This is a genomic window from Actinomadura latina NBRC 106108 (assembly GCF_001552195.1).
Classification (GTDB): domain Bacteria; phylum Actinomycetota; class Actinomycetes; order Streptosporangiales; family Streptosporangiaceae; genus Spirillospora; species Spirillospora latina.
In genome coordinates this window covers 505,426-619,466 of sequence record NZ_BCQS01000003.1, presented here as the reverse complement: position 1 = coordinate 619,466, position 114,041 = coordinate 505,426, and the positions used below count along the sequence as shown (strand labels likewise).

104 protein-coding genes, 2 tRNA genes and 2 pseudogenes (2 of these 108 only partly in view) are annotated in these 114,041 nt (G+C 70.5%); 45 read left to right on the top strand and 63 right to left on the bottom strand.

The annotated features are described in order from the left end of the window. Together AL2_RS03670 and AL2_RS03665 are read left to right on the top strand one after the other, a co-directional pair. Positions 1-145, top strand: partial view of a LacI family DNA-binding transcriptional regulator gene (locus AL2_RS03670; protein ID WP_067629092.1) — the final stretch only. 878 nt of this gene lie to the left of the window's left edge; 145 of the gene's 1,023 nt are visible here — the last part of the coding sequence; the start codon falls outside the window, past its left edge; it ends in the stop codon at positions 143-145. A 59-nt stretch (positions 146-204) separates the two neighbouring features. Then, positions 205-1,431, top strand: coding sequence for a cytochrome P450 (locus tag AL2_RS03665; RefSeq protein ID WP_067629090.1), 1,227 nt, complete (start codon positions 205-207; stop codon positions 1,429-1,431). Here the strand turns inward: AL2_RS03665 and lysX are convergent. The 6 genes and pseudogenes from lysX to AL2_RS03630 form a co-directional block, all read right to left on the bottom strand. Next, the gene (lysX, locus tag AL2_RS03660; protein WP_067630226.1) at positions 1,415-2,872 is read right to left on the bottom strand and encodes a bifunctional lysylphosphatidylglycerol synthetase/lysine--tRNA ligase LysX; all 1,458 of its coding nucleotides are present in this window, start codon (positions 2,870-2,872) and stop codon (positions 1,415-1,417) included. The genes AL2_RS03665 and lysX overlap by 17 nt on opposite strands. An 85-nt stretch (positions 2,873-2,957) precedes the next feature. Further along, positions 2,958-3,740: a type III pantothenate kinase gene (locus AL2_RS03655; RefSeq protein ID WP_067629088.1), complete on the bottom strand. Its 783-nt coding sequence runs from the start codon at positions 3,738-3,740 to the stop codon at positions 2,958-2,960. 14 nt (positions 3,741-3,754) lie between these two features. After that, positions 3,755-6,327: pseudogene (locus AL2_RS03645) on the bottom strand (L-aspartate oxidase). A gap of 173 nt (positions 6,328-6,500) precedes the next feature. Further along, positions 6,501-6,917, bottom strand: a complete 417-nt coding sequence (gene panD, locus AL2_RS03640; protein WP_067629082.1) for an aspartate 1-decarboxylase — start codon at positions 6,915-6,917, stop codon at positions 6,501-6,503. After that, positions 6,917-7,771, bottom strand: coding sequence for a pantoate--beta-alanine ligase (panC, locus tag AL2_RS03635; protein WP_083945895.1), 855 nt, complete (start codon positions 7,769-7,771; stop codon positions 6,917-6,919). The genes panD and panC overlap by 1 nt, the downstream gene beginning before the upstream one ends. A 186-nt stretch (positions 7,772-7,957) precedes the next feature. Then, a complete protein-coding gene (locus AL2_RS03630) occupies positions 7,958-8,878 on the bottom strand; it encodes a Rossmann-like and DUF2520 domain-containing protein (RefSeq protein ID WP_067629078.1) in 921 nt (306 codons plus the stop codon). 253 nt (positions 8,879-9,131) lie between these two features. On the opposite strand from AL2_RS03630, the gene AL2_RS03625 reads away from it, so the two are divergent. Both AL2_RS03625 and AL2_RS39000 read left to right on the top strand, forming a co-directional pair. Further along, entirely contained in the window at positions 9,132-9,959 is an 828-nt protein-coding gene (locus tag AL2_RS03625; protein WP_245666299.1) for a transposase, read from the top strand. Next, on the top strand, positions 9,908-10,399 hold the full coding sequence (locus tag AL2_RS39000; RefSeq protein WP_369688480.1) for a zinc ribbon domain-containing protein: 492 nt from the start codon (positions 9,908-9,910) through the stop codon (positions 10,397-10,399). Before AL2_RS03625 ends, AL2_RS39000 begins: the two co-directional genes overlap by 52 nt. Here the strand turns inward: AL2_RS39000 and AL2_RS03620 are convergent. The 5 genes from AL2_RS03620 to AL2_RS03600 form a co-directional block, all read right to left on the bottom strand. After that, a complete protein-coding gene (locus AL2_RS03620; RefSeq protein ID WP_067630223.1) occupies positions 10,382-12,886 on the bottom strand; it encodes an ABC transporter permease in 2,505 nt (834 codons plus the stop codon). The genes AL2_RS39000 and AL2_RS03620 overlap by 18 nt on opposite strands. After that, positions 12,886-13,659, bottom strand: a complete 774-nt coding sequence (locus tag AL2_RS03615) for an ABC transporter ATP-binding protein (protein WP_083945894.1) — start codon at positions 13,657-13,659, stop codon at positions 12,886-12,888. The genes AL2_RS03620 and AL2_RS03615 overlap by 1 nt, the downstream gene beginning before the upstream one ends. A 257-nt stretch (positions 13,660-13,916) precedes the next feature. Then, positions 13,917-14,234 (bottom strand): chaplin family protein, encoded by a 318-nt coding sequence (locus AL2_RS03610; RefSeq protein ID WP_067629074.1) that lies wholly within the window; start codon positions 14,232-14,234, stop codon positions 13,917-13,919. A gap of 161 nt (positions 14,235-14,395) precedes the next feature. Next, positions 14,396-15,106, bottom strand: a complete 711-nt coding sequence (locus AL2_RS03605; RefSeq protein ID WP_067629072.1) for a response regulator transcription factor — start codon at positions 15,104-15,106, stop codon at positions 14,396-14,398. Beyond that, complete coding sequence (locus tag AL2_RS03600) at positions 15,103-16,272, bottom strand: sensor histidine kinase (protein ID WP_067629070.1); 1,170 nt, start codon at positions 16,270-16,272, stop codon at positions 15,103-15,105. Before AL2_RS03600 ends, AL2_RS03605 begins: the two co-directional genes overlap by 4 nt. A 163-nt stretch (positions 16,273-16,435) precedes the next feature. Here AL2_RS03600 and AL2_RS03595 point away from each other — a divergent pair, with 163 nt between their 5' ends. Next, entirely contained in the window at positions 16,436-17,449 is a 1,014-nt protein-coding gene (locus AL2_RS03595; RefSeq protein ID WP_312032847.1) for an SAM-dependent methyltransferase, read from the top strand. Between the two features lie 343 nt (positions 17,450-17,792). Here AL2_RS03595 and AL2_RS03590 read toward each other — a convergent pair whose 3' ends face one another. Continuing rightward, positions 17,793-19,001, bottom strand: a complete 1,209-nt coding sequence (locus AL2_RS03590; protein ID WP_067629068.1) for a cytochrome P450 — start codon at positions 18,999-19,001, stop codon at positions 17,793-17,795. Positions 19,002-19,282: 281 nt separating this feature from the next. Beyond that, positions 19,283-20,617 (bottom strand): SGNH/GDSL hydrolase family protein, encoded by a 1,335-nt coding sequence (locus tag AL2_RS03585; RefSeq protein WP_067630217.1) that lies wholly within the window; start codon positions 20,615-20,617, stop codon positions 19,283-19,285. A gap of 484 nt (positions 20,618-21,101) precedes the next feature. Here AL2_RS03585 and AL2_RS03580 point away from each other — a divergent pair, with 484 nt between their 5' ends. Beyond that, positions 21,102-21,827, top strand: a complete 726-nt coding sequence (locus AL2_RS03580; protein WP_210747661.1) for a polysaccharide deacetylase family protein — start codon at positions 21,102-21,104, stop codon at positions 21,825-21,827. Positions 21,828-22,008: 181 nt separating this feature from the next. Here AL2_RS03580 and AL2_RS03575 read toward each other — a convergent pair whose 3' ends face one another. Then, a complete protein-coding gene (locus tag AL2_RS03575) occupies positions 22,009-23,154 on the bottom strand; it encodes a PH domain-containing protein (RefSeq protein ID WP_245666297.1) in 1,146 nt (381 codons plus the stop codon). A 413-nt stretch (positions 23,155-23,567) separates the two neighbouring features. Continuing rightward, positions 23,568-23,933, bottom strand: coding sequence for a PH domain-containing protein (locus tag AL2_RS38995; RefSeq protein ID WP_245666296.1), 366 nt, complete (start codon positions 23,931-23,933; stop codon positions 23,568-23,570). A 373-nt stretch (positions 23,934-24,306) separates the two neighbouring features. Between AL2_RS38995 and AL2_RS03565 the strand changes: the two genes are divergently transcribed. Next, positions 24,307-25,455, top strand: a complete 1,149-nt coding sequence (locus AL2_RS03565) for an NADH-quinone oxidoreductase subunit D (RefSeq protein WP_067629066.1) — start codon at positions 24,307-24,309, stop codon at positions 25,453-25,455. Positions 25,456-25,464: 9 nt separating this feature from the next. Here the strand turns inward: AL2_RS03565 and AL2_RS03560 are convergent, their stop codons facing one another. From AL2_RS03560 to dacB, 11 genes are all read right to left on the bottom strand, one after another. Beyond that, complete coding sequence (locus tag AL2_RS03560; protein ID WP_067629064.1) at positions 25,465-25,971, bottom strand: DUF3180 domain-containing protein; 507 nt, start codon at positions 25,969-25,971, stop codon at positions 25,465-25,467. Continuing rightward, entirely contained in the window at positions 25,968-26,555 is a 588-nt protein-coding gene (gene folK / locus AL2_RS03555) for a 2-amino-4-hydroxy-6-hydroxymethyldihydropteridine diphosphokinase (RefSeq protein ID WP_067629062.1), read from the bottom strand. Before folK ends, AL2_RS03560 begins: the two co-directional genes overlap by 4 nt. Continuing rightward, positions 26,552-26,917: a dihydroneopterin aldolase gene (folB, locus tag AL2_RS03550; protein WP_067629060.1), complete on the bottom strand. Its 366-nt coding sequence runs from the start codon at positions 26,915-26,917 to the stop codon at positions 26,552-26,554. Before folB ends, folK begins: the two co-directional genes overlap by 4 nt. Further along, complete coding sequence (locus tag AL2_RS03545; protein ID WP_067629058.1) at positions 26,914-27,351, bottom strand: nuclear transport factor 2 family protein; 438 nt, start codon at positions 27,349-27,351, stop codon at positions 26,914-26,916. The genes folB and AL2_RS03545 overlap by 4 nt, the downstream gene beginning before the upstream one ends. After that, entirely contained in the window at positions 27,348-28,271 is a 924-nt protein-coding gene (folP, locus tag AL2_RS03540; RefSeq protein WP_083945890.1) for a dihydropteroate synthase, read from the bottom strand. Before folP ends, AL2_RS03545 begins: the two co-directional genes overlap by 4 nt. Positions 28,272-28,429: 158 nt before the next feature. Continuing rightward, entirely contained in the window at positions 28,430-29,035 is a 606-nt protein-coding gene (gene folE, locus AL2_RS03535; protein ID WP_067630205.1) for a GTP cyclohydrolase I FolE, read from the bottom strand. Positions 29,036-29,067: 32 nt separating this feature from the next. Then, on the bottom strand, positions 29,068-31,071 hold the full coding sequence (gene ftsH, locus AL2_RS03530) for an ATP-dependent zinc metalloprotease FtsH (protein WP_067629056.1): 2,004 nt from the start codon (positions 31,069-31,071) through the stop codon (positions 29,068-29,070). A gap of 338 nt (positions 31,072-31,409) precedes the next feature. Continuing rightward, positions 31,410-31,973, bottom strand: coding sequence for a hypoxanthine phosphoribosyltransferase (gene hpt, locus AL2_RS03525; RefSeq protein ID WP_067629054.1), 564 nt, complete (start codon positions 31,971-31,973; stop codon positions 31,410-31,412). A gap of 128 nt (positions 31,974-32,101) precedes the next feature. Beyond that, positions 32,102-33,097: a tRNA lysidine(34) synthetase TilS gene (tilS, locus tag AL2_RS03520; RefSeq protein WP_067629052.1), complete on the bottom strand. Its 996-nt coding sequence runs from the start codon at positions 33,095-33,097 to the stop codon at positions 32,102-32,104. A gap of 61 nt (positions 33,098-33,158) precedes the next feature. Continuing rightward, the gene (locus AL2_RS03515; protein WP_067629050.1) at positions 33,159-34,268 is read right to left on the bottom strand and encodes a zinc-dependent metalloprotease; all 1,110 of its coding nucleotides are present in this window, start codon (positions 34,266-34,268) and stop codon (positions 33,159-33,161) included. A gap of 248 nt (positions 34,269-34,516) precedes the next feature. Continuing rightward, positions 34,517-35,890: a D-alanyl-D-alanine carboxypeptidase/D-alanyl-D-alanine endopeptidase gene (dacB, locus tag AL2_RS03510; protein WP_067629048.1), complete on the bottom strand. Its 1,374-nt coding sequence runs from the start codon at positions 35,888-35,890 to the stop codon at positions 34,517-34,519. A gap of 164 nt (positions 35,891-36,054) precedes the next feature. On the opposite strand from dacB, the gene AL2_RS03505 reads away from it, so the two are divergent. Further along, positions 36,055-36,546, top strand: a complete 492-nt coding sequence (locus tag AL2_RS03505; RefSeq protein ID WP_067629046.1) for an inorganic diphosphatase — start codon at positions 36,055-36,057, stop codon at positions 36,544-36,546. Between the two features lie 209 nt (positions 36,547-36,755). Here the strand turns inward: AL2_RS03505 and AL2_RS03500 are convergent, their stop codons facing one another. Next, complete coding sequence (locus tag AL2_RS03500) at positions 36,756-37,967, bottom strand: NlpC/P60 family protein (RefSeq protein WP_245666294.1); 1,212 nt, start codon at positions 37,965-37,967, stop codon at positions 36,756-36,758. Between the two features lie 232 nt (positions 37,968-38,199). Beyond that, entirely contained in the window at positions 38,200-39,960 is a 1,761-nt protein-coding gene (locus AL2_RS03495) for an RNA polymerase sigma factor (protein WP_067629042.1), read from the bottom strand. Positions 39,961-40,330: 370 nt separating this feature from the next. On the opposite strand from AL2_RS03495, the gene AL2_RS03490 reads away from it, so the two are divergent. After that, complete coding sequence (locus tag AL2_RS03490) at positions 40,331-41,020, top strand: MerR family transcriptional regulator (protein ID WP_067629040.1); 690 nt, start codon at positions 40,331-40,333, stop codon at positions 41,018-41,020. Further along, on the top strand, positions 41,017-43,401 hold the full coding sequence (locus tag AL2_RS03485; protein WP_067629038.1) for a VIT domain-containing protein: 2,385 nt from the start codon (positions 41,017-41,019) through the stop codon (positions 43,399-43,401). Before AL2_RS03490 ends, AL2_RS03485 begins: the two co-directional genes overlap by 4 nt. A 370-nt stretch (positions 43,402-43,771) precedes the next feature. On the opposite strand, the gene AL2_RS03480 is transcribed toward AL2_RS03485, so the two are convergent. Beyond that, positions 43,772-45,247 (bottom strand): MFS transporter, encoded by a 1,476-nt coding sequence (locus AL2_RS03480; protein WP_157437990.1) that lies wholly within the window; start codon positions 45,245-45,247, stop codon positions 43,772-43,774. A gap of 75 nt (positions 45,248-45,322) precedes the next feature. On the opposite strand from AL2_RS03480, the gene AL2_RS03475 reads away from it, so the two are divergent. Both AL2_RS03475 and AL2_RS03470 read left to right on the top strand, forming a co-directional pair. After that, entirely contained in the window at positions 45,323-45,697 is a 375-nt protein-coding gene (locus tag AL2_RS03475) for a MarR family winged helix-turn-helix transcriptional regulator (protein ID WP_067630202.1), read from the top strand. An 838-nt stretch (positions 45,698-46,535) separates the two neighbouring features. Then, positions 46,536-47,069 (top strand): GNAT family N-acetyltransferase, encoded by a 534-nt coding sequence (locus AL2_RS03470; RefSeq protein ID WP_067629036.1) that lies wholly within the window; start codon positions 46,536-46,538, stop codon positions 47,067-47,069. Positions 47,070-47,463: 394 nt separating this feature from the next. Here the strand turns inward: AL2_RS03470 and AL2_RS03465 are convergent. Both AL2_RS03465 and AL2_RS03460 read right to left on the bottom strand, forming a co-directional pair. Continuing rightward, positions 47,464-47,536: transfer RNA gene (locus tag AL2_RS03465), tRNA-Thr, on the bottom strand. 63 nt (positions 47,537-47,599) lie between these two features. After that, the gene (locus AL2_RS03460; RefSeq protein WP_245666290.1) at positions 47,600-49,108 is read right to left on the bottom strand and encodes an alpha/beta hydrolase; all 1,509 of its coding nucleotides are present in this window, start codon (positions 49,106-49,108) and stop codon (positions 47,600-47,602) included. A 395-nt stretch (positions 49,109-49,503) separates the two neighbouring features. Here AL2_RS03460 and AL2_RS03455 point away from each other — a divergent pair, with 395 nt between their 5' ends. Together AL2_RS03455 and AL2_RS03450 are read left to right on the top strand one after the other, a co-directional pair. Next, complete coding sequence (locus AL2_RS03455; RefSeq protein WP_067629031.1) at positions 49,504-50,559, top strand: ferredoxin reductase; 1,056 nt, start codon at positions 49,504-49,506, stop codon at positions 50,557-50,559. A gap of 15 nt (positions 50,560-50,574) precedes the next feature. Beyond that, a complete protein-coding gene (locus AL2_RS03450; protein ID WP_067629004.1) occupies positions 50,575-51,636 on the top strand; it encodes a fatty acid desaturase family protein in 1,062 nt (353 codons plus the stop codon). 14 nt (positions 51,637-51,650) lie between these two features. Here AL2_RS03450 and AL2_RS03445 read toward each other — a convergent pair whose 3' ends face one another. Continuing rightward, on the bottom strand, positions 51,651-52,481 hold the full coding sequence (locus AL2_RS03445) for a GNAT family N-acetyltransferase (protein WP_067629002.1): 831 nt from the start codon (positions 52,479-52,481) through the stop codon (positions 51,651-51,653). 196 nt (positions 52,482-52,677) lie between these two features. On the opposite strand from AL2_RS03445, the gene AL2_RS03440 reads away from it, so the two are divergent. After that, positions 52,678-54,108: an MFS transporter gene (locus tag AL2_RS03440; protein WP_083945888.1), complete on the top strand. Its 1,431-nt coding sequence runs from the start codon at positions 52,678-52,680 to the stop codon at positions 54,106-54,108. Here the strand turns inward: AL2_RS03440 and AL2_RS03435 are convergent. Then, entirely contained in the window at positions 54,095-54,757 is a 663-nt protein-coding gene (locus AL2_RS03435; protein WP_067628998.1) for a S1 family peptidase, read from the bottom strand. The genes AL2_RS03440 and AL2_RS03435 overlap by 14 nt on opposite strands. A gap of 311 nt (positions 54,758-55,068) precedes the next feature. Here AL2_RS03435 and nhaA point away from each other — a divergent pair, with 311 nt between their 5' ends. Then, positions 55,069-56,958 (top strand): Na+/H+ antiporter NhaA, encoded by a 1,890-nt coding sequence (gene nhaA / locus AL2_RS03430; RefSeq protein ID WP_067628996.1) that lies wholly within the window; start codon positions 55,069-55,071, stop codon positions 56,956-56,958. Positions 56,959-57,006: 48 nt separating this feature from the next. Here nhaA and AL2_RS03425 read toward each other — a convergent pair whose 3' ends face one another. The 11 genes from AL2_RS03425 to topA all read right to left on the bottom strand — a co-directional run bounded on the left by AL2_RS03425 (position 57,007) and on the right by topA (position 70,162). Further along, positions 57,007-57,831 (bottom strand): PSP1 domain-containing protein, encoded by an 825-nt coding sequence (locus tag AL2_RS03425; protein ID WP_067628994.1) that lies wholly within the window; start codon positions 57,829-57,831, stop codon positions 57,007-57,009. A gap of 63 nt (positions 57,832-57,894) precedes the next feature. Then, positions 57,895-58,875, bottom strand: coding sequence for a hypothetical protein (locus AL2_RS03420; protein WP_067628992.1), 981 nt, complete (start codon positions 58,873-58,875; stop codon positions 57,895-57,897). 254 nt (positions 58,876-59,129) lie between these two features. Further along, positions 59,130-59,972 carry a fructosamine kinase family protein gene (locus AL2_RS03415; RefSeq protein ID WP_245666288.1) on the bottom strand — a complete coding sequence of 281 codons (843 nt, stop codon included), beginning with the start codon at positions 59,970-59,972 and terminating at the stop codon, positions 59,130-59,132. Continuing rightward, complete coding sequence (locus AL2_RS03410) at positions 59,973-60,452, bottom strand: low molecular weight protein-tyrosine-phosphatase (RefSeq protein WP_067628990.1); 480 nt, start codon at positions 60,450-60,452, stop codon at positions 59,973-59,975. It abuts the gene before it with no gap. Positions 60,453-60,471: 19 nt separating this feature from the next. Next, the gene (locus AL2_RS03405) at positions 60,472-61,047 is read right to left on the bottom strand and encodes a permease-like cell division protein FtsX (protein ID WP_067628988.1); all 576 of its coding nucleotides are present in this window, start codon (positions 61,045-61,047) and stop codon (positions 60,472-60,474) included. Continuing rightward, a complete protein-coding gene (locus AL2_RS03400) occupies positions 61,044-61,601 on the bottom strand; it encodes a SigE family RNA polymerase sigma factor (RefSeq protein WP_067628986.1) in 558 nt (185 codons plus the stop codon). Before AL2_RS03400 ends, AL2_RS03405 begins: the two co-directional genes overlap by 4 nt. A 76-nt stretch (positions 61,602-61,677) precedes the next feature. Beyond that, positions 61,678-62,232, bottom strand: coding sequence for a permease-like cell division protein FtsX (locus AL2_RS03395; RefSeq protein WP_157437988.1), 555 nt, complete (start codon positions 62,230-62,232; stop codon positions 61,678-61,680). Between the two features lie 151 nt (positions 62,233-62,383). Further along, positions 62,384-64,021, bottom strand: coding sequence for a S8 family peptidase (locus AL2_RS03390; RefSeq protein WP_245666286.1), 1,638 nt, complete (start codon positions 64,019-64,021; stop codon positions 62,384-62,386). A gap of 185 nt (positions 64,022-64,206) precedes the next feature. Further along, on the bottom strand, positions 64,207-65,346 hold the full coding sequence (locus AL2_RS03385) for a DNA polymerase III subunit delta' (RefSeq protein ID WP_067628980.1): 1,140 nt from the start codon (positions 65,344-65,346) through the stop codon (positions 64,207-64,209). Between the two features lie 18 nt (positions 65,347-65,364). Beyond that, positions 65,365-67,452 (bottom strand): dTMP kinase, encoded by a 2,088-nt coding sequence (gene tmk / locus AL2_RS03380; RefSeq protein ID WP_083945886.1) that lies wholly within the window; start codon positions 67,450-67,452, stop codon positions 65,365-65,367. 28 nt (positions 67,453-67,480) lie between these two features. Further along, on the bottom strand, positions 67,481-70,162 hold the full coding sequence (topA, locus tag AL2_RS03375) for a type I DNA topoisomerase (protein WP_067628978.1): 2,682 nt from the start codon (positions 70,160-70,162) through the stop codon (positions 67,481-67,483). 241 nt (positions 70,163-70,403) lie between these two features. Here topA and AL2_RS03370 point away from each other — a divergent pair, with 241 nt between their 5' ends. Then, a complete protein-coding gene (locus tag AL2_RS03370) occupies positions 70,404-70,589 on the top strand; it encodes a DUF5703 family protein (protein ID WP_067630189.1) in 186 nt (61 codons plus the stop codon). 104 nt (positions 70,590-70,693) lie between these two features. Here AL2_RS03370 and AL2_RS37995 read toward each other — a convergent pair whose 3' ends face one another. The 3 genes from AL2_RS37995 to AL2_RS03355 form a co-directional block, all read right to left on the bottom strand. Beyond that, complete coding sequence (locus AL2_RS37995) at positions 70,694-72,550, bottom strand: chaplin family protein (protein ID WP_067628976.1); 1,857 nt, start codon at positions 72,548-72,550, stop codon at positions 70,694-70,696. A gap of 143 nt (positions 72,551-72,693) precedes the next feature. Then, positions 72,694-73,404 (bottom strand): hypothetical protein, encoded by a 711-nt coding sequence (locus tag AL2_RS03360; protein ID WP_067628974.1) that lies wholly within the window; start codon positions 73,402-73,404, stop codon positions 72,694-72,696. A gap of 79 nt (positions 73,405-73,483) precedes the next feature. After that, entirely contained in the window at positions 73,484-74,803 is a 1,320-nt protein-coding gene (locus tag AL2_RS03355) for a M20/M25/M40 family metallo-hydrolase (RefSeq protein WP_312032848.1), read from the bottom strand. A gap of 107 nt (positions 74,804-74,910) precedes the next feature. Here AL2_RS03355 and AL2_RS03350 point away from each other — a divergent pair. Further along, positions 74,911-74,996: transfer RNA gene (locus AL2_RS03350), tRNA-Leu, on the top strand. Between the two features lie 5 nt (positions 74,997-75,001). Here AL2_RS03350 and AL2_RS03345 read toward each other — a convergent pair. Next, complete coding sequence (locus AL2_RS03345; RefSeq protein WP_083946009.1) at positions 75,002-76,399, bottom strand: recombinase family protein; 1,398 nt, start codon at positions 76,397-76,399, stop codon at positions 75,002-75,004. A gap of 102 nt (positions 76,400-76,501) precedes the next feature. On the opposite strand from AL2_RS03345, the gene AL2_RS38295 reads away from it, so the two are divergent. Both AL2_RS38295 and AL2_RS03335 read left to right on the top strand, forming a co-directional pair. Continuing rightward, positions 76,502-77,503, top strand: coding sequence for a hypothetical protein (locus AL2_RS38295; RefSeq protein WP_067628968.1), 1,002 nt, complete (start codon positions 76,502-76,504; stop codon positions 77,501-77,503). Between the two features lie 104 nt (positions 77,504-77,607). Further along, the gene (locus AL2_RS03335) at positions 77,608-79,041 is read left to right on the top strand and encodes an ATP-binding protein (RefSeq protein WP_067628966.1); all 1,434 of its coding nucleotides are present in this window, start codon (positions 77,608-77,610) and stop codon (positions 79,039-79,041) included. A gap of 127 nt (positions 79,042-79,168) precedes the next feature. Here the strand turns inward: AL2_RS03335 and AL2_RS37190 are convergent, their stop codons facing one another. Further along, complete coding sequence (locus tag AL2_RS37190; protein ID WP_157437987.1) at positions 79,169-80,089, bottom strand: hypothetical protein; 921 nt, start codon at positions 80,087-80,089, stop codon at positions 79,169-79,171. Between the two features lie 285 nt (positions 80,090-80,374). On the opposite strand from AL2_RS37190, the gene AL2_RS37185 reads away from it, so the two are divergent. Next, positions 80,375-80,665, top strand: coding sequence for a hypothetical protein (locus AL2_RS37185; RefSeq protein WP_157437986.1), 291 nt, complete (start codon positions 80,375-80,377; stop codon positions 80,663-80,665). A 616-nt stretch (positions 80,666-81,281) separates the two neighbouring features. On the opposite strand, the gene AL2_RS37990 is transcribed toward AL2_RS37185, so the two are convergent. Genes AL2_RS37990 through AL2_RS38990 form a run of 3 tightly spaced genes read right to left on the bottom strand, consistent with a single transcriptional unit; the run spans position 81,282 to position 82,125 of the window. Continuing rightward, complete coding sequence (locus AL2_RS37990) at positions 81,282-81,533, bottom strand: hypothetical protein (RefSeq protein WP_168444527.1); 252 nt, start codon at positions 81,531-81,533, stop codon at positions 81,282-81,284. Further along, the gene (locus AL2_RS40015) at positions 81,446-81,691 is read right to left on the bottom strand and encodes a recombinase family protein (RefSeq protein WP_369688479.1); all 246 of its coding nucleotides are present in this window, start codon (positions 81,689-81,691) and stop codon (positions 81,446-81,448) included. The genes AL2_RS37990 and AL2_RS40015 overlap by 88 nt, the downstream gene beginning before the upstream one ends. Continuing rightward, a complete protein-coding gene (locus AL2_RS38990) occupies positions 81,589-82,125 on the bottom strand; it encodes a hypothetical protein (protein ID WP_245666284.1) in 537 nt (178 codons plus the stop codon). The genes AL2_RS40015 and AL2_RS38990 overlap by 103 nt, the downstream gene beginning before the upstream one ends. 463 nt (positions 82,126-82,588) lie before the next feature. On the opposite strand from AL2_RS38990, the gene AL2_RS38290 reads away from it, so the two are divergent. Further along, positions 82,589-82,780, top strand: a complete 192-nt coding sequence (locus AL2_RS38290; protein WP_067628956.1) for a hypothetical protein — start codon at positions 82,589-82,591, stop codon at positions 82,778-82,780. Between the two features lie 151 nt (positions 82,781-82,931). Here the strand turns inward: AL2_RS38290 and AL2_RS37985 are convergent, their stop codons facing one another. Continuing rightward, positions 82,932-83,447 (bottom strand): hypothetical protein, encoded by a 516-nt coding sequence (locus tag AL2_RS37985; RefSeq protein WP_169806462.1) that lies wholly within the window; start codon positions 83,445-83,447, stop codon positions 82,932-82,934. A gap of 508 nt (positions 83,448-83,955) precedes the next feature. On the opposite strand from AL2_RS37985, the gene AL2_RS03300 reads away from it, so the two are divergent. Together AL2_RS03300 and AL2_RS03295 are read left to right on the top strand one after the other, a co-directional pair. After that, positions 83,956-84,600 carry a DUF5994 family protein gene (locus AL2_RS03300; protein WP_157437984.1) on the top strand — a complete coding sequence of 215 codons (645 nt, stop codon included), beginning with the start codon at positions 83,956-83,958 and terminating at the stop codon, positions 84,598-84,600. Between the two features lie 80 nt (positions 84,601-84,680). Beyond that, complete coding sequence (locus AL2_RS03295) at positions 84,681-85,067, top strand: STAS domain-containing protein (protein WP_083945885.1); 387 nt, start codon at positions 84,681-84,683, stop codon at positions 85,065-85,067. A 591-nt stretch (positions 85,068-85,658) separates the two neighbouring features. Here the strand turns inward: AL2_RS03295 and AL2_RS03290 are convergent. The 3 genes from AL2_RS03290 to AL2_RS03280 form a co-directional block, all read right to left on the bottom strand. Continuing rightward, positions 85,659-85,916, bottom strand: coding sequence for a DUF6458 family protein (locus AL2_RS03290; RefSeq protein WP_067630183.1), 258 nt, complete (start codon positions 85,914-85,916; stop codon positions 85,659-85,661). A 471-nt stretch (positions 85,917-86,387) separates the two neighbouring features. Continuing rightward, positions 86,388-87,626 (bottom strand): PP2C family protein-serine/threonine phosphatase, encoded by a 1,239-nt coding sequence (locus AL2_RS03285; RefSeq protein ID WP_067628950.1) that lies wholly within the window; start codon positions 87,624-87,626, stop codon positions 86,388-86,390. A gap of 51 nt (positions 87,627-87,677) precedes the next feature. After that, positions 87,678-87,995, bottom strand: coding sequence for a UBP-type zinc finger domain-containing protein (locus AL2_RS03280; protein ID WP_245666282.1), 318 nt, complete (start codon positions 87,993-87,995; stop codon positions 87,678-87,680). A 291-nt stretch (positions 87,996-88,286) separates the two neighbouring features. On the opposite strand from AL2_RS03280, the gene AL2_RS03275 reads away from it, so the two are divergent. From AL2_RS03275 to AL2_RS38985, 4 genes and pseudogenes are all read left to right on the top strand, one after another. Then, a complete protein-coding gene (locus AL2_RS03275; protein WP_067628948.1) occupies positions 88,287-89,201 on the top strand; it encodes a LysR family transcriptional regulator in 915 nt (304 codons plus the stop codon). Between the two features lie 170 nt (positions 89,202-89,371). Next, positions 89,372-90,229, top strand: coding sequence for a slipin family protein (locus tag AL2_RS03270; protein ID WP_174550806.1), 858 nt, complete (start codon positions 89,372-89,374; stop codon positions 90,227-90,229). A 255-nt stretch (positions 90,230-90,484) separates the two neighbouring features. Continuing rightward, a pseudogene (locus AL2_RS40010) lies at positions 90,485-90,616 on the top strand (DUF1003 domain-containing protein); the annotation flags it as partial. A gap of 188 nt (positions 90,617-90,804) precedes the next feature. Next, positions 90,805-91,026: a hypothetical protein gene (locus AL2_RS38985; RefSeq protein WP_067628946.1), complete on the top strand. Its 222-nt coding sequence runs from the start codon at positions 90,805-90,807 to the stop codon at positions 91,024-91,026. 224 nt (positions 91,027-91,250) lie between these two features. Here AL2_RS38985 and AL2_RS03260 read toward each other — a convergent pair whose 3' ends face one another. After that, entirely contained in the window at positions 91,251-91,586 is a 336-nt protein-coding gene (locus AL2_RS03260) for a GlsB/YeaQ/YmgE family stress response membrane protein (protein ID WP_067628944.1), read from the bottom strand. Positions 91,587-92,639: 1,053 nt separating this feature from the next. Between AL2_RS03260 and AL2_RS03255 the strand changes: the two genes are divergently transcribed. The 7 genes from AL2_RS03255 to AL2_RS40240 all read left to right on the top strand — a co-directional run bounded on the left by AL2_RS03255 (position 92,640) and on the right by AL2_RS40240 (position 100,120). Continuing rightward, the gene (locus AL2_RS03255; protein ID WP_157437983.1) at positions 92,640-93,317 is read left to right on the top strand and encodes a hypothetical protein; all 678 of its coding nucleotides are present in this window, start codon (positions 92,640-92,642) and stop codon (positions 93,315-93,317) included. 302 nt (positions 93,318-93,619) lie between these two features. Further along, positions 93,620-94,198 carry an FAD-dependent oxidoreductase gene (locus AL2_RS38975; protein WP_245666280.1) on the top strand — a complete coding sequence of 193 codons (579 nt, stop codon included), beginning with the start codon at positions 93,620-93,622 and terminating at the stop codon, positions 94,196-94,198. After that, entirely contained in the window at positions 94,195-94,635 is a 441-nt protein-coding gene (locus AL2_RS38970) for an FAD-dependent oxidoreductase (protein ID WP_245666278.1), read from the top strand. Before AL2_RS38975 ends, AL2_RS38970 begins: the two co-directional genes overlap by 4 nt. Before the next feature lie 453 nt (positions 94,636-95,088). Next, positions 95,089-96,621: a Re/Si-specific NAD(P)(+) transhydrogenase subunit alpha gene (locus tag AL2_RS03245; RefSeq protein ID WP_067628941.1), complete on the top strand. Its 1,533-nt coding sequence runs from the start codon at positions 95,089-95,091 to the stop codon at positions 96,619-96,621. Between the two features lie 3 nt (positions 96,622-96,624). Continuing rightward, on the top strand, positions 96,625-98,091 hold the full coding sequence (gene pntB, locus AL2_RS03240) for a Re/Si-specific NAD(P)(+) transhydrogenase subunit beta (protein WP_067628939.1): 1,467 nt from the start codon (positions 96,625-96,627) through the stop codon (positions 98,089-98,091). A 114-nt stretch (positions 98,092-98,205) separates the two neighbouring features. Beyond that, a complete protein-coding gene (locus AL2_RS03235; RefSeq protein WP_067628937.1) occupies positions 98,206-99,171 on the top strand; it encodes a metallophosphoesterase in 966 nt (321 codons plus the stop codon). 523 nt (positions 99,172-99,694) lie between these two features. Beyond that, positions 99,695-100,120, top strand: coding sequence for a YkvA family protein (locus tag AL2_RS40240; protein WP_067628935.1), 426 nt, complete (start codon positions 99,695-99,697; stop codon positions 100,118-100,120). Between the two features lie 69 nt (positions 100,121-100,189). On the opposite strand, the gene AL2_RS40235 is transcribed toward AL2_RS40240, so the two are convergent. After that, complete coding sequence (locus AL2_RS40235) at positions 100,190-100,507, bottom strand: AMP-binding enzyme (RefSeq protein ID WP_067628934.1); 318 nt, start codon at positions 100,505-100,507, stop codon at positions 100,190-100,192. A 213-nt stretch (positions 100,508-100,720) separates the two neighbouring features. Here AL2_RS40235 and AL2_RS03220 point away from each other — a divergent pair, with 213 nt between their 5' ends. From AL2_RS03220 to AL2_RS03205, 4 genes are all read left to right on the top strand, one after another. Beyond that, a complete protein-coding gene (locus tag AL2_RS03220) occupies positions 100,721-101,851 on the top strand; it encodes an ABC transporter permease (protein ID WP_067630173.1) in 1,131 nt (376 codons plus the stop codon). Continuing rightward, positions 101,848-102,582: an ABC transporter ATP-binding protein gene (locus AL2_RS03215; RefSeq protein WP_067628933.1), complete on the top strand. Its 735-nt coding sequence runs from the start codon at positions 101,848-101,850 to the stop codon at positions 102,580-102,582. The genes AL2_RS03220 and AL2_RS03215 overlap by 4 nt, the downstream gene beginning before the upstream one ends. Positions 102,583-102,682: 100 nt before the next feature. Then, positions 102,683-103,276: a TetR/AcrR family transcriptional regulator gene (locus AL2_RS03210; RefSeq protein ID WP_067628931.1), complete on the top strand. Its 594-nt coding sequence runs from the start codon at positions 102,683-102,685 to the stop codon at positions 103,274-103,276. Positions 103,277-103,499: 223 nt separating this feature from the next. Further along, positions 103,500-103,958 carry a hypothetical protein gene (locus AL2_RS03205; protein ID WP_067628929.1) on the top strand — a complete coding sequence of 153 codons (459 nt, stop codon included), beginning with the start codon at positions 103,500-103,502 and terminating at the stop codon, positions 103,956-103,958. A 79-nt stretch (positions 103,959-104,037) separates the two neighbouring features. On the opposite strand, the gene AL2_RS03200 is transcribed toward AL2_RS03205, so the two are convergent. Further along, positions 104,038-107,079 (bottom strand): ATP-binding protein, encoded by a 3,042-nt coding sequence (locus AL2_RS03200; protein WP_083945882.1) that lies wholly within the window; start codon positions 107,077-107,079, stop codon positions 104,038-104,040. Positions 107,080-107,280: 201 nt separating this feature from the next. Beyond that, positions 107,281-107,529: a hypothetical protein gene (locus AL2_RS03195; protein ID WP_067628925.1), complete on the bottom strand. Its 249-nt coding sequence runs from the start codon at positions 107,527-107,529 to the stop codon at positions 107,281-107,283. 473 nt (positions 107,530-108,002) lie between these two features. Here AL2_RS03195 and AL2_RS03190 point away from each other — a divergent pair, with 473 nt between their 5' ends. From AL2_RS03190 to AL2_RS03170, 5 genes are all read left to right on the top strand, one after another. After that, entirely contained in the window at positions 108,003-108,347 is a 345-nt protein-coding gene (locus AL2_RS03190) for an ArsR/SmtB family transcription factor (protein WP_067630170.1), read from the top strand. Between the two features lie 3 nt (positions 108,348-108,350). After that, complete coding sequence (locus tag AL2_RS03185; protein WP_067628923.1) at positions 108,351-108,857, top strand: SRPBCC family protein; 507 nt, start codon at positions 108,351-108,353, stop codon at positions 108,855-108,857. After that, positions 108,857-109,477 carry a dihydrofolate reductase family protein gene (locus AL2_RS03180; RefSeq protein WP_067628921.1) on the top strand — a complete coding sequence of 207 codons (621 nt, stop codon included), beginning with the start codon at positions 108,857-108,859 and terminating at the stop codon, positions 109,475-109,477. Before AL2_RS03185 ends, AL2_RS03180 begins: the two co-directional genes overlap by 1 nt. Before the next feature lie 95 nt (positions 109,478-109,572). Then, the gene (locus AL2_RS03175) at positions 109,573-109,938 is read left to right on the top strand and encodes an ArsR/SmtB family transcription factor (RefSeq protein WP_067628918.1); all 366 of its coding nucleotides are present in this window, start codon (positions 109,573-109,575) and stop codon (positions 109,936-109,938) included. Continuing rightward, complete coding sequence (locus AL2_RS03170) at positions 109,935-110,486, top strand: GNAT family N-acetyltransferase (protein ID WP_245666276.1); 552 nt, start codon at positions 109,935-109,937, stop codon at positions 110,484-110,486. Before AL2_RS03175 ends, AL2_RS03170 begins: the two co-directional genes overlap by 4 nt. Before the next feature lie 95 nt (positions 110,487-110,581). Here AL2_RS03170 and AL2_RS03165 read toward each other — a convergent pair whose 3' ends face one another. Together AL2_RS03165 and AL2_RS03160 are read right to left on the bottom strand one after the other, a co-directional pair. Then, positions 110,582-112,528: a heavy metal translocating P-type ATPase gene (locus AL2_RS03165; RefSeq protein WP_067628916.1), complete on the bottom strand. Its 1,947-nt coding sequence runs from the start codon at positions 112,526-112,528 to the stop codon at positions 110,582-110,584. A gap of 181 nt (positions 112,529-112,709) precedes the next feature. After that, positions 112,710-113,393, bottom strand: a complete 684-nt coding sequence (locus AL2_RS03160) for a Crp/Fnr family transcriptional regulator (protein ID WP_067628914.1) — start codon at positions 113,391-113,393, stop codon at positions 112,710-112,712. Between the two features lie 136 nt (positions 113,394-113,529). Between AL2_RS03160 and AL2_RS03155 the strand changes: the two genes are divergently transcribed. Continuing rightward, complete coding sequence (locus tag AL2_RS03155; RefSeq protein ID WP_067628912.1) at positions 113,530-113,763, top strand: heavy-metal-associated domain-containing protein; 234 nt, start codon at positions 113,530-113,532, stop codon at positions 113,761-113,763. Between the two features lie 96 nt (positions 113,764-113,859). Here the strand turns inward: AL2_RS03155 and AL2_RS40005 are convergent, their stop codons facing one another. Then, positions 113,860-114,041, bottom strand: the 3' portion of a protein-coding gene (locus AL2_RS40005) for a DUF2231 domain-containing protein (RefSeq protein ID WP_067628910.1). It continues 310 nt past the right edge of the window; the window shows 182 of its 492 coding nt (coding positions 311-492); its start codon lies off the right edge, out of view; it ends in the stop codon at positions 113,860-113,862.

Sequence of the window (114,041 nt, the reverse complement as noted above, 5' to 3'; positions counted from 1 at the left end):
CCCGCTGACCACGGTCCGGCAGCCGCGCCGCGAGCTGGGCTGGGAGGCCGCCGAACTGGCGCTGGCCGAGATGAGCGAGGGCAAGTCGCACCAGCACCGCCAGGTCGTCCAGCGCCCCGAGCTGGTCATCCGCGAAAGCGCTTAACGCACCCGCGTCACAGGACCGCTGTTGACATCCCGTCTTATTTCCGGGTGACTGGGTGCATGGAGGACAGGACGGGGCAGGTCGTGGAGGCCGAGGCCGCGGCGGTGCTCGGCTTCGATCCGGGTGATCCGGCCTTCCGCGCCGACCCCTACGCGCACTACCGCCGTCTCGCGTCCGCTGGGAGCCGCCTGCACCGGACGGACGTCGGCCTCCGCGTGACCACGTCCTACGCCCTGTGCGAGCAGGTGCTGCGCGATCCGCGGTTCGGGCATCGTCCCGAGGGCGGCGGGCTGTGGCGCGAGTCGCGCACCCGGAACCGCTCGTTCCTGACGATGGACCCGCCCGACCACACCCGGCTCCGGCGGCTGGTGAGCAAGGCGTTCACGCCGAGGCTCGTCGAACGGCTGCGGCCGCGGGTGGAGGCGCTGGTCGACGCGTTGCTGGACGGGCTGTCCGGCGAGGTCGACCTGATCGCGGCGCTGGCCTATCCGCTCCCGGTCATCGTGATCAGCGAGATGCTCGGCGTGCCCGCGCAGGACCGCGACCTGTTCAAGGGCTGGTCCGACAGCCTCGCGCGGGGCCTCGACCCCGACTTCCTCCTGCCGCAGGCCGAGATCGAGCAGCGCGAGAAGGCCCGTGAGGAGTTCGCGGCCTACTTCCGGGAACTGGCCGCCCTGCGGCGCGCCCGGCCGCAGGAGGACCTTCTGAGCGCGCTCGTGAGCGTCTCTGACGGCGGGGACGCCCTGTCGGAGGAGGAGCTCCTCGCGACGTGCGTGCTGCTGCTCGTCGCGGGCCATGAGACGACCGTGAACCTCATCGGGAACGGCGCCCTGGCGTTGCTCCGCGATCCAGCACAGTTGGAGTTGTTCCGGCGGGGCCCTGGGAACGTCCAAGCGGCCGTGGAGGAACTCCTGCGTTACGACCCGCCCGTGCAACTCACACTCAGAGCGGCTTTGGAAGACGTCGACCTGGACGGAGCGTTCATCGAACGCGGGAAGCTCGTCCTCCTGCTGACGGGCGCCGCCAACCGCGACCCGGCCGTATTCGATGATCCCGACCGGCTCGACCTGACGCGCTACACCGAGGGAAGCGACACTCCGCGGCACCTGTCGTTCGGGCATGGCATCCACTTCTGCCTGGGCGCACCCCTGGCCCGGCTGGAGGGCCAGGTCGCGCTCAAGAAGCTCTTCGAACGCGACGTGGCCCTCGCCGGACACGACCTCGTCTACCGGGACAACCTCGTCCTGCGGGGCCTGCGCGACCTTCCGGTCACAATTCGGGCTTGACCAGCGGGAAGAGGATCGTCTCCCGGATGCCCTTGCCGGTGAACGCCATGATCATCCGGTCGATGCCGGCGCCCATCCCGCCCGTCGGCGGCATCGCGTACTCCAGCGCGCGCAGGAAGTCCTCGTCCAGCTGCATGGCCTCCGGGTCGCCGCCGGCGGCGAGCAGCGACTGCTCGGTGAGCCTGCGGCGCTGCTCGACGGGGTCGACCAGCTCGGAGTAGGCGGTGCCGAGTTCCGTCCCGAACCCGATGAGGTCCCACTTCTCGGTGAGGAGGGGCTCCTCGCGGTGCTGGCGGGTCAGCGGCGACGTCTCGACCGGGTAGTCCATGACGAACGTCGGCTGGATGAGGGTGTGCTCGATCAGCTCTTCGAAAAGTTCCTGGACGAGCTTGCCCTGCCCCCACTTGGGGTCCCACGAGATGCCGCGCGCGTCCGCGAGCTTGCGGACGTCCTCGATCGGCGTGTGCGGCGTGACCTCCTCGCCAAGGGCCTCGGACACCGACCCGTAGAGCGTGATGCGCGGCCACTGCGCCAACCCGAGGTCGATCTCCACCCCGTCATGGACGACCACGCTGGTGTCCAGGGCGGCGACGACCGCCTTCTGGTACATCCGCTGCGTCAGGTCGGCCATGTCGTTGTAGTCGAGATACGTGCCGTACGCCTCCAGCATCGTGAACTCGGGGTTGTGCGTGGAGTCCGCGCCCTCGTTCCGGAAGTTGCGGTTGATCTCGAAGACCTTCTCGATGCCGCCGACCACGAGCCGCTTCAGGTACAGCTCGATCGCGATGCGCAGGTAGAGGTCCATGTCGTACGCGTTGATGTGCGTCGTGAACGGACGTGCGGTCGCCCCGCCATGGATGGGCTGCAGCATGGGCGTCTCGACCTCGAGGTAGCCCTCCTCATGCCAGAAATCGCGCACCGCACGCACGGTCGCGCTGCGCAAGCGCGCCATCTTCCGCGCCTCGTCGTTCACGATGAGGTCGACGTACCGCTGCCGGACCCGGGCCTCCGGGTCGGTCAGGCCGGCGTGCTTCTCCGGCAGGGGACGCAGGCACTTGGACGTGATCGCGAACCGGTCCGCCATGATCGACAGCTCGCCGCGGCGGGACGTGATGACCTCGCCCTCCACGCCGATGTGGTCGCCGAGGTCGACCTCGCGCTTCCAGAAGTCGAGCTGCTCCTGCCCGACCTTCGCCAGCGACAACATGACCTGGAGGTCGCCGCTGCCGTCCCGGATGGTGGCGAAGCACAGTTTGCCGGTGTTGCGGACCAGCATGACGCGGCCGGTGACGCCGGCCTTCTCGCCCGTCTCGGTGCCCGCCTCCAGGTCGGGGTGTTTCTCGCGGATCTCAGCGATCGTCGCCGTCCGCGGAAAGGTCACCGGATAGGGATCGATTCCGCTCTCGCGGAGCCGGTCGAGCTTCTCCCGGCGCACGCGCATCTGCTCCGGGAGCTCGTCGAAGGTCTCGTCACTCACCGCTCAAGGCTATCGACCCCGCCGCGTGCCCCGCGAACGACTTCCGAGGCTACGGGCTGTTGCGCTCGTAGATGAGGCGGAGCCCGATGAGGGTCAGCCACGGCTCGAACACGTCGATGCTGCGGGACTCCTCCAGGACGAGCGGGGCGAGGCCGCCGGTGGCGATGACCGTGACCTCCTCCGGTTCGGCGGCGAGCTCGTCCGACATGCGCTCGACGATGCCGTCCACCTGCCCGGCGAAGCCGAAGATGATCCCGGACTGCAGCGCCTCCACGGTGTTCTTCGCAATCACGTTGCGCGGCCGGACCAGCTCGATCTTGTGCAGCTGGGCGCCGCGCGACGACAGGGCGTCTATGGAGATCTCGATGCCGGGGGCGATCGCGCCGCCCACGTACTCGCCCTTCGCGGACACGGCGTCGAACGTGGTGGCGGTGCCGAAGTCGACCACGATCGCGGGCCCGCCGTGCGTGTGGACGGCGGCGAGCGCGTTCACGATGCGGTCGGCGCCGACCTCCTTGGGGTTGTCCATGCGGACCGGCACGCCGGTCTTGACGCCCGGCTCCACGATCACCGCCTGCACGTCGCCGTAGTAGCGGCGGCACATCTCCCGCATCTCATGCAGGACGGACGGGACCGTGGAGCACAGCGCGATGCCGCTGATGTCGGTCTCCGCCAGCAGCGGGCTCTGCTGGACGAGGCCCTGCAGGACCACCGCGATCTCGTCGGCGGTACGCCGCGGATCGGTGTTGATCCTCCAGTGCTCGATCACCTCGTCGCCCTCGAACAGGCCGAGGACGGTCTGGGTGTTACCGACGTCGATGGTGAGCAGCATCAGGTCCCCGCTGGTCAGGAAAAGTCAAGGCCGATGTCGAACACGTGCGCCGAATGCGTCAGCGCGCCGACGGCAAGGTAGTCCACCCCGGTCACGGCGACGTCTCGGGCCCGGTCCAGGGTAAGGCCACCGCTGGCCTCAAGCTCCGCCCGCCCCGCGACGAGGCGCACGGCCTCGGCCATCTCGGCGTCGGTCATGTTATCGAGCAGGATGCTCTGCGCGCCCACCTGGAGCGCCTCTTCCACCTGAGCGAGGGTGTCGCACTCCACCTGGATGTGCAGCGACGGGTACACGGCGCGGATCGCCTCGTACGCCTTGGTGACGCTTCCGGCCGCCGCGATGTGGTTGTCCTTGATGAGCGCGGCGTCCTGCAGGCCCATCCTGTGGTTGACCCCACCGCCGCAGTGGACGGCGTACTTCTGGAGGACGCGCAGGCCGGGAAGGGTCTTGCGGGTGTCACGCACCCTGGCCTTGGTGCCGTCCAAGGCGTCCGCCCACAGCCGCGTAGCCGTAGCGATACCCGACAGGTGCGTGAGCAGGTTCAGGGCCGTCCTTTCCGCCCTCAGCACGGCCCTGGTCTGCCCGCTGACCGAGATGAGGACCTGCCCTGAGACGACACGGTCACCGTCCGCGGCCTTCGCCTCGTAGGCGACGTCCAAGAGCTCGAACACCACGCAGGCCACCGGGATGCCGGCGACGACTCCTTCGTCCCGCGCCCTGAGGTCCCCCGCGGCGGCGTCCTCCGGCGCGAAGATCGGCGTACTGGTGACATCGACCTCCCCGTCCTCGGCCAGCGCCGTCCGGACGAGGTTTTCCACAGTTTGTGGATCCAGCCCGGCAGCGGCGAGGCGCTGCGAGAGTTCCGGTGTCATGAGCGCTTTCCTTCCAGAGGTTCATAAGTCGTCGTCAGGACGTTGCCCGCCAGCCGGGTCACCAGGTGCCCGCGCCAGGCGCCGTCCACCCGCTCGGGGAAGTCCTCGCGCCAGTGGCTCCCCCGCGTCTCCTCCCGCCGCCGCGCCGCGGCCACGATCGCGGACGCGACGGTGTGCAGGTTGGTGGCCTCCCAAGCTTCCACCCCGGGCTCGGCGTCCCCGCCGAGGCCCTCCAGCTCCCGCCCGGCCCGCTCCAGCCCCTCAGCCCCCCGCAAGACCCCGACATAGGAGGACATCACCCGCTGAATCTCCTGCCGCCGCCCCCCATCAACCAACCCACCAGACACCACAGGCCCGTCCGCGGACGAACCGGGGGCGGCAGGGGTGGTCATGGAAGAGGCGCGCGTTGAGGGGGTGGGCGTTGAGGGGGTGTGGGCGGGGTCGAGGTCGGTGTGCAGGGCTTTGGCTATGCGGGTGGCGAAGACGAGGCCCTCCAAAAGGGAGTTGGAGGCCAGGCGGTTCGCGCCGTGGACGCCGGTGCAGGCGGTTTCTCCGCAGGCATAGAGGCCGGGGACGGACGTGCGGCCGTACAGGTCCGTGCGGACGCCTCCGCTGGCGTAGTGCGCGGCGGGGACGACCGGGATCGGCTCGGTCACCGGGTCGATGCCGTGGTGCCTGCACGCCGCCAGGATGGTGGGGAACCGGTTCTCCCACATCGCGGCACCGAAGTGCCGCGCGTCCAGGAGCATGCAGGACGCACCGGTCTCGTGCATCCGGTTCATGATCCCCTTGGCGACGATGTCGCGCGGGGCGAGTTCGGCGAGTTCGTGCCGCCCGACCATGAAGCGGACGCCTGCGTGGTCGATGAGGTGCGCGCCCTCTCCCCGGACGGCCTCGGAGATCAGCGGCTGCTGCCCGGTCGCGTCCTCGCCGAGCCAGAGCACGGTGGGGTGGAACTGGACGAACTCCAGGTCCGTGACCTCGGCTCCGGCGCGCAGCGCGAGCGCGACGCCGTCGCCGGTCGAGACCTCGGGGTTGGTGGTGGCGGAGAACACCTGGCCCAGCCCGCCGGTGGCGAGGACGACGGCGCGGGCGCGGACGGCGCCGACGCCGCCCGGCTGCCCTTCGCCCATGACGTGGAGGGTGATCCCGGCGGCGCGTCCGGCGGCGTCCTTCAGCAGGTCGAGGACGAGGGCGTGCTCGATGACCTCGACGCCGGAGTCCTTGAGCGCGGCGCGGAGGGCGCGGCTGATCTCGGCGCCGGTGGCGTCCCCGCCGGCGTGCGCGATGCGGCGACGGTGGTGGCCGCCCTCACGGGTCAGCGCGACGCCGCCGTCGCCGGCGAGGTCGAACGCGGTGCCCAGGTCGATGAGCCCGCGGACGGCGTCCGGCCCTTCGGTGACGAGCGCCCGGACGGCGTCCTCGTCGCACAGCCCGACGCCCGCGACGAGGGTGTCGGCGAGGTGCTCCGCGGGGGTGTCGTCCGGAGCGAGCGCGGCGGCGATCCCGCCCTGCGCCCAGCGGGTCGACCCGGCGTCCAGGAGTGCCTTGGTGACGAGCAGGACCCGCCCGTGCGGGCGGCAGTGCAGCGCGGCGACCAGTCCGGCGATGCCGGATCCGATGACGACGACGTCGGCCTCGGCGGTCCAGCCGGGCGCGGGTGCGTGGAGTACGGAAGGGATCACTGGCCCTCCTCCGGAATCGGTTCTCGTCATTATGACTCTAACCCCGGAGAACCCCGCCGCCCGCCCCCCGCATTCCCGGCACCGGCGACCGGCCACGTGTGATCGCGTGCCCGAGCCGACCGCCCGGCGAGCCCATCGGCACGGCCGCACATCCGGCAAGTGGCGACCGAGGCGAGCACGGCCCACCGGCCGGACGGGGGCAGTCAGTCGTGGACGAGGTCGCCGCGGGTCGTCATGGTGCCGGGGACGGGCTCGGCGGGGTCCGAGCCCAGGGAAATGATCTTGTTGGAGCGGTCGACGTGCACGACGGTCGGGACGAACTCGCGGGCCTCGGCGTCGGCGAGCTGGGCGTAGCTGATGATGATCACCAGGTCGCCGGGCTGGACGAGGCGGGCCGCGGCGCCGTTGATGCCGATGACGCCGGAGCCGCGCTCGCCGGCGATCAGGTAGGTCTCCAGGCGGGCGCCGTTGTCGATGTCCACGATCGAGACCTGCTCGCCGGGGAGCAGGTCGGCGGCGTCCATCAGGTCCTGGTCGATGGTGAGCGAGCCGACGTAGTGCAGGTCCGCCTGCGTCACCGTGGCACGGTGGATCTTGGACTTGAACATCGTCCGGAACATCAGTGCTCCTTGCCGAGCTGGAGGTGAACGTTGTCGATGAGGTGCGTGGCGCCGACGCGGCCGGCGACGGCGAGGACGGCGTGGCCGCCGGAGGCGACCGGGGTGAAGGTCGCCGGGTCGACGAGGACGAGGTAGTCGAGCGCGAGCGGCGGGTCGGCGGTCGCGGCCTTGTCGAGGACTGCGCTCGCGGCGCCGATCACCGCGTCCGGTCCCCCGGCCGCGGCGTCCGCGCCGGCCCGGAGGGCACGTGACAGGGCCGCCGCGGTCCTGCGTTCGGGGGCGGAGAGGTAGCGGTTGCGGCTGGAGAGGGCCAGGCCGTCCGGTTCGCGGACGGTGGCGCCGCCCATGACCCGCACGGGCACGTTCAGGTCGGCGACCATGCGGCGGATCATCGCGAGCTGCTGCGCGTCCTTCTCCCCGAAGACCGCCACGTCGGGGCGGACGAGGTTGAGCAGCTTCAGCACGACGGTGAGCATCCCGTCGAAGTGGCCGGGACGCGCCGCGCCCTCGACGACCTCGCCCATCGGGCCGGACTTGAGCGTGACCTGCGGCTCGTCCGGATACATGACCTCGCGGGCCGGCGCGAAGATCAGGTCGACGCCCTCCCCTGCGCACGCCTCCACGTCGGCGTCGAACGTCCGCGGGTACCGGTCGAAGTCCTCGTCGGGCCCGAACTGCAGCGGGTTGACGAAGATGCTGACGGCGACGGCGCCGGCGCTGCCACGGGCCTGGCGCATCAGGGACAGGTGTCCCTCATGCAGCGCCCCCATGGTCGGGACCAGCGCCAGCGTGCCGTCGACGCGAGCACGCGCCGCGGCGAGCTCTTCTCGCGTCCGCGCAATGACGGGTCTCACTCGACCTCCCACATCATCCGGCTCCCCACTGGGCGTTCTCCTGCCGGCGGCTCCCCGGCGCCCGGCGTCCTCGCCGGTGCTCGGGTGCCGGGCGGCAATGGCGGTTGGGGTTGGAAGTTTGGCTTTTCAACGCTTGGGGTGAGGCGTCCGCTTCCCGGCCGGGGGCGTGCGCCTTGGTGGGCGGGGTCAATCGGCCAGGGCTTCCAGGAGGCGTTCGGCGGCTTCCGGTTTGAGCAGTCCGGCGCCGAGGGCGCGGTCGGCGGTGAGGCGGGCCAGCGCGATGTAGGCGCGCCGGCTCTCCGGGGACACCTTGGCCAGTTCGGCGATGTGGTCGGAGACCGTGCCGGCGTCGCCGCGGGCGACTGGGCCGGTGAGGCCGTCGATGCCGAGGCGCAGGCCGTTGTCGAGCGCGGCGCCGAGCAGCGGGCCGAGCATGCGGCCGGGTTCGGCCACGCCGGCGCGTCCCAGCAGGTCCATCGACTCGACGACGAGGGTGACCAGGTGGTTCGCCCCGCCGGCGAGGGCCGCGTGGTAGAGCGGGCGGGCGTCCTCGGTGATCCAGACGGGTTCGCCGCCCATTTCGAGGACGAGCGCCTCGGCGACGGGGCGCAGCGGATCGGGCGAGGTGACGCCGAACGAGATGCCGGTGAGCCGGTCCACGTCGTCGGGACGTCCGGTGAAGGTCATCACCGGGTGCAGGGCCAAGGGCAGCGCGCCGGCCCGGGTGAGCGGGGCGAGGACGGCGGTCCCGTGGCGTCCGCTGGTGTGCATGACCAGCTTGCCGGTGACGGAGACGCCCGCGGCGACCAGGCCGGCCGCGAGTTCGGGCAGCTCGTCGTCCGGGACGGTCAGCAGCACCAGGTCGGCGGCGGCCACCACGTCCTGCGGCGGCGCGACGGCGGCGCCGGGGAGGCGTTCCTCGACGCGGGTCCGCGACCGGTCGGACACGGCGGTCGCGGCGACCACGCGGTGGCCCGCGCGGGACAGCGCGGCGCCGAGCGCCGTGCCGACGCGGCCGGCGCCGACGACGCCGACCGCGAGCCGGGCGGGCCTGTCCTCCGGGGCCTCCGGGCTGTTTCCGGGCACGCCGGGGGCATGTGGGTCCATCGGTTCGTTCCAGTCCTCACAGGTAGGTACCGGACGGGCGCGAACCAGAGTACCCATGGCCCCCGGTCACGCGGTCCGGTGGGTGGCGGACGCCACCCCGGCCCCCATTCAGTGGGCTTCCAAGTTAGCGAGCAACCCCGGTCACTCAGAGCCGGGAGGAATCGCATGTCTCGCACACGGCGCGCTGGCGCCGCCCGTTCCAGCCCCGGATGATCTCGAATGCGTAATGATAAAGTCACGGACTGTGAAATTGGTGGTGCAAGTCAAGCTCCTGCCGACGCCCGAGCAGGCAGCGGCACTGGCCGACACCCTCCACCAGGTCAACACCGCCGCCAACCACGTGGCGGCCGTGGCGTTCGAGGAGTTCGGGCTGCGCTGCCGTGAGCTGCCCCTGCGCAGGTCGTGCTACGGCGACCTCAAAGCCGCCGGGCTCGGCGCCCAGGCCGCCCAGCACGTGATCAAACGGGTCGTGGACGCCTACACCACCCTGCGCGGCACCCTCCGCAACGGCCGTCTCGGCGGCCCGGCATCCAAGCGGCGCCGCAAAGCCGAGTCCAAACCCATCGCCTTCCGCCCGGACGCCGCGCACACCTTCGACGACCGCAACCTGTCGTGGCAACTGGACGCGGGCACCGTCAGCATCTGGACGGTCGCCGGGCGGTGCAAGAACCTGCGGTTCACCTGCTCGCCTGACCAGGCCAAGATGCTGGCCGCGCACCGCAAGGGCGAATCCGACCTGGTCCACCGGGACGGGAAATGGTTCCTGATCGCCACCTGCGACGTCCCTGAACCGGACGTGTACGAGCCCGGAGACTGGGTGGGGGTGGACCGCGGCGTCGTCAACCTGGCCACCACTTCCGATGGTGACAACCATCAGGGCCGGCGCCTTTCCCGGTACCGGCGGCGGCAGGCCCGCAAACGCGCCGAACTCCAGGCCAAACGGACCCGGTCGGCCGCGCGGCTGCTGAAGAAGCGGGCGCGGCGGGAGGCGCGGCACGCTCGGCACGTCAACCACAAGATCGCCAAGCAATCGTCGCCGTCGCGGCACGCACCGGACGCGGCATCGCACTCGAAGACCTGAGTGGGATCCGCGGACGGGTCACGGTTCCACGCGACCAGCGGGCACGCCTGTCCTCCTGGCCCTTCCACCAACTCGGCGAATTCATCGCCTACAAGGCACGCCGCCACGGCGTGCCCTACATCGAGGTGGATGCGGCCTACACCTCGCAGCGCTGCCCGCGCTGCGGCCACACCGCCAGGAACAACCGTCCCGCACGGGACCACTTCGCATGTCGCCGATGCGGTCTCGCTGGGCCCGCCGACGTCGTCGCCGGGGTCAACGTACGCGACCGCGCACGCTCGGCGTGGGTATTCGTCAACATGCCCCAACCCGCCCCCGGGACAGCCGGGACGCTGGTGGATGCGACCCGTGACCGCCCTCCCGTAACGGGCAGTCGGGAGCGTGAACAACGCCCCACGGACCGGGCAGACAAGCCCGGTCCTTCAAGGCCGAGTAGTTGACTCATGCGCGAGGGACTCGACGATGGACGTCCCGGCGGCGCGCCGTGCGGGCATGACGGCGGCGAGCGTCCCGGCCAGCCCGGCGAGCACGACGAATCCGACGATCTGGAGATACGGCAGGGCGAACACCGCGCCTTCGGTCATCGCGCCGGTCGCGGCCCAGCCGAACGCGACGCCGAGGGCCACCCCGGTCAGCGCGCCGATCACGGCCATGACCACGGCCTCGATCGACAGCATCCGGCGTAGCTGGCGCTTGGTGAGGCCGAGGGCGCGCAGCAGCGCCGACTCGCGGGTGCGCTCCACGACCGAGAGGGTCAGCGTGTTGGCGATGCCGAACAGGGCGATGACGATCGCGAGGCCGAGCAGCCCACCGAAGATCATCAGCACCATGTCGATGGCGTTCTCCAACTGCTCCTCGAAGTCGGCGGTGGACTCGACCTTCGCGGCCGGGTACGGCTGCGCGGCCTGGTCGACGGCCGCGCGCGCCCGGTCGGCGGAGATCGCGTCGCCGGTCTTGACGAAGATCTCGGCCGGGTCCACGGCGCCGAAGTACCGGACGAAGTCGGCCTCCGGGACGACGATCCCGGTGAACTGACCGCCCAGCTTGTACGTCCCGCTGATCCTGACGGGGACGGTACCGTGCCGCGTCGCGACCTGGAGGGTCTTGCCGACCTGCCAGCCCGGGACGTTCACGGCGCTCTCGTCCACCAGGGCCGTGCCCGGCTTCAGGTCGGAGACCGACCCGGTCTTCATCTTCGGCTTCGCGATCGTGCCCCAGGCGGACGCGGTCACCGTCGTGATCGACGCGTCCTCGCCGCCGACCTTGGTCTCCTTGCCGCGCACCTCGACGACCTGCTCCACACCGGGCCGCTTCCGCAGGTCGTCGCCGAGCGCGGCCGGGAGGCTCTCGGCGTTCTGCGCGGCGATCCTGAACTGAACGGGGAACTGCTCGTCCAGTTCCTTGACCGCCGTCGCCTTGCCGCTCGCCGCGACGACCGCGAACAGGCTCATCAGCCCGACGCCGACGGTCAGCGCGATCGTGGTGGTGGCGGTGCGGCGCGGGGCGCGGCGCGCGTTCGCGACCGCCAGCCGTCCGGGGACGCCGCCGAGCCGCGCCGGGATCGCGCCCGCGACCCGCCCGAGCGGGCGGACCAGCGCCGGCATCCCGGCGACCACCGCGAGGAAGAAGACGCAGCCGGAGAACGCGACAGCGGACATCGCGGTCTGGCCCTCCTGCATCACCAGCGCGCCGTACAGGCCGATCGCGAGGCCGGCGGCGCCCAGCACGACGGCGGAGACGGTGCGCGGGACGCCGAGGCGAAACCGTCCGCTGCCCGGCTCGGTCTCCGCGCGCAGCGCCGCGACGGGCGCGACGCCGGTGGCCGCGCGGGCGGGCAGCACCGCGGACAGCACGGTCACGACGATGCCGACCGCGAGGCCGATCAGGATCGTCCGCGGCGCGAGGGTCGGAGCGGTGAGCGCGACGTTGCCGTCCAGGCGGTTGATCAGGACGAGTGCGCCCTGTCCCAGCCCGACGCCCGCGGCGAGCCCCAGCAGCGAGCCGGTCAGGCCCACCGCCGCCGACTCGGTGAGGACGCCGCCGAAGATCTGCCGGCGGGTCGCGCCGACGCAGCGCAGCAGCGCCATCTCCCGCATCCGCTGCGCGACCAGGATCGCGAACGTGTTGTAGATGACCAGGGCGGACACCAGTATCGCGACCAGCGCGAAGATCAGCAGACCGGCGCGGATGATCTCCGTGTCGGCGCCCGCCGCCTTCGCCAGCCTCGCGCCCAGCTCCTTCCCCGTGTAGACGCGGGCGCCGGAGCCGGCGGCGGCCTTCACGGCGGCCTTGGAGACCGTGCCGGCGACGTCGATCTCCTGGTAGGTCTTCTGGCCGGTCATCCGGGTCGCGGTCGCGGGGTCGAACCCGACCGCGCCGAAGATGCTCGCCTCCTGGTCGATGCCGAAGTCGATCAGCCCGACGACACGGAATCGATGCGGCCGGTTCTTGCCGTCCAGGACCGTCACCGCGTCACCGACGGCGAAGCCCTCCCGCTCGGCGACCTTGCTGTCGATGACGGTCTCGCCGCCGTTGGACGGGGGCCGTCCCTTGTCCACGTCGTAGCGGAGCAGCCGCCCGGACGGTACGGACATGCCCATCGTTGGGAAGTCGCCGACCGTCTTACCGTTCTTGCCCACCAAGGCGGCCTCGCCCTTCACCGCGCCTTGGGCCTCGGTCACTCCCGGCAGGGAACGCACCTTCTGCAACAGCGAGATTGGGAGACCCTCACTGGAGTGCTCATCGGGGACTACGGCGACGTCGACCTTGTCCGCCGACCGTGCGAACGTCTTGGCTACACCTTTGTTCATCGTGTCCGTCAGCACGAACGTGCCGGATATGAAGCCGACGCCAAGGGTGATGGCGACCGCGGTAAGGAGGAGGCGGAGTTTGTGGGCGCGTAGGCCCGCCAGCGTCGTTCTCAGCATCACGCCCCCAGAGCCTTGAGCCGGTCCAGGACGGCCTCTGGGGTCGGCTGCAAGATCTCGGAGACGATCTCGCCGTCCCGCAGGAAGACCACCCGGTCGGCGTAGGAGGCGGCCACCGGGTCGTGGGTGACCATCACCACCGTCTGCCCCATCTCCCGGACGGACGAGCGCAGGAACCCGAGGACCTCCGCGCCCGCCCGCGAATCCAGGTTGCCGGTCGGCTCGTCCGCGAAGATGACCTCGGGACGGGCGACGATGGCGCGCGCGCACGCGACCCGCTGCTGCTGGCCGCCCGACAGTTCGGACGGACGGTGCGCGAGGCGGTCGCGCAGGCCGAGGACGTCCACGACCTGCTGGAACCAGGCGCGGTCGGGCTTGCGTCCGGCGAGCTCCAAGGGCAGCAGGATGTTCTGCTCGGCGGTGAGCGTCGGCAGCAGATTGAACGCCTGGAACACGAAGCCGACCCGGTCGCGGCGCATCAGCGTCAACTGCCGGTCGCCCATCCGGGTGATCTCCGCGTCGCCGAGCAGGATCCGTCCGCCGGTGACAGTGTCCAGCCCCGCGAGGCAGTGCATCAGCGTCGACTTCCCGGACCCGGACGGACCCATGATCGCGGTGAACGCGCCGCGGGCGAACCCGACGCTGACCCCGCGCAACGCGTGCACGGCCGCGTCACCGGACCCGTACACCTTCGACACGCCCTCGGCCGTAACGGCAGGCGGCGCTGCGGCGGTGGGGGCTCCCCCGGGCGGATCGGCGAACGTGCTGGTCACGGTGACTCCTTCGCGGACTTACGTGGTCTTCTTCGCGATTCGTTGATCGGGAACCACGCTAGGAATCCGCGCCGCCGCTGCCATCGACCCGGCGTCCACGCTCCGCGTCACTCTCACGGCTATCCGGACCGTCCCCGTACGACCTGAGTCGTACGAGCCCGTCCCCCTGCCGGGCGGGTACGGGTACGCGGAAGCGCCGGAGACCCGAGCGGTCTCCGGCGCTCCGGTGACGGGCGTGAGGGGCCCGTCAGGGTCGATCAGTTGTGCGCGTAGGCGCCGCCCTCGCAGCCCGCGCTCGCGATCCCGAGGAGGGCGACGGCGTTGCCGCAGACGTTGACGGCCGAGGAGATCGGGACGACCACCTGGTTGCCGTTCAGCAGCCCGAAGTTGCCGCTGGTGTGGTTGGAGTAGGTGTTCCCGTGGTGGCCGTGGTGGCCGTGGTGGCCGTGGTGGCCGTGACCGTGGCCGTGGTCCCAGCCGCCGCCGTAGGCGGAGGCGTAGGCGGGCGTCGAGACCAGTGCGGAGCCGGCCACGGCGAAGCCGAGGATGCCGGTGGCGGCAAGCTTCTTGAACACGAAAGGTCCTCCCGTACATGGGCTTAGCAGGCCCGTTCTGACATTGCCGGACGTCACCCACGAAGGTGATGTCGCGTACCGTAGTTACCCAGCTACTTTCAGGTAGGGCAATGTCGCGCGTCACGATGAGGACAAAAAGTCATCACTGAGTGATCAAGCCGTTACTCACTGTGACCTGTTTGGCCGCTTTTGACCAGGCCTGTCTCGTAGGCGAACACAACCGCCTGCACCCGGTCCCGGAGGCCCAGCTTCATCAGGATCCGCCCCATGTGCGTCTTCACCGTCGCCTCCGAGACGTAGAGCCGGCCCGCGATCTCCGCGTTCGACATACCGCGCGCGACGAGCCGCAGCACCTCGCCCTCCCGGTCGGTCAGGCTCTCCAGCGCGCCGCCCGCCTTCTCCTCCGCGTCCGGCAGATGCACCGCGAACCTGGCCAGCAGGCGCTTCGTCGTGCTCGGCGCCACGACCGCGTCCCCCGAGTGCACCGCCTTGATCGCCTCGATGAGCTGCGCCGGCCCGGCGTCCTTCAGCATGAACCCGCCGGCCCCCGCCTTGATCGCCGCGAACGCGTACTCGTCGAGGTCGAAGGTGGTCAGGATGACGACCTTCGGCCCGGACTGCGCCACTATCCGGCGGGTCGCCTCGATTCCGTCCATCCGCGGCATGCGCACGTCCATGAGCACGACGTCGGCGCGTGTTCCGCGCAGCAGGTCCAGCGCCTGCACGCCGTCGCCCGCCTCGCCCGCGACCTCGATGTCGGGCTGCGCGTCCAGCACCATCTTGAACCCCGCGCGCACCAGCTCCTGGTCGTCCACGAGCACCACCCGGATGGGCTCCACCACGTCCTCGGCCTCCATGCTCGCGTGCGTCATGCCGCGACCTCCTCGCGTACCGGGATCTCCGCGACCACCTCGAAGCCCCCGCCCGGACGGGGGCTCGCACGGACATCGCCCCCGTACACGGCGACGCGTTCCCGCATTCCGGCGAGGCCGTGGCCGCGGCCGTCGTCGAAGGCCGCCGCGCCGCGCCCGTCGTCCGCCACCCGGATCTGCAGCGCGTCGTCCGTGTAACGAAGCCGGACGGACACGTGCACCCGCGGCCCTCCGTGCTTGAGCGTATTGGTCAGCGCCTCCTGGACGATCCGGAAGACGGTGAGCTGCCGCCCCTCCGACATGGCCGCCGGAGTCCCGTCCACCTCGTACGTCACCGCGAGCCCGGACGCACGGACCTGCTCCACCAGGTCGTCGATCTCGGCCACCCCGGGCTGCGGCGCGAACGCCCCGGCGTCGTCGTCCTCGCGCAGCACGCCGAGGAGCCTCCGCATCTCCGCGAGCGCCAGCCGCCCCGTCGAGGAGATCGTGTCGAGCGCCTGCCTTGCCCGTTCCACATCGGTCTCGATCGCGTAGGACGCGCCGTCGGCCTGCACCACGATCACGCTGACGTTGTGCGCCACGACATCGTGCAGCTCACGCGCGATACGGGCCCGTTCGGCGGCCATGGCCACCTTGACCTCGTTGTCGCGTTCGCGCTCCAGCCGCTCAGCCCGCTCCTCGACCGAATGCAGGTAGGCACGCCGCGTCCGCATGTGCAGGCCGAGCACGTAGACACCCGCCACCAGCACCGTCAGCATCAGGAACGCGTACTTGCGGTCGTCGGTGCCCGACGAGTACCGCCAGGCGGCCATGCCTGCACCGACCATCCCGACCAGCGCCGACGCGGTCCCCCAGCGGAACGAGAAACCGGCCGTGACGGTGTAGATCCCCATGAGGACGGCGATGTTCGCCTGCACCGGCTCCACGTCCGCCAGGCACTGGACGAACGAGACCAGCGCGACCACTGCGAACACCGAACGTGGGTAGGTCCGGCGCAGGACGAGCGGCACGGTGAGCAGAACCGTGACCAACGCGTACGACCGCACCCCCATCCCGTACGCCCCGCCCAGCATCGTGGGCACGGAGATCAACATGATCGGGAGCGCGAAGAACGCGTCGACCAGCGGTTTCTTGCAGCGCAGCCACTCCCACACGCTCGCCACCATGCCGACAGGGTACGTACGCGCTGGTCAGCCCGGGATCAGTCCCAGGTCGGACCCACCTCCACCCCAAGGATGGCCACCCCGGCACAAGCAGCCGCCACAGTGCACGCACGGGGCTCGGGCGGATGGCGCGGCAGAAGGTGCCGCTCGCGGTAACGTCACAAGCGTGGCGGCGTTGGTTTCCGAATGGCTGACATGGCGCACGGCGATGGAGCGCGCGCTGTACGGGGAGGACGGCTTCTACCGGCGCGGGGAACGGCCGGCGGAGCACTTCCGCACCTCGGTGCACGCCTCCCCCCGCTTCGCCGCCGCCATCATCCGCCTGCTCGTCGAGGTGGACGCCCTGCTCGGGCGTCCGGACCGGCTGGACATCGTCGACATCGGCGCCGGATCCGGCCGGCTGCTGAGCAACATCCTCGCCGGTGCGCCCGCCGATCTGGCGCCTCGGCTCGCCCCGACGGCGGTGGAGATCGCGCCCCGCCCCGCCGACGTCCCGTCCCAGATCATCTGGCGGCCGGACCTGCCCCACCGCATCACGGGGCTGGCCGTGGCGAACGAGTGGCTCGACAATGTGCCGCTGGACGTGGTCGAACGCACCCCGGACGGTGTCCGGACCGTGCTCGTCGACCCGTCCACCGGCAGCGAACGCATCGGCCCCCCGCCGTCCACCGAGGACGGCGAGTGGCTGGAGCGCTGGTGGCCGCTCAGCGAACCCGGGGACCGCGCCGAGATCGGCCACCCCCGCTGCAACGCCTGGGCCTCGGTGATCGGACGGCTGTCGCGCGGGCTGGCGCTCGCCGTCGACTACTCGCACTCGCGCGAAGCCCGCCCCGTGTACGGGACGCTGACCGGCTACCGCGACGGCGCCACCGTGCCCGCCGTCCCGGACGGATCATGCGACGTCACCGCCCACGTCGCGCTGGACGCCTGCACCACCGCGGGGGAACGCGCCGGCGCCACATCCACGCTGCTCACCACCCAGCGCGACGCCCTGCGCGCCCTCGGCCTCTCCGGCACCCGCCCGCCGCTGGACCTGGCCCACCGCGACCCCCGCGCCTACCTCGCCGCCCTCTGCCATGCCGGCGAGGACGCCGAACTCACGGACACAGCGGGCCTGGGCGGCTTCGGCTGGCTGACCCAAACCGTTGGCATCCCCGTCCCGGCCGTCCTCTCGCAGTAGCAAGGGTCTCCGAAGGCAACGTCCTCCCGGCCACACCACCCGACAAGCAAACGCCGCACGTGAACCCCGAGCCACCGCTCCACCTGCCCTCCGATAAGCGAACGACACAGGCGGGCGCAGGCTCCATAAGCGGGGGCCGGAGCTCCCACGGGCCTCCCACCGTCCGATACGGAACACCCCTCCGTGGGGGTATGGCGGCGGGTCGGAAGACCTTTCGCGCTTCGGTAGGCAAGCATGCGGCTGGGCCGCCGTTGGAGGTGCGTCCGGCGTCGTCCGCGGGTCAGTGCGCGGTGGGTCGCGGGAGTCGAAACCGCTTGAGCAGGGGTCGCATGGTCGGGAAGGGTCAGCGTTCCACGTGGAGGGCCTGCAGGCCGCGCAGGACGTAGCCGGGCTTCCACTTCGGCTCCGCGGACAGGCGGAGATCCGGTGCCACGCGGAGGAGTGCACCGAACGACTCCGCGAGCTCGATGCGTGCCAGCGGGGCGCCCAAGCAGTAGTGGATGCCGAGCCCGAACGTGATGTGCGGGTTCGGGTCACGGGACAGGTCGAAGCGGTTCGGGTCGGCGAACACCTCAGGGTCCCGGTTGGCGGACGCGAACTGCAGCGCCACCTCGGAGCCGCGGGGGATGTCGACGCCGGCGACCGTGATGTCCTCCAGGACCCAGCGTTCGAACATGGGCGCCGGGGTGTCGTAGCGCAGCAACTCCTCGACGGCCGTGGGGATGAGCGACGGGTCGGCGCGGAGACGCTCCAGCTCACCGGGGTTGCGGAACAGCGACCACCAGCCGTTGCCGGTCGCGTTGACCGTGGCCTCGTGCCCGGCGTTGAGCAGCAGGACGCAGGTGCCGATCAGTTCGTCCTCGGTGAGCCGGTCGCCCTCGTCCACGACCTGGGCCAGCGCGGTGATCAGGTCGTCGCGCGGCTCGGCCCGCCGGGTGCGCGCGAGATCGCGCAGGTAGTCGGAGAACTCGACGGCGGCACGGACCGCCGCGCGCTGCACCTCCTCCGGCGGGTTCAGTTCGTACATGCCGCAGATGCCGGCCGACCACGGGCGGAGCAGGTGCCGGTCCTCGACGGGGACGCCGAGCATCTCGGCGATCACGTTCACCGGCAGCGGCTCAGCGACCTCGGCGAGCAGGTCGCCGCCGCCCTTGACGGCCAGGGCCTCGGCCAGTTCGCCGGCGAGCCGCCTGATCGTCGGCCGCAGCCCCTCCACCATCCGGGCGGTGAACGCCTTGGACACCAGGCGCCGCAGCCGGGTGTGGACGGGCGGCTCCACGTCCAGCATCCCGGCGCGGATCAGGTCCCAGAACGGTGCGAGGAAGTCGGCCTCCGCCGGCCGCCCGAACTCCTCGTGGCTCGCGATGTGGAGATACGACCGTCCGAGCCGGCGGTCCCGCAGCAGCGCGTCGACGTCCTCGTACCGGCTGATCACCCACTGGCCGGTGGGCTCATGGAAGAACACCGGCCGTTCGGCGCGGAGCCGCTCGAACGCCGGATAGGGGTCCGCCACGAACTCCGGGGCCCAGGGGTCATATGCCGCATCACTCATGTGCCGAAGATATGCGCATCCGGTCCTCCATGGCGCGCGGAGCCCTCCTCGCGGTGATGCGAGGAGGGCTCCGCGGCGGGGCGCCAGCCACCGGTTGGCTCGGGTCACCGTCTGCTCCCACTACTCGGCCGACCCGGTCCCGCGGCGGCTGGCGGGCTCACATCGGAACGGACAGACGACACGACCGCCGTGTACGCGCCATCGACCTTCCCGCCCTATTCGGCCTTCTGGTCCCACGGGGACGCGCCACCGGCCCTCCCGCCCCAAACGGCCTTCCGTTCCTAGTTGAAGGCGAACGTCGGCGGAAGTGCCCTGTGCCGGAAGAGCCCGGCGGGGACGGCGTCGGCCAGGGCCTTGTATCCGGCCGGGTTCAGGTGCAGGTGGTCACCGACGTCGTAGGCGGGGAGCAGCCGGCCGGGATCGGACGGGTCGCGTGCCGCGCGGTCGAAGTCGATCACGGCGTCGAAGCGGTGGCTCGTGCGGATCCAGGTGTTGACGGTCTCGCGCGCCCCCTCCCGGTACCCGTCCGGGTCGTCGTACATGGTGTTGCCTCCGAACGGGGTCAGCGTCGCGCCGTACACCCGGATGCCCTGCGCGTGTGCGCGGACGATGATCTGGTCATAGGCCGCGATCAGGCTGTCCGCGACCTGCTTCTGTGCTTCCGGTGCCGCTTCGGCAGTGCCGATGTCGTTGACACCTTCGAAGACGACCAGCCATTCGACGCCGCTCTGCGCCAGCACGTCGCGGTCGAGCCGGGCGAGGACGTTGGGGCCGAGCCCGTCGTTGAGGACGCGGTTGCCGCCGGCGGCCTGGTTCACGATCGCGATGTCGGACGTGGACGGATGAGACTGCAGGCGGTCCAGGAGCTGGTCCGGCCATCGGTCGTTCCGGTTGGTGGTGGAGCCCCGGCCGTCGGTGAGGGAGTCGCCGAGCATGACGGCCGCCGCTGTGGAGGACCTGGCCCACACCTCGAGGCCGCTCAGGAAGTACCAGTGGTCGGCGCGGGTGGCGCCGGGCAGGTCGGTGTCCCCGACGTGGTCACCTGCCAGCATGTAGGACGTGGTCCGCGAGCCGGGGTGGGACGTGATGTCGGTCGAAGCCTGGCCGTCCGCCAGATAGACAGTCACCGTCAGGACCGACCGCGGCGCCACCGGGAACTTCAGCGGGTCGGAGACCATCTGCGCGCCGACCGGGATCAGGACGGAAGAACGGCCGTGGAAGGTCACGGGACGGGACGTCTCCGGCTCGATCGAGCCGACGCCCGCCTGCCCGCCGGCCGGCAGCGCCACTGAGACCTTGGTGATGGGGAGCGCTGCGCCGCCGAACGCGTTGGAGAACCGCAGCCGCAGGTTCCGGCCGCCGACGGCGACACGGATGGTCTGCCGCAGCGTCGCGTCGTCGAAGACCTTGTCGTCCTGTGTGAACGGCGGAGGAGGCATGTTCCCCGGCTCGGTCAGCTGCGGCATCGACACCCAGCTGCCGACCCAGTGGCCGCCCATCTTCGGCGCTGCATGACCGCCGGCGGTGCGGGAATCGCCCTCCGCGCCCGTTAACGACGCGGCGACGAGGGCAACCGCGAGCAGGAGCACGGCGACGAGCCGGCCGGCGGGGCTCATGTTCACGCGTTGTGCGAGCGCGCCGACTCTCGGGCGTCCGGCGTGGACAAGCGGAAAGCGTCTCACCACAGGTCTCCGATCGACTCCGCGAACGAGGCGAACTATTCGAAAACTTTCGGTCAGTTTCGAACTTCCGGCTGAACGTACGCCGCGCAGAACGGCGAGTCAAGAACAACTTCCCGAAGCCTCTGGAGCCCAGATCCGCCCCGGATTCAGAGGAATGCGCCCTCCTCAAAGCTCAGAAGCCCCATTGACCTCGCCCACCTGGCGGCGTACGTTACCGAGGAAACGGGCCGATAAGTTTCGAAACTTTACCGCCACCCGCCACCCGCCCCCGCCACACCCGGCCCGCCCATCACCCCTTCGACGCGATGGCGCCGGCCGTCCGCGTTCGCCCATCCAGTTGCCGGTCGTCAGACCGGCCTTCTCGTTCAGCGGAGCAATGATGGTCAAGATCCCGCGTTCGTCCGCCCGGGCTCACCGTATGGCGGCCTCCTCGACCGCGGTGGTGGCCGCCGCTGCGGCCGCCGTCGCGATGACTCCGGCCGCCGGGCATGCGGCCGTCACCGGCGAGCACTCGAACCGGCGCTGCCCCAACGGGTACGTGGCGCTCACCTACGATGACGGGCCTACCGCCGCGACGTTGCCGACTCTCCTGGACAGGCTGCGCGACGCCGGCGCCCGGGCCACGTTCTTCAACCAGGGCAACAACGCCGAGGCCCGCCCCGACCTCGTCCGCGCGGAGAAGCGCGCCGGGATGTGGATCGGCAACCACACGAACACCCATCCGCATCTCCCACAGCTGGGAAAACCCGGCGCGTTCAGGGAGATCCTCGGCACCCAGCTGACCCTGCGCCGGTTCACCGGCCGGTGGCCCACGCTCTTCCGGCCGCCCTACGGAGAGACGAACGACCAGGTCCGGAGGGACGAGGCTCGCCTGAGAGTCCTGGAAGTCCTGTGGACGGTCGACTCCCGGGACTGGGCAGGAGCCGGCACCGACGAGATCGTGGCGGCCGCACGCACACTCCAGCCGGGCGGCATCATCCTCATGCACGACTGGGCCCAGGCGTCCGTCGACGCGGTGCCGCAGATCGTCAGTGACCTGCGCGACCGCGGCCTCTGCCCCGGCAAGATCGCCTTCACGCCGCAGAAGATCCCCTTCGGCGACACGTACTTCCATGCGACCGCAGTAGCCCCCTGGCACTCCTGACTGATTCGCCGAGCACGCTCCGGCACCGCACGCGGCGGCACGGCCGGGGGACCGGGTGGTTGACAGCATGGCTCCTTCGCCTCCCTCGATGGGCGGTCGGCCCGGCATCGGGCCGACCGGTGTCCATGGTCGGGGGCGGCGCGAAGGCATGGAAGTAGAACGGGATTCTGTGGAAAAGCCGTCAGCGGGCCCAGTGGGTGGGGTCGCCGCCGCCGCGGCGGCGGGCGGCCAGGGCCCGGCGGACGGTGCTTTCGACGATCGCTCGGGCCTCTCCGAGGTCGCGGTCGGTGGCGGCTACCTGCACCGGGCCGGGGGGCGCGTCCACGTGGACGGTGGCCAGGCCGAGGAGGCGCTGGAACGGGTTCGCGGTGAGCCGGACGCTCTGCGCGCGCGCGTGGGCGATCACATCGGTCCGACGGCAGGGCCAGCCATGGCGGGTCACGAAGACCACGTCGTCGGTACCGGCCCCGTCCGCGCGGTCGATCGCCACGGCCTTGGACGACGCGGGGACGAGGGGAACTCCGTCGACCTGCGTCCCGGGGAAGACCTGCGAGACGAGGTGCATGGCCACGTGCCGCGGCGCGACGGGGAGAAGGGTCGAGGACAGCGCCTGGCGCTCGCCCGCGTAGCCGGCGACGGTGACGTCGACCCGGGCCCAGCCGAGGCTTCGCCAGATCAGCGGTTCGACGATGCTGACTGCCTGGACGCGACCCGGAGGAAGCGTCTGCATGCGGGTCTCCAGAAGCCCGTAGCGCAGGCGGATCCCGTCCGGTGACATGGCGACCGTGAAGTTGGCGTACATCACCAGGGGTGCGATCACGGCACGGATGAGCCCGAGCAGGACCGGGATGGTGACGGCCAGCATGCCGCCCTCGGCGTACATCACGAGGAAGATGAGGGAGGCCACGAAGAGCAGGGCCGTCCCCAGGACGGGCAGCCGTATGAGGAGAGACGCGACCAGCGCACCGAAGGGGACGCGCCAGACGTGACGTTCGGGTGCCTCCGGCGTGTGGCCGGGCAGTCCGGCGGCGCGTGCGAGGAGTTCCGCACGCAGCTGCTGCGCGGACTGCCGCCCCAGGTAGCGGAGGGCGATCTCGCTCCGCTCACCGCCGGCCAGTTCCACCCGCACTTCCGCAAGGGCGAACACTCTCGTCACCAGCGGACGGACGAGGTCGATGGCCTGGATGCGTGAAAGCGGTATACGGCGTTTGTTCTTACGGAGGAGGCCGGTCTCGACGACGAGGTCGTCATTGTCGATGCGGAAACGGAGTGCGAGCCACGTCCACAGGCCCGTCCCCACCGCGATCAGTCCCATGGGGATGGTCACGATGATGAACCGGAGGATCACCTCCGGGGTGAGCGCCAGCTTGATGCCGTCCTCGGTCTGGGTCAGGAGCAGAGGGAAGCCCAGCAGGACGAAGTAGATGATGAGGAAGATGAAGGCGCGCAGCGGTGCCGTAGCCCAGTGAAGCCCGTGCGTGCCCTCAGAGAAGCGGACCGGCGGACGACGGCCAGGTGGTGGGCCGTACCCGTAAGGAGACTGCGGCGGACCATACGGCGGGCCGGGCGATCGAGGCGGCCCAGGCGGTCCGTATGGCGGCTGGGGCTGCCCGTATGGCGGCTGGGGCTGGCCGTAAGGCGGCCCTGGACGGCCTTGAGGTCCGTAAGGTCCTGGACCGGGCCGTCCCGGCGGGCCGTAGGGTCCGGGGCCAGGCGGTCCTGGTGGGCCGTAGGGGCCGCTCATAGCCCCATGCTCCGTTCCTCGCCCTTCTGCGCGAGACGGTCACGCAGGAGAGCGGCCTCAGCGGTGCGCAGACTCGGAATGGTCGCATCCGTGGCCGCGGCGGCAGTGTGCATCCGGACGGTCGCGATCCCCATCCACCGTTCGAGGAGCCCTGCCGTGACGTCCACGAACTGCATCCGCCCATAGGGGACGACGATGAGCCGCTTGACGAACACCCCGTGCGTGACGATGAGGTCGTCCGCACGCTCGGCATAGCCGTACGTCCGGCGGTCCAGTTCGGCGACCAGCCAGGTGAGGGCGACCCCCAGGACCACGGCGACGACCCACATGGCGGCGGGTATCGCGCCGCCGTTCCTCCACACGATGAACGCACCCGCAGCGCCGACGGGTATCGCCCAGAGAACGGCATTGAGAAGCCTGTGCCAGGCGTGGCGTTGGGAAATGGGCGCCCAGTGGAGGCCCCCGCCGGGTGCGAACGCCTGATCGGCCCGGTAGACGGGCGGAGGCGCCGGCTGCTCCGGCGGGTAGTGTGCCGGTGCCTGACCTGGCGGTTGACCGCCACGGCCCGGGCCGGCGGGCACGGGCGGGTGCGCCGCGCCCTGGGATCCAGGCTGCGCGGCGGGCTCGTACGGCGGTTCGCCATGGCTCGCGTTCATTGACCCCTAGTCAACCGGAAAACGAGTACCGCTCGCCATGGGACCATGAAGCGGTGATCGGAGCGGCGGAGGCGCGACCATGACCACCGAACGGATCGTCGGGATCGGTGCGGGCGCCAAGGAGCTCGCCACCGAGGACATGACCCTCAACATCGGCCCGCAGCACCCGTCCACGCACGGCGTGCTCCGGCTGAAACTGACGCTGGACGGTGAACGCATCTCGGCCGCCGAGCCCATCGTCGGCTATATGCACCGGGGAGCGGAGAAGCTCTTCGAGGTCCGGGACTTCCGGCAGATCATCGTCCTGGCGAACCGGCACGACTGGCTGTCGGCGTTCTCCAGCGAGCTCGGCGTCGTCCTCGCCGTGGAGCGGATGCTCGGCATGGAGGTCCCGGCACGCGCCGTATGGGCGCGGACCCTCCTGGCCGAGCTGAACCGCATCCTCAACCATCTGATGTTCCTCGGTTCCTATCCGCTGGAGGTCGGAGCCATCACACCGATCTTCTACGCGTTCCGTGAGCGCGAGGCAGTGCAGCGGGTGATGGAGGAGATCTCCGGCGGACGCATGCACTACATGTTCAACCGGGTCGGCGGGCTGAAGGACGAGCTTCCCGCCGGTTGGACGGCGCGCGCGCGGACGGCCGTCTCCGAGGTCCGTTCCCGCATGGGCGACATCGACGACATCATCATGGGCAACGAGATCTTCCGCGCGCGCACGCGAGGCGTCGGTGTCCTGACCCGGGAGCAGATCCTCCAGTACGGGGTCTCGGGGCCCATCGCACGTGCGTCCGGTGTGGACTTCGACCTGCGCCGGGACGAACCGTATCTCGCCTACGGCGACCTCGACGTCCGTGTGGTCACCCGCGCGGAGGGCGACTGCCTGGCCCGCTTCGAATGCCTCCTCGACCAGGTGCACGCGTCCCTCGATCTCGCCGACGCCTGCCTGGAGCGCCTCGCGGAACTCCCGCCCGGCCCGATCAACCAGCGTCTGCCGAAGGTCCTGAAGGTCCCGGAGGGCCACACCTATGCCTGGACGGAGAACCCGCTGGGCATCAACGGCTACTACCTCGTGTCGCGCGGGGAGAAGACCCCGTGGCGGATGAAACTGCGGTCCGCGTCCTTCAACAACATCCAGGTCCTCGCGGAACTGCTGCCGGGCAACCTGGTCGCCGACATGATCGCCATCCTCGGCTCGATGTTCTTCGTCGTCGGCGACATCGACAAATGACCGCCGCCCCTAGGCGCGGGAGGCGCGGCGGTCGCGTTCCTCTTCGTCCGGGTCCTTGGGCACACGGCACGCGTACTCCAGGAAGAACGCCGCGGCCACCAGGACCACGGCGGCGAGGAACGTGCCGCCGCTGACGAAGAAGTCGTGCCGGGGCGTCGGCTTGTCGAGCTGGGACGCGAGGTTCACGGCGAACCCGCCGAACACGCCCGCGATCAGGGCGGCGGTGTGCGCGCTCGCCTTGCCCAGGGCGGCCAGCCGCGCCACCGCCATGGGCTCGATCGGCTTCGGCGACTTCCGGCCGGCCTCCGGCACGCGGGACTTGTCGGGCTTGCGGCGCAGGCGGCGCAGCACGTTCCAGCCGCTGAAGGCCTCACCGAGGGCCAGCAGCAGCATCGTCGGCACCGCCGTCCACGGGAGGGGCGGCAACGAGACGTAGGCGGAACGCAGCACCGCCCAGGTGACCACCGCGACGACGACCACCAGTGCGGCGAGGAACAGCGGGCGGGACGGCTTCATGCAGGCTGCTGCAGGGACAGGTCCTCCCGCCGGCGAACGACCGACGGGCCACCCTCGGACTGTTTCGCCTGCGCCAGGTCACCGACGCGGCCGTGCCCGGCAAGCAGCACGTCCGGCTCGATGTCGGCCCATGGGACGAGCACGAACGCGCGCTCGTGCGCGCGGGGGTGCGGGAGCGTGAGGTCTGGGTCGTCGGACGAGATGTCACCGAACACGACGATGTCGATGTCCAGGGTGCGGGGCCCCCAGCGGACCTCGCGTTCCCGGCGCATGGAGTTCTCGATGTTCAGGACGCGTTCGAGCAGGTTCTCCGGCGGCAGCCGCGTGTCGGCCACCAGCACGACGTTGAGGAAGTCGCCCTGCTCGGGGATGGTCTCGCCGGGCGGCGCGAAGGGCGTGGTCTCGTAAACGGGAGAGAACGCTACGAAGCTCAGCCCCGGCGCGTCGAAGAGCGTGTCGACCGCCTCCTGGATGTTGTCCATCCGATCCCCGAGGTTGCTGCCGATCGAGAACACGACACGGTGCTGGACCAGCATGTGCCCGCCGGTGGCGGTGCGGTCGGGCATGCGGTCGGACGCTGTCATGGGCGACTCCTCCTGATCTTCACGGCGACGTCCGTGAAGGGGTGCGGCACGGGGGCGCTCGGCTTGTGAACGGTGATCTCCACCTCGGACACCGCCCTATCTTCCAGACATATAGTCGCCAGCCGATCGGCCAGCGTTTCGATCAGATTGACGGGCTCGCCCTCGACGGCCGCTACCAGGCGGTCGGCGAGCGTCCCATAGTCGACGGTACGCGAGAGGTCGTCCCCGGCGGCGGCGGGGCGGGTGTCGAGGCCGAGGAAGGCGTCCACCACGAACTCCTGGCCGAGCTCACGCTCGGCGGGCAGGCATCCGTGGCGTCCCCGCGCCCGGAGGCCGCGCAGCTCGATGCGGTCGAGACTCATTCTTCCTCTGCATCCACGACGTTGAGGACGGGTGACCCATGGTGGAGCAGGAGCCGCCACTCCCCGTCCGCCCTTACGAACACGTTCGTGGCCACGATGCTTCCTCCGGCGAGAAACCCGGCCTCGGTGTCCTCATCGGCGGTGAGGACGTTCTCCTTGCACGTCACCACGGCGTGATCCCCGTACACGTCCGTCTCGACGTCGGTGAGCACGAACTGGATGTAGGTCGTGTTGGCCATGATGAGCGCCCACGACCGCAGCACCTCGTCGCGTCCACGGAGCATCGTCCAGCCGGGATGCACGCACGAGACACCGGAGGCGTAGGGGCCGTCCGCCCACACCGCCGACATCCGGTCGAAGTCACCGGCCTCGAACGCGGCGTAGAACTCGGCGTGGACCTCGTCCACGTCGGCGCGGTTGACGGCACGGCTCATAGGCGGTGTCCCCCTTGCTGGGCGCGACCGTCCGCCGCGGCCGGTTCTGAGGTCTCGTCATCGGACGGACGGGCCGCGCTGATGGCGGCCGCCACCCGCACCGCGTCCGCGTTGGGACGGACGCGGTGGACCCGCACGCACCACGCCCCTGCCGCCGCGGCCAAGGACGTGGTGGCCACGGTGGCGTCATCACATTCGGCGAACGCACGGGGTGTTCCGTCGGGATCGGCTAGCAATTTCGTGAGGAAGCTCTTGCGTGAAGCCCCGACCAGCACCGGGTACCCGGTCGCGGTCAGCTCGCCGAGCCGCGCCAGGAGCGCCCAGTTGTGGCCGGCCTTCGGGCTCTTCGCGAAACCCAGCCCAGGGTCGAGCACGATCATCGATGGGTCGACGCCCTCCTGCAGGACGGCATCGACCCTCTGCAGAAGCTCGTCGCGCACTTCGCGGACGACATCCGCGTATACGGCGCGGGTCTGCATGTCATGACTGTGGCCACGCCAATGCATGACCACGTAGGGAACGCCTGCCGCTGCGACCACCCGGGGCATGTCCGGATCGGCCAAGCCGCCGCTGACGTCGTTCACCAACCGGGCGCCCACGCCGACGGCGGCTTCAGCCACCTCAGCGCGCATGGTGTCGACGCTGACCGGAACATTCTCGGCACTGAGCGCCTCTATGACGGGGACCACTCGGCGCAGTTCCTCGTCCCGCGACACACGCTGCGCGCCCGGCCGCGTGGACTCGCCGCCCACGTCGACGATGTCGGCGCCCTCCGCGACAAGGTCCAGCCCATGACGGATGGCCTTCTCGGGATCGAACCAGGCTCCGCCGTCCGAGAAGGAGTCCGGAGTCACGTTGACCACGCCCATGACGAGGCAGCGCCCTGGCGCGGGCAGCCCCCGAACTACGGCATTGGTCATGTCACCCAACCCTATGCCTTGGAGGCAGGCTCTCAACGCGCCGCCTCGACGGGCCGATCACGCCCGTCCCGCCGCTCGCGAAACAGCAGAACGGGCCTCAGCGCGACGCTGAGGCCCGTTCAGACGGTCAGGGGCTCCGAGGGAAGGGCGGACGGGCGCTAGCGGCCCAGGATGAGGCTCATCGCCTCGGACCGGGTCTCGGCGTGATCGCGGAAGTCACCGCGCACCGCCGACGTCACCGTCTTCGCGCCCGGCTTCCGCACACCGCGCATCGTCATGCACAGATGCTCCGCCTCGATCACCACGATCGCGCCGCGCGGCTCCAGCACGCTCATCATCGCGTCCGCGACCTGGCTCGTCAGCCGCTCCTGCACCTGCGGCCGGCGGGCGTACACGTCCACCAGCCGGGCCAGTTTCGACAGACCGGTGATCTGGCCCTTCTTGTTGGGCGTGTACCCCACGTGGGCCACCCCGTGGAAGGGCACCAGGTGGTGTTCGCAGACGGAGTAGACCTCGATGTCCTTCACCAGGACCATCTCTTCATGGTCGGCGTCGAACACCGTGGTGAGCGCGTCCTCCGGCGTCTGCCGGAGGCCGGCGAACTGTTCGGCGTACGCGCGCGCCACCCTCGCCGGGGTGTCGCGCAACCCGTTCCGGTCGGGGTCCTCCCCGATGCCGATCAGGATCTCGCGCACCGCCTTCTCGATACGCGCATGGTCGAAATGCCCGCCGTGCAGGGTCTCGCCCGGCGGGTCATTCGACATCGGCGCCTCGTCGTACGGAATCGCCAAGACGGTCAGCTCTCACCCGGGGCCGGGTCGACCACATCGGAGGTCACGCCGCCCTGGCCGTTGTTCTTGGTCAGGTCCGTGACATCCTGCGGGCCGAGCAGGGCCAGCTCCTTGGGCGAAAGCACCGGCGGACGGTCGGACGGGAGGCGCTTGCCGTAACCGGTGTAGGAGTTCTGGTGCGGCCGCTTCTGGATCGGCGCGAAGATCTCCAGGACCATGTCCTTCGACAGGGTCTCCTTCTCCATCAGGTTGACCACGAGCTCGTCCAGGACGTCCCGGTACTCCACGAGGATCTCCCACGCCGTGTCGTGCGCGGCCTCGATGTAGCGGCGGACCTCGTCGTCGATCGCGGACGCGATGTCCTCCGAGTAGTCACGCTCGTGCCCCATGTCGCGGCCCAGGAAGACCTCGCCCTGACCGGAGCCGAATTTGCGCGCGCCCAAGCGCTCGCTCATGCCGTACTCGGTCACCATGTTCCGGGCGATGGAACTGGCCTTCTCGATGTCGTTGGCCGCACCCGTGGTCGGCTCGTGGAACACCAGCTCCTCGGCGGTGCGCCCACCCAGCAGCATGGCGAGCTGGTCGTTCATCTCGGAGCGCGTGGTGAGGAACTTGTCCTCCATCGGGAGGGTCATGGTGTAGCCCAGGGCCCGTCCTCGCGGAAGGATCGTCACCTTGTGCACGGGGTCGGAGTTCGGCAGCGCGTGCGCCACCAGAGCGTGCCCGCCCTCGTGGTAGGCGATGATCTTCTTTTCCTTCTCCGACATCACGCGGGTCTTGCGCTCCGGCCCGGCCATGACGCGGTCGATGGACTCCTCGAGGGTGTCCATGTCGATCAGCTTGCGGTCGAAGCGGGCCGTGAGCAGCGCCGCCTCGTTGATGACGTTGGCGAGGTCGGCGCCGGTGAAGCCGGGGGTGCGGCGCGCGATGATGTCGAGGTCGACGTCCTCCGCGAACGGCTTGCCGCGGCCGTGCACCCGGAGGATGCCCTTGCGGCCCTCAAGGTCGGGACGGTCCACGGTGACCTGCCGGTCGAACCGTCCGGGACGCAGCAGGGCCGGGTCCAGGATGTCGGGCCGGTTCGTCGCGGCGATCAGGATCACGCCGCCCTTGACGTCGAAGCCGTCCATCTCGACCAGCAGCTGGTTGAGGGTCTGCTCCCGCTCGTCGTGGCCGCCGCCGAGCCCCGCGCCGCGGTGCCGGCCGACGGCGTCGATCTCGTCGATGAAGATGATCGAGGGGGCGTTCGTCTTGGCCTGCTCGAACAGGTCGCGGACGCGGGACGCGCCCACGCCGACGAACATCTCCACGAAGTCGGAGCCGGAGATCGAGTAGAACGGCACGCCGGCCTCGCCGGCCACGGCGCGCGCCAGCAGCGTCTTACCGGTGCCGGGCGGGCCGTACAGGAGGACGCCCTTCGGGATCTTGGCGCCGATCGACTGGAACTTCGCCGGGTTCTGCAGGAAGTCTTTGATCTCTTCCAGTTCTTCCAGGGCCTCGTCGGCCCCGGCCACGTCGGCGAAGGTGGTCTTCGGGGTGTCCTTGGTGATGAGCTTGGCCTTGGACTTGCCGAAGTTCATCACGCGAGAGCCGCCGCCCTGCATCTGGTTCATGATGAACAGGAAGATCAGCACGATGACCACGATGGGCAGCAGGCTGAACAGCAGGTTCAGGAAGAAGCTCTGCTTGGGGACATCAACGTTGTAGCCGCCGGACAGCTTGCCCGCGTCGGCCTGCTTCTGCAGCTGCTGCTGCAACTGGAGTCCTTGGCCGTCGACCCAGGACGCCTGCTGCCGCTTGTCGTTGTGGAGGGTGACCTCGATCCGCTGGTCCTTGTCAACGATCTTGGCCGACTTCACCTGGCCCGTGTTGATCTCCTGGACCACCTTGGAGGTGTCCACCTTCTCGAACGAACGGCCGGGGTTGACGCCCCACATGACGAGGGCGACCAAGATGCCGAACAGCAGGATCCACAGCAGCGGCCCGCGAAAGTAGCGCTTCACGTCCATTTATCCGGTTACCCCTAGGGGGCCCGTCCCTCCTGACAACGTCTGTGTGCGATCCCCGCCCGTCCCGGGGGGACGAGCGCCACTGCGACCAACAATGCGTCCAACGAAAGGCCCGTCGCCCGGGGCTTCGGACCCACCCTGGCGGCTTCCCTCATATGGCTCCCCGAACCCAGGTCCGGGACACCGACGGTACACCGCAGGCGCAGGAGACGCAGCCGACGCCGTTCTCCCGCATCCCTTCCATATACCCGTCAACGATCCTTGCAACGATTCGTCACGGTTCCTTGTTCCCTGGGCCGACTTGCGAGTCTCTGACCAGCCCGGCCCCGGGCGGAGGGTCAGGACCCGTCACCGCCGTAGACGTGCGGGGCGAGCGTCCCCACGAACGGCAGGTTCCGGTACTTCTCCGCATAGTCGAGCCCGTACCCGATGACGAACTCGTTGGGGATGTCGAATCCGATGTACTTCACGTCGATGTCGGTCGTGACCGCCTCCGGCTTGCGCAGCAGCGCGCAGATCTCCAGGGAGGCGGGGTCACGCGAACGCAGGTTGCTGACCAGCCACGACAGGGTCAGGCCGGAGTCGACGATGTCCTCCACGATCAGGACGTGCCGGTCGAGGATGTCAGTGTCGAGGTCCTTGAGGATTCGCACGACGCCGGACGACTTAGTGCCCGAGCCGTAGGAGGACACCGCCATCCAGTCCATCGATGCGGGCGAGTGCAGCGCCCGCGCGAGATCCGCCATGATCATGACGGCGCCCTTGAGGACCCCGACGAGCAGCAGGTCCTTGCCGGCGTAGTCGGCGTCGATCTGCCCGGCGAGCTCCCGCACCTTGGCCTGCAGATCGTCCTCGGGGATCAGTACCTTCGCCAGGTCGGCGCCCAGGTCCTTCTCGTCCACAACCCCACCCTCATCGCTCAGTTCTCGCCCGTCCGGTGGGACGGACGCAGGACGGACACCGCCGCACGCGCCGTGTAAGCGGTGCGCACGGCAGACGCGCCGCGTGACGTTTCGCACACGCCGCGAGGTCATACCGGGCCGAACAGCAGCTTCCCATACCGCCGGAAGGCGCGTAGCCCGCCGGGCAGATCCACGTGCCGCTGACCGTGCCAGGCCGTGACCAGCCGGTCCACCGCATCGACATGGACCGCCGCGAGCGTACCCGGTGGGCTGCCGGCCCTCACCGCGGCCATCCGCAAGACCCTCGTGCGGACGGCTCTGGGCAGCTTTTCGAGCCCCTCCAAGCGGACCGCGACGCGGTAGCCGTCCTCAGGGGCCTCCAGGGTGGCGTAGGAGCGGGCCGCCAGGTCGTCCAGGGCCTCTGCGTCGTCTCGAAGCATCCTGGCCGTTCGCGCCAGCGCCTCAGCCACTCCGGGCCCGAGAGCCTTCTCCAGGGCGGGGAGGGCCTGGTGCCGCACGCGCACACGCGCGTAGGCGGGATCGACGTTGTGAGGGTCATCCCACGGTTCGAGGCCCATCGCCTCGCAGGCTCTGCGTGTGGTGGCGCGGTCGAGCCCCAGCAGGGGCCTCAGATAGCGGACGTCCTGCCGTGTGAACTCGGAGGGCATGCCCGACAGCGATCGAGCACCGGAACCACGCGCCAGCCCAAGTAGGACGGTCTCGGCTTGGTCGTCCTGGGTGTGGCCTAGGAGGACGGCTGCGGCACCCAGTCGCTGAGCGGCCCCGTCCAGCGCCTTGTAGCGGGCGTCGCGGGCGGCGTTCTCGGGCCCTCCCGGCCCATCGACGGTGACCGCGATGGATCCGGCTGGGTCGAGCCCAAGGCCAGCCATGGTCCGGACTACGGCGTCGGCCCGCGCATCCGAACCGTCCTGTAGGCCGTGGTCGATGGTGACGCCGCCTGCGGGACGTCCCGCTCTGGGCGCCTCGAAGGCGAGCGCGCCGGCGAGCGCAAGGGAGTCAGCGCCGCCACTGCACGCGACCAGCGCCGTCCTGCCTCCGGGCAGATCGGCGAGTGCCCTCCGCACCGCGAGACGTACCGACGCCACTGCCGGATCAGGCCCCATGGTGAAACGTCTACCACCCCACGAGGCCCTACAGGTCTCCCGGCTCAGGCTCCGTGGAGATTCAGGCCTCGTTGGCCGTGGGCGGCGTATCGATGGCCTTGGGGCCGACGACACGGGCGATCCACAGCGCGGGCTCCTTGATCTCGTCGTGCGTGGGGAGCGCCTCCGGGGACTCCCAGACCTGGTTGAAACCGCTCATGCCCACTTCGGCGACGACCCGCCGGACGAACCGGGACCCTTCCGCGTACTGCTTCATCTTCAGGTCGATGCCGAGCAGACGCCGGATCGTCTTGTCGAGCTTGCTGCCGCCCTCACGCCGTCCCTGGAAACGCGACCGGATGTGCTGGACGGACGGCACGACCTCCGGCCCGACCGCGTCCATCACATAGTCGCCGTGCCCTTCGACCAGGGTCATCACCGCGGTGAGCCGGTCGAGGATCTCGCGCTGCTCCGGGCTCTGGATCGCGTCGATGAGGTTGGCGTCACCGCCGCGCACCGCGTCCGCCACGGCCTCGGCCGCGTCCCGGATGCGGTCCAGCATCGCACCCGGGTCGAGGTCCGACGCGAGCAGGAACTTCGTCATCTGGTCCTGGACGTACTCCCGCAGCCAGGGAACACCGGTGAACTGGGCGCGGTGCGTCTCCTCGTGCAGGCACACCCAGAGGCGGAAGTCGCGCGCCTCGACACCCAACTCCTGCTCGACATGCACGATGTTGGGCGCCACCAGTGTCAGCCGTCCGGTAGCAGCACGCCCTGTCGGGTCCGGCGGCAGGAACAGCTCGTACTGCCCCAGGACACGGCTCGCCATGTAGGCAAGGATCGCGCCCACCTGCATACCGGTCACGCGGGAACCGACCGCCTGCACGACCACGTTCCCCGCACCGCCGAGCGCGCCGGGGCCACGCCGTTCGGTCATCTGCTCCATGAGCGGTTCGAGCACCACCCGGAAACCGTCGATGTTCGCGCGGATCCAGCCGGGCCGGTCCACGACCGTCGCCGGGTCCGGGTCGAGCTCGGAGGCCATACCGGTGAAGTCCCGCACATGTCCGTGAGCGACCTTCGACAGCTCGCGCAACTCCTTCACGACCTCACGGGCCTCGTCATAGCTGACCTGCGGCCCCGGCCTGACGAGCCGGGTTCCGGCCTGCACGGCCACGTTCCAGTCGATCATTGAGGCGCTCATGTACTCCACCGTACGTTTCGGAGACGGCGCCGAGGCGCCCCTACTAGGTCGTTCAACGAACAACCGTTCTGGTTATCTCCCGTACGATCCCGGCCACACGCGTTATCTCCCGTAGGGAACAACCCAGACGCGACCGGCAAAACGCCCCTCCCGCCCGGGGGCGGACCGTACCCCTCCACACTCCCGCCCCCCACCACCCCACGGCAGCAGAACAGGATCCTGTGGATAACCGAAGGTCAGCCGCACCCGCAGCCGGCGACGGCCGCCGCTAGCTGGTCGAGCTTCCCCGGATCGACCGATCCCTTCCCGTCCCCCGCCATGAAGGCGAACGCGAGCAGCCGGCCATCCGCGTCATAGGCAAGGCCCGCCAGCGTGCTGACACCCGCCAAAGTGCCGGTCTTGGCGCGCACCACCCCCGCACCCGCCCGGCTGGACGCACCGGTGTAGCGCGGCGGGCTCAGCGTTCCCGAGAACCCCGCAACGGGCAGACCGGTGATCACCGAGCGCAACTCCGGGTGCTTCTCGCCCGACGCGAGCGAAACGATCCTGGCCAGCGCGATCGGCGAGATCCTGTTGCGTGGCGACAGCCCGCTGCCATCGTTGACCGAAACGCCCTCCGCCGCCCCGAGCCCGGCCAGTACCTGCCGGACGCCCTGCGCCGCACCCGCGAACGTCGGCGGACGCCCCAGCTTGATGGCCACCTGCCGAGCCACCGCCTCGGCGACGTCGTTGTCGCTCTCGGTCAGCAAATGCTCCACCAGAGCGGACATCGGCGGTGACTGGACGGCACCGAGTTGCGCCGCCCCCTTCGGCGCCACCGTCCGTCGCCCTGCCTTGGCGCTGACCCCCTCCTTGGAGAGCAAACGCGCGAACTGCTTCGCCGCAGCGGCGGGCGGGTCGGAAACCCGAGTCTTCTTCGACGGATCCGAGGGCGAGACCCGTCCCTCGTCCACAGTCAGCGCGGTCACAGGGGCGACTTCACCGTCCGGTAGGTAGTTGGGCTTCCATCCAGCGGCTGTACGCGGCCCCTGATACGCGGACACGTCGTAGTCCACTCGCACCTGGCCCACACCGGCCGCCTTTAGGGCGGCAGCCGTCTGACGGGCCAGATCCAGGAGCGACGCATAGGGCGGATGCGGGGCCTCCGGCCGCGGCGGAAGGGCCGTCAAGGTAGGATCCCCGCCTCCGACCAGTACGATCCCGCTTCCGGCGCCGCGCACGATCTGAGTGGTGATCCGGTGCGCGGGTCCGACTGAGGCCAGCGCCGCCACCGACGTCGCCAGTTTCGTCGTCGAGGCGGGGGTGGCGGGCCGGTCGGACCGCAGCTCGTACAGGGGCCGCCGCGTCTCCGCGTCCACCACCACCGCGTTGATCTTCGCCTTCGGGCCGCCGATCAGCGCCGACAGCCGTCCAGCCAGGACGGACGGGTTCGGCGGACGGCCCGCACCGGGATCGGCGGCCGGGATCACGACCGACTCCGGGACGCGCACGAGGTCGCGCGGCGCCACGCTCGGCGGCTGCGGCGACAGATGCCGGTCGGGTGTGAGTTTCGCCACTGCCAGCCCGGCGGTGACGGTGAAAACGTTAAGGAGGGACAGCGACAGGATCACGAGGGCTCGGGCCCGTCCAGGCACGTGACCGCCCCTCTCCCACTCAGCACTCACCAACGTGCGACATCCTTATACGAGGGAACACCCGCCCTGTGGGGCCGGCCTCACCCACGGGCTCCCCCGAGAGACTATTCACTGCGAGCGCGCAGGGAGCGGAGGACATCTTGGATTTCGACGTCACCATTGAGATCCCGAAGGGCCAGCGGAACAAGTACGAGGTGGACCACGAGACCGGGCGCATCCGGCTCGACCGCATGCTGTTCACCTCGACGCAGTACCCGGCCGACTACGGGTTCATCGAAAACACCCTAGGGGAGGACGGCGACCCGCTGGACGCACTCGTCCTGTTGCAGGAGCCGACCTTCCCCGGGTGCCTGATCCGCTGCCGCGCGGTCGGCATGTTCCGGATGACCGACGAGGCCGGTGGTGACGACAAGGTCCTGTGCGTCCCCGCTACCGACCCCCGTATGGAGCACCTCCGCGACATCCACCACGTCGCCGAGTTCGACCGCCTGGAGATCCAGCACTTCTTCGAGGTCTACAAGGACCTGGAGCCCGGCAAGTCCGTCGAGGGCGCCAGCTGGGTGGGACGTGTCGAAGCCGAGCTGGAGATCGAGCGGTCCCGGAAGCGCGCCGCGGACCAGGGCGGCCACTGAGCGCCGCCCGGCCGCCCTGCTGACCGGCCGGGCCATGCCGGGGCCACGCCGGGATCAGGCCGGGCTGGGGCCGGGAATCGCGGACGGCGCTGATCCGCTCCCCGCCGCCCCGCGAGACGACTCGCGAAGAACCCTTCCACACGGAACGCCGTGCGGAAGGGTTCTCGTCGTCCATGCGGCCGTACGGCCATCATCATCGCGCCGCACGGTCATCCGGAGGGACGCGTGGCACCGATCAGGTCGCTCCGCTGGATCCTCGATATACGAACCCTGGAACCCGTATAGGGAGCCTCCACCATCCGGCCGTCGCCGATGTAGATGCCAACGTGATGGATGGTGCCGGGGTCGGACGGGTCCCTGGCGAAGAAGACGAGGTCGCCTGGACGCAGCGCACTGATGGGCACGTGGGGGCCGGACGTCCATTGGGTACCGGTCCAGTGGTCGAGCCGTACGCCGGCCTTGGCCCACGCGTACATGGCCAGGCCCGAGCAGTCGAAGCCGACGGTGCCCGCGCCCTGGGCGATCCCGTGGCTGGGCCCGAACGTGTTGCCTCCACCCCATGAGTACGGTGTGCCGAGCCATTTGAGCGCCGCCCGGACGGCAACCGCACCACGCGCCGCAGACGAGGTCAGTCCAGCGACGGAAGCCCCGGAGCCAGTGAGGAGAGAACGCGCCTTGCGAATTTCTGCCTTCTCCCGGGCCTTTTCCCGCGCGCGCTTGACCCGCGCCGCGCGGGCCTGCGCGCTGCCAAGGCGACGCTCCAGGCGCCGCTTTTCAGTTTCGATGCGGTGGACGGACGCCTGCTGCCTCGCCACCGCCTCCTGCGCGAGCCGCTTGGCCTCATCGGCACGTCGGGTCGCCGCTTCTTGTTCGTCCAGCGCGTCCTTCGCCTGGCGGCGGAACACGTCCGCGACGCTCTTGGACGCCTCGACCCTGCGAACCATGGCGGTTCGCCGTTTGGCGAGCATCTGGACCATGCCGGCGCGGTCCATAAAGCCCTGCGGCCCGCCATCACCGACGAGCGCCGACGAGATCTGGTCGTAGCCGGTGTTGTCCCGGTAGACCTGGGCGGCGAACGACGCCAGTTCGGCCCTGGTCTCTTCCACCCGCCGGTTCGCCTCCGCAAGGCGGCTCTGGTTGTCCCTGTAGGCCTGCTGCGAGCGCTGCAACTCCACCTGTTCGCCGTTGTAGCGCTCTATGGCGGCCTCCGCGGCGATGGCGAGCCTGTCCAGTTCGCCGTCCGCCTGCGCGAGTCTGGCCTTCGTCCGGCCGACTTCTGCCGCCCGCTCCCTTACTTGGCGTTCGCTCCGTTCAACGTCCCGCGCGCTAGGGCCGGGATCAGCGGAGGGACGTGCGGACGCGGCGGGGACCAGCAGGCTCATTCCGATCGCAAGGCCGGAGGTGAGGGCGACCAGCCGCAACGTCGTGCTCCGTGCAGGGGACGGTATCGCGCGACGGCGGCGGATGTCTGCTGCGCCAGATGCCATGAGCACGTCCTCCCCCGGGGATGCACTGCTTAGCGCAAATGATCACCTACGAAGAGTAGTTGTCTCGGGCAACGGTCAGTACTTCCGCCGCTCCTGCCGCGGTTCAACTGCCGGCGGTTTCGTCGTCGTGCGGGTGGAAGTCAGGGCCATGCGGGTGGAGGTCGGGTCATGCGGTCGAGGTCGGGCTTACGGCGGGTGAGGTGCTCACAGAAAGCCGTTCTGTCGGAGACGGTGTCGGCTCTGGGGCGTTGCTGGAGGTCGGTGATGGCATGGGAGTCGATGGCTGTGACGGAGACGGTCGTGGGTTCCCCGGCCGTTGCGTCTCGGGAGGCGCGGGCGGCGGGCTGCCCGGTCGCTGCGTACCCGGCGGCGCGGAAGGGGTTGCCGGGCCGGAGTCCGTCGGCGTGGGGGACGGGCCCGGGACTGGTGGCGCGCCCTGCCGCCAGGTCACACGCACGTGGGCGGCTCCCGGCTGGAAGGTGATGGTGCCCTCCCCGTGTGCGTCCGGCCGCCGGGAGACGTGGACGCGCACGGTGATGGCCTGTCCGGCCTGGAGACGCCCGGATGACGGCTCAACTCGTACCGCTCCCTGAGCCGTTGCCCGCCAGGCCAGCGGCCCGCCTTCCGCGCGCAGTTCCACGGAGCCGTCCGACCCTCCTGCCAAGTCCAGGAAGAGCGGTGAGACCGACAGGACACCGGTGCCGGCGGTCGGCTCTGTCGCGGACACCGGCACCGGAGGCGGGGCGGGCAAGGCGGTCGCCGGCGCGGAGGAGGCGCGCGCGCCGAGCGGGAACGTGGCGGACACGGGAGCGGCTTCCAGGGTCCCCGGCCCTGCCGGAGGCGCCTCGGACAGCCGTCCGATCTCCGGCGCCCGGGAGACGCCCGGGATCACTGTCGGACGCGGGTCGGCGGTCGTCCCCGCAGGTCTGCGGCTAGTGCCCAGGAGCCCGTACATCGAGGCGACCCCACCACCGGACAGCAGGGCCACCACCGTCAGCACCATGGCCGCCCGGACGACTTGTGCACGGATACCGGCCTCCTGCGTCGCGGGAGGGGCCTTGCGGAGGCGGCAGAACCATGAGCAGCGGCCGCCGGGACGAGCCCGCCGCCCCGGCCGAACGGCCTGGAGGGGGAAACCATCGGGCGTGAACTCCGTGACACGGGTGGCCACGAAGAGCCTGTAACCGACGAGTTCAGGGTCCAGGAAACAGCTCATCACCCGCAGCCGCAGTTCCGCCGCCGGGGGCGGATCGGGCAACAGCCCGTATACCTTCTTCGCCGACACGGACCTGGGGCGGAACGCTCCACAGACGGAACATGCCTCCGCGTGCTCCATCAGCTGCGCGCTCAGGTCCGGGGCGAGTCCACCGGACCGCTCCCGCAGCAGCATCGCACGCTCAGTACAGTCGTACGGCCCCTGGTGCGCGAGTATGACCGCGGTTAGTGCCTCCTCCAGTTCGCTGTGCGCGAGGTCCAACACCTCCTCGGCCTCTCTCAGCGACAGGCCGAAAACGGCTGCCAGGTCCGGAACGGACAGCCGGCGCCTGATCCCGAGTTCCAGGACCTCCCGGGAGAGTGGACGCAATGCCAGGACCGCGTGCCATGCCGTGATGCGCTGGTCGACGTCCTCCTGGTCATGGCTGGCGACAGGCACGTCCGGAGCCTTGGTGCGGGGCGGCAGGCGCCGTTCGCACTCCAGCCTGGCGATGGCGTAGAGCCACGACGTGAACCGGTCAGGATCGCGCAGCTTGCCGATGTGGGCCTCGGCCACGATGAACGTGTCCCGTAACGCGACCTGTGCGGTGTCACGGCACTGCAATCGGAACCAGCAGTACGCGTAGAGCCTCTGGGCATGGGCGTCGTACACCGCGGCCGTGGCGCCGGGATCGCGCTCGCGTAGCGCCTCGACCAGGAGATGGTCGTTCATACCAGAAAGGTAAGGGCTCCTGGCGGTCCTTACTGGCCATTTCAGAAGATCCAACATGGATACCGAACACCATTCTTACGCTATCCGGTTAACTCCCGTGGAGTGTCGCAATTGAGAGCTTTGAGCGTTTTGACCGACATACTGTAAGTATCGCGTGGTTGACATGACCAGGGCGTCATGTCGGTAAGCGATCAAGAGACGACGAACAGTGAAGGGATGAATTCGGCCCCTCCATTCCGGGCCGACCTATTTCATGATCAGTCGAGCTGTCGCGCCGGCCGGTCACATAGTCGACGCGGGCGACACATCTTTCGCCGCAGATTTCGGCTTCGACTTGACACTGTCACGATGACAGTGTCATCATCGAGCCATGGACGGCACCTGGACGATCGGCGAGCTGGCTGAACGCGCCGCCGCCGCCCTCGCGGCGGACGGAGCCGCGCAGGTCAGCGCCCGGGTGCGCGATGTTCCCAACGCCCGGCTGATCCGCTGGTACACCACGATCGGCCTGGTCGACCCGCCGCTCGGCCGCCGCGGCCGTACCGCCCTGTACGGGCCGCGCCACCTCCTCCAGCTGGTCGCGGTGAAACGCCGCCAGGCCGAGGGCCGATCGATCGCGGAGATCCAGCTGGAGCTCGCCGCCGCCACCGACGAAACCCTGGCCCGGATCGCCGCTCTGCCCACCGCCGGCGCGCCTCCGGCGCCACCGGCCGCAGGGAGTGTCGCCACCCGGACCGGCTCACAGGCCTCCGATGCACGCGGCCATGAAGACGCGAGCACCACCGGGGTCAGCTTCTGGGCCGCCCGGCCTGATGTGTCCTACGGCGGGGCGACCATCTCCTCCGACTACGGCAGGCCGCTCCCCTCGGTCGTCCACGGGGTTCGGCTGGCGCCCGGCCTCACCCTTCTCCTGGACGGTCCGGCCCCGAGCGACGACGACCTCGCCGCGATCGACACCGCCGCACGACCGCTGCTCGACGAGCTGCGCCGGCGCGGTCTCCTCACTCCCGCCGAAAGCCCCGCCCATCCGTCCGCAGCTCACTCCCGGAGGTCCCCGTGACCGTGCGCATCCTGCCGCTACCCGAGACCGAACCTCCGGCATCCGACGGCGGGCTCGGCGCGCTCAGCACCGACAAGGGCAACCTGCCGCTCGACTCCGTCGGCGTACACGCGACGATCACCGGCCTCGCCGCCGGGATCGAAGTCGTCCAGGGCTTCCGCAACCCGTTCGACATGCCGCTCGAGGCCACCTACATCTTCCCTCTGCCCGACCGCGCCGCCGTGACCGCACTGCGCATGGAGGCCGCGGACCGGATCATCGAAGGGACGCTGAAAGAGCGCGCCCAAGCACGACAGGACTACGACGCCGCCATCGCCGCGGGCCGGCGCGCCGCGATCGCCGAGGAAGACCGCCCGGACGTGTTCACCATGCGGGTCGGCAACATCCTGCCGGGCGAACGGGTGACCATCAGGCTGACACTCGACCAGCCGCTGCCGCACGAGTCGGCCTCCAGCGCGACGTTCCGCTTCCCGCTCGTGGTGGCCCCCCGCTACATCCCGGGCGCCCCCCTGGATGGTGAGCGCACCGGTTCTGGTGTGGCGGACGACACCGACGCCGTGCCCGACGCATCCCGGATCAGCCCGCCCGTCCTCCTCCCCGGGTTTCCCAACCCGGTTCGGCTCGCTGTCACCGCCGACATCGATCCGGCCGGGCTTCCCCTGACCGAGATCCGGTCAGCGCTCCACGTGGTGAGCGAAGAGAGCGACGGCGGCCGCACGACCGTGCGGCTGCAACCGGGAGAGAGACTCGACCGCGACTTCATTCTCCGCCTCGGCTTCGCCCCGCACGAGACCGCGGCCCTGTCCCTGGCCCCGGACGAGTCCGGGGAGGAGGGGACGTTCAACCTGACCGTGCTGCCCTCCGGCGACGCCAGGCCGAGCCCGCGCGACGTGGTTCTGGTCCTCGACCGTTCGGGAAGCATGCACGGCTGGAAAATGGTCGCCGCTCGCCGCGCCGCCGCCCGCATCGTCGACACCCTCCGCGGCGAGGACCGGTTCGCCGTCCTGTCCTTCGACAACGTGATCGAACGCCCCCGCGACCTCGGCACCGGTCTCGTGGACGGCACCGACCGCAACCGGTTCCGCGCCGTCGAGCACTTGGCGACGCTGGACGCGCGCGGCGGCACGGAGATGCTCGCCCCGCTCGACGAAGGCTGCCGCCTGCTCGCCGACTCCGCACGTGACCGGGTGCTCGTCCTCATCACCGACGGGCAGGTCGGCAACGAGGACCAGCTCCTCGCCCACTTGGAACCGCGGCTCCGGGGCGTCCGGGTCCACACCGTGGGCATCGACCAGGCCGTCAACGCCGGCTTCCTGAACCGGCTCGCCTCCATCGGCCAGGGGCGGTGCGAACTCGTCGAATCCGAGGACCGCCTCGACGAGGCGATGGAGCACATCCACCACCGGATCGCCGCACCGGTCGCGACCGGCCTCACCCTGCACGCCGACGGCTTGGAGATCGTCCAAGGCTCCGTGGCCCCGACCCGCCTGGGCGCGCTGTTCCCCGGCGTGCCCCTGGTGATCGCCGGCCGGTTCCGCGGCTCCCCGTCCGGGGCCCTCGCCGTCCGGGGCACCGCGTCCGGCGGGACGCCCTGGGAACAACGCGCCACCGGCATCGTCTCCACCGACCGCGCCGCCACGTCCATATGGGCCCGTGCCCACCTGCGCGACCTCGAAGACCGCTACACGACGGGCGGCGCCGACGGCCTCGAACAACGCATTGTCGAAACCTCGCTCCGCTTCGGCGTCCTCTGCCGCTTCACCGCGTTCGTGGCCGTGGACAGCCGAGTGGTGACGGAGGGGGAAACTCCGCACCAGGTCGTCCAGCCGGTGGAATCTCCCCGGGGTTGGGCAGCGCCCAGCGCGGTTCCAAGAGCCGCGCACGCCACGTTCTCGGCCGCACCGGCGCCGTTCGCGCCCCCACCCGCCCCCGCCGGCATGCCTGCCCCCGCAAGCGCACCCCCCGAGCACGCCGCACCGTCCTCCGGCGAACTGGCCGGTGCCCCGAGTTCGAGCCGTCCCTTCGGCACATCGGCCGGGCGAGGTCCCGCCCCGCGCCGAGCCCGGCGCGTCCCCGCCCTCACCGGCTTCCAGCAGGAACTGACCAACGTCCTCAACCGCCTCCGCCAGATCCCGGAGGACCAGCGCGTCCTCTACCTACTGGGCGAACTCGTCCCCATCCTCGACTCGATCGTCCAGCGCATGGAGGCCCAGTACCTCGACGCCACTCCCCTGGCGACCCTCCGCGACGACGTGCGCCGCCTCCAGCCCACCTCAGACCAGACCACCATCAATGACCAATGGACCCGCGTCCTCCAGGTCCTGGCCGACTTCACGGGAGAAACCCCACCCCGCCGCCCCTTCTGGAAACGCCCCACGTAACCGACAGACGGCCAAAACACCGTCGACACCCGCACCACGCTGACGCCCCAGCACCAGACAACCGCACCCCAAGCCCGGCGCGGCGAACCACTACAGCACCGTCCATCGCTCGCGCCGGGGCTCGGTGCACGAGCCACGCCCCTTCATTCGACGACAACCGGCCGCCGGAGAGGCCGCCCGCACCCCAAGCAAGAAAGAATCCGGTGGGTGGCCGACCCACCGGATCCCTTCCCGCCGCAAGGGATCCGGTGGGTCGGCCGCAGGCGGCCAGCGCCCATCGACGCCCTTCCTGGCCCCAACGGCCTTGGCGGTCCATAACCACCTGTGGGGAGCGCCCCCAGGGACGCTCCCCACAGGTGGAGGATGGTGATCAGGTGTGCTTGGGGCGGTAGCGGCGCAGCAGGGGAATCAGGTTCAGGGTCAGGCCGATGACGGCGACGGCACTGACCAGGTTGACGCCTGGGTGGAACTCGGCGAAGCCGCCGCCGGAGGCCGTCCCGCCTGCGACGAGCGCGGTCACCACGGCGAGAACCAGGGCTGCGCCGACCTGGCCCGAGGTCTGGACGAGTCCGGAGGCGAGGCCCTGCTCCGAGTCGTCAATCCCGTCCGTGGCCTGCGCCATGATCGAGCTGAACCCGAAGGCGAATCCGCCGCCCAGCAGCAACATCGTGGGCAGGATCGTGAACAGGTAATGCGGGGCGTTCCCGGCCGTGGCGAGGAACCATCCGTAGCCGAGGCTGAGGGACGTCATGGAACTGATGATCAGACGGGGGGTCCCGTACCGGTCGATCAGGCGTCCGACGAACGGGGAGCCGAATGCGACAAGGAGCCCCGCCGGCAGCAGCGCCATTGCCATCTTCAGCGGCGACCAGTGCAGGACGTCCTGCAGGTAGAGCGTCATCATGAACTGGAAGCTCAGGTACGACCCGAACAGCGCGACGATGCTCAGGTTGGCGCGCACGATGGAGGCGATCCGCAGGATGCCGAGCCGGATCAGCGGGTGCCGCACCCTGTGCTCGGTGACGACGAAGCCGGCCAGCAGGGCGATCGCGAGCGTGACGGACCCGAGGGTGACGGGGGCGAGCCAGCCGCGGTCGGGGGCGGAGACCACGGTGTAGACGGCGAGCAGCATGCCGCCGGTAAGCGTCACGGCGCCGACGATGTCGTGGCCGCCGCCGGCTGCCGGCCGGTCCCGCGGGATCAGCGCGATGCCCGCGGCGAGGGCGATGACCGCGAGCGGAACGGGCGTCAGGAACGTCCACCGCCATCCGAAGCTGGTCAGGAGGCCGCCGAGGATCAGCCCGGACGAGTAACCGCTGGCGCCGAAGACGGAGAACACCGACAGCGCGCGGTTCCGCGCGGGTCCCTCATGGAACGTGGTGGTCAGGATGGACAGCGCGGTGGGCGCCGTGAACGCGGCGGCGAGCCCCTTGACGAAACGGGTGACGATCAACAGGGTGCCGTTGTCCACAAGCCCGCCCACCAGCGATGCGGCGGCGAACACGGCGAGCGCGGTCAGGAAGACCCGGCGGCGTCCGAGCAGGTCGGCGGTGCGCCCGCCAAGCAGGAGCAGTCCGCCGTAGCCAAGGACGTAACCGTTCACGATCCACTGGAGCGACGTGGTGGAGAGGCCGAGTTCGGTGCCGATCGACGGCAGCGCGACGCCCACCATTGAGACGTCGAGCCCGTCGAGGAACATCACGGCGCACAGGACCGCAAGGATCCCCCACAACCGGGGCGTCCAGGCCTGGTCGGCCGGCGCGCGCTCGGCGTCCGGCGGACGGACGGTGAAGACAGGTGAGGTGTCGGTGATAGCCACGTCGGAGGACAGTACATGCACGTGCATCAAATGTCTACGCACTAATTTCAGAGGAATTTAATGCCGATGCATCTGATGCGCGCGCATGGTACGATCCGCGCCATGGAGGCGAAGGCTGCTCTGGTCGACCGGTGGCGCGAGCTGGCGACCTGCTACAACACCGTCGCGTGCGCTCTTGACCGGGCCCTTCAGGACGCCCACGGCCTGAGCATGAGCGAGTACGAGACGCTCGACCGCCTAGTCGATCTCGCCTGTGAGAAGAGCCGCATGCAGGAGATCGCCGCGGCGATGTACCTCAGCCAGAGCGCTCTGTCCCGCACGGTCGCTCGCCTGGAGAAGAACGGCTACGTCGCACGCGATCTCTGCAAGGACGACCGCCGCGGCGTGTTCGTCCAGATCACCGAAGTCGGCCGCCGCCGCCACGCCGAGGCCCGCGAGACCCACCTGAAGATCCTCGCCGAGAACCTGACCCCCTGATCCGATCTGATCTGCAGGGCCCGCCCGCGCACACGCGCACCTATTCCCGCTCCCCGCTCCCGCTCCGCCGAGACTTCTACGGCTACCCGTGATGCCGCATCCGAGCACACGGACTACAACGCAGAAGGGCCTTTTCGCTGGGGAACCCGCTTCCATGCCCGAACGCGCACCCACCGACGACGCCGACGCCCACTCCGTGGCCACGTCCGGCGTGAACCTGGGTCTGAGTTCCATCCGGCCTGATCTTCTGTGGCGGAGACGGCTCATCCCGTCCGCATGCAGAATCATTAACGAGCAAGCAGCGGGGACCAGCGCCCCGGCCACCTCACAGAAACACGCACAAGCACGCAGTGGGGACCGATGCGTCCTAGCCGCCATACGGGACCAGTCGCAAGCAAGCAGCGAAGATCAGCGCGTCCCCGCCGCCGGCAGAGACGCACACAAGTGCCCGGTGCAGAGCCTCGCGACCCAGACGCCATACGGGACCACTCGCAGGCAGGCAGCAGAGAACAGCGCGTCCCACCACCACACGAAACGCATAGAGGTGCGCGGTGGAGAGCGGCGGGCCCTGGCGCCATACGGGACCACTCGGGAGCAAGTAGCGGAGTACAGCGCGTCCCTGCGCCACGCTGAAATACACGCAAGTGCGCGGCGGAGAGCGGGGCGTGCTGGGCGCCGTGCGGATTGCTGGTGGGGAAGTGGCGGGGGCGTGTTCGTCCTACAGACGTGGCTGTGCGGGGAGTGCGGGACGTGGGGTGCGTGGGGCAATCTGGGCTCTAGGCGAAAGCGGTCCGTGGGCAATGGGGCCAGGGACGGAGGCACTGTGGGATGTCGCGTGATGCTGCGCCGGATGCGGGCGGCGGACGAGGACGAGTTTCTCCAGCTCGCCGAACAGAGCGCGGAATTACACGCCGGTTGGGTCAGGACCCCGACAGATGTGCTGACGTTCCGTGAGTATCTGGGCAGGTTCTCGGATCCGACGGCCGGCGAGGCGCTGCTGATAAAGCGCGCGGACACGGGTGCCATCGCAGGTCACGCCACCCTCACCGGCATCGTCCGCGGACCGTACGACCGCGCGGTCCTCGGTTTCGCCGCGTTCGCGCCGAGCGCTGGCCGGGGTTTCATGACGGAGGGCGTCGGCCTGACCGTCTTGTACGCGTTCGGCCCTCTCGGCCTGCACAGGGTCGAGGCGGACATCCAGCCGGGAAACGAACCGTCCCGCCGCCTCGTCCAGCGCCTCGGGTTCCGCCGGGAGGGCTTCTCCCCGGAGTTCATCAACATCGGCGGCGTCTGGCGCGATCACGAACGCTGGGCGATCACCACCGGCATGACGACCAGCCTGCCCCCTTGCGACCCGAACATCCTCCCCTAGAAGAGACGACCGAAAGGGCGCTGCTGATGCCGGGGCCGTCGCGCTCTGGTCGGCCCAACGGCGGAGCGACGTTCAGTGTGTTCAGGTCTTCCAACCGCATGAACAGGGCATTTTCGGACTGCTCGGCGACGTGGTCGACGTTTTCGGAGTCGACGATGTCGTAGTCCGCGCCCATCGGCCCGCCTTCCGCCATGTCGGTCGTTCGCAAAGCTGCGGGTTCGCTGGCGGCGGGGGTGCATGACGACCAGTTACGGGCCGAGCGGCGGGTTGTCGCCGCCCAACAACCGGCGGACGTGTTCGCTCGAGTCATGATCGGAGCCGCCTAGACGCTGCTGTTAGCAAGGCCGTTAGCAAAAGCCCTCCTGCGAAGATCGCAGGAGGGCTTTAAGGTGGGAGCCGCCTATCGGAATCGAACCGATGACCTATTCATTACGAGTGAATCGCTCTGCCGACTGAGCTAAGGCGGCGCGCCGTGCGGGCACGGCGGGATGAAGTCTACCGGGTCCGGCGGGGTGGGTGTGCACGGGTTTTCAGCCGCAGGTGGTCCCGTCCTTGGGCGGGTCCGTGGTGATCAGGTAGTTGTCGGTCGCCTTGGTGATGCAGGGGTTGCCCTGCAGGTAGGCGGTGTGGCCGTCGCCGTTGAAGGTGAGGAGGACGCCGCTGGAGAGCTGGTCGGCGAGGTTCTGGGCCCACTTGTAGGGCGTGGCGGGGTCGCGGATGGTTCCGATGACGACGATGGGGGCGGCACCCTTGGCGGTGATGGGTTTCGGCTCCTGCTTGGTCTGGGCGGGCCAGTAGACGCATGGGAGGCCGCCCCAGACGACGAAGGGGCCGAAGCGGGGAGCGACCTTCTTGGCTTGGTCCGCGTACTTCGCGTAAGCGGCGAGGTCCGGTGGGTTGGGTTTGTCGACGCAGTTGACGGCCATGTTGGCGTCGGTCTGGTTGCTGTAGGTGCCGTTGGGTTTGCGCTCGACCATCTCGTCCGCGAGGGCGAGGAGGATGGTGCCGTCGGAGTTCTGCATCGCCTGGGTGAGGGCCTGGCGCAGGACGGGCCAGTACTCCTTGACGTACAGCGACCTCGCTATGCCCATCACGGCCAGGGATTCGGTGACCTTGCGGGAGTCGCGGGTGTTGGTGAGCGGCTTCTTGTCCGTGGCCGAGAGGAAGGACGAGATCTTGCCGATGACCGCATCGGCCGAGTCACCGAAGGGGCAGTTGCCCGACTTGACGCAGTTGTCGGCGAACGCGCGGAGGGCGGTTTCGAAGCCCTTCGCCTGCTCGACCAGCAGTTCGGTCGAGGAGAGGGCGGGGTCGACGGCGCCGTCCAGGACGAGGGCGCGGACGTTCTTCGGGAACTGTTCCGCGTAGAAGGCGCCCAGGTAGGTGCCGTATGAGGCGCCGTAGTAGGTGAGCTTCTCGTCGCCGAGGGCGGCGCGGAGGACGTCCATGTCGCGCGCTGCGTTGACGGTGCCCACGTAGGGCAGTTCGGAGCCCGTCTTGCTCTTGCAGCGTTGGGCGAAGTCCTTGCTCTCGGCGGCGAGGGTCTGCGTCTCCTTCTGGTCGTCCGGGGACGCGTCCGTGGCGAAGAACTCGTCGAGCTGGGGTCCGGTGTTGCAGCGGACGGGGTCGCTGTCGGCAACGCCGCGCGGGTCGAAGCCGACGATGTCGAAACGGCGGCGCAGGTCGTCCCCGAAGGTCCGGGCGGCCTGCCGGACGAAGTCGACGCCGGAACCGCCGGGCCCGCCCGGGTTGGTCAGCAGTGAGCCGATGCGGTCGGACTTGTTCCCGGCCGGGAGCCGGATCGCGGAGAGGCCGACCTTCTCGCCGGCCGGTTTGGCGTAGTCCAAGGGAACCTGGACGGTCGCGCACTGGAAGCCTCCGCCGCAGTTCTTCCAGGACGGCTTCTGGCTGTAGAACGCCTCGAGCCCCGCAGGGATGCTCGATGCCGCCGTCGTCCCCTTCTTGTCGCCGTCGCCGTCGCCGTTCCCGTCGCCGCCGCTGCATCCGGTGGCCATCGCCAGTGCGAGCACGGTGGCCACACTGATGAATTTCCCTGCCCGCACCTGGACCCCGTCTCGTCATTGCGGCACGTACGACGCCGCCTACGCTACGTCGGCACGGCGCAGGAGGCCACCACCGTGCCGGGGTGTGGGGTGGAGTTGGGGCCTGTGTGGCGTGGCGCGGACCCGATCCGGCGCGCGGCGCCCCGGCGAGGCAGGCGGGCGGGCGGGCGGCCTTGATCACCGGACTGCGGACCTTCGGTGCGGGGAGACAAGCCACGCCGCGACTTTTGTCATCAGACTTCACATCAACCAATGGAACATCGTGCGATGGTGTGATGCCTGTCGCTTTAGCGCCTGATGCCTTGAAACACCCCGATGCCTACGCGACCGTAGGTTACGCAAGCGTAAGTTAACGCCCTCGGGGAGGCATCGTGATCGGAACAGCACGGCGTCCGGGCACGGGCCGGCGGATCGTGACGGCCGCCCGGCTCCTCACCACACCGCTCCTGCCGGAGGACTACCTCGGCCTGGTCAACCCGCTGTGGTCGGCCACCGATCTCCGCGGACGCGTCGAGGCCGTCCGGCACGAGGCGCCCGCCGCGGCGACCCTGGTGATCAAGCCCGGCCGGGCTTGGCGGGGCCACCGGCCGGGCCAGTGGGTCCGGGTCGGCGTGGACATCGGCGGCGTCCGGCACTGGCGGACGTTCTCGCTGTCGTCCCCGCCCCGGCGGGACGGCCGGATCACCATCACCGTCAAGGCCGCCCGCGACGGGTTCGTCTCCGCGCATCTCGTCAAGGAGATCCGTCCCGGGACGATCATCCGGCTGGCCCCGGCGGACGGCGAGTTCGTGCTGCCCGAGCCGGTCCCCGGGAAGCTGCTGTTCATCACGGCGGGCAGCGGCATCACCCCCGTCATGGCCATGCTCCGCCACCTCACCGCCCCGGCCGACATCGTGCTCGTGCACTCGGACCGGACGGCCGAGGACGTGATCTTCGGGGCCGAGCTTCGCCGGCTGGCCGGCGTGCGGCTGCACGAGCGGCATACGTCCGCCGACGGCCGGTTCAAGCCGTCCGACCTGCCGGACATCTGCCCCGACTGGGCGGAACGCGACACGTGGGCCTGCGGACCCGGCGAGATGCTGGACGATCTCACCGCGTTCTGGCGCGCCGGCGGCGTCGAGGAGAGGCTCCGCGTCGAGCGGTTCCGGACCGTCCTGCAGGGCGGCGGCGAGGGCGGCCGCGTCACGTTCGCGAAGAGCGGCGTCGAGGTGGACGCCGACGGGAGCACGCCGCTCCTTGTGGCCGGGGAGAGCGCCGGCGCGCTGCTGCCGAGCGGGTGCCGGATGGGCATCTGCTACAGCTGCGTCGGCCGGCTGTGCTCCGGCAAGGTCCGTGACCTGCGCACCGGCAGGGTGCACGGCGACGAGGGCGAGATCGTCCAGACCTGCGTCTCGGCCGCCGCCGGCCCCGTGGAAATCGACCTTTGAGGCTCTGGGGGACCCATGACCGACCATCTGACCACTGAGGACTACGACACGATCGCCGCCGAACTGGACGCGCTCCGCGAGGAGATCATGTCCGAACTGGGGGAGGACGACGCGTCCTACATCCACCGGGTGATCCGCTGGCAGCGCGGCCTGGAGATCGCCGGCCGGGCCCTGCTGATGGCGTCCTCGCTGCCGCCCGCCTGGGTCGCCGGGACCGCGACGCTCACCGTCGCGAAGATCCTGGAGAACATGGAGATCGGGCACAACGTCATGCACGGCCAGTGGGACTGGATGCGCGATCCGAAGATCCACTCGACGACCTGGGAGTGGGACAACGTCTCCCCCGCCGAGCAGTGGAAGCACTCGCACAACTTCATCCACCACACGTTCACGAACGTCATCGGCAAGGACAACGACGTCGGCTACGGCATCCTGCGCGTCGCGCCCGAGCAGAAGTGGAGCCCGGCCCAGCTACCGCAGCCGCTCTACAACCTGCTGCTGGCGATGTTCTTCGAGTACGGCGTGGCGCTGCACGACCTGGAGATCGACAAGATCCGGGCGGGGACGGCCGACGAGGAGGTCACCAAGGCGAAGCTCCGCCAGATCGGCCGCAAGATCCGCCGCCAGTGGGGCAAGGACTACATCGCGTTCCCGCTGCTCAGCGGCCCGCAGTTCGTCTCCACGCTGGCCGCGAACTTCACCGCGAACGTCGCCCGCAACGTCTGGGCCCACATGATCATCTTTTGCGGGCACTTCCCCGGTGACGTCGAGGTGTTCGAGGAGGAGCGCCTCGACGGCGAGACGCAGGGCGAGTGGTACGTCCGGCAGCTGTGCGGCTCGGCCAACATCGCGGGCAGCAGCCTGTTCCACCTGATGACCGGCAACCTCAGCCACCAGATCGAGCACCATCTGTTCCCCGACATGCCGAGCAACCGGTATGCGCAGATCGCCCCGCGCATCCGGGAACTGTGCGACAAGTACGAGCTGCCATACCACACGGGATCGCTATCGAAGCAGGTCACGAGCACCTGGAAGAAGATCTTCCGCTACGCCCTCCCCGGCGGAAAGGTCACCTGACCGGCGCCGGGCCGTCAGCCGAGGGCCTGGGCGACCGGGAGGAAGAGCCGGGACGGGTCGTTCGCGACCGGGGCGCCGTACTCCATGATCGTGGTGGTGAACGCGGGGCGGAGGCCGTGTTCCTCCGCCCAGGCGTTCAACTCCGGGTGCCGGTGGTCGATGTCGAGCCGTATCGGCCCCTCAGGGACGACCTCGTCCAGCAGGGTGAGGGCGGTTTCGGCGTCCCGCGCCATGAGGGGGCCGACGATGACCCGGTCGTCGTTCCTCCACGCACCGCCGTAGCCCGCGATGCCGGTCTCGTCCCGGACGACCCGTAGCGTCTCGCAGAAGAACGGCAGGCCCTCGACCAGCTGCGACCGGTCGGCACCGAACACTTCGGTGTCGAGCGCGTGGACGGCGGGCATGTCCACCGCCTCTAGCGGCACGGACACACCCCGCCTGGACGGACCGTCCGACACACCCTTATATGTCGTGCACAACCCCACGGGCCTGAACCCCAAGCGCTCATACAGCGCACGCCCGTACTCCGTAGCGGTGAGGCAGAGGCTTGCTGCGCTCGCGTTGTCGATGACGTGGCGCATCAACCGTCCGCCCAAACCACGCCGTTCATACCGCTTGGCGACCAGCACCATGCTGATGGCCGTGACGTCCTTGCCGTAGGGGGTCGATACCACCGTCCCGGCGAGTTCCCCGTTGTCGTCATCGACGCCGTAGACGTCCCCCACCGAGAACAGGAACCGCCACTTGCGGTCTTCCCGTCCCCACTCACGATCCCCGGCTAGCCGCTGACAAGCGGCAAGGTCTTCGATCCCCAGCAACCGCACCGCACCGTCCGCCACACCCATGGGTCGGACGCTAAATCGTGCCCGCCGATCCCCACAAGCGAATTTGTGCGCGTGCCGGGTCACCACGTCGCCCGGTGTCCGCCCCGGTAGACCGGCCGCCGTGCCGCTCCGCGCGGGCGGCATTACCTCGGGCGTTATCGCCTTCGCGGGCGGTCTCGCGCGATCGTCGTGGGGCAGACGACGATCTGGGGGGACCATGTCGCATACCGCGATTCCGGCGGCCGGCCCGCGTGAAAACGCGCGGCCGCACGACGCGTCCACTGGGACGCTTCTGGTGCTGCTCACCGGCATTTTCATCACCACGCTCGACTTCTTCATCGTCAACGTGGCGATCCCTGACATCCAGGTGGAACTACGCGCGAGTGCCACTGCGATCCAGTGGGTGGTGGCCGGGTTCGGGCTGGCGCTCGGCGGCGGGCTCATCACCGGCGGACGGCTCGGCGACCTGTGCGGACGCCGCCGGATGTACGCGCTCGGACTGGCGGTCTTCACCGCCGCGTCCCTCACGTGCGGTGTCGCCCCGTCGCCCGGTTCGCTGATCGCGGCCAGGGTCGTGCAGGGTCTCGCCGCGGCGCTGCTGATGCCCCAGGTCCTCGGCATCATCAACGGCGTCTTCACCGGGGAGCGCCGTGCGCGGGCGTTCACCGCCTACGGGCTGGCGCTCGGGCTCGGCGGCGTGTTCGGGCAGCTCATCGGCGGTGCGCTGATCGAGGCCGACCTGTTCGGGACGGGATGGCGCAGCATCTTCCTGATCAATGTGCCGGTGGGTGCGGTGACGCTGGCGCTGATCCGCCGGACGGTCCCGGCGCAGGCGCGCACCGGGGGGACGCGCCTGGACGTCCCCGGAACGGTGCTGGCCACGTCCGGTCTCGTCGCGCTCGTCCTGCCGTTGATCGAGGGACGCCGGCTGGGCTGGCCCGCCTGGACGTGGGCGTCGCTCGCGGCATCCGCCGTCCTGCTGACCGCCTTCGCCCTCTACCAGCGCATCCTCGACCGGCGCGGCGGCGCGCCGCTGGTGGCGCCCGGACTGTTCCGCGAGCGGGCGTTCCGGATCGGCAGCGGCCTCGCCCTCGTCTACATGCTGGCCCTGGCGTCCTTCTTCCTGTACCTCGCCCTCTACCTGCAGCAGGGGCGCGGGCTCAGCGCGCTGGAGTCGGGCCTGCTGTTCGTCGCGCTGGGCGCCGGATACTTCGCCGCGTCCACCCGGGCCGCGGCCGTCGCGGCCCGCATCGGACGGCAGGTCCTCGCGCTCGGCGCCGCCGTCCAGGCGGCCGGCTGCCTGCTGCTGACCGCGGCGCTCGGGGACGGCATCGGATGGCTCGTCCCCGGTCTGGCACTCGCCGGCGCGGGCATGGGGTTCGTGCTGGCGCCGCTGTCCGCGCTGGTGCTGTCGGGCGTCACCGATCGGCACGCCGCGTCCGCCGCGGGCGTCCTGTCCACAGCCCAGCAGGTCGGCAACGCCCTCGGCGTGGCACTGGTCGGCATCGTCTTCTACGGGGTCGCGGGCGACATCGCGGACGCCTTCCAGACGTCCCTGCTCCCCATCATGGCCTTCTGCGCCGCCACAGCGGGCCTGGCCCAACTGCTGCCCAAGGACGGACCGGCGAGCGGGGTCAGTACACGTTGACGCCGAAGGCGGCGAGGACGCTCGTGACCGGCTGGAAGAAGGACGAGCCGCCGGTGCCGCAGTTGCCGATGCCGCCGCCGATTCCCAGGCCGATCGCGATGCCGCCGGCGAAGTACGGCGCCCCGGGGGTGTCGCCGGGCTCCATACAGATGGTCGTCCTGGCCAGGCCGGTGATCGTCCCCTCGGGGAAGTGGACGGTCTGGTTGATCGCCGTCACGGTGCCGCACCGCAGGCCGGTGGCCGGGCCGCTGCGGCAGACGCGCTGACCGACGACGGGGCGGGCCGCGCCGGTGATGTCCTGCGACCCCGGATAGAGGCGCACACTGCCGGGCCGTTCCACCAGCGGCTCGACATATCGGACGAGCCCCACGACGACGTTCGTGACCGCGACGACCGTACCGAGTTCGACGGTCAGGGCCGGGTCGGCGTACAGGGTCAGTCCCGGGCGCGCGCAGCCACCCGCGGTGAGGAAGTAGTAGGTGCCGTTCTGGCGCACGTTGAAGCCGAGCGTGCACCGGATGCCGCCCGGCGCGTAGATCGGCTGTCCGCCTTCGCCGCTGGGCGGGGCGGTGCCCGCGGACGCGCTGGGAGCGAGGGCGACCAGAACCGCGGCGACCGCGGCCGCGACCACCGTGAGAGTGCGGCGCATCGAAGAACCTCCTGTGGGAGACCAGGATGGTGACTCCCCCGGAATGGTGCATAAGGACGGACGTACCGGCAAGAGGCCGACAGTGCCAAGGTTGGCGGCGGCCTTATATCCACAATCACGATGACGCCAGGTCGCGAGGCGGCACATCGCGCCGTCAGCGGGCCCGATTCTCCGCATCGACGCGCGTATCCCCATTCGCGCCCCGCGCACGGTGGCCAGACCACCCTGCCTTGGAATCGCCGCGACCTGGCGGGTGTTCTCCAGACCGCCGCATGGGGCGGACGAGAACCAGGACAGGTGAGAATTCGGTGATGAGCGATGCGCGGGGAGAAGCGGGGCCGTTCGCCGGCCGGACCGCGTGGGCGCGGAACCTGCGGACGCCGCTGCGCGAGTTCATGCGCACCGAGACCGGCGGCGCCGTGTTCCTGCTGGCCGCGACGCTCGCCGCGCTGGCCTGGGCGAACCTGGACGCGTCCTCGTACGAGGGGCTGTGGGGGACGGAGGCGTCGGTCCGCGTCGGCGACGCGGGCATCACGCGGGACCTGCGCGACTGGGTGAACGGCGGCCTGATGACGATCTTCTTCTTCGTCGTCGGCCTGGAGGCGCGCCGCGAGTACGACATGGGCGAGCTGCGCGACCGGCGGCGTGTCGCGCTGCCGCTCGCCGCCGGAATCGGCGGGATGATCCTGCCCGTCGCCATCTACCTGGCTCTGAACGCGGGCCATCCGACCGCGCGGGGCTGGGGCATCGCGATGTCGACGGACACGGCGTTCGCGCTCGGCGTCCTCGCGCTGGTCGGCCGGAGCTTCCCGGCCAGGCTCCGCGCCTACCTGCTCACCGCCACCGTCGTGGACGACGTCGTGGCGCTCGCCGTGATCGGGATCTTCTACAGCTCGGACGTCTCGTCGCCGGCGCTGCTGACGGCCCTCGCGATCTTCGCGGTGATCCTCCTGGTCCGCGCGGCCGGCATCCGGCAGTTCGCCGTCTACCTCTTGCTCGGCGTGGCCACGTGGGCGGCGCTGGAGTCGTCCGGCGTGGAACCGATCGTCGTGGGGCTGGCCATGGGGCTGCTGACGTACGCGCATCCGGCCGCCCGGACCGACCTGGAACGCGCGACAGAGGTGTTCCGGCTCTTCCGGGAGCAGCCCACACCCGAGTACGCCCGCTCGGCGCGGACCGGCGTCGCCGCGGCGATCTCGCCGAACGAGCGGCTGCAACTGCTGTTCCACCCGTGGACGAGCTACGTGATCGTCCCCTTGTTCGCGCTCGCCAATGCCGGGATCACCATCAGCGGCGGCTCCCTCGGCCGCGCGTTCACCTCGCCGGTCACCCTCGGCATCCTGATCGGCTACGTCGCGGGCAAGCCGATCGGGCTTCTCGGCTGCTCCTGGCTGGTCACCAGGTTCAGCCGCGGCCGCCTGCGCCCGCCCGTCGGCTGGGCGGCGGTCGGGGGCGGCGGCACCATCGCGGGCATCGGTTTCACCGTCGCTCTGCTGATCGCGACCCTCACGTTCACCGGCCCGACGCTCGAAGAGGCGAAGATCGGCATCCTGTCCGCCGCCCTGGGCGCCACGGCCGTCACCTGGATCGTCGTCCGCCTGACCGGGCTGCTGCCGCCGAAGACGAGGCTGCGCGCCCTCCTCGGCACGGCGGAGACCATCATCGACCTGGCCGCGCCCGTCGATCCCGGCCGCGACCACGTCCGCGGCCCGGCCCGCGCGCCGGTCACCGTGGTCGAGTACGGCGACTTCGAATGCCCGTACTGCGGCCAGGCCGAGGACGTGATCCGGGAACTGCTCGCCGGGCACGGGGACGTCCGGTACGTGTGGCGGCACCTTCCGCTCACGGACGTCCACCCGCAGGCGCGGCTGGCGGCGCAGGCGTCCGAGGCCGCCGCCGAGCAGGACGCCTTCTGGGAGATGCACGACCTGCTGCTCGATCACCAGGACGCGCTGCAGCCCAAGGACCTCGTCCGCTACGCCGCCGAACTGGGCCTCGACGTCGACCGGTTCCGCGCCGACCTCCGCGCGAACCTCGGCGCCGACCAGGTCGCCGAGGACATCGACTCCGCCGACCTGAGCGGAGTCTCCGGCACCCCGACGTTCTTCGTCAACGGACGCCGCCACCTCGGCGCCTACGACATCGCCGACCTCAGCGCAGCCGTCAAGAATGCCCGCAAATCCGCCGCTCTCCGCCCCTGACACCCACCACCTGAAACGAGCCCGCAGCGGCCCTGCGAGGCGCTGACCTCAGCTTTCGTCGGGGTTGTACAGGGCGTCGTGTTGCTGGCGGGGGGAGCAGACTGAGGCGGAGGGGCAGGAGCAGCGGCCTCCGCTGTTCAGGCGGACGGTGACCTTGTCCGAGGGGACGTTGCGGCCTACCACCTGGCCTGGGCCGTTCGGGGTGTCTACGCGGGAGCCCAGCTTCGGCATTCTGTCGTGCGCCTCGACATACAACGGGTGCTCGTACTTGAGGCAGCACATCAGGCGGCCGCAGGCGCCGGCTATGCGGAGGGGGTTGACCGGGAGGTCCTGTTCCTTCGCCATGCGGACGGAGACCGGCTCGAAGTCCTTGAGGAAGGTGGCGCAGCACAGGTCGCGGCCGCAGGGGCCGATGCCGCCCTGGAGGCGGGCCTCGTCGCGGGGGCCGACCTGGCGGAGTTCGACGCGGGCCTTGATGCCGCGGGCCAGGTCGCGGACGAGGGCGCGGAAGTCGACGCGGTGCGGGGCGGTGAAGTAGATCTTGAAGACGTTGTCGGCGTCGAGGTAGTCGACGCCGATGACCTTCATGGGGAGGTCGTGCTTGCGGATGAGGCGCTTGGCGATCGAGCGGCCCTCGGCGCGGCGGCGGCGGTTGACATCGTCGCGGGTCAGGTGCTCGCCGGTCGCGGGGCCGGCGCATTCGGGGAGGCCGCCGATGTCCTCGGAGACCCACTGCGGGGCCCACACGCACTCGGCGACCTCGGGGCCGGAGTCGGTGGGGACGAGGACCTTGTCGCCGACCTTCGGGGTGTGCGGGCCTGGATCGAGGTAGTACAGCCGGCCGTAACGAGTGAAGCTGACGGCCATCACCATGCCCACGGTTCGCTCCGTTCGCCCGGTTTCGTGCGAACCACGTTAGCCGGGACGGCACGTGCGTCACCAGGCGGCGTCGGCGAGGTCCTTCCCGGGGACGGGCGGGAGGCCGTTCGCGTAGAGGTCGCCGGCGGTCGCCAGGACTGTCCCGCCGGAGTGGGCGGCGTCGAGGTCGGTCAGCGGTCCCGTCACCTTCTGGCGCCAGAGGACCTTCGCGGGCTTGCCCGTGAGGGTGAAGGTCTGCAGGGTCAGCTGGGACTTGGCGACCGTGCCGACGACGACCTGCTTGCCGTCCCGGCTTAGGACGGCGCTAGAGCCGCCCTTGGGCAGCGTCATGACGGCCTTGCTGAGCTTGAGGTCGCCTGCGGCGGTGTTGGTGTCGATGGTGCGCAACTGGCGTTTGGCCGACCCGACCGGGCTCCAGACAAAGGAGAGCGTGGCACCGGACCAGGACAGGCTGTCGACGCGGCCGGGGACCTTGGTGGTCCATGTCTTGCGGGCGCCGGTGCTGAGGGTCAGGACGTCCACGCTGCCGCGCTTGCCCTTGTAGGTGACGTAGGCGAGGTGGTCACCGGCGACGGCGATGTCCGACCCGGCGTTGGACACGCCGGGGACGGTGGCCTTCGGGATGTCCTTGAGGTCTTGCGGACGTCCGTCATCGCCCAGGTGGAGTCGCTGGAAGGTGACCTTGCCGGCGCCATAGGACGCGACGATGTAGGAGCCGTCCTTCGCGGCGGCGACGCGGTGGAAGCGGCGGTCCTGCGGCGGGGCGACGGGCAGCCCCACGTCGGCGCCCGTATGCACGTCGCGGACGACCAGCGCCGTGCCCGCGGTGGTGATCCCCACCGCGAACCGCGGGTCGGTCTGCTCGGCCTTCGCGGCCGGCTTGGCGTCGTGCTCCTCCTTCGCGGCGCGCTGGTGGCGGTGCACCACGTCCACGCTGCCGGCGATGAACAGCGCCGCGGCCGCGGCCACGGTGAGCGGGATGAGGCTCTTCCATGAGCCCAGCCGTGTCCCCGGGTCCTCGCGCCTGCGGTCGTCCATGGCTGCGCCCCGCACCTGCCCTTCCGCTCCTGGGTTACCGCGTCGTTTCTATCTCATCTACATGCCTACAAAAACCCATGAAGCGGGAGTTATCACATCGACGCCTAGTCGCAAGTGTCACAGCGCCGCGGGGATCACGGCACGGCACGGCCCGCTGCCCTCGGGTGAGATGCCCGGGATCCGATACCACCGGGCAACATCGCCACGAAGCGTAGCTCTCTCCCGCCGGACGATTACAGAGAGTGTTTTGTCACTCAGCCGAGAGCGGCATGTGCGGCGTCGACGAGGGACGCCCGGTACGAGCCGCCGAACAGTGCCACATGGACGAGAAGCGGGTGCAGCTGGTGCAACTGGACGCGGGCCCGCCAGCCGTCCGCCAGGGGCGCCGCCTCGTCGTAGGCGGCCAGGACGGTTTCGAGATGCGGCGTCCCGAAGAGGGCCATCATCGCCAGGTCGGTCTCGCGATGCCCGCCGTGTGCGGCCGGGTCGATGAGGAGGGCGCGGCCGTCCGTCCACTGGACGTTGCCCGACCACAGATCACCGTGGATCCGGGACGGCGGTTCGGGCGGCCCGGCGAGCTCCTCGACGCCCGCCATGACGCGCTCGACGAGACGGACGTCCTCGGGCGACAGGTGCCGCGCACCGAGGCGGAGGAACGGTTCGAGGCGGCGCTCGGCGTACCAGCGCGGCCAGTCGCGGTCGTCCGGCGTGTTGTCGAGCGGGAGGTCGGCGATGAAGCCGTCCCAGGTCGCGCCGTAGGCGTCCGGGCGGTTGCCGGTGTGCAGGGCGGCCAGCTCCCGGCCGAGACGCTCGGCGGCCTCCCGGGTCGGGGAGGAGGACGGCAGCCACGGCAGGACGAGCATGTGATCGTCGGCGGCGAGCACGTCCGGGACGGGCGTCCCCGGGCCCGCCTCGCCCAGCCAGCGCAGGCCCGCGGCCTCGGCGGCGAACACGCCGGCCTGGTCGGACGCCGCCTTGACGAAGACTTCGCGGCCGTCGGCCAGGGACGCCCTGTGCAGCGTCCAGGAATGGCTGGAACCGAGGCCGCTCACGTTCGCGACCTCGGTTCCGAGCAGCTCCTCCAGCCGGTCGCGCACTCAGCGCTCCTTGAGCGCCGTGCGGATCTCCTCCAGGAGGCCGGGCATCGCCGCCTCCACCTGCTCAAGGACGAGGTCGAAGTCGGCGCGCCCGCCGTAGTACGGGTCGGGGACGTCGAGGTCGCCGCCCGCGTCCGGGTCGAACTCGCGCAGCAGCCTGATCCTGCCGCGCGCCTCCTCGTCCGGCGCCATCGAGCGCAGCGCCCGCAGGTGCCCCTCGTCCAGCGCCAGGATCAGGTCGTACCGGCCGAACCAGGACTCCTCGAACTGCCGCGCGATGTGCGCCGACCGGTAGCCGGCCCGCCGCAGCGTGTCGACCGTCCGCTCGTCGGCGTCGTCGCCCACGTGCCAGCCGCCGGTTCCCGAACTGTCGACCTCGACGTCCAGGTCCTCCGCCTCGACGTGGTGGCGCAGGACCCATTCGGCCATCGGCGAGCGGCAGATGTTGCCGGTGCAGACGAACGTGACGCGGTACGGCATGCACCCATCATGCCCGAGGTCAGCGCTTCTCAACGATGGCGGTGTCCACACCGGGCATGCCCAGCACGGCCATCCTCACCTTCGTGCCGTCCGCTCCCGGAACGAGGGCGACCCGGAACGCCTCCGGAATGTCGCCGGCATCGACGGACCGGCGGAACTGTTCGTCGCCCTTGAAGCGCTTCTTGAAGCGCATGTACGCCTGCCCCTTGTTCTCGAACTCGACCCCGCGGACCTTAGGAAGCTCCGAGAGAACCCGCCGGACCTCCTCTTTCTGCTGTTGCGTCGCGCCTTTGTGGTCACAGCCTTGATTGGCGGAGGTCTTCGTGCAGAGGAACACCAGGACCGCCGGCGCCGAGGAGCCCGAGGACGGGGCCGACAGGCCGTTCGGACCGCCGGCCGTGAAGGCGCCGCCCACCACCGCTCCCCCGACGGCGACGGCGGCGGCGGCGGACGCGGCGACGGCGGCCATCGCCATCGCGGGAAGCGGCAGCCTCCGGCGCCGCGCGGCGAACCTCGGTTCCGGCATGTCCTCGGGGCGGACGGTATCGCCCACGGTCTGCAGCGCGTCCCTGAGACGCTCTTCGGTCGCGTTCACTGCTCGCTCCCCAACATCCGGCCCAGCGCGGTGAGCGCCCGGGACGTGGTCGACTTGACGGTGCCCGGGCTGATCCCCATGGCGTCGGCGATCTCCTCGACGGAGAGGTCGCCGTAGTAGCGCAGCACCAGCGCCTCCCGCTGCCGGGCCGGGAGCCGGTGCAGCGCCTCCATGACCTCGCGCCGGTCCTCCCCGACCATCGCCGCCGCCTCCGCGGACCAGACGGGCGCCGCATGGACGGCCCGGAACGGCCTCCTGCGCCGGCGCAGCGCCGTCCGCGACCCGTTGAGGACGGCCGAGCGCACGTACGTCAGCGCGCGCTCGCGGTCGTGGAGCCGCGGCCACCGCCGGTACAGCCCCGCGAACGCCTCCTGGACGACGTCCTCGGCCGTACCGCGATCACCGACCATCATGAGGGCGAGCCGCGTCAGCCCGAGCGCGTGCCCCCGGTACAGGTCGGTGACCGCCGCCGCCGCGTCGCCCGAAGCCGCCTCGTCCGGTGGCACCTCGTCCGCCGGGAGCTCCCTTTCGGCGAGCACCTTCTCAACTGTCATGTCCCAGAGACGCCGCCGCGCGTCCGAGGTTGCTCCGGCGCCCGGATTTCTCACCGGCGGACGCCCGGGGCGTCGCTCACGCCTTGCCGGGGGGCTGGATGACCACGGTGTCCACGCCGGAAGTGCCCTCGAACCTCTTCTTCACAGCGCCGGCCACCCCGGCGTCGGCGACGCGCAGGCGCAGCGAGTCGGGGATGTCGCCGAGGGACGCGCCGTCGAGGAGGTCCTTGCGGTCCGCGAACGCCTTCTTGAAGTTCTCGTACGCCTGTTCCTTCGACTCGTACCTGACGGTCATGATCCCGTTCATCTCCAGCAGGCGCTGCTTGACCGCGTCCTTCTCGGCCTGCCCCGCGTCCCGGCGACCGCAGTTGGGGGTGCTGGAGCTCACGACGCAGAAGAACACCGCCACGTCGCGCTCCTGCCCGGTGGAGGCGGAGCCCTGCCCTGGTTCGTCCCGCATCGTGAGCCACCCGCCGATGCCCGCGCCGGCGGTCAGGAGAAGCGCCACCGCCGCCGCGGCCACGACCAGGGCCGGACGCGCGGACGTCCCGCGCGGACGCGACGGGACCGGCGGTGCGCCGCCCCCGTCGCCGTGCTGTACTTGCGGGCGGGGTTCGCCGGGTTCGCTCACTGTCCGTCCTCCGGTCCGGTACGGCGACGATCTTGAATGTTCCATTTTTGAGGACGGCGGAGCCCGCGCGCACCGTGCCCGCCCCCCGGCAGAACGCGACCCCCGGCCGGGTGGCCGGAGGTCGCGTCCTGGGGTGGGTCGAGCGGCGGGATCAGCGGTGGCTGACCGCGTTCAGCGCGTCCACGATGCCGTTGCCGAAGAAGCCGTTCTGCTCCTTCGAGCCCTCACAGGTCTGCGTCGAGGTGTGCTTGCCCGTCGAGGTGTACCAGACGTACTCGACGGTCCGCGGGCTCGGGCATTCCTTGGCGGTCGCGGTGCCGCGCAGCACCTGTTCCACGAAGTTCGGGCTGAGGGTGATGCCGCCGTGGCGGCGGTCCCGGTGCCCGTACTCGCTGATGATCAGCGCGGCGACGCCGACGGCGTGCGGCGACGCCATCGAGGTTCCCTGGATCGACTGGTAGTAGGCGCAGTCGTCGCCCTTGCAGCTGCGGATGATGTACGGCACGTTCGGCGTGCCGTCCGCGTTCAGCTCCCCGCGCGCCTTGGCGAGCCGCTCGGGGTAGGCGGCCCAGATGCCGGCCTTGTCGTCCGGACGCTGGTCGGCCGTGTCGACCTTGTCGCCGCCGGGCGCCGCCACCGCGACGTACCCGTTGCCGAAGCTGCTGTAGTACGACTTGCGGGTGGACGGCCCGGTCGCCGAGATCGGGATGACGTGCTCGCCCTCGGACGGCATCGACACGCAGCTCGCCGGGATCGTCCGGTCGTGCGGCTCCTCGCCCGGCATGGACGGGAAGTCGGGGCTGCTGTCGTCCTGGTTCGTCTTGGTGTAGTCGACGAAGTCGTTGCCGGCCGCGGAGATCAGCGTGACGCCGCGGTCGTGCGCGTAGTCCAGGGCGCGCTGCGTCGCCTTGATGATCGTGCGCTGCTCGAGCTGGTCCTCGGGGCTGTCGGCGGGGTTGTCGCCGCAGTTCCACAGCCACGGGTCGACGTAGTAGCTCATGTTGACGACGTCGATGCCGTGCTTGGCCGCGTAGGTGAGGCCGTCCACGGTCGGCTGGAGGAAGAAGTAGCCCGAGTCCTGGCCGACGCGCAGGTTCACGATCGACACGTTCGGCGCGACGCCGGCCATGCCGAGCCCGTTGCGGGGCGAGGCGATCGTGGACGCGACGTGCGTGCCGTGGTCGTTGTCGTCCCAGTCGACGGGGTCTACGCACGACGTGAACTCGCAGGGGCCGTCGACCTCGTTGCCGTTGGCGTCCGCCGGGATGTCGTGGGTGAAGTTGCGGCTCAGCTTGCGGTTGAAGTTCGGCTTGATGTCCGGGTGGCTGCCGTCCACACCGGTGTCGAGGATGCCGACCAGTACGCGCTTGTCGCCCGGCTCCTTCTTGTACGAGCCGTCCGCCGTCGCGTGGATCTGCTTCATGTCCCACTGCAGATCGGCGAGCGGCTCCTCGTTCTTGGACGGGACGCCCTTGAGCGACACCTTGTTCTTGGTGCCGGTCATCCGCTCGACCTTCGCCGCGGCCTTCTTCTTGGCCTTCGGCGCCTCACCGATGACGCGGTTGTGCGCGACGCCCTCCAGCGCCCGCTCCCGCATCACCGCGTGGATGAACTCGGGGTTGTCCGAGCGGACGGTCGCGACGCCCACATCGCGGTTCTCGTGGACGATCTTGCCGCCGGCCGCGCGCACCGCGCGGTGGGCCCAGCCTGGGGACACGTGCTCCTTGTAGAGGACGACGTACTCCGAAACCTCGCCCTTCGCAGGTTTCGGATCCGCTGACGCTGGCACCGCGAGGGCCGCCATGGTGGCGACGGCGCACGCGGCGGAAATCAAGGCTCGCCGCAAAGCTGACCTCCTGGCCGTGGGGGAGCTAGCCCGGGAATGTGTGGGTAAACCAGGCGAAGGTACGCGTGCGGCTGTTGAGAGTTGCGTACGGTTAGGTTACGAAAAGGTAGATCTCTTGTAAGCCCGCATCAGCCGGTCCGCAGCGCCAGCGTCAGCGCCTCGACGGCCAGCAGCGGATTGACGTTCGCCCCCAGCCGCTCCCGGCACGCCATGATCGCGTCCAGCCGCTTGAGGGTGTCCTCAGGACGGCCGTTCCGCGCCGCCGTCCGCAACTCCGGGCCCAGCTCGGTGTTGACGAGTTCGATGCCCGCCCCGAGCTGGAGCGTCAGCACGTCCCGGTAGTAGGACGCGAGGTCGAGCAGCGTCCGGTCGAGGGCATCGCGTTCCAGCCGGGTGGCGCGGGACTTCTGCCGGGCCTCCAGATCCTTGAGCGCACCGGCCGTGCCCCGCGGCATCCGGCCCTTCGCGCTCTCGCCCAGAGCCTGCCGCAGCGAGGACGTCTCCGTCTCGTTCAGCTCCTCCGTCCGCGCCTTCGCCTCCGCCTTCGCCGCCGCGACCAGCGCCTCCGCCGCCGCCACGGCCGGGCCCACCGACGTCAGCCTGCGCGGCACCGCGAGGACCTCGGCCCGCCTCCGCCGCGCCTCCGGGTCGGTCGCCAGCCGCCGCGCCCGGCTGATGTGCCCCTGCGCGGCCCGCGCGACGACGTCCGCCGTCTCCCGGTCCACCCCGTCCCGCAGGGCGAGGACGTCGGCGACCGCGTCGATGGGCGGCGTCCGCAGCGTCACGAGGCGGCACCGCGACCTGATCGTCACCAGCAGATCCTCCGGGGACGGCGTGCACAGCAGCCACACCGTCCGGGCCGGCGGCTCCTCGATCGCCTTCAGCAGCGCGTTCGCCGCCTGTTCCGTGGCGCGGTCCGCGTCCTCGAACAGGACGATCTGCCAGCGCCCGCCCGTCGGGGACGACGACGCTCGCAGCACCAGCGCGCGGGCCTCCTTCACCCCGTACGACAGGCCCTGCGGGCGGACGACCTCGACGTCCGCGTGCGTGCCCTGGAGGATCTGGTGGCAGGACGGGCAGTGCCCGCAGCCGCGCGGCGTCTCCCTGCACTGCAGCGCCGCCGCGAAGGCCCGCGCCGCGGCCGACCGTCCCGCCCCGGGAGGACCGGTGAACAGCCACGCGTGCGCCGGCCCGCTCGTCCCCTCCGCAGCCGACGACAGCTGCTCGACAACGGGCTCCTGCCCGACCAGGTCGTCCCACACGCTCATGCCAGCAGGCTAACCGGCTCAGTAGTCGCGGATGGCCGGGAAGGTGCTCGTGGCGTCCTCGGTGCCGGCCGGGACCGGGTCGGGGAGGATCTCGTGGATGCGGTACTGGATCTCGCGGCTCAGTTCGCTCTGCGGGCGGCTGGCGTCCAGGACCAGGTAGCGGCCGGGGTCGGCCTCGGCGAGGGCGCGGAACCCGGCGCGGACGCGCTCGTGGAACTCCTGCGGCTCGGACTCCATCCGGTCGGCGGGGGCGGGCAGCCGGCGCAGCCCGGCCGCCGGCGGGATCTCCAGCAGGACGGTCAGGTCCGGGACGAGGCCGCCGGTCGCCCAGGCGTTGACGCGGGCGATGTCGTCGACCGCCTGCCGCCGCCCGAAGCCCTGGTAGGCGAGGGACGAGTCGACGTACCGGTCGCTGACGACGATCGCGCCGCGCTCCATCGCCGGCCTGATCACGTTGGCGATGTGGTCGGCGCGGTCCGCCGCGTACAGCAGGGTCTCGGCGCGGTCGGACAGCCCGGTCGTGTCGCGGTCGAGCAGCATCGCGCGCAGCCGCATGCCGATCTTGGTGGCGCCGGGCTCGTGCGTGGTGACGACGTCGTAGCCGTGGTCGCGGAGCCAGATCGCGGCGAGCCGCGCCTGGGTGGTCTTGCCCGCGCCCTCGCCGCCCTCGAAGGCGATGAACACGCCCCGCTCCCGGTGGACGGGCTGCGGCGCGGCGGCGGCGTTCTCCGGCGGCGTGTAGATCTCGCCGTGCAGGGCGGCGCGCACGTCGGGGACGAGCGGGATGCCGCGCCGGTCGTCCAGGCGCCGGTACGCGAGCAGCCCGGAGACCAGGGTGACGACGGCCGCGATGAGCAGCGCCGCGCTGGACCCCGCGAAGTCGTAGACGCCGTCGCCGAGGTCGATCCGGTGCGAGCCGAGCGCGGCCGCGATCAGCGGGACGGCGATGAGCGCGATCAGCGCGGCGACGAGCGCGACGGAGCGCAGGTAGGCGGCCGGGCGGGCGTCCTCCGGCGCCTCGGGGTCGGTCACCGCGGCCGTGGCCGTCGACCAGGCGGCACCGGCGAACACCCCGAGGAACGCCGTCATGAACACCACGACGACCAGGTTCTGGACGAGGGCGAGCACGACCAGCGCGAGCGCGGCGGCGACCACGGCGAGGCCCAGCAGCCGGCGGCGGCTGAACGGGACGAGCACGCGGGGGCCGAGGAACACGCCGGCGCCGAGCCCGAACGCCAGCCCGCCGAGGACGGTGCCGTAGCCCGCGTCACCGCCCCCCAGCTCACCGGTGTGGACGCGGGCGACGGCGGCGACCGCGCCCGCCGTGAGCGAGGCCCCGGCGATCGCGAGGGCGACACCGCGCGCGGCGGCCGTCCCGGAGCCCTGGAAGAGCAGCTTCAGCGGGGCCGGAGCCGCCGGCATCCCCATCGCCGGAATCTCCCGGATCATGGCGATGGCGGCGGTCGAGACGAGGAAGATCCCGGCCGTCGCGTAGAGGGCCAGGTCGGCGCGTGAGTCGCGGCCCAGCGTCCCGTCCGCGACGAGGGCGAGGATCGCGAAGAGCACGGCGGCGACCGGGGCCGGGCCGTAGATCACGCGGCTCGCGGTGCGGGCCGCGCTCGCATACGCGGCGCCCGCCTCATCGTCCGGGAGCAGGGCCGGCAGGGACGCGCGTGCCGCCGCCGCCCACAGCAGGCTCAGGCACGAGACCAGGAACGCGGCCGCGAGCGTCCAGGCGAGCATGCCCACGAGGGGCACCGTCACGACGATCACCAGCCGCAGCACGTCCGCGACCAGCAGCATGAGGCGGCGGTCGACGCGGGCGGCGAGCAGGCCGGCGAGCGGCGCGAGCAGCACCGCCGGCAGCAGCATCAGCACCAGCGTGCCGCCGACCGCCTGCGTGCGCGCGGCCACGTCGTCCTCGCGGGTCAGCATCGCGACCATCGCGGTCAGTGCGGGAACACTGAGCCACTGCGCGAGACCGGCGAGTGACAGCGCGGTCCGGAGCCGCCGGAACGGCCCGCTCGACGAAAACGACGAAGGTGACGAAACGCCCGGCGGCGGTGAGGCGGCGGGGTGCGGCCGGGGTGCGCCCGTTCTGGTCATGTCGGTCAGGGTATCGGCGCTGATGTCCCTAGGAGCCGGACTTTGCGGAGGTTCGGCGGCCGGTCGTCGTCTTCTTCTTCCCGCCACCCGCGGCCACCTTCTCGCGACGCTCCGCGAGCAGCTCAGCCGCCCGCTGGATCGTGATCGACTCGACCTCGTCGCCCTTGCGGAGGCTGGCGTTCGTCTCGCCGTCCGTCACGTACGGGCCGAACCGCCCCTCCTTCACCACCACGGGCTTCTCACTCGCCGGGTCCTTGCCGAGCTCGCGCAGCGGCGCGGCGGCCGCGGCCCGGCGGCCGCGCTGCTTGGGCTGCGCGAACAACTCCTTCGCCTGCTCCAGCGTCACGGTGAACAGCTCGTCCTCGGAGCCGAGCGAGCGGCTGTCGGTGCCCCGCTTGATGTAGGGGCCGAACCGGCCGTTCTGCGCGGTCACGGGCTCGCCGTCCAGCTCGCCGAGGGTGCGCGGCAGCGACAGCAGCTTCAGCGCGTCGTCCAGCGTGATCGTGTCGAGCGACATCGACTTGAACAGCGAACCGGTGCGCGGCTTGGCGGTGTCCGCCTTCTTCGTCCGCTTCTTCCCCTCGGCCGGCGGGGCCGCCTCGGGCAGGATCTCGGTGACGTACGGGCCGAACCGCCCCGACTTCGCGACGATCGTGTGCCCGGTCGCCGGGTCCGTGCCGAGCTCCCGGTCGCCGGACGGCTGCGCGAACAGCTCCTCCGCCTTCTCAGCGGTCAGCTCGTCCGGCGCGATGTCGTCGGGGATGTTGACCCGCTCGCCGTCCCGGTCGAGATAGGAGCCGTACCGCCCGACCCGCACCAGGATGTCGGTGCCCTTGATCGGGAACGAGCTGATGCCCTTGGCGTCGATGTCGCTGATGTCGCCGACCAGCTCTTTCAGGCCCTCTTCGCCGTTGTCGCCGAAGTAGAACCGGTTCAGCCAGGGGACGCGCTCGGCGTCGCCGCGCGCGATCTCGTCGAGACCGTCCTCCATGTGCGCGGTGAAGTCGTAGTCGACCAGGTTGCCGAAGTGCTGCTCCAGCAGGTTGACCACGGCGAACGCCAGGAACGACGGGACGAGCGCCGTGCCCTTCTTGAACACGTACTCGCGCGCCAGGATCGTCCCGATGATCGAGGCGTACGTCGACGGCCGCCCGATCTCCCGCTCCTCCAGCTCCTTGACCAGGCTGGCCTCGGTGTAGCGGGCCGGCGGGCGGGTGGAGTGGCCCTCGGCGTCCACCGCGTTCGCGGTCAGCGGGTCGCCCTCGGCCAGGTTCGGCAGCCGCCGCTCCTGGTCGTCGCGGTCGGTGGACGGGTCGTCCGCGCTCTCCACGTACGCCTTGAGGAACCCGTGGAACGTGATCGTCTTACCGGTCGCGCCGAACTCGGCCCGCTCGTTCTGCGTCGACGTCCCGGTCACCCGGATCGACACCGACTGGCCCAGCGCGTCCTTCATCTGGGACGCGATCGTCCGCTTCCAGATCAGCTCGTACAGCCGGAACTGGTCGCCGCTGAGCCGGGTCTCCGCCGGGGTGCGGAAGGTGTCGCCCGCCGGGCGGATCGCCTCGTGCGCCTCCTGCGCGTTCTTGACCTTGGAGGTGTAGACGCGCGGCTTGTCCGGGACGTACTGGCCGCCGAACAGCGCAGCGGCCTGCCTGCGCGCCGCCGTGATCGCCGTCTCCGACAGCGTGATCGAGTCGGTTCGCATGTAGGTGATGAAGCCGTTCTCGTACAGCTTCTGCGCGACCGACATCGTGTACTTCGCGGAGAAGTTCAGCTTGCGGCTGGCCTCCTGCTGGAGGGTCGTCGTCCGGAACGGCGGGTACGGCTTGCGCGTGTACGGCTTCCGCTCGACGGACTTGACCTCGTACGGCCGGCCCCTCAGCCGCTCGGCCAGCGCCCGCGCGGCGGGCTCGTCCAGGTGCAGCACGTCCCTGGTCTTCAGGGTGCCGTCGGACGCGAAGTCGCGGCCCTGCGCGACGCGCTTGCCGTCCACGCTGACGAGCCCGGCCTTGAAGACCTTCGGCTCCTCGTCCTTACCGGTGTCGAACTGGCCCGCGATGTCCCAGTAGTGGGCGGGGACGAACGCGATCCGCTCCCGCTCCCGCTCGACGACCAGGCGCGTCGCCACCGACTGCACACGGCCCGCCGACAGCTTCGGCATGACCTTCTTCCACAGGACGGGGCTGACCTCGTACCCGTAGAGGCGGTCGAGGACGCGGCGCGTCTCCTGCGCGTTCACCAGCGGCATGTTCAGCTCGCGCGGATTCGCGGCGGCGCGCTGGATCGCGTCCTTGGTGATCTCGTTGAAGACCATCCGGTGCACGGGGACCTTCGGCTTCAGGACCTCCTGGAGGTGCCAGGCGATCGCCTCGCCCTCCCGGTCCTCGTCCGTCGCGAGGTAGAGCTCGTCGGCCTCGGCGAGCAGCTTCTTCAGCTTCTGGACCTGCTGCCGCTTGTCGGTGTTGACCACGTAGAGCGGCTCGAACTCGCGCTCCACGTTCACGCCGAGCTTCGCCCACGGCTCGCCCTTGTACTTGGCCGGCACCTCTGAGGCGCTCCCGGGCAGGTCCCGGATGTGGCCGATACTGGACTCCACGATGTAGCCGCGGCCCAGGTAGCCCGCGATCGTCTTCGCCTTCGCGGGCGATTCGACGATCACCAGGCGCGTACCCGCGCCGTTGCCGTTCGTGGTGCCGTTCTTGGCTGGCACAGTCGCTCCAACCTCGCTGTCTTGATCCTCTTAAACAGGCTCTTTCTTACCGGCTTCGTACAACGTCGCAGGACGGCGCGTTCATGCCCGCGCACTCCCCGACCATCGCGCCGCCCCTTCAGGGGACGGGATTCTCGCCGCCCCGCGCCCCAGACAGGATGACATGCCGTCGCACGCCCCACGGACCGGGACGCCACGGTACGGTGCCACGCGCACGGTAGACCAAGTAATAATGGTCACGATGGCGGAGTACACCTACCTCGTCCTGTCACTGCCTCGCGGCACCACACGTGATACCGCCCGGCGGATCCTGACCGAGCACGCGGAACGCGGCGGCTGGGAACTCGATCGGTTGCGCCTCTACCCGGACGGCCGCCGCCGTATTCAGCTTCGCCGCAAGGTCATCCGCGCCGTCCGCACATTCTGACCGCTCCCGGGCCGGAGCGTAGCACCCCGCTGACGTACCGTCGTACGGCTTCGCCCGCCCCGGACCGCGCCTCCGGGACGGGCGAAGATCTACGGTGCGCCGGCTCAGCGGCGCCCGCCCAGCCGGACCCGCCGCGCCAGCGCCAGCCCCCCGGCGACGACGCCGAGCATGCCGCTCGCGGCCATCGCCCACGCCGAGCCGCTCCCGGCCCCGTCCGGCACGGCCTCCTGCGCCGCGACGTTCCGCACGTCCCCGATCTGCCCGGTCACCGGGACGACCCGCTCCGCCGCGACCGGCACCGGCACCCCGCCGCGCAGCGCGTCGACCGCCTGCATCCCGATCGCCTTGCGCGCCACGCCGCCGCCCGGCAGCGCCCGCGTGTCGAGCACCGAAACCGCCACCGGCGCCCCCTGGCGCAGCCCACTACCCGGCACCCCGGTGACCGCCGGCACACCCCGCACCTGGTGCAGGCCACCCATGCGGGTCAGGCCGTCCACCTCGGGGACCGCGACCACGCCATCGGCACCGGGCAGGGTCTTCGCCGCGAGAACGCCGTCCGTCCCGGGCAGGCCGCTCCGCGCGTGCCGCACGTTGGCCGCCGGCAGGGCCGGCAACGCGTTCAGGCCGCCCGCCTCGGGGAGCGCGGGAACGCTCTCGGCGCCGGCCAGGGTGTTCTGAGGGAGGACGCCGTCCGCGGACGGCGGGTTGGGGAGAGCGCTCCTTGCGGCGAAGGGCGTGGTGCCGGTCGTGCGGGAGTACGGGTGGTAGCCGCCGTAGCCGGGGCCGTCCTCGCACAGGCCCGAGGCCGCGCCGATGACGGCGGCGGCGTTGCCGCAGGCGTCGGCGGGGGTCTGGACCGGGGCGTTCGGCTGGTTGCCGCTGCCGACGCCGTGGTCGCCGGACGTCTGCGCGCCGGACCCGTGGGAGCCCTCGACGAGCGTCTGCCCGTTGCAGCTCGCCGCCGACGCGCCCACGACGGCCGCGGCGTCGCCGCAGGCGTCGACGGGGACGGAGATCGGCGTGTTTCCCTGGTTTCCGGCGATGACCCCGCCCGTGCCCGACGTGTGCTGGTCGCCACCGGAGCTGCTGCGCGCGTGGGCGCCGCCCTCGCAGAACGACCATGCCCGGCCGGCCAGGGCCGCCGCGTCGCCGCAGGCGGTCACCGGGACGCTGATCGGGGCGTTCGCCTGGTTTCCCGCGATCACTCCGAAGGCGCCGTCGGTGGTCTGGCGTCCCGTCCGGTGGCCGCCGTTGCGGACGGACGCGCCGCCCTCGCAGGACGCCGCGCCGCTGCCGACCGTGTTGCCGCAGAGGTCCACCGGCACGCTGATGGGGAGGTTGCCCTGGTTTCCGGCGCCGACTCCGAAGATGCCGGACGTCTCCTGCCCGGACCCGGTGTCTCCGCCGTTCTTGACGAGGGAGCCGCCCTCGCAGCCGGCCACCGCGTCGCCGGCGATCGCGACGGCGTTGCCGCACACGTTGACCGGGATGGAGATCGGCGCGTTCACCTGGTTGCCGGCGATCACTCCGCCTGTCCCGTCGGTGACCTGGCCGCCCTTGCCGCTGCCGTTGACCCTGGCGCCGCCGGCGCAGCCCGCGTCGGCCGCGCCGAGGACGCCGACCGCGTTGCCGCAGACGTTCACCGGCGCCGAGATGGGAGCGTTGACCTGGTTTCCGGACGCGATGCCGTGCGCGCCGGACGTCCGCTGGCCGCCGCCGCCCTTGCGGATCTTGACGCCGCCGTGGGACGTGCCGTGGCCGGTGCCGAGCAGGGCGGCGCCGTTGCCGCTCACGTCGACCGGCGCGGAGATCGGCACGTCGATCTGGTTGCCGCTCAGGACGCCGCCGTCGCCGTTCGTGACGTCGGCGAAGGCGTTGGCCGGGATGGCGGTGACGCCGAGGGCGACAAAGCCCGCGGCGAGCGCCGCGGCACGAGATGTGCCTTTTGCCCGCGTTCGCATGTTGCTCCGTTCGGGGGAGATGGTGGAGACGCACGTGTCCCGTGGGTCTCATGGGGATGACATGCCGCGCCGGGGGCGCGGCGAGTGACCGGACCGGCGCGCCCGAGCCGCACGGGCACGCGTCCGGAGCCTGTGTGCGGGAACTAGTCGGGCGCGAAGGACGGCTCGTCCGCGGCGGTGCGGACGGCCGGGGGAAGCGCGCCGAGGACGCGCGCGGTCATCGCGCGCGGCGGGGCCGGAACGGCCGGGATGGCGGTGGCCGGGAACCCGGCGGGCGCGCCGTTGCCGGCGAGGCCGCCGGTGTCCGGGTGATCGCCGTGCCGCTGAGGTGCGGGCATGGCAGGGTGCTGGACGCCGTCATCAGACCCGGGCCGGGCGACGGAGCGCGTCGTGGAGACCTTGGAGAACTGCGCCGGGGAAACGGAGAACCGCGCCGGGGAAACTCGCGGCACGTCGAGCCGCCGGGCCGGCAGCGCCAGAGACTCGACCACCGGCGGCGGAGCCTTGGGCTCGGCCACTGGAACCGCCGTCTCATCCTGAAGCGGCGGCGCCACGATCCGCGGTGTCTGTACCGGCTCTGTGCGCGGCGCCTTGTCCGCCACCGCTCGCACGACCCGGTGCACCGGCTCTCGCTGATGGACGGTCGCGACCGCCTCCCCCAGCACGGGGGTCCGCGCGACGACCTGTGCGGGCGCGGGCATCTCGTCGGCGTGCGCGGACTGTGCCGCACACCCGAGGAGCCACCCCGCGATCAGCAGCCCGGCGAGGACGAGCAGCCGCTGGGCGGCCCGCCCGGCGGCGACGCGGCGCAGCCGGACGGAGACCGCCCCGAGCCGTGCCGCGTCACCCGCCACCGAACATCCTCCGTTGCGACCGGACCGTCTTCAACGAAAGGTAACGGTACCACCACGGAGCGCATTGGAGAGTGCAAATTCAGGAGCGATCAAGGAATGTGTCGAGGACCCTCGTACCGAACCGCAGGCCGTCCACCGGGACGCGCTCGTCGATTCCGTGGAACATTCCGGAAAAGTCCAACTCTGGGGGCAATCTGAGGGGCGCGAAGCCGAAGCAGCGCATTCCCAGCCGGGCGAACGACTTGGCGTCCGTCCCGCCGCTCAGGCAGTACGGCACGGGCAGCGCGCCCGGGTCCTCCGAGGTCAGCGCCGCCTCCATCGCCGCGACGAGCGCCCCCTCGTAGTCCGTCTCGACCGCCTGGTCATGGTGGACGAAATCGCGCTGGACGTCCGGACCGAGAAGTTCGTCCACTACCGCGAAGAATTCCGCCTCATATCCGGGCAGAAATCGTCCATCTACCTGAGCCGTGGCACTCTGCGGAATCACATTCGTCTTGTATCCGGCGTCCAGCCGCGTCGGATTGAGCGTATTGCGGAGCGTCGCCCCGATCATCCGCGCCAGCGGCCCGATCTCATCCAGGCACTTCTCCGGACGTTCCGGATCAAATTCCACCCCGTACGCCATGCAGGCCCGCTCCAGGAAGGCCCGCACCGACTTCGTCAGCCGCACCGGGAACTCGTGCGACCCCAACCTCTCCACGGCCCCAGCCAGAGCGGTCACCGCGTTGTCCGGATGCACCATCGACCCGTGCCCGGCCGTCCCCTTCGCGGTGAGGTTCATCCACGCGATGCCCTTCTCCGCCGTCTCGATCAGGTACATCCGCCGGTCACCGGGCACCGTCAGGCTGAACCCGCCGACCTCCCCCACGGCCTCGGTGCACCCCTCGAACAACTCCGGATGCTCCTGCACCAGCCACTGCGCACCCCACTTGCCCCCGGCCTCCTCATCGGCCAGGAAAGCGAGCACGACGTCCCGCGGCGGCTTGCGCCCCTCCCGCAGCCGCTGCCGCACCACCGCGAGGATCATCGCGTCCATGTCCTTCATGTCCACGGCGCCGCGGCCCCAGACGCACCCGTCCGCGACCTCTCCGCCGAACGGGTCGCGCGTCCAGTCCTCCCTGCGCGCCGGCACGACGTCGAGGTGCCCGTGCAGCAGCAGCGCGTCCCGTCCCGGATCCTCCCCCTCGATCCGCGCCACGAGACTGGCCCGCCCCGGATGCGACTCCAGGATCCGCGACTCCAGCCCGACCTCGTCGAGCTTCTCCGCGACATACTCCGCCGCCGCCCGCTCCCCCGGCCCCGAATGATCGCCCGGGTTGCTGGTATCGATCCGGATGAGCTCCTGACAGAGCCGGACGACCTCGTCCTCAGCGGTCGGCTGCCGAACCACAGTGATCACCTCGCCTCTCGCGTACCGTCCCATGGTGCCCGTCGATCGACTTCGCCGCGACTCGTCTCCTTTGGTACAGTGAAGCCCGCCGCAGCCGCGCTGCGGCCTGCGACCAGGTCCGGGTGGCGGAATAGGCAGACGCGCTAGCTTGAGGTGCTAGTGCCCTTTACGGGGCATGGGGGTTCAAGTCCCCCCTCGGACACAGGATTACCCCATGGGTGACGCGAAGAGTTCGATCTGGGAGGTTGTTCCTGGAGCGGGCTCTTCTTCGTTGTTGCCGACCACGGTGCAAGATGACCTGTCGCAGACGATGGCGAGACCGTTGCGCTTGAGGTGTGCGACGAGTTCATGCGGTGAGCGAGCTTCGCCTCGTCGTGGTGAAAGCTGCCGCATCAACTCGTCGAGCAGGTGGTCTTCTCGTAGGTAGAGGTTCTTCGGCGCGTCGCGAGAGCGCGGCTTGGTGCTGTCGTAGCCGTGGCGGCAGCGATAGCCGCTGCGTCCGTTGACCCAATGGGAGTCCATCCGCCGCCGGCAGAGGCCGCATAGGAGCATGCCGGCCAGAAGGTATACGCGGACGCTCCCATCGCGGGTGGGTCTGGCGGCGCGGATCGTCTGCGCGGCGACGAAGTCGGCGTCGGAGACCAGTGCCGGATGGGCGGGCTTCTTGGAGATCGCCCATCCCGTGGTCGTGTCGTCGAACCCGGCTTGCCGGTCCCAGACTTGACGGCCGGTGTAGCGGGGGTTCTCCAGGATCGTGGCGACCGTGTTCAGCGTCCAGCCCTGCCCCGACCGGTGGGGATTTCGCTTTCGATCGATACGGGACGGGCAGGGGACACCGCGTTCGTTGAGTTCGCGGGCGATTCCGGCCACGCTCACGCCGGAGAGGCGGCGCGCGAAGATCCATCTCACGTGCGGAGCGGTCAGCGGGTCGGGATCGAGGCGCCGCAGGCGACGTCCCCATTGGGCGTGCGCCTGGTTCGGGTGCGGACCAGCGTCCACAAGCCGGTACCCGTAAGGGGGCCGGCCGCCGAGGTAGCGGCCCTGTTCGCAGGCTTGGATCCGCATCGCGGCCAGGACACGGTGCCGTGCACGCAGCACCTCACGCCGCGACTGCGCGCCCAGCATCATCATGAGCGCACGGTGCGCCGGCTCGTTCATGTCGACAGGACCGAACGCCTCCGGCAGCCACAGCCGGATGCCGTGGGCGTCCAGGAGGGGAGCGAGCGCGGCGAACTGGTTTCCGGAGAACGCGCGTTCGTACTCCCCGACCACAATGGCATCGAAGGTGCGGTCCGTCAGGGCTTCGAGTAGTGCCGCCGCCTGTGGACGTCGTGACCACGGCACCTCGCGTGAGCATCCGGCGTCGAAGTAGTCGGCCACGATCGTGCCTTCGCCGGTGATAAGGGCGTCGGCGGCTTCGCGCTGCCACCCGTACGACGTCCGCCGATCCTGGTGACCGGTGGTCGAGGTCCGCCCATAGAAGGCGAAGCGCAGGCCGTTCCCGGCCGATCGGGCACCGCTGGTGACCTTCCGGCGGCCAGCCCGCCCCTTGCGCTTCGCCCACTCGCCGAACGGGTCATGAGCCGACTGTTCTCGGATCGCCATCGCGGAGGCCTCCCAGGGGATGAGGTGACACCGATCTGACGACATGAGCCGTCGGCGTGACGCCGAAACATCGACGTCGTCCAGCGTTTACGATCGACGGTCGTGGCGACGAAGCGGATGAACAAAGACGCGTTCTACAAGGAACTGGCCGGGCTCGACGAAGACGCGTTGAGGAAGCTGCTGTGGACGTTGTACTGGCGGGGCACCAAGCAGTTCCGGGAACGCATCGAGACCGAACTCCAGCCCGCCAACAGCAAGCCGGCCGTTTCCGACAAGGAGCGGATCCGCCCCCAAGAGGTCTTGCGCGACGTCACCGACTTCGTGTCACTCGCCCGCGCGGGCGCCTACATGGCCGGGGATCGGCGCGTATCACCCAAAGAACGCAGTCGGTGGCGCTTCACCTTCCAGCGTCTGGCCAAGGACGCGCGCTCCGCGCTCGTTCTCGACGTCCCGGCCGGCGCCGCTGCCCTTGAGCAGCTCGTCGACCTGGCTTGCGAGATCAAGAGCTACGATCTGTTCCATTCTGAGGATCCCGTGGAGGCTGCCGGTTTCGTTGTCTCCGATGCCGTCGCCGCCCTGTGGCAGGGTCTGCGCGACCACCACGGGTTCTCCGGTTTCGCGCGGCTGGCCGCGCCGCAGCTCATCCGCTGGGAGCAGGAGCACGGGTGGACCCGTTCCGGATGGGGCCGCGTCAGCGAGAAGGAGACCACCCTTGCCACCGTTCTGGCCGGGATGCTGCGGGGCAGCGACGCCTGGGCCGACTTCGCCAGCCATTACCTGACAGCACTCGACCAGGCCCGAATCGCCGCCCCCAGGATCTATGGCGTCGACGCCAGTTATTCTCGCAGGGAGCGCACCGGTGATCTCGCGGAGTGGCATCTGCTTCTGCTTGAACGCCTTGAAGGCACCGATGCCGATCATCTGCTCGACCGGCTCATCACCCATCCCCAGCTCGCCGGTCCCGAACTCACCTACCTCCAAGCCCGCCGTGCGATCCAGAGCGGCGCTCCAGACAGAGCTCGTGCCCTGATGCGCGACTGTCTGAAGGAGTTGCCCGGACATGAGGGCTTCCTCGCGTTCGCAAGAGAGATCGGCGCCCAGTGAAGCTCACCCACGTCGCCGGCGCGCAGCTGAGCGGACGACCACCCCAAATGCAACTGAACCAGTGGCAAATGTAACCGCATCTCCGTTACATTTGGCGCGTGAGCATGAATCTGGACGACCTGGTAGAACGCCTGCGCACAGCAGGCGGCGACTCGTCGGACGTCGAGGTCAAGTCGGCCGCCGGCGGGCTGCCGCAGTCGTTGACCTCGACGCTCAGCGCCCTGGCGAACCTTCCGGGCGGCGGCACGATCATCCTGGGGCTTGATGAGGCGACAGGCTTCCGGCCCGTACCGCTCGCCGACCCGCAGAAGCTCAAGCAGGGCATCGCCGTGAAGGCACGCTCGTTCACCCCACCCGTCCGGATCACCGTGGAAGACGGGGTTGTCGAGGGAATGCCGGTCGTCGTCGCGCACGTTCACGAGTGCGATCCGTCGGCCAAGCCGTGCCGCGTGACCGGATCCGGCACGGCCTACCTGCGCGGGTACGACGGGGACTTCGAACTGTCGGCCCTTGAGGAGCAGGCATTCCTCGCCGCACGGCAGCCGCCCCTGTTCGACCGGGCCCCGGTCGACGGCGCCACCCGCGATGACCTCGACAGTGATCTCGTTGAGGGCTTCCTGCGGTCGGTGCGCGAACGGGACCCCCACGGGCTGGGCCGTTTCCGCGACAGCGCGGAACTCCTCCGCCGCGCGGGAGTGACGACCTCCGACGGGACACCCACGGTCGCCGGCCTGCTGTCCCTGGGCGCCCACCCGCAGGAATGGTTCCCGCGGTTCGTCATCCAGGCATCGGCCGAACCACTGCCGAACGACCCGGCGGGATCACGCGCCCGCAACCAGGCCACCATCACCGGCCCGATCCCCCGCATGCTCGACGAGGCACTCGCCTGGGCCAGACGCACCTTCGACAGCGCAATCGTCTCGGCACCCGACGGCACCGTCCACGACGAACCGGCCTTCCCCCTCCTCGCCTTCCGCGAGATCATCGCCAACGCGCTCGTCCACCGCGACCTCGACCACTGGTCGGCGGGCATGGCCATCGAAGTACGCCTGCGCCGTGACCGCCTCATCGTCGCCAACCCCGGTGGTCTCTACGGCATCACCGTCGAGAGACTAGGCCGCGAGGCCGTAACCTCGGCCCGCAACGCCCGGCTCGTCGCCATCTGCCAGCATGTCCGCACCCCCGACGGCGGCGCCCGCGTCATCGAAGCCCTCGCCACCGGCATCCCCATCGTGACCAGAACCCTCGCCGAAGCGGGACTCCCACCTGCGCACTACATCGACGCCGGTATCCGCTTCACCGTCCTCCTCCGGAGGGCCGCCTCCACAACGCGGCCCGGCGACGACCTCAACCAGACAGAATTGCGGGTCTACGACGCACTGGCGACCGGCGCGCGTACCGTGGCGGAACTCCAGGGTCAGCTGAACCTGACCGCCCCCAACATCCGCAAGGTCCTCCGCGAGTTGCGCCACCGGGGCCTCATCGAACAACACGGCGGAAGAGGCCGAACGACCACCTACCACCGGCCGACGGACTAGCAGCCCGAACCGCCCGACCGCGATCCGGCACGGACCACCGATCGCGCACCTGCGAGGCCATGTGCTCGGACACATATCCCCATAAGACTGGGCGAGTGAGGAGTTGTTCGGGCATATGCGGACCGCATCATGCGGCTCCGGCTTCGCCTGAGCCCAGACCCGGCCACTCGTCCGGGAACGTCCACCCCATGCGCTGGCGCACCTCCTCACGCACTCGCGCCTGTCCCCAACGCAGGATCGGGTTCAGGCAATACTCGCGGACGGCCGGATGCTCACTCGGGTCCTTGCACATCAGGCACGCGAGCACACGCGTCGGCCAGATCAACTCGAACACGTCCTCGGTGGCGGGCAATCCGGCCGCGCGCGGCAGCAACTCGAAGACCAGATCCACCGCCCAGTGCACCATGTGCTGGTAGGGCAGGATGCTCGCCCAGAGCGGCGAGTGCGGCGCGTTCCCCGCAGTGAGGGCGTCGACGACAAACCGCTTGGCCCTCTCGTATAGTCCCCGGTACTCATCCAGCGCCCGGACGGTCTGCGCGAACAACTCGCACCAAAAATGCGCCTCGACCGCCCGGGCTTGGAACTCCGCCACCCGGGACGTACCGAACTCCTTGACCAGCCGCGGAAGAACGTGCGCCTCGACAAACTCGCGTTCCTCCTCCGGCGTGCGGGGGCGACGGCGAGGTCTGCGTCCGCCACCATCGCGGCGTTCATCCTGCGGCTTGCGGTGCAGCGGTTCCCCTATGGCCTCCAGTTGCCCACGCAGATCACCGTCGCGGTGAAGCCATGCAGTGACAGCGGCCAACGCACCTTTGATCGCCGCCCTGCGCGCCTTGCCGGTCGGCTCGCCACCAGCGTCCCGGATACGTGCGAGTCCTTCCCACTGCTTGTCCGCCGCCCGCACGAGCTCGGTCAGTTTCCGGCCGGACGGATCGGAGGCGATCCGGACTGCGCCCGGCCAGCCGTGTTCGGCTCCACCGCAGCCCTTGCACACGCATTTGGGCTGGGTGGCATTCTCGCAGTTAATGGAATGCCGTCCTTCTCCCACCGGCCCTCCATCGTCACACGTTCCTGGAAAGTCAAGTTTCCAGCGAAGCGCGCATTCAGTAAAGGATGGCGTTAGCCAGGCGGAAGTTCGGGGTGTCCGGAAGGTGATGTGGTGATCGCTCTTGGTTTCACCGAAGTCCTGGGATTGGGTACGGCCCAATCGGCCGATTTGGCGCGCCCTTTGGGCCATAAGTACCGTCCCACTTGCACAGACGGCATGCGCCTCGTCCGACCCGGCTAAACCGGCGCGGACGGGTGGCCTGCTCCGGCCACAGCCCCCCACTCGGTGCATGCTCTCTTCGAGCACCGCGCCTGGGCGTCCGGCCAGGCACGTACGCTCGCACGACGCCCCGGCACCCTGACCCCGATCCGGGATCCGCAGCCCGCGCTCGACCACCGTCCTGAACGCCTTGGACCCGCACTGATCGCCCACCAGAACCAGCGCAGCGCGACCGGCATGATCGTCACCAATCTCCCGGTCTCACAGTTCAGGCCTGTCACCCCGCAGGCTCGGCCCGGCTCCTCCTCGCCCGCCAAGACCACCAGCGCCTACCCGCAAATGAGCGCGCTGACCTAGTCCGGCCGACCGGTGGGGCGGAACGACCTGGCGTGACCAACCCGCGCCGTACTCAACTTTCGCAAGGGCCAGGCTCGGGTGCGCAGCAGATTGCGGCAGTACGTGGTCAGGTGTCCCGTTATCGCTGTTCCCGAGACGGGCACCGTAGTCCGCCCGGGCCAGACATACCTGGGTGAGCCCATCCTTTCACCTGCTTGAGGAACCCCGGGTCCCGTGACGTCCGATCTACCTGGTGCCGGTTTGCGCTGGCGTGTTGGTCGAAAGGTAGCGGATTGCCTCGTATTCGACAGGTGGCACGTTGCCGAATAGCTGAGCCCGCACGCAGGCGTCTGAATCTGCACTGCAGGGCTACGCGCCGACCAGAATTCGGTAAGGTGCGCCGAGCGGTGAATGGGCGGGCCATGTGCTGTCAGGGCGTGTCGCCCCTCGGACACACAGTTTGTACATAACCGTGCGTTTCTGGGCATCCTGGAGCACCCTCGGTGCCTGGTCTGCACCTGAGGGTCGGCCTTCAGCTGGTTGATCATTTCTTTCCGCCATCGTTGTATGCCGTGAGCACGCGGGCCGCAATCCACGTATCAGAGCGGCGCTCGCAGCGTCGCGAGGCGCCGTGGTGTCAGCGTTTCTGGTCGATGGTGATCTTCACCTCCCTCGGGGTGCCCGTCCGCAAGGTGCGGGTCTCGGGCTCGTAGGTGAGCGTGATCTTGCGGGTGCGCAGGTGGTCGATGGCCTCCTTGGGGTCGGGGGACGCGCCGTCCGGCACGCTCTCTGACGGTCCGGTCAGGAGAAGGTGCGGGGCTGGCAGGTGCGGCAGGATGTGGTCCTCGCGCACGTAGAGGTTCTTGGGCCGCTCCCGGGCAGGTTCCACCGCTGCACCTGCCGGTGCCCCAGCCGAGGGTTAGCAAGGATCGTCCGCACCGTAGTCAGCGTCCACACTGGATTGGACCGGTGGGCGTTGCGCCGCGGATCGGCCGCCGACGGGCAGGGAATCTGCATGTCGTTGAGCGCCCGGGTGATCCGGGCCATGGTGTGCCCGGCCAGCCGCTGGGCGAAGACCCACTGCACGATCGGCACGGTCTGCGGGTCGGGGTCCAGTCGGTGGGCCCGCCGGCCCAAGCGGCGTGCGCGCGATTGGGGTGTGGGCCCGCGTCCGCCAGCTGATAGCCGTACGGCGGGCGGCCGCCCAGGTACCGGCCCTGTTCACGGGCCTGCGCGGCCATCGCCGTGGACACCCGGATCCTGGTCCGGGTGATCTCCCGCTTGGACTGGATACCGAGGTTGATCATCAGCTGTTCGTGCGCTTCGGCGGTGAAGTCGACGCGGCCGCCGGTCTCGGGCATCCAGAGTTGCACGCCGTAATGCTCGAACAGCGGCACCATGAGTGCGAACTGGTTGCCGTAGAACGCCCGCTCGTACTCCCCCACGACGATCGCCTCGAACCCGCGATCCGGATCGGCCATCGCCACCAGCAGCGCCCGCCGCCTCAGGCCGGCGCGCCCACGGCAGCACCCGACTGCTCGGCCACAATCCGCCCATGCCCGCCCACCAGGGCGGCTGCTTGATCATGCTGCCGCGCCCGCGACGTCACCGGATCCTGATGATCCTCCGTCGATACCCGCCCATAGAACGCAAACCGCAACCCATCCTTACGCTGCGGTGCCACCCGGCGCTTCCCTGACCGCTCAGCCCACGCCAGGAGTGAGTCCGCGCCCGTGACCCAGCCCGCTTCTCCGGGCGTGCTCGGTGGGCTTCGCAGCCATGATCTGCGTCCCCCCGCAGGTACCGGTTCAGGCCAGGCTTGGTGGAGATCACCCCGCGCAGCTCAGCCCGTTTGGTCGCGGCCAGCAAGCGGGTGGTCAGCGAAGCGGCCGTTTGCGCCTGGTCGAGCGTGGCGATGACCACCACGAGGACGAAGACCATCATGTGCCTTCACTCCTTCGGCCGGGGTCCGGGCGCTCAGCGGCGGGCGAGCTGGCGCTCGCCGCCGGCGCCGGGTTCGTAGTGCAGGCCGTAGTGCCGGAAGACGGCCTCCTCGTCCTCGGCGGGCAGAACGTCGTCGGTGCCGATGCGGGACTGTGCTTGACCCGCGACCTGTCGTGGGCGACCCGCACGTAGCCGGGCCCCGCGGTCGCACCTTCCAGGGGGACGAAGGCCAGGCGGTGCCGGGTGGGCAGGCCGATCCGCACGGTGGCCATGGCGGGTTCGTCGGTGCTGGTGCCGACGTAGACCGACTCCAGCGTCGGGACTCCTTCATTTTCCGGTGGAATCAGTTTCCCCAGTCTTCGTCGTCCAATTCGTCCCAGGTCGGCTGATCCGTGGGCGGTGTGCCCGGACGGCGGCGGGATCTGCCGGAAGCGCCGGCGCGGCGCGGCGGTGCCGGGGGCGGTGCGGTGGCCGGTTCGTCCAGGCGGGGTTTGAGTTGCCGGTAGCGCTCCTCGGTCTCCTCGACGCCGAGGTCGAGAACGACGGCGATCTGTTCGAAGCTCAGGCCCGCGGCTTGGGCGGTGTTGAGCAGGCGCGCCTCGGTCTGGTCCAGATTCAGGCGGACCGCGCTCAGCACCAGCAGTGCCGCGGCGACCTCGACCGGCTCGGGACCGTCGCCGTTTCCGCGCTGGGCCCGGTCGCCGGCGTCGATGACCGCGCCGATGGCGTCGCGGTCGGCCATCGGCCGTTCCCTGGACTGCCAGAGAAACTCGTCCACGCCGGTGGCGTGGCGGGGGGTCAGGAAGGCGCGCGCCTGCTGGACGGTATGCGGTGCGGGCGCGGGCAGGCCGACTGACACCACCACCGGCGAGGAGGGAACGGCGTCCGCGCTTGAGGGCCGCTGTTCGTGGTCGGCCCGATCCGGCGCGCCGGGAGGGGGGCGGCATTTCGAGGTTCGGATCGCGGGGACCCGGTCTTGGACGGTCAAGGGGCTCACTTCCTGTCAGCAACCCTGCCAAAGGTCTCACTCGCCACGGGTCGCCCTCGGTCCAGGGCCGCCGGCTCGGGGAGGAGCGGACGGCCCTGGACCAGCCGGGCGCAGCCTCAGCGGTGACCGGCCGCTTCTCATTCAAGTCGGAAGTCCTGATGGTGGGAAACAGTCAAGGCGTGCACACGCCATCACTTGCACCGATGACCGCCGCCCAGAGCTCAAATGAATCCTGATCCCCTGTTCCCGGCCACCTCCCGAAACAATCTCTTTAGCAAATTGCAATTATTCATGAATTCTCGGGTAGAATCAAATTATCCGGCAACGATGACATCCTCGCCTCGCACCAGTAGCCGACGCGCGGATCTCCTTCGCCGGCATGAGCGGTGTTCTGCCGCTGGACCGGCTCGTCGCATCCATCGAGATTAAAAAGAAGGTGCCGGTCATGTGGACCACCGCCGAACGCCGCACAACGATCAGCCCGTCGCCGCCCTCGACTCCACGGCTGCGGTTGCGCCCCGCCGCCTCTCCCGGCTCGGTGCGGACCGCGCTGGACGGCGCCTGGTGGCCCCGCTCGGCCGACCCGGTCGCGGAGCTGCCGGGGCTGGTCCTGGCCCTGCAGGACCATGGACCCATCGACGACCACCGTCCCATCACCCACCTCCTGCTCCGGGTGGACGACTGGGACAGCCGGCCGCGCCGGCTGCGGATCGACGGCCCGGCCGACACCCGGGTGTTGCGGCTGAGCTGGTTCGACTCACTCCCCGCCGGGCTCCTCACCGCGATCCATGCCGACGGGCGGCGCGTTGACCTGCTCACCGTCCCGGTCTCCACGACCCGCGCCGAAGCCGAGGCGGTGATGGAACTGGCGTCCCACCCCGCCAACCATCTGCACACCCCCGGCCTGCTGGCCTCCCTCACCGCGGCACCCGGCCGGACGGGCCGGCCCGGTACCCGGAGCGACTCGGAGGACGCCTGGGAATCCGAGGGCGGACGCCTTCGAGGAGACTTCGCGACGCCTTGATCCGAACCGTTGCCCGGCCGGCCCGTCGTGCGGCCGTCCGGGCACGGAACTTACGGCCCACTTTCCGAACGGAGATCACCATGACCACCTTCACCACCACCGCCGCAGACCTCGTGCCAGGCCCCGACGAGGTGCGGATGCCCGCTCACCGGCGTCCCGGTCACACCATCGTCGCGTTGTCGGGCGCCTTGGACGGCGCCGCCGCCGCGGCGCTGCGCGCACACCTGGTCGGCGCGTTGCGGCACAGCGGCCGCCTGCTGATCCTCGACCTGAGCGCGGTGACGTCCGCCGACGCGGCCGGACTGGCCGTGCTGGTCGGCATCCGCCGCCGTGCCGCAGGACTCGGCATCACCCTGCGCCTGGCCGCCCCCAACGCGCAAGTCGCCGCGCTGGTCCGCGCCACCGGGCTCGACCGCGCGCTCATCGTCCTGCCCGCTCGGGCAGTCCGCGCCGGGCTCGCCGCATGACCGCATGGGCGCCGGGCACAAGAGAGGCGATGTGACCAGACCGAGCCCGGTTCCGCGTCTCCGGCCCGCCTTGCGGCGCACGTCCAGGTCCGGGCTCGTCTTCGAGCGGAGAAGGGTGTGAGCGTCCCCGGCGAGACCGCCGTCGATGCCGCCGCGCGTCCCGGTCTGTGCACCGGCCGGTGGCGGTTTCCCGCCGCAGGGCGGCGGCGGGACAGGTCCGCCGCCCGGTTCACGATGCGCTGCGAGCGTGGGGGCTGGGGTCGGCAGCAGGGGAACTCAGTGACCAGCTGACGGCGCTCGTCCAGGACCTTTTCACCCGTGCCGCCGCGCACGGCCCGGTCGATCTGCGGCTGGAACTGCGCGCATCCGCCCGCCTGCTGCTGGGCGAGATCCGCGCCGCCGCATCCGCGCCGCCCGGGCCCCCGTCCGGGGCCGCAGGCCATCCGTCCACTCTTTCGCCTGGTGGCACCAGGGCCCACTGACCGGTGATCCTTTCAGGAAACGACGACGGCGACCGCCGCGATGAGCACGCAGACGATCGCCACCGCGATGACCATGCCGCCGATGAGTCCCATCACCAGCCGAAGGTATTCATTTTTCATGGTCATCGGGCACCCCCTGACGTCCTTGCCTGGCATCCGCTTCGTCGATGGCGTCTTGGCGGCTGCGGGCCGACCACCGCTTCGGACGCGACGTTCCCCGCAAGACCAGCGGAAGCAGCAGCGAGGCCACGCCGGCGACCATGAGGATGGCGCCCACCGCGTGCAGATCGATCCCGCGCACGGATCCGGTGACGGCGAAAACGAGAATCGCGCCGATCACGAGGAGGGCGGTACCGCCTATCGGCATCACACGCCGCCCTTCGGTGAAATCACATCAGTGAATTCGGTCCGGATGTGTCTTATGGTCACCGGACTCGCATGCTCGTTTCAGCACCATTCAACCGCCCCCCGGCCGCAGGGGAAACAGCGGATTTCCGAAGGTCTCTTCTCTTCCGGAGATGACCGTTCGACGCAACCGGTCGGACCGAGCGCGCCGTGCAAGAAGCGCCGCGCCTCTCCTGGGATCCGGGTGGCGGGTGGCGCCGCGGGGTGCCGTTGCGCCACGGGGAGGGCGACAAGCATCATCTGAAGAGCTGCCGCCGCCGTTCTCACCGCTGAAGTCCAACCGCGCCGGTGGCGCTACCGGATCCTGCCGAACCAGCGGGGTCCGCTCCTGGCGACCGTGCTGCACGCCAGTACCGATGTCGTCATCTGCACCATCCTCACCGTCTCACCTCCCGTTGGCCCGGCCGCCCCCGCCGGGCCCGGGAACTCGCGGTCACAGGAGCGGTCTGGTGAGGTGGTCGGCAGTGCCGCCGCGCCATTCGATGAGGAAGAGGGTGGCGTCGTCGCTGGTGATTCCGCCTCTCTCCCGCATGAGCGTGTGGGAGAGGTCGCGCACCATCTGCTGGACGGTCGCGCTGGCGGGGCCGACGCGTTCGATGGTGGCGATGAGGCGTTGTTCGCCGAACTGTTCGCCGCCGGTGGTGTGCTCTTCGATGAGCCCGTCGGTGTAGGTCAGGACCCGGTCGCCGGGGCGGAGTCGGCGGTGGTTGACCCGGGGTGCGGAGCCGCCGAAGCCGACGGGGAGTGTGCCGTGGCCTTCGAGGGCGCAGATGACCTTGTAGTCGCGGATCAGCATGGGGGCGGGGTGGCCGGCATTGACCCATTGCAGGTGGCCTGTTCCGATGTTGAGGCGCATCATCTGCGCGGTGACGAAGTGGTCGGGGCCGAACTGGGTGTCGATGGCGGTGTCCATGAACGCGTACAACTCGGCGAGGCCGGCTTCGGCGCGTCTGGCGTGCCGGTAGGCGCCCACGGCAACGGTGGCCAGCACCGCGGCGTTGAGGCCGTGGCCCATCGCGTCGATCATGGCCAGGTGCAGGACGTCGTCGTTGAGGGCGTAGTCGAGGCTGTCGCCGGCGACGTCGTAGGCCGGCTCCAGGATTCCGGCGACGGCGACCTGCGGCGTGGTCATGGTGAGCGGGGGCAGCAGCGACCACTGGATCTCCGCGGACACGCTCATCGGCTCGCGTCGACGCGTCCGGACGAACTGGTCGGTGTAGTTGTTCTTGGTCACCAGCATGTCGGCGACCAGGCCGGCCAGCCGTCGCAGCAGCCGGCGGTCGTCGTCGCCGACCTTGTCCAGGGTCAACGCCATCACGCCGATCTCGTCGCTGCCGTCCAGCAGCGGCAGGAACATCCGCACACCGTCGGGCCGTGACTGTTCGACGGTGGTCTCCGACAGGAAAGCGCGCCCGGCGGGTGAGCCCTCCAGCGGCAGCGGTTCACCGTCGGTGAGGCCGCGGCCGGGCAGCGGCACCAGCGTCAGCTGAGCGTAGTCCTGCAGCAGGATCGAGACGTCCCGGCCGCCGATCGCGCGGACTTCCTCGGCCACCAGCGGGGCGATGAGCTGGGGCGGCATCTCGTGCGCCCGGTCCAGCAGCTGTCCCAGCAGCCGCTCACCGAAGCCTTCGCTGCGATCCACCGCTTCGGCGGGCCCGTTCGGTTCCCCCATGCCCGTCTATGTGCCCTCCGGCACGGACGGTAACTCTGCGTATCGAGAGCGTTAGACGAGACGTTCGTGGACGTAGCACCATCTCCAGGTCGATCCCGGCTCCATTGCGGCGGCGAGCGGATGGTCGGTCTCCTGGTAGTGCGCCCGCGCATGCCGGCGCGGCGAGTCGTCGGAGCAGGCCACCCAGCCGCAGGTCAGGCACAGCCGTAGCGCCGTCCACCGGTCGCCCCGCGCCTCACACGCCGCGCAACCCTGTGAGCGTGGCGCGACGGGCGTCACGCCGTCCAGGTGCTCGCAGCGGGGCGCCGAGCCGTTGGGGCTGTACGGCACGCCCGAGGCCATGGCGCGGACCCTCATCTCGTGATTCATCGAACCTCCCCTTCCAGGTGTCGCATTGCCCGCGGTCAGTACTCCAGTTCCGGGCGCAGGGGACCGCCGACCGCGAAGGACGACCGGCTCGGACGCCGCCGGCGGGCTCGGGCGCGTGGAAGGCGCCTACTCCCAGTTGAGCCCGCTCTCGGGTCGGCCCGAACCGGGCAATGCGGGCAGGGGTCATCAGTAGCGGTGATAACCGTCGGCCGACGACGCGGAACTCCAGCGCGCACCGCGCTGTACGCTCCTTGCAGGGGTCCAGCTGTTCCGGCCCGGAAGGCGGGAGATGTGGAACTGCGCCAGCTCCGCTACTTCGTCTCCGTCTCCGAGGAACTCAACTTCGGCCGCGCCGCGGCCCGCGAGCACATCGTGCAGTCGGCGCTGAGCCAGCAGATACAGCGGCTGGAGCGTGAGCTCGGGGTGCGCCTGCTGGAGCGCACCACGCACTACGTCGCCCTGACCCCGGCGGGAGCGGCGTTCCTGGTCGAGGCGCGGCAGATCCTCGCCCACGTGGAGCGCGCCGCCCAGGTCGCCCGGACCGCGCAGGGAACCGCGCCGGCGTTGCGGGTGGGCATCATCGACGCCAGCTACGACTCGATGCCGCAGATCCTGCACGAGGCCCAGGCGCGCTACCCGGGCCTGGTGATCCACCAGCTCGAGGCCGGTGTCCCCGAGCAGTACCAACAGCTCGTCGACGGCCGCCTGGACGTCGGCATCGGCCGTGCCGCAGGGGCGCCGAGCGGGATCGCCTCGTATCTGTTCCGCCTGGACCGCCTCGGCGTCCTGGTCCCCCGCGGGCACCGGTTCGCCGACCTGGACGCGGTACCGGTCGAGGCCCTCACCCGCGAGCCGCTGCTGCTGGCCGAGGAGATGAAGGCCCCGGAGTTCAACCAGTTCACCGTCGAGATGTGCCGCGCTGCCGGCTTCACACCGACGGTGCATCAAGGGACCGTCGACAGCATCCGCGCCGCGTCCGCCCTGGTCGCCCAGGGCCGCTGCCTGTACTGCGTCCCCTCTTCCTGCATCTCCGCCCTCCCCGGGACGATCTGGCGGCCACTCACCGACCCCGCCTCCTTCTACCCCTGGTCGATCCTGTGGCGCGCCACCGATGACTCCCCTCACGTCCAGGCCGTCGTCTCCTGCGCCCGGAGCATGTCCGAACGGCTCGGCTGGCTCGTCACCGCGGAACAGCCCGCCGGCTGACTCACCGCCACCGACCCACCGGCCTCCACCCGGTGCGCGCGGTGATCGGTCCAGGTGATCGGTCCAGCGCGGATCGGCGGTATCCCCCAGGCGGCCGCACGGGATTAGCTGTAACCGGGGTCTTCCACACGGCCCGTCCGGGTTCGGACCTCCACGGAGCGGAGCGTCCGATGGGAATCCTGATCGCCGTGCTCGTGATCGTGGTGCTGGTGGCGCTGTTGCTGCTCGCGATGGCGGTGCGCATCGTCAAGCAGTACGAGCAGGGGGTGCTGTTCCGCCTCGGCCGGGTCCGCGGCGTCCGCGAGCCCGGCCTGCGGCTGATCATTCCGGTGGTGGACGTGATGCGGCGCGTGACGCTGCGGATCGTCACGATGCCGATCCAGTCGCAGGGCATCATCACCCGCGACAACGTCAGCGTGGACGTGTCGGCAGTGGCCTACTACCGGGTGGCCGACGCGGTGAAGTCGGTGGTGGCGATCGAGAACGTCCGCGCCGCGATCGACCAGATCGCCCAGACCACGCTGCGCAAGGTGGTCGGGCAGCACACCCTGGACCAGACGCTGTCGGAGACCGACCGCATCAACGCCGACATCCGCGAGATCCTCGACGTCACCACCGTCGAATGGGGCGTGGAAGTGAGCCTGGTGGAGCTGAAGGACATCCAGCTCCCCGAGACCATGAAGCGCGCCATGGCCAAGCAGGCCGAGGCCGAGCGGGAGAAGCGCGCCAAGATCATCAGCGCGGAGGGCGAGTCGATGGCCGCCGCCGCCCTCGGCGACGCCTCGGACACGATGATGGCCCACCCCCTGGCCCTGCAGCTGCGGAACCTGCAGAGCCTGGTCGAAATCGGCGTGGACAAGAACAGCACCGTGGTGTTCCCCGCCCCGCTGATGACCACCATCGCCGAACTCGGCGCCTTCCTCGCCCGCGAGAAGTCCGCGAGCCTCCCCGCCATCACGCCGAACGGCTCCCCGCAACCCGCCGCGACCACGGTCGCGGACCCGCCCGCTCCCACTGCCGGCACCTGAGAAGGCCCCCCATCGGGAACTCCGTCGCTCACGCTCGGGTGCACGACTCTGAGCCGCGCGGCCAGTCGACTCCATCCGCATCAGGACAGCGGCCCCGCCCCGCCACTCCGGTGGAGGCGGGCCGGTCTCCCGTCCCGCCACCGCGATGATCGCCCGCCGGCCGCGCGCCCATCTGCATCCGGCCAACCAGCGCCGTTACGAACAGCGCACCCGCGGGGAGCGGTTGGCCGACTCGGTCACCGCCGTATTCGGGTCGTGGCGGTTCATCATCGTGCAGACCCTCATCGTGGCCGCCTGGATAGCCGTCAACCTGCTGGCGCGCTCCTGCGCTGGGACCCCTACCCGTTCATCCTGCTCAACCTGGCGTTCTCCACCCAGGCCGCCTACGCGGCCCCGCTGATCCTGCTCTCCCAGAACCGCCAGGCCGAGACCGACCGGCTGGGAGCGTTTCGTGGACGTCCCCGAGGACGCGCTGTCCGACGCCGACCGGCTCGTCACGCGCGTCATGGCCGACCGCGGATACGGAACGCAGGATTGAGCAGCGGGTCGCCGATCTGTCGGTCGGCCATTCCCGCGTGCTGGACCGCTATCGGAGGGCCCACGGGATCAGCACCCGCGCGGCCGGGCAGCGGGCCTCGACCGAGGAGCTCCGCCAGGCCACGGGCCATTACCGCACCCTCTTCCAGGAATTGCTCGACGGCGGCGCCGCCGGCACGGCACCGTCCATCGCCGGCTCCGAGGGCGACCCGCGGCATCGACCGGCCACCGATCACTCCAACACCCCCGAGGATGGCTGAGACCCATGACCGAATACGACCGCTGCTGAGCCCACCTCAAGGCGGCCTGCTCGAAGGCGTTCCGAACCCAGCGGCGACGTCGTTCCAACGCGGCTTCCTCGGACGCCCTGAACGCCTGTGCGCAACTGTCGGGAATCGCGCCGCCGTCCGCTCGCCTGACCCTCATCTGACGTCCTCGGTGTGCAGTGGTGCCGTATGCACCAGGTCGGTCAGGACGGTTGGTTTCACCTGCGGCCCACCCAGCTGTTCGAGCGGCGGCCGGAACGCTGGCCGTTCCGGCGTCCGCCATTGCCGCGTCCGCTGCGGCGTGAGGTGATGAGGTGGTAGGCGAGCAGGAGGAGTGCCGATCCGGCGATGGCGGTGATCCAGGTGGAGAGGTCGAAGAATCCCTGGACGCCGTCGACGTCGAACAGCCGGGTGGCCAGGAAGCCTCCCAGGAGTGCTCCGGCGACGCCGATCAGGGTGGTGATGATCAGGCCTTGGGGGTCCCTGCCGGGGACGAGGGCTTTGGCGATCACTCCGGCGACCAGGCCGAGGATGATCCAGGCGATGATGCCCATGACCGAGCTCCTAGACGAGCCTTGATTCGATGGCTGCCGGGCAACGGTCTTCCGGACCGGTCGAGGCAGGGGCCCCGCGGGTTCCGCAGAAGCACGGGAACGGGGCTGCTCATTCGCCCTCAGTCAATCCCGCCCGCGAGCGGCGGGAAACAGCCGATCCGCAAAAGGGGTCATCACCGCCGCCGATGACCGCCCGGGCGCCGGAAGCCAGGCGATCGGCTCCGGTGATGGCCTTTGCGCGGATCGGCTGTTTCCCGAGACCGGCCCGTCGCCTTGGCTGAGAGACGGTCGGCCATCTGCGGGGGCTGTGCCGATATTTCGGGGCCGTCCGGTGCGCTGCGTGCCGGACGGCCCCGGCCAGCAATCGCCTTGCTGCCGGATGAGGGCGCCATGAGCACCGATCAGGTCACCGCTTTGCGGCCGAGAGAACATGGACCCCGCCGCGACGGCCCTTATGACGGTGCCGCCCCCTTCCACCGTCCCGATGACGCGCCGGGGGCGAGGACGGAAGGCAGCGTGTCCAGCTGACGCTGACCGGGGCGATCGTGGTGGCGCCGTTGGCCGCGCTGGCGGGTGTGGCTGGCCTGGGGACGGGCGATCACCGTCACCGACGTGCTGCTCGGCCTGGCCCTCTACGTGGTGACGGGCCTGGGCGTGACGGTGGGGTTCCACCGGCTGTTCACCCACCGCAGCTTCACCGACCTGTGGCCACTGGCCCTGCCCTCGTTCGGGGGAGAGGTGGCACAACGGCCACCACTCCGGCCCGTCCTGTGCCCGGCACGGCCGCCGACCCGGCCAGATCGACCTGTCCGCCGAACTGATCCGGCTCTTCGAACGTCTCGGCTGGGCCACCGACGTCCACTGGCCCGATCGTGGCCGCCGCCACAAGGCCCCGCCGAGCCCCGTCGTGACCGAGTCTTTGCGCGGCCGGGTCGGTTGTGCAGCGGCGTGCCGGGTAGTCCCAGAAATAGCGCAAAGTAGGGCAATTTGACCTAGTCAGGGAGGGTTGCTGTGGCTGGGAACATGGGCACGCCGCGCACCCGAATGTCGGGGATGCTGAAGACACCCCGTAGCCGGGGCCTGCTCAACGGCCTGCTGCTGATGCTGCTGGCGCTGTGGGGCGGATTCATCCCGTTCGTCGGCCCGTACTTCGACTTCGGGTTCGGGTCCGGCGACGCATGGGTGTACAACTCCGACCGCCTGGTGCTGTCCGTCCTTCCGGCGATCGCGGTGTTCGTAGGCGGGCTGTTGCTGCTGGTCAGCGCCAACCGCCCGGTCGCGGTGCTCGGTTCCTGGGTGGCCGCCCTCGGCGGTCTGTGGTTCGTCGTGGGCACCATGATCGCTCCACTCTGGAACTCCGGCGCAGGCAAGCCGCTCGGCGGCCAGACGCGGCAGATAGCCGAACAGCTGTCGTTCTTCCAAGGCCTCGGCGCCGTCATCATCATGCTCGCAGGCGTGGCGCTGGGGCGCTTCCTGGTGGTGGGCGTGCGAGAGGCGCGGCGAGCCGAGGCGGGACGAATGGAGCGAGCGGAGGCAGGACGAGTGGAAACGGAAAGCGCCGCCCCGGTGGAAGACCGCGCTCACGGTTCGACTGCCGCTCCACAGTGGGAGGAACAGGAACGCCCGCGCCACGATGGCCGGCAGCCGACAGGACCCGGGGAGCATGCCGGGCCGGGCGCGCAACTCCGCCGTCGCCTTAGCGGCACGGGCCGTACCCGCGGTCGCGAGTAGCGAAGGGGTGGTCGGCGTACTGGGACATGCCGATCACGTTGGGGAGCATCGCCCAGTCGTAAAGCGGCGCCGCCGGAAGACCCCGCGCGACTCGATCATGACGATCTGGCTGTCAGGCCGCAGGAAGTGCGGGCCCGTCTGGTCCCCGAACAGCCAGTGGAACGCGGCCTACGAGCGGTCGTGTGCCCCCATGCGCATCCCTCCCCCGAGATGCCTGGACGTCCGCTCAGTGTGGCGCCCGCGCTGAGCAGGAGAAACTGGCGCCGGGCGGCCCGGACGGTCGCTCCAGGGAGGGGGAAGCGATGCCCGAAAGCGTCGTCATCGTGGGGGCGGGACTGGCCGGGTTGGCCTGTGCCGTGCGGCTGCACCAGGCCGGTGTGCCGGTTCGGATGCTGGAGGCGTCCGACGGGATCGGCGGCCGGGTGCGCACCGACGTGGTGGAGGGGTTCCGCCTCGACCGCGGTTTTCAGGTCTTCAACACCGCTTATCCCGAGGCCCAGCAGATTCTGGACTTCGCGGCCCTCGACCTCCAGCCGTTCTCGTCCGGTCTGCTGGTGTTCCGCCGAGGCCGCCGGGAGCGGGTGATGCTGCCATGGAGGCATCCCGAGCACGCGTTGAGCGGTGCCCTCGCCGATATCGGCACCATCGGCGACAAGGCGGCGCTGGCGGCGATGACCGCCCGGGACCTGGCCGCCTCCGGTTCCTGGCTGCGCGACTGCCCCGAACGAAGCACCTACGACGAACTCCGGCTGCGGGGCCTGTCCGATGTGATGATCGACCGGCTGCTGCGCCCGTTCCTGTCCGGCGTGCTGCTGGAACGCGACCTCGAGACCTCCAGCCGGTACTTTCACCTGTCGAAGCACCCGTTATGCGCGCGGTGACGACCTTCTACCACGTGGCTCCCTCCTCGCCGCTGCGTGAGCCGATCCAGATCATCGACGCCGAGGGCGTCATCGCCGACACGCTGGTCCTCACCGACGCGGCCCCGCGCTACTCCCCGGACGGCCGCGCGCTCATCTCGACGTCCGTGCTCGGCCTCGATGCGGACGAATCACGCGTGCTGGAGCGGTTGACCGAGATCTACGGCGACACCTCCGGATGGCGGCTCATCGGGACCTATCCCGTCGAGGCGGCGCTCCCCGCGATGCCGCCGCCGCTGCGGATGCGGCAGCCGGTGCGGCTCCGGCCCGGACGGTACGTCTGCGGCGACCACCGCGACACCGGCTCCATCCAGGGCGCCCTGGTGTCCGGACGCCGCGCCGCGCAGGCCGTCCTCGCCGACTCCCGCCTGCGGACGACCGTCCCGATCCCGGGATGAGCGAGGGCAGCCGGATCCACCGGGCCGCCCGCGCGATCCGGCGCCGTGAGCCGGGGTCCCATGCCCACCAGCACGTGGTGAACACCCTGTAGCGGTCGCCGCCTGCCTCGTTACCCGGCCGAGGCGGGTTGCGCCGTGCTGGTCACCCGCGGGCTCGACGATCCCGGCACCGAACAAGCGCAGTACCTGGTGGACACGCGGCGCTTCGCCGGCGGGACGTCGGTGATGAACAGGGCGACCGCGAGTCGAGTGCCCAATCTCTCATTGCCAGACTGGCGCGCAGCGTATAGCGGAAGCGGACACACTCGCGGCAGAATTACCTTGATACCGAGATATCCGACGCCGCCCGCTCGTCCGCGCCTGCGCTGCAGGCAGGCACCCTCGACCACACGGCGCGATGCCTCGTTCTGCAGGCCCAGGGAGCTGGTGTGCGAGAGATGTGAGGTGGTTGTCATGATCATTGGAGTTCTCAAGGAGGGTCCCCCCAGCGAGCGGCGGGTGGCGATGACGCCGGACACCGTCACCCAACTGCAGAAGCTCGGGTATGAGGTGATCGTCGAGGCCGGAGCCGGAGCCGGAGCCGGCTTCCCCGACGACCGGTATGAGGCCGCGGGCGCCGCCGTCGGCGACGCGGACGCGGCGGACGTGGTGCTGGGCGTCGGCCCGCCCTCTCCCGAGCGCCTGGACGCACTGCGACCGGGCACCACGCTGATCGGCCTGCTGAGCCCCCGGTTCAGGCCGGACCTGGTGGAGGACCTGGCCGAGCGCCCCATCACGGCACTGTCCCTGGACGCGGTGCCGCGGATCTCCCGGGCGCAGTCGTTCGACGTGCTCTCGGCGATGGCCAATATCGCCGGGTACCGGGCGGTGATCGAGGCCGCGCACGAGTTCGGGCGGTTCTTCACCGGTCAGGTGACCGCGGCGGGCAAGGTGCCGCCGGCGAAGGTGCTGGTCGCGGGGGCCGGCGTCGCCGGGCTCGCGGCGATCGGCGCGGCCGGCAGCCTGGGCGCGATCGTCCGGGCCACCGACCCGCGGCCGGAGGTCGCCGACCAGGTGCGCTCCCTCGGCGGCGACTACCTCGCCGTCGCCGAGGCCGAGCCGGACGACGCACCGGACACCGGTTACGCCAAGGAGATGTCGGACGACTACAACGTCCGCGCCGCCAAGCTCTACGCCGATCAGTGCCGTGACGTCGACATCGTCATCACCACCGCGCTCATCCCCGGCAGACCCGCGCCGAAGCTGATCACCGCCGAGATGGTGGCGACGATGCGTCCGGGTTCGGTGATCGTCGACATGGCCGCGGCCAACGGCGGCAACGTCGAGGGCACCGTCCCCGGCGAGCGGGTGGTCACCGGGAACGGCGTGATCATCCTCGGCTACACCGACCTGGCCGGACGGCTGCCCGCGCAGGCGTCCCAGCTGTACGGCACCAACCTGGTCAACCTGATACAGCTGATGACCCCGCGACGGGACGGCGAACTCGTCTTGGACTTCGACGACGTCGTGCAGCGCTCGATGACCGTCGTCCGCGAAGGCGAGCTCACCTGGCCGCCGCCCCCGGTGCCGGTGTCGGCGGCACAGCCGGACGCCCAGCCGGCACGGCAGGACGCCGAAGTGGACGTCCCGGCCGGCAAGGCGAACCCGGCGCTGCGCCGGTTCGGCGCCGCCATCGCGGCCATCGGGTTGTTCGGCCTGGTCGCGGTCTCGCCCGCGGCGCTGCAGGTGCACCTGACCGTGTTCGCGCTGGCCATCGTGATCGGCTACTACGTCATCGGGAACGTGCACCACGCACTGCACACCCCGCTGATGTCGGTGACCAACGCGATCTCCGGAATCATCGTGGTCGGAGCGCTGCTGCAGATCGGCACGGGGAGCACGGCGATCTCCGTGCTCTCACTCGCGGCGATCCTGCTCGCGAGCATCAACGTCTTCGGCGGATTCGCGGTCACCCGCCGCATGCTCGCCATGTTCATCAGGAGCTAGGCAATGACGATCGCAACCGCGGCGACGGCGGCGTACATCGTCGCGGCGCTGTTCTTCATCCGCGCGCTGGCCGGGCTCTCACGGCACGAATCCGCGCGCCTGGGCAACACCTACGGCATGCTCGGCATGGCCGTGGCGCTCGTCGCCACCGTCGCCCTCACCATCGAAGGCGGCGTCGGCGTCCCCGCGTTCGGGCTGCTCGTGGCCGCGGTCGCGGTCGGCGCGCTGATCGGCCTGAACTGGGCCAGAGTGGTGGAGATGACCGCGATGCCCGAGCTCATCGCGCTACTGCACAGCTTCGTCGGGCTGGCCGCGGTCCTGGTCGGCTGGAGCGGCTACCTGCACGTCGAGCACCGCCCCGAGGGGACGGAGGCGGCCGCGCTCGTCCGCGAGGGCATGCTCGGCATCCACAGTGCCGAGGTCTTCATCGGCGTCTTCATCGGCGCCGTCACCTTCACGGGTTCGGTGGTGGCCTTCGGCAAGCTGTCGGGCAGGTTGAAGTCCGCGCCGCTGATGCTGCCGGGCAAGAACCTGCTCAACGCCGCGGCGCTCGTCGCGTTCTTCGCGCTCACCACCGCCTTCGTCGCCGAGCCCCGGCTATGGCCGCTCATCGCGGTCACCGCGGTGGCGCTGCTGCTCGGCTGGCACCTGGTCGCCTCCATCGGCGGCGGCGACATGCCGGTGGTGGTCTCCATGCTGAACAGCTACTCCGGCTGGGCGGCCGCCGCGTCCGGGTTCCTGCTCGGCAACGACCTCCTGATCATTGTGGGCGCGCTGGTGGGCTCCTCGGGCGCCTACCTGTCGGCCATCATGTGCAAGGCGATGAACCGCTCGTTCCTCTCGGTCATCGCCGGCGGCTTCGGCCTCGAGGCGCCCGCCGCATCCGGCACCGATCACGGCCGGCACCGGGAGATCACCGCCGAGGGTGCCGCCGACGCGCTCGCCGCGGCCTCCTCGGTGATCATCATTCCCGGCTACGGCATGGCCGTCGCCCAGGCACAGGCCCCGGTCGCCGCCCTGACCGAGCGGCTGCGCGACCGTGGCGTCCAGGTCAGGTTCGGCATCCACCCGGTCGCCGGGCGCCTTCCCGGCCACATGAACGTGCTGCTCGCCGAGGCCAAGGTGCCCTACGACCTGGTACTGGAGATGGACGAGATCAACGACGACTTCGGCGCCACCGACGTGGTCCTGGTGATCGGCGCCAACGACATCGTCAACCCCGCCGCAGAGGAGGACCCCGCGAGCCCCATCGCCGGCATGCCCGTCCTGGAGGTCTGGAACGCCCGACAGGTCATCGTGTTCAAACGCTCCATGGCCACCGGGTACGCCGGCGTCCAGAACCCGCTCTTCTTCCGCGACAACACCCACATGCTCTTCGGCGATGCCAAGGAACGGGTCAACGACATCCTGCAGGCCCTCACGCACCTCACATCCGTGGTCGACCGGCCCAAGACCGCCTCGCGATCCTGATCGTCAGCAGGGACATCGTCCGTGCGGGACGGGGTGCCGACGATGCAGCCGGCCGTCGTCGCCGGGCCATTCGCCGGTCATGGTGCGTTGGTCCGGACGCGCAAAGAATTCTCCATGAGGAGATTCCTGCGGGCGGCGCACATCATGGCGGCCGCCGCCGCCATCGGATTGGTCGTACCGGGCACTGCCGAAGCGCACGCCCAGCGCGGCCGTCCGGTGACATTCGCCCTGATCGGTGACACCCCCTACGGCGACGCCCAGCGAGCGGCCTTTCCGGCGCTGGTCTCGGCCGTGAACGACGACAAGAAGATCCGGTTCGTCCTGCACGCGGGCGATGTCAAGAACGGCTCGTCCACGTGCGACGACGCGCGGTTCACGGATCTGGCCGGGTTGTTCGGCACCTTCCGCGCCCCGTTCGTGCTGACGCCCGGCGACAACGAGTGGACCGACTGCCACCGCACCGCCGCCGGCGGCTACCTGCCGACCGAGCGCCTCGACAAGGTCCGCAAGGTCTTCTACCCCGTGGCCGGCAAGACCCTGGGCCGCGAGCGGATGCGCGTGCTCAGCCAGGCCACCGACCCACGTCACCGCGCCTACCGCGAGAACGTGATGTTCAGCCGGGGCCGGGTGGTGTTCTCCACCCTGCACGTCGTCGGCAGCGAGAACGACCTGGAACCGTGGTCGCAACTGCCCGGCGGCGACCGGCCCGCGTCGCGGCTGGCCGAGTTCGAGGCCCGCCAGGACGCCGCTCTGGACTGGATCGACGCGGCCTTCGCCAAGGCGATCCGGACCCACGCCCCGGGGGTGCTGCTGATGATGCAGGCCGAGCCGACGGCGACCGCCGGGTTCACCCAGATCAGGGAACGGATCGTCCAGCGCTCCAGGGCGTACGGAAAGCCGGTGCTGCTGGTCCACGGCGACGAGCACCAGTACGAGGTGGAGCCGGCGTACGCCGGGGTTCCCACCCTGACGCGCCTGGAGACCTTCGGGTCCACCGCCTCGCAGTGGATCCGCGTCACGGCCGACCCCAACGACCAGAAGGTGTTCACCTGGGAGCCCCAGACGGTCCCCGCCGACTGATCTGGTGGGTTCCCGCCGCCGCGACGGCCGGCCTCCCCGGGACGCAGCGGGGGGCCGGCGAGCGGCCACCGTCTCGCGTCCCGTTGAGGCGGTGTTGACCGCTGTCGATCACATGGCGGTCTTTCGGTGTTCCTGTTCGCTGGTCAGAGTGCCTCGCGGACCCGGCGAAGGTGTCGGCGGATCACGAGGAGCCGGTATGGGGCACCACCACCATCACCATCCGCACGGCGAGCCGCAGGAGGTCCCTCCCGTCCTGGACATGAACGTCCCGGACGAGGCGCTGTCGCCGGCCGAGGTGTCGCGCCGTTCGATGCTGCGGGGGCATGGACTGCGGATATCAGCAGCTTCCCGGCTTCCCCGAGCAGGAGGTCGTCCACGGTTTCCGGATGGTCGAGCTCAAGGGCCGGGACGCACGCACGGGACGCACGGGTGCACTGGTCGATCGGCCGGCGCGCTGGGAGGCAGGTGGCCGTGAACGCTTCCGTCGATGGCGGTGGGGCCGGCTCGGGGCAGAATGGGAGTCATGGGCACGTGGCTGGTCGGTCTCGGCATCGCTCTGGCGTGCGTGCTGGCCAGTTGGGCGGTGCTGGCGCTGCTCGCACGGCGTCTGCCACCGGGGATCCTGCGGGATTTGGTGGCGTTCATCCCCGATTGCGTCACCACGGTCCGGCGGTTGCGCAAGGATCCCCGCGTTCCGCGCAGGGCCAAGATCGCGATCGTGATCGCCGGACTGTGGGTGGTCAGCCCCATCGACCTGATCCCGGAGTTCCTGCCCGTCATCGGCCCGCTCGATGACGTGATCGTCGTCGCCTTGGCGCTGCGTTACGCAGGGCGCCAAGTCCCCCGTGAGGTGCTGCTCGCGGCCTGGCCGGGCGAGCCGCGCCTGCTCGAACGCCTGCTGGGGCCGCCGTCACCCGATGGCGTCGACGCCGACGCACCCCCACCCTGACCGGCGCCATCCGTCCGAGGCGGTGAGCAGCGGCCGGTGGCGGCCCCGCGGCGATGGCGGTCGCCGTGGTCAGGTGGGGGCCAGGAGGGGCCAGGGGGCGGCCTGTTCGACCTGTGCGGCCAGTGAGAGGAGTACGTCCTCGCGGCCCAGTGGCGCGGCGGCCTGGAAGCCGATGCTGGTCGAGGCCGAGCTCCCGGCCGCCGTGTTCCCGGCGTCGTCGCGCAGCTTCACCACGGCCCCGACGCGCTTGCCGAACCGCTCGTCCGGGACGCCCGCGACCAGGACGTCCATGACGGAGGGGTGCGACTTGAGGATCTGCTCGACCTCCGCCGGGAAGATCTTCTCGCCGCCGGAGTTGATGCAGCCCGACCCGCGGCCGTGCACCACGATCGAGCCGTCCTCCTCGACCTCGGCGAGGTCGCCCTGGGCTTGTTTCGCGGCATGACCGTTTCGCGGTACCCAACACGCCGGCCGTGGACCGCGCCAGTCGCTGTCCCGAAGAGCGGCATCTTGGGGAAGTTGCGGCACCCGGGGAAAGTTGGCGACGTCGTGTTGGTATGTTGTCGACATGGTGTCGATAAATATGCGGGTGTGGGGCTGATGTTCCTCGCCATTCGTGAGCTGCGGTTCGCCAAGGTCCGGTTCGGGCTGATGGGCGCCGTGGTGGGGTTGATCGCGGTCCTCATGGTCATGCTGTCCGGGTTGTCGGTGGGGCTGGTCAGGGACGGGGTGTCGGGGCTGCAGAACCTGCCGGTCACCTCGTTCGCGTTCGAGCGCGGCGTCCAGCACGACTCCGCCTTCTCCCGCAGCGTGGTGGACGTGTCCGCCGTGGACGCGTGGCGCAGCCGGCCGGGTGTGGCGGAGGCGGTCCCCTACGGCAACACCCTCATCAACGCCAAGAGCAACCGTGGCGTGGACATCGACCTCGCCCTGTTCGGGGTGACACCGGACTCCTTCCTCTCCCCCAAGGTGAGCGAGGGTACGCGGCTGAACGCCGCGGACGGCATCGTCGTCAGCGGCACCGCCCTGGACGCCGGCCTGCGCGTCGGCGACACCATCACCGTCGACCGCCTCGGGACCAAGCTGCGGGTCGTGGGCGCCACCGCGGAGCAGAACACCTTCGGCCATGTCGACGTGGCCTACGTGCCCCTGCAGACCTGGCAGCTGATCAAGGCCGGAGCCGCGCCGGGCGACCCGGTGCCCGAGCACGCCGCCCAGGACATCACCGCCGTGGCGGTGCGCGCGCAGCCCGGCGCCTCGGTCGACCTGGCCGCCGGGGACACCGCCGCCGGCACCGAGAGCCTCACCCTGAAGCAGTCCTACGGCGCCTCGCCCGGCTACACCGCCGAGACGTCCACACTCCAGCTCATCCAGGGGTTCCTGTACGCCATCTCCGCGCTGGTCGTCGGAGCGTTCTTCGCGGTCTGGGCGATCCAGCGCCAACACGAGGTCGCCGTGCTTCGCGCCATGGGCGCATCCAGAGGCTGGCTGCTGCGCGACGCGCTCACCCAGGCGTTCATTCTCCTGCTCGCCGCCGTCGCGGTCGGCGCCGGCATCGGCGTCGGCCTCGGCTCGCTCATCACCGGCGGCGGGGCGCCGTTCGCCCTCAGCGCACCCAGCGTCACCGGCGCCGCCACCGGGATCGTCCTGCTCGGCCTCCTCGGCGCCGGGATCGCCGTCGCCCGCATCGCCTCCATCGACCCGGCCACCGCTCTCGGAGGAAACCGATGACAACCCACACCACACCCGCCGCCGGGCCGCAGGACGGCGACGCGACCGCACCCGGCCGGCCGGGGCTGGTCATGCAGGGCGTGTGCCTCCAGCACGGCGACGGCACCGAAACCGTGCAGGCCCTCGACAACGTCGACCTGGTCGTGCGGCCCGGCGAACTGGCCGCCATCGTCGGCCCGTCCGGCGCCGGCAAGTCGAGCCTGCTCGCGGTCGCGGGCGGCCTGGCCCGCCCCGACAGCGGCACGGTCACGGTCGCCGGCCTCGACATCACCGCCGCCAGTGCCAGGGCCCGAGCCAGACTGCGGCGCGAGCACATCGGATTCGTCTTCCAGTCCGGCAACCTGGTCCCGGCGCTCACCGCCCTGGACCAGCTCCGGCTGCCGCTGCGGCTGCGGCCGCGCCGCCAGCGCTCCGGCCGCGACCCCCGCGCGCTGCTGGCCGACGTCGGCATGGCCGACAAGGCCGACCGCCACCCCCACAAGCTGTCCGGCGGAGAACGGCAACGGGTCGGCATCGCCCGGGCCCTGGTGACCCAGCCGAGCGTACTGCTCGTCGACGAGCCCACCGCCGCCCTGGACCGCGCCCGCAGCCACGACATCGTCCGGCTGCTCGCCCACGAAACCGACCAGCACGGCGTGGCCGCCGTCATGGTGACCCACGACCACGACGTCCTCGAACACTGTGACACCGTGTACGAGATGATCGACGGGCGCCTCACCGCACTCGACTGACACACCGTCCAGGCCGGTCCAGCGAGTCCGGCGGGACGGCGAGGCCGGGACGGCGGGCCGGTGCGGCAGGTACAGCGGGACGGCGGGAAAGGGGGGTCACGTGCCGAAGATCCAGGCACCGACCGTCGCCCAGCATCGGGCCGAACGGCGGGCCGCCCTGCTCGACGCCGCCCGCACGCTGCTGTCCGAGCAGCCCGAGCAGGCCCCCAGCCTCGCCGACGTCGCCCGCCGGGCCGGGCTCGCCCGCTCCAGCGTGTACGCCTACTTCACCTCCCGCGACGACCTACTCGACGCCCTCATCGTCGACACCTTCCCGCGCTGGTCCGCCTACGTCGAGGCGCAGATGGAAAAGGCCAGGACTCCCGGCGACCGAGTCCTGGCCTACATCCAGGCCAACCTGCGCCTCGTCGCCCGAGGCGACCACGCGCTGGCCCGCGCCCTCGCGGGCACCGGCCGCGCCGACACTCTGGCCAACTCCAGCCGGCTGCTCCACGACGAGCTCCAGACGCCGCTCCGCGCGGCCCTCGCCGAACACGGCGCGGCCGACCCCGACCGGACGGCCGAACTCGTCCAGTCGCTCGTCTACACCCTCACCCGCATGATCGAGGACGGCCTGGCCGAACGCACCGCCCGCCGCCTCGCCCGCGAACTACTCGCGCCGTACCTCCACTCCGCGACGCCGCCTCCGGAGTGACGGTGGAACTCGGGCCCCCTGGCTTCCACACCTGACGCGCGGCCAGGATCGGGTCGAAGGATCGCGGCACCCGCCACGGTCGTGGCTTCTGGAGTCTCCTCAGCGGCTCCGCAGACCGTCCTCAAGTGTCCAGGGCCGAGGCGTCCGAGACTCGGTATCGCACGGGGCGCGCCGGTCGCGGCGCAGCGCCCCTGATCAGCGAGACCCGACGAAGGGCGTCACCATGCAGCACAACACCGTCCACCCCAAGCGCACCCTCACCGTCCTCGGGGCGGCGGGGATGACGGCCGCCGGGCTTCTCGCCGGGGCGGTCCCGGCCCACGCCGCCACCCTCCAGCCGGCCGTGTTCCCCGACCACGTCGAGTTCCTGGGCAACGAGAGCAACGCCGACGTCTCCGGCCCGGTGAAGCTCTCCATCTGGCCCGACGGGACCTGGAACATCTACTCGAAAACCCGCAACGGGCGTCCCGCCTTCCGGAACGTCCACTGGACGTGCGTCGTCAGCGTGACGGTCGGCTCGTCCAGCAACGAGACCAGTATCAGCACGAACACCGTCAGGATCAGGAGCAAGCGGAGCCACACGTTCGACGTGTCCGGCACCAGCACGAACCTCGCCGTCAACTACGACTCGATCATCAACCCCGGCTTCGGCAGGGTCGACTGCGACATCCACTTCGGCTAGTGAGCCCGCGGACCATGCCGGCCGGAGGGTGACGCCGGCGGGCCGCTCGCGCGGTGGCGGCCCGCCGGCACGGCCCGGGTCAGGAAAGGCGTTCGAGGAGTTGCCCGATGCGGCGGTCGATGCTCGCGAAGCCGAACCGAGCGGTGGTCGCCCCCGCGTCCGTGGCGAGAGCACGCGCACGGTCCGGTTCGGCGTCGGCGAGCAGTTCGGCATAGGCGAGCCGGGTGCGGGCGAGGAACAGGGGTGCCCGGAGACGGCGGTTGACGGTGAGGGCGAGGTCGTAGGCGGCGGCCGCGCCCTCGACGCGGCCGACGGTCGCGAGCGCGAGACCGAGCCCGTAGGCGATCGACCCCTCGGTGGTCGCTCCCGTGCTGGCGACCTGGTTCCGCCAGCGGCCGAGGACCGGCACGAGCCGGGACGCGGGGACGGGGAGGGCGAGCGCGTGGCAGACCTCCGCCCACAGCATCAGGGTCGTCGACCAGAACTGGGGCGCGCCGCCGGACGAGACGTCGAGGGCGCCGGCGAGGTCCCGGGCTTCGGATTCGCGGCCGAGCTCGCACCGCACGTAGGCCAGGCCGGCCCTGAAGACCTGCAGCGCGGGGTTCTCCTCGTGGATCCGCCCGATCGGCTCGGCCACTTCGGCGAGGCGGTCCTGGGCTCGGCGGATCTGGAAGATCTGGCCGGCGTAGCCGAAGAACGCCTCGGGCTGCCCCGTCGCGACGCCGATCTCGAGCGCGGTGTGCGCGGCGGTCTCGGCTCCGTCCAGATCGCCGTCCAGGAAGAGGTGGATCGAGCGCGTCTGCTCGTTGGTCCAGCGGACGTACGGTTCCGGGCTGCGCCTGGCGAACGCGTCCCGGATCCGCTTCTCCCGGTTCATCGCGTCGCGGTCGCCGCGTTCGAGCGCGATCTCCTCGTAGGACATCGAGAGCATGCCGCGCAACTGGGCGTCGCCGGTGCGTTCGGCGGCGGCGACGCCCTCGTTCAGCAGGACGACACGGCGTTCCAGCGCGTCCGGGATGCGCAGCGCGCTTTCGGCGAGGCGCGCCGTGCGCGCGATGACGCGGTCGTCGCCGGCCTCGCGGGCGAGCGCGAGCGCGCGCGCGGCGGCCTCTTCGACCTGCTCGTCCGGCGCACCGTGGAGCTCGATGGCGAGGATCGCCTGGAGGAGCGCGCCGTCGGATGGACGGGGCCGTGTCGCGATCGCGCGCCGCAGGATCTCGATCCGCTCCTCGTCGATCGTCCCGAACTGGCTGACATCGCCGCGGTTATTGGCGAGCGCCGCGCGCACGAGGAGGCCGCCGTGCCCGCGGTCGATGGCGAGGCGGCCGGCCTCCAGGAGAGATTCGCGGTGTGCGGGGTCGCCGGCCTGGCGCTGGGCGGTCCCGAGGCCGACCAGCGTTTCGCAGCGCCGCGTCGCGTCGCCGGCGGGGAGGAGTTCGAGGGCTTGCCGGTACCAGGTGACCGCTTCGTCGGGCGCGAGGTGGGCCAGCGCATAGTCGCCCGCCCGCTGCGCGTACTCGGCGGCCTTGGCGCGGTTGTGGGGGGCGAGCGCATGGATCCAGTGATGGGCGATCTCGCCCGCCTGCTCGCCCGCGTCGCCGTCGTTCCGCCGCTCCAGCGCCATGGCGACCGCCTGGTGGGAGATCGCCCGCGCGGTGGGGCTCAGCTCCGCGTACAGGGTGTGGGCGACGATGGCGTGCGTGAACGCGAACCGCCCGGCGGTGTCGGTGACGAGCGCGTTGTCCACGGCCGGTGCGAGGCGCCCGAACGTTCGGGCGGGGTCCTCGCCGAGCAGCTCGCAGAGCAGGTCGAGCTCGAAGTCCCGGCCGATGATCGACGCGGTGTCGAGTGCCTTGCGGGTACCGGGGCCGAGGCGCTCGACACGGCGGACCACGACCTCGCGCACGCTGACGGGCAGCCCCCGGGTCCGCAGGTGGTCCGGAGCCGTCCAGCGGCCGTCGTCCTGCTTGGCTACGGCTCCGGTTTCGGCGAGGTGACGGAGGATCTCGGTGACGAAGAACGGGTTGCCCTCCGTCTCTGCCCGCAGCACGTCCCGCAGCGCGAGTCCGTCCCGGTCCATCTCGTGGCCCGCGACGGACTCCAGGAGGTCGAGCACCTCGCCGTCATCGAGGCCGCGCAACGCCAGCCGGGTGACGCCCGGTTCGCGATGGGTCGCGGCCAGCAGCGCGGCCAGCGGGTGCGAGGCGTCGAAGTCGGAGTCCCGGAACGTCCCGATCACCAGCACCGGTGTCGTCAGGGCCCGCCCGACGAGGTGACGCACGAGGGCGAGCGTCTGCACGTCCGCCCAATGCAGGTCGTCGAGGACGACGAGCGCCGGCCTGCCCCGTACCGAGACCGCGACGAGCACGTCGACGACCGAACCGTAGACGGCGAACCGCGCGGAATCCGATTCCAGGTCCGCCGCGCCCGTACCGCCCAGCAGCGGCGCGAGCGCTTCGCGGCGGCCGGCGAACACGTCGGGGGCATGGTGGTCGAGGCTCGTGAGCACTTCCCGCCATGGCTGGTACGGGATCGACAGCTCCTCGTCGCAACGCCCGTACAGCACCACCGCCTCGTGGTTCTCCGCCGCCGCGAACACCGAACACAGCGTCGTCTTGCCGATCCCGGCCTCTCCGCTCACCAGGACGACCCGGCGCCGCCCCGAGGCGGTGACGTCCTTCCAGGCGTCGGCGAGCACCGCGCGCTCATGCTCCCGGCCGGCGAACCCCAGCCCCGGCGACGCCGCCAGCCGGGCGGGGAGAGGGACGTCGCGCCGGGCGCCCGGTCCGTCCGCGCCCGCCGCCTGTACGACGACCGTCCCGACGAACTGGTAGCCGCGCCGGAACACGGTGCGGATGAGCCGTTGCTCCTTGCCGGTGTCACCGACCGCCATGCGGGCCGTCCGGAGCGCCGTGGTGACCGCCGCCTCGCTCACGAAGCGATCGCCCCACACCGCGTCGAGGAGTTCCTCCTTGGACACGACCCGGTCGCGGTGCGTGATCAGATGATGGAGGACGTCGAGCGCCCGGGGCTCGACCGGGACGCGTTGACCCGCGAGCCGTAATTCATAAAGGGCGGTGTCGAGCTCAAATCCGTCGAAACGGTACAAAGCCCCGTCCACGCGTGAATGCTACCACTCAAGCCAGTCCGAACCGCACGATGCGCCCGCGGAACCGCCCTGGCCGAAACCGGTCCGCCGCAGGTCATACCGGACGGCGCCAGGACGCCCACGAGTACCAGAACTTCACCTTCCTCATATGCGAAAGGTATGGCCTCAATACCAAAGAAACCACCACTGCCCGCCGAGCTGGGAACTCCGAACTTACTCCTCCTGGAATTGTGCGTTCGCCATGCGGTCGCGCAGACTCGGTGGCCTGGCGCCGAACAGGTAGGGATAGGGAGAGGCGACAAGGTCGTCGAACGGAGCCTTGAGCGTCGCGATGCCCGTGAGGGCGACCTCGCCCGCGCCGATCAGCATCCCGGCGCTGATCCCGTAGGTGATGCCGCTGAGCGGCCGTTCGTGCGCACCCTTGGGCCTCAGGTCGCTGATCAGGAACAGGATGGCGGGCAAGGCGAGCGAGGGGCAGATCGCGGCCGACAGCCAAGGCTCCGCGGGTACCTCGGTCGAAGGAGTACGCGCTACCGGCGGCGCGGATGTAGAGGGCGACGGCCGCGGCGCCGAGCACCAGGCAGACCGCTTCACGGCGGCCGAGCCGTTCGCTCAGGCCGAGGCGCACGATGAAGGGCAGGAGCGCCGGCCCGGCGAGCATCGCAGGCTGGACGGCGGACAGCGGGAGCGCCGTGAGCGCGAGCAACCTCAGCCCGGATCCCACGCCGATGACGGTGAAGCCGAGGACCGCGGTCGCCACCACGGTCAGCAGCCACACCATGACCGGCAGCCAAGGGCCGCCCACGGACGCGCTTCGGGTGGCCGACGACGGAGAGACGCGACCCGCCGGTCCAGCGTCTCGTCCTGGGCCTCCCAGACTTCGCCCATGCCGCCCGGAGCTTGACGCATGCCTATATGGGAATATGATGGCGGACATGGCACGAGCAGCGACGACGTCGGACGTCTTCAACGCGATCGCCGAGCCGCAGCGCCGGGAGATCCTGGCGCTGCTGCGGGCGGGTGAGCGGCCGGTGACCGAGTTGGCCCGGGAGCTGGGGATGACCCAGCCGGGGGCGTCCAAACACCTGCGGGTACTCCGGGAGGTCGGGCTGGTGCGAGACCGCAGGGACGGCAAGCAGCGCCTGTACGGCCTCGACGCCCGCGGGCTGCGGCCCGTCCACGAGTGGACCGGCGGGTTCGAGCGGTTCTGGAACGAGAGCTTCGACCGGCTGGACGCGTACGTGCAGGACCTGAAGCAGGCAAGGCAGGAGGAGGAGTAGCTGATGAGCGCAATGGGACGGGGAGCGCCCGCGCAGTCCGCGGCGGCCGACCGCGAGATCGTCATCTCCCGGGTGATCGACGCCCCGCGAGAGCTGGTGTTCGAGGCGTTCACCGAGGTCCGGCACCTGTCGCAGTGGTGGGGGCCGGAGGGGTTCACGACCACCACGGCGGCGTTCGAGTTCCACGTCGGCGGGGAGTGGGACTTCGTGATGCACGGCCCGGACGGGACCGACTACACCGAGTGGATCTCCTGGACCGAGATCGTCCCACCGGAGCGGATCGCGCTGCTCCACGGCGAGTCCCGCCATGATCCCAACGCCTTCGAGTCGGTCCTGACGTTCGCACCGGACGGTGCGGCGACCCGGATCGAGATGCGCACGGTGTTCCCCACCAAGGCACTGCGCGACGAGGCGGTCGAGAAGTACCACGCGATCGAGGGCGGCCGGCAGACCCTGGGCAACCTGGCCGCCTACGTCACCGAGATCGTCCGGAAGGGAGCGGAGGGCTGATGGCCGGCAAGGTGTTCTTCAGCGTGTCGATGTCGCTGGACGGGTTCATCGCGCCCGGCTCCCTCGGGGAGCTGATGGGGCGGCAGTGGATGGAACTCCAGCAGTGGGTGTTCCCGCAGCGGTTCTTCCGGGAGAACCTGAAGCTCGGCGAGGACGGAGAGGAAGGGCGCGACAACGACATCCTGCGGGAGACGTTCGAGCGAACCGGCGCGAGCGTGATGGGCAAGCGCATGTTCGACGCCGGCGAGCGGATGTGGCCGGAGGAGGCGCCGTTCCACACGCCGGTCTTCGTCGTGACGCACGAGAAGCGCGACCCCTGGGAGCGTCCGGGCGGGACCACCTTCCACTTCGTCAACGACGGCATCGAGACCGCGCTCGACCAGGCCCGCGAGGCCGCCGGCGACCGCGACGTCCGCATCGCGGGCGGCGGCGAGACGATCCTGGAGTACGTGAACGCCGGCCTGGTCGACGAGTTCTCGATCGCGCTGTCGCCCGTGCTGTTCGGGTCCGGTATCCGCCTGTTCGAGGGCGTGGACGCGGGCCGCGTGGCCCTGGAGCCGGTCAGTACGGAGCCCTCCCCGAGGGCGACGCACCTGACCTACGCCGTCCGAGAGCGGTAGGCGGACGATCACTGCGCCGGGCGGGCGAGCTGATTTCACAAAGCGCCCGCCCGGCTCTTTCCCCCGACGCTTTAATCGCCTATCGTCGATTAACGATGAATACTGAGATGAGGCCGCTCGACCGGTCCACGGCGACCGAGTACGCGGCCTGGTTCAAGGCCCTGGCCGATCCGACCCGCATCCAGATCGTGTCGCTGCTGGCCCGCCAGGGACGCCCGATGAGCGTCGGGGAGATCGTCGAGTTCGTGGACGTCGGCCAGTCCACCGTATCGACGCACCTGAAAGTGCTGGCCGAGGTCCGGTTCGTGCTGGCCGACAGCCGCGGCACCGCACGCTTCTACCGGATCAACGACGCCTGCGTGGCCTGCTTCCCCTCGGCCGCCGACATCGTCATGGGCAAACCCGCCCCTGCCGTGTCGGCCATCGTCCACGCCGCCGAGCCTGACCATGGAGACGAGTGAGTGATGTGCACGCCGTCCCGGACGCGGCCAACGCGATGACCGTCCCGCCGAGCGGAATCACGATCCGCGCCATGCGCCCCGAGGACTCCGGCCGAGTGCTGGCGATCTACCAGACGGGCCTGGACACCGGCGATGCCAGCTTCGAGGTCAGCGCACCCACCTGGGACGCCTTCGATGCTTCCAGACTGCCGCAGCACCGCCGCGTGGCCGTGGAGGGCGGCGAGATGCTGGGGTGGATCGCCGCAGCGGCGGTGTCCGACCGGTGCTGTTACGCCGGCGTCGTCGAGCACAGCGTCTACATCGCTCCGCGAGCTCGCGGCCGCGGCGTCGGCACGGCGCTGCTGGCGGCTTTCGTCGCCTCCACCGAGGCCGCCGGAATCTGGACGATCCAGACCGGCGTCTTCCCCGAGAACACCGCCAGCCTGCGCCTCCACCACGCCGCGGGCTTCCGGACGGTGGGCACCCGCACCCGCCTCGGCCGCCACCACGGCCGATGGCGCGACGTCGTCCTTCTCGAACGCCGCAGCACCGTCGCCGGAACCGACTGACCCGGCGTCCGGCGGAGGGCTCGGCCGACGGCGCCGATGGCCCCGCCTGCCGAGCCCTGTGGTTCACCGCGGCGCTCGTCCCGCACCGGCCGGTGTCAGGCCGGCTGCCGGTCGGTGCCGCGCACCTCGATGCGGTCCGGCGTCCGCCCGGTCGCGCCGGTGCCGGTGCCGGTCCGGGACGTGCCGCGCCGGCGCAGCAGCCGCATCGCGTTGGCGATGACGACCAGGACCGAGACCTCGTGCACAAGCATCCCGATCGCCATGGTGACGCCGCCCAGGAGCACGCCCGCGAGCAGCAGCCCGACGGTGACCAGCGCGATCGCGATGTTCTGCCGCATGACCGAGACGGTGCGGCGGGCCAGGCCGACGGCCTGCGGCAGCTTGGACAGGTCGTCCTTCATCAGGGCGATGTCCGCGGTCTCGATCGCCACGCCCGTTCCCGCCGCGCCCATCGCGACGCCGATGTCGGCGGTGGCGAGGGCGGGGGCGTCGTTGACGCCGTCGCCGACCATGGCGACCACGTGGCCGCGGGCCTGCAGGACGCGGACGACCTCCAGTTTGTCCTCCGGCAGCAGTCCCGCGTGGACCTCGTCGACGCCGACCTGCGCGGCGACGGCTGCGGCGACCCGCCGGGTGTCCCCGGTGAGCATGACGACCTTCTTCACGCCGGCGGCGTGCAGGTCGGCGACCATCCGCGCCGCGTCCGGCCGGACGCGGTCGGCGACGGCGACGACGCCGGCCCACTGGCCGTCCACCGACACGACCATCGGGGTGCGGCCCGCGGCGGCGAGGTCCTCGACCACGGCGGCGGCCCCGGCGTGCGGGACCCCCTCGTCCTGCTGAAGTGCCAGGTTGCCCACCGCGACTCGGTGCCCGTCGAGGGTCGCGACGATGCCCTTGCCCGGCACCGGTTCGGTCGCGTCCGGGAGACCGGTGACGTCCAGGCCCTCGGCGCGCGCGGCCTCGACGATCGGACGGGCCAGCGGGTGCTCCGAGCCGGCCTCGGCGCGGGCGGCCCAGCGGAGCACGCCCGCGCGGGTCCACGTCTCGTCCGCCGGCACCACGTCGGTCAGGTGGGGCCGGCCCTCGGTCAGGGTGCCGGTCTTGTCCAGCGCGACGGCGTCGATCCTGGCGGACGTCTCCAGGAACTCCCCGCCCTTGATGAGGATGCCGTCCCTGGCGCCGCGGCCGATGCCGGCGACGATCGCGACCGGGATGGAGATGACCAGCGCGCCGGGGCAGCCGATGACCAGCAGCGTCAGCGCCAGCACGACGTCGCCGGTCGCGACCCCGAAGACCAGCGCCAGGACGATGATCGACGGGGTGTACCAGGAGGAGAACCGGTCCATGAACGCCGCGGCGCGCGCCTTGGCGTCCTGCGCCTCCTCGACCCGGTGGATGATCCGGGCCAGCGTGGTGTCGGCGCCGACACCGGTCGCCCGCACCTGCAGGAAGCCGCCCATGGAGACCGTGCCGGCGAACACCCGGTCGCCGGCGGCCTTCTCCACCGGGATCGACTCACCGGTGATGGACGCCTCGTCCAGCGCGCCCGAGCCGTCGATCACCACACCGTCGACCGGCACCTTGGCGCCGTTCTTGACCAGCACCGTCTCACCGTGCGCCACCGAGGCGGCGGGCACCTCCGCCTGGTCGCCGTCGCGGAGCACCACGGCCACGTCCGGGGCCACCGCGACCAGTTCGGCCAGCGCCGACCTCGTCCTGCTCAGCGTGGCGTTCTCCAGCGCGTGACCGATGGCGAACAGGAAGGTCACCGCGGCGGCCTCCCAGTACTCACCGATGATCACCGCGCCGATCGCGGCCACCGAGACCAGGAGGTCGATGCCGACCACCCGGGCCGTCAGGGCCCGGACCGCGTTGACGGCGATACGATGGCCGGCCGCCACCGCCGCCGCGACCATCAGCACGTCACCGAGCGCACCGGTGCCCGGCGCGGCCGAGGCGGCGAACGACGCGACGATCAGAAGGGCGCTCAGCAGCGGCACGCTCCACCGCCACGAACCCCATGCCCGGATCCTGTCCATCTGCTCCCACTCCTCCCGGAAAACGTCCCTGTCGACGTCTGATCCGGACGTTAGGCGGGATCACCCGGGAGTTCCTTGACGCGGATCAAGCCGCCGCGATCCGGGCGAATGGACCGCGCCGCTCGCGCCGGCAGGAGCCGATCCGCTCCCCGCGGCAGGACCGGCCCGGCACCGCTCGCGGTCAGCGCGGGACGGCGGCCCGGTCCAGGGCGTCGACGTCGCGGATGACGACGTCGCGGCGGCCGCGCAACTCGACGGCGCCGGCCGCCGACAGCGCGGCGAGCGATCGGCTGAGGGTTTCCGGCGTCGTCCCCAGGTGGGCGGCGACGTCCTTCTTCGCCATCGGCAGCCGGACGGCGGGCACGCCGTCCCGCAGGTCGGCGGGCAGGTCGAGCAGGTAGGCCGCGACGCGCGCGGTGACGTCGGCGGAGGTGACCGCCGCGAGCAGCCGCTCGACGGAGGTGAGCCGGTCCGACAGCGTGCGCAGCATCCGCATGCCGATGTCGGGGTGGTCGTGCAGCAGCGTCGAGAGGTCGCGGTGGTCGAAGACGCACATCCGGCTGTCCTCAAGGGCGACCGCGAAGTGCTCGGGACGGTGGCCGGTCAGGAACGTCCGCTCCCCCACCACGTCGCCCTCGGCCGCCGTCCGCAGGATCTGCTCCTGCCCGCTGGGCGCCAGGTGGCTGATCTTGAGCCGGCCGGCGTGCATGACCAGCAGCCGGGAGACGGGCTGCCCCGGGGCGAAGACCGTCTCCCCCTTCACCGCGACCACCGGCCGCGCGAACCCGGCGACCTCGCGCTGCTCACGGTGCGTCAGCCCCTGGAAGATCGGAACCCGGGTCACGCACAGGTCTTCCTCCACCATGCCGCCAGCCTGCCATGCGCATCGCTGGACGGTGCTTGACGCACGTCAAGGAAACGGGCGGCCCGAATGGTTAGCGTGCGGTCATCAGGTGAAAGACCGGTCCCGATACGGGCCGCCAGGGAAGGAGATCAGGGCCATGTCCAGTGCAACGACCACCAAGACCGTCCTCCGCGCCGAGGGTTTCTCGTGCCCGTCCTGCGTGCAGAAGATCCAGAAGCAGGTCGGCCGCCTCCCCGGCGTCGACTCGGTGAAGGTCCACTTCGCCTCGTCCCGGATCGAGGTCGTCCACGACCCCGCGCAGGCCACCCAGGACGACCTGGTCACCGCGGTCAAGAAGGCCGGCTACGTCTCCTACCCCGCCGCCTTCTGACACGCCGCGCCCTCAGCCGGATGGCGCCCGGCCGTTATTTTCAGCGGTCGCCCTGAGAATGGCCTTCGCCGGCGCCTTCCGGTGAAAGGCGCTATTTCACCGAGTTGTGCCGCGGGTGCCCGTGTCGTGCCAGACCGCTTGGGCGCCGCTGTGCCCGATCCGGACCACCTGGACGCCCGTGCCGGCCGCCGCGCCGACCGTCAGGAGGATGGCCACCATCGTCACCGCCTTGGTCCAGCTCGGCGGCCGATCCGCGGTTCGCCGGACGTAGAGGCCGA

What these genes read in the sequence shown, in the direction of transcription:
- AL2_RS03630 (WP_067629078.1), bottom strand. Translation starts at nt 8,878, where the DNA reads ATGGACCCACATGCCCCCGGCGTGCCCGGAAACAGCCCGGAGGCCCCG.
- AL2_RS03545 (WP_067629058.1), bottom strand. Translation starts at nt 27,351, where the DNA reads ATGAGCCGTGCCGTCAACCGCGCCGACGTGGACGAGGTCCACGCCGAG.
- AL2_RS03255 (WP_157437983.1), top strand. Translation starts at nt 92,640, where the DNA reads ATGCTGAAGACACCCCGTAGCCGGGGCCTGCTCAACGGCCTGCTGCTG.
- AL2_RS03270 (WP_174550806.1), top strand. Translation starts at nt 89,372, where the DNA reads ATGGGAATCCTGATCGCCGTGCTCGTGATCGTGGTGCTGGTGGCGCTG.
- AL2_RS03410 (WP_067628990.1), bottom strand. Translation starts at nt 60,452, where the DNA reads ATGCCGTACCGCGTCACGTTCGTCTGCACCGGCAACATCTGCCGCTCG.
- AL2_RS03515 (WP_067629050.1), bottom strand. Translation starts at nt 34,268, where the DNA reads ATGATCGACTGGAACGTGGCCGTGCAGGCCGGAACCCGGCTCGTCAGG.
- AL2_RS03655 (WP_067629088.1), bottom strand. Translation starts at nt 3,740, where the DNA reads ATGCTGCTCACCATCGACGTCGGTAACACCCAGACCGTCCTCGGCCTG.
- AL2_RS03190 (WP_067630170.1), top strand. Translation starts at nt 108,003, where the DNA reads ATGGCACGAGCAGCGACGACGTCGGACGTCTTCAACGCGATCGCCGAG.
- AL2_RS03470 (WP_067629036.1), top strand. Translation starts at nt 46,536, where the DNA reads ATGCTGCGCCGGATGCGGGCGGCGGACGAGGACGAGTTTCTCCAGCTC.
- AL2_RS03180 (WP_067628921.1), top strand. Translation starts at nt 108,857, where the DNA reads ATGGCCGGCAAGGTGTTCTTCAGCGTGTCGATGTCGCTGGACGGGTTC.
- AL2_RS03440 (WP_083945888.1), top strand. Translation starts at nt 52,678, where the DNA reads ATGTCGCATACCGCGATTCCGGCGGCCGGCCCGCGTGAAAACGCGCGG.
- tilS (WP_067629052.1), bottom strand. Translation starts at nt 33,097, where the DNA reads ATGGGGCCTGATCCGGCAGTGGCGTCGGTACGTCTCGCGGTGCGGAGG.
- AL2_RS03490 (WP_067629040.1), top strand. Translation starts at nt 40,331, where the DNA reads ATGGACGGCACCTGGACGATCGGCGAGCTGGCTGAACGCGCCGCCGCC.
- folB (WP_067629060.1), bottom strand. Translation starts at nt 26,917, where the DNA reads ATGAGTCTCGACCGCATCGAGCTGCGCGGCCTCCGGGCGCGGGGACGC.
- folE (WP_067630205.1), bottom strand. Translation starts at nt 29,035, where the DNA reads ATGTCGAATGACCCGCCGGGCGAGACCCTGCACGGCGGGCATTTCGAC.
- AL2_RS03420 (WP_067628992.1), bottom strand. Translation starts at nt 58,875, where the DNA reads ATGGACGACCGCAGGCGCGAGGACCCGGGGACACGGCTGGGCTCATGG.
- AL2_RS03450 (WP_067629004.1), top strand. Translation starts at nt 50,575, where the DNA reads ATGACCGACCATCTGACCACTGAGGACTACGACACGATCGCCGCCGAA.
- AL2_RS03290 (WP_067630183.1), bottom strand. Translation starts at nt 85,916, where the DNA reads ATGCCGATAGGCGGTACCGCCCTCCTCGTGATCGGCGCGATTCTCGTT.
- AL2_RS03220 (WP_067630173.1), top strand. Translation starts at nt 100,721, where the DNA reads ATGTTCCTCGCCATTCGTGAGCTGCGGTTCGCCAAGGTCCGGTTCGGG.
- AL2_RS03215 (WP_067628933.1), top strand. Translation starts at nt 101,848, where the DNA reads ATGACAACCCACACCACACCCGCCGCCGGGCCGCAGGACGGCGACGCG.
- AL2_RS03160 (WP_067628914.1), bottom strand. Translation starts at nt 113,393, where the DNA reads ATGGTGGAGGAAGACCTGTGCGTGACCCGGGTTCCGATCTTCCAGGGG.
- AL2_RS03445 (WP_067629002.1), bottom strand. Translation starts at nt 52,481, where the DNA reads ATGGGTGTGGCGGACGGTGCGGTGCGGTTGCTGGGGATCGAAGACCTT.
- lysX (WP_067630226.1), bottom strand. Translation starts at nt 2,872, where the DNA reads ATGCGCGTGCGCCGGGAGAAGCTCGACCGGCTCCGCGAGAGCGGAATC.
- AL2_RS37995 (WP_067628976.1), bottom strand. Translation starts at nt 72,550, where the DNA reads ATGCGAACGCGGGCAAAAGGCACATCTCGTGCCGCGGCGCTCGCCGCG.
- AL2_RS03235 (WP_067628937.1), top strand. Translation starts at nt 98,206, where the DNA reads ATGAGGAGATTCCTGCGGGCGGCGCACATCATGGCGGCCGCCGCCGCC.
- AL2_RS03425 (WP_067628994.1), bottom strand. Translation starts at nt 57,831, where the DNA reads ATGGTGATGGCCGTCAGCTTCACTCGTTACGGCCGGCTGTACTACCTC.
- AL2_RS38990 (WP_245666284.1), bottom strand. Translation starts at nt 82,125, where the DNA reads ATGGCCGATCCGGATCGCGGGTTCGAGGCGATCGTCGTGGGGGAGTAC.
- AL2_RS03165 (WP_067628916.1), bottom strand. Translation starts at nt 112,528, where the DNA reads ATGGACAGGATCCGGGCATGGGGTTCGTGGCGGTGGAGCGTGCCGCTG.
- AL2_RS03385 (WP_067628980.1), bottom strand. Translation starts at nt 65,346, where the DNA reads ATGAGCGTGTGGGACGACCTGGTCGGGCAGGAGCCCGTTGTCGAGCAG.
- AL2_RS03205 (WP_067628929.1), top strand. Translation starts at nt 103,500, where the DNA reads ATGCAGCACAACACCGTCCACCCCAAGCGCACCCTCACCGTCCTCGGG.
- AL2_RS03665 (WP_067629090.1), top strand. Translation starts at nt 205, where the DNA reads ATGGAGGACAGGACGGGGCAGGTCGTGGAGGCCGAGGCCGCGGCGGTG.
- AL2_RS03335 (WP_067628966.1), top strand. Translation starts at nt 77,608, where the DNA reads ATGAATCTGGACGACCTGGTAGAACGCCTGCGCACAGCAGGCGGCGAC.
- AL2_RS03345 (WP_083946009.1), bottom strand. Translation starts at nt 76,399, where the DNA reads ATGGCGATCCGAGAACAGTCGGCTCATGACCCGTTCGGCGAGTGGGCG.
- AL2_RS40015 (WP_369688479.1), bottom strand. Translation starts at nt 81,691, where the DNA reads ATGGCCCGGATCACCCGGGCGCTCAACGACATGCAGATTCCCTGCCCG.
- tmk (WP_083945886.1), bottom strand. Translation starts at nt 67,452, where the DNA reads ATGACCAGAACGGGCGCACCCCGGCCGCACCCCGCCGCCTCACCGCCG.
- AL2_RS40240 (WP_067628935.1), top strand. Translation starts at nt 99,695, where the DNA reads ATGGGCACGTGGCTGGTCGGTCTCGGCATCGCTCTGGCGTGCGTGCTG.
- AL2_RS03590 (WP_067629068.1), bottom strand. Translation starts at nt 19,001, where the DNA reads ATGAGTGATGCGGCATATGACCCCTGGGCCCCGGAGTTCGTGGCGGAC.
- AL2_RS03280 (WP_245666282.1), bottom strand. Translation starts at nt 87,995, where the DNA reads ATGAATCACGAGATGAGGGTCCGCGCCATGGCCTCGGGCGTGCCGTAC.
- AL2_RS03435 (WP_067628998.1), bottom strand. Translation starts at nt 54,757, where the DNA reads ATGCGCCGCACTCTCACGGTGGTCGCGGCCGCGGTCGCCGCGGTTCTG.
- AL2_RS03585 (WP_067630217.1), bottom strand. Translation starts at nt 20,617, where the DNA reads ATGAGCCCCGCCGGCCGGCTCGTCGCCGTGCTCCTGCTCGCGGTTGCC.
- AL2_RS03475 (WP_067630202.1), top strand. Translation starts at nt 45,323, where the DNA reads ATGGAGGCGAAGGCTGCTCTGGTCGACCGGTGGCGCGAGCTGGCGACC.
- AL2_RS03560 (WP_067629064.1), bottom strand. Translation starts at nt 25,971, where the DNA reads ATGAAGCCGTCCCGCCCGCTGTTCCTCGCCGCACTGGTGGTCGTCGTC.
- AL2_RS03295 (WP_083945885.1), top strand. Translation starts at nt 84,681, where the DNA reads ATGACCACCTTCACCACCACCGCCGCAGACCTCGTGCCAGGCCCCGAC.
- AL2_RS38975 (WP_245666280.1), top strand. Translation starts at nt 93,620, where the DNA reads ATGCCCGAAAGCGTCGTCATCGTGGGGGCGGGACTGGCCGGGTTGGCC.
- AL2_RS03300 (WP_157437984.1), top strand. Translation starts at nt 83,956, where the DNA reads ATGAGCGGTGTTCTGCCGCTGGACCGGCTCGTCGCATCCATCGAGATT.
- AL2_RS03260 (WP_067628944.1), bottom strand. Translation starts at nt 91,586, where the DNA reads ATGGGCATCATCGCCTGGATCATCCTCGGCCTGGTCGCCGGAGTGATC.
- AL2_RS03605 (WP_067629072.1), bottom strand. Translation starts at nt 15,106, where the DNA reads ATGACGCACGCGAGCATGGAGGCCGAGGACGTGGTGGAGCCCATCCGG.
- AL2_RS03565 (WP_067629066.1), top strand. Translation starts at nt 24,307, where the DNA reads ATGACCACCGAACGGATCGTCGGGATCGGTGCGGGCGCCAAGGAGCTC.
- AL2_RS03620 (WP_067630223.1), bottom strand. Translation starts at nt 12,886, where the DNA reads ATGCTGAGAACGACGCTGGCGGGCCTACGCGCCCACAAACTCCGCCTC.
- AL2_RS03480 (WP_157437990.1), bottom strand. Translation starts at nt 45,247, where the DNA reads ATGCACGTGCATGTACTGTCCTCCGACGTGGCTATCACCGACACCTCA.
- pntB (WP_067628939.1), top strand. Translation starts at nt 96,625, where the DNA reads ATGACGATCGCAACCGCGGCGACGGCGGCGTACATCGTCGCGGCGCTG.
- AL2_RS03400 (WP_067628986.1), bottom strand. Translation starts at nt 61,601, where the DNA reads ATGACAGTTGAGAAGGTGCTCGCCGAAAGGGAGCTCCCGGCGGACGAG.
- folP (WP_083945890.1), bottom strand. Translation starts at nt 28,271, where the DNA reads ATGACCAATGCCGTAGTTCGGGGGCTGCCCGCGCCAGGGCGCTGCCTC.
- AL2_RS03285 (WP_067628950.1), bottom strand. Translation starts at nt 87,626, where the DNA reads ATGGGGGAACCGAACGGGCCCGCCGAAGCGGTGGATCGCAGCGAAGGC.
- panD (WP_067629082.1), bottom strand. Translation starts at nt 6,917, where the DNA reads ATGTTCCGGACGATGTTCAAGTCCAAGATCCACCGTGCCACGGTGACG.
- AL2_RS03155 (WP_067628912.1), top strand. Translation starts at nt 113,530, where the DNA reads ATGTCCAGTGCAACGACCACCAAGACCGTCCTCCGCGCCGAGGGTTTC.
- folK (WP_067629062.1), bottom strand. Translation starts at nt 26,555, where the DNA reads ATGACAGCGTCCGACCGCATGCCCGACCGCACCGCCACCGGCGGGCAC.
- AL2_RS03600 (WP_067629070.1), bottom strand. Translation starts at nt 16,272, where the DNA reads ATGGTGGCGAGCGTGTGGGAGTGGCTGCGCTGCAAGAAACCGCTGGTC.
- AL2_RS03175 (WP_067628918.1), top strand. Translation starts at nt 109,573, where the DNA reads ATGAATACTGAGATGAGGCCGCTCGACCGGTCCACGGCGACCGAGTAC.
- AL2_RS03185 (WP_067628923.1), top strand. Translation starts at nt 108,351, where the DNA reads ATGAGCGCAATGGGACGGGGAGCGCCCGCGCAGTCCGCGGCGGCCGAC.
- ftsH (WP_067629056.1), bottom strand. Translation starts at nt 31,071, where the DNA reads ATGGACGTGAAGCGCTACTTTCGCGGGCCGCTGCTGTGGATCCTGCTG.
- nhaA (WP_067628996.1), top strand. Translation starts at nt 55,069, where the DNA reads ATGAGCGATGCGCGGGGAGAAGCGGGGCCGTTCGCCGGCCGGACCGCG.
- AL2_RS03245 (WP_067628941.1), top strand. Translation starts at nt 95,089, where the DNA reads ATGATCATTGGAGTTCTCAAGGAGGGTCCCCCCAGCGAGCGGCGGGTG.
- AL2_RS03495 (WP_067629042.1), bottom strand. Translation starts at nt 39,960, where the DNA reads ATGAACGACCATCTCCTGGTCGAGGCGCTACGCGAGCGCGATCCCGGC.
- AL2_RS03370 (WP_067630189.1), top strand. Translation starts at nt 70,404, where the DNA reads ATGGCGGAGTACACCTACCTCGTCCTGTCACTGCCTCGCGGCACCACA.
- AL2_RS03580 (WP_210747661.1), top strand. Translation starts at nt 21,102, where the DNA reads ATGGCGGCCTCCTCGACCGCGGTGGTGGCCGCCGCTGCGGCCGCCGTC.